The sequence below is a fragment of the Nocardiopsis sp. NPDC050513 genome (assembly GCF_044457925.1).
Taxonomy (GTDB): Bacteria; Actinomycetota; Actinomycetes; order Streptosporangiales; family Streptosporangiaceae; genus Nocardiopsis.
On sequence record NZ_JBITHK010000004.1, the window covers coordinates 1 to 114,566 of the forward strand.

Sequence of the window (114,566 nt, forward strand, 5' to 3'; positions counted from 1 at the left end):
GGACCGTCCACCCCCCGCTCCTGGGGCCGGGGGTGTCATCACTTCGGAATCACGTTCCCACGTGGTGGCCGCCTTCTGCATATCTGTGGACGGCCAGGGGTGACCGTAGGTGAGGGACCTCGCCCTCCGGAACGAATTCGCTGCGCGAACACGCCCTCCGGACGAGCCACACCCCCCGTGGTGACCGGGGCAGGAAAACACCACACCCAGCCCCCTGTGGACCCGAGAACAGGTCGACGCAACCCCCCTTCGGTGACCGGGGCGGTCGTGCCTTCCCTAGCTTCCTGGGGTGAGCGAGGTGGGAGCGTTCGCGGTCAACCCTTGGGGGCACGGTCCCGGGCAAGCTCTCATCCCGAACGGCGCAACCGCCACGCCCGGGGCTGGTCCTGGCCGTGCGGGACACCCAGCTCGGCGAAGCGCGACCGCACCCGCGCACCGCCGAGCTTCCCGCGCTCCAGGTGGATGGTGCCGCCGGTCGTCTCCACGGCGTGCCGGACGATGTCCAGGCCGAGCCCGGTCGATCCGCCGCCGCTCGTGCCGCGCCGCAGCGCCCTGACCGGATCGGCGAAGCCGGGACCGGCGTCCTCCACGATCAGCGTCACCCACCCCGCGTGGCACACCACCGTGACCGCGAACGGGCTGCCCGCCGGGGTGTACCGGAACACGTTGCCGACCAACGCGTCCAGCACCGCGGCGCACTCCTCGCGGGACAGCCCGACCCGTGCACGCGTCTCGGGAAGGCGCACCTCCACGTCACGGCCCTGGTCCGAGGCGAGCAGGGACCAGAACCCCATCCGGTCCCCGACGGCCTCCGCCAGATCGCACTCCCGCGGACCCGCGCCGTCCGCCGGGCGCACGTTGCGGATGATGTCGTCGACGTCCTGCTCCAACGCGCCGACGGCCTCGCGGATCCGGTCCCCCTCCGGCCCCGCCAGGGCCTCGGCGTCCAGCCGCAGGGCGGTCAGCGGGGTGCGCAGCCGGTGCGACACGTCGGCGGCCATCTCGCGTTCCCGGTCCAGCAGCCCCTGGACGCGGTCGCCGATGGCGTTGATCGACTCCCCCAGCACCACCAGGTCCCGGGGGCCGCGCACACGGACGCGGGCGTTCAGCCTGCCCTCGCCGATGGCGACGGCCGTTCCGGCCAACGCGCCCAGGGCCAGTCTGGCCGGGCGGCTGAGCCGGTCGGCCAGCGCCACCGCGCCCCCGACCGACAACACCGCCACCAGGACCAGGACCGCCATGGTGCGGCCGAGCTCCGCCACCACTTCGCCTCGGGGCACGTACACCTCGACGGCGGCCCCGCGCGCCGGGAACAGGTAGGCGGTCCCGCCCTCCACCGGCACCTCGGCGGGCTCCCCGGACCGCGCGCTCTCCCGCGCGTCCCCGGGCAGGGCGTGGCTGGCGCCGACCGTCGTCCCGTCCGGGAGGTGGACCGCCAGGTGTCCCCGTTCCCCGGCGGCGGTGGCGGCCACCGCCGCGCGCAGCACGTCGGGGTCCGCCCCGGCGGCGACCACGGCCGCCACCACGTCGGACTGGGTGCGCACCCGCGCCTCGGTCCGGGCGACGGCGTCGTTCCAGCCCCAGACCGCGGTCACCGCGACCATGACCCCGGCCACCAGGACGGTGGCCAGGGTGACGGCACGCGCCAGCAGGGACCTCAATCTGGTTCCACCAGCTTGAGTCCCACGCCGCGCACCGTGCGCAGGTAGCGGGGCCGGCTCGCGCTCTCCCCGAGCTTGCGGCGCAGCCAGGACATGTGCACGTCGATGGTCTGGTCGTGCCCCACGAAGGGGTGCTCGTGCCAGACCGCCTCGACCAGCTCCCGGCGGCTCACCACCCGGCCGACGTGCTCGGCGAGGTAGGCCAGCAGGTCGAACTCCCTCCGGGACAACTCCAGGGGCCGTCCGGCCAGTGCCGCCTGGCGCGTGGTGAGGCTGATGGTCAACTCCCCGACGTTCAGCTCGCCCGGGTCGGACGAGCCCACCGAGGACCGTGACGACCTGCGCAGCAGCGCGTTCATCCGGGCCGCCAACTGGGCGCTGGAGAAGGGCTTGACCACGTAGTCGTCGGCGCCGTCGTTGAGCAGGCGCACGATCGACGGCTCGTCGCCGCGCGCCGTCGCCACGATCACCGGCACGTCACTGTGCCCCCGGAGCATGCGCAACGCGGCGGCCCCGTCCAGGTCGGGCAGGCCGAGGTCCAGGATGACGAGGTCCGGTTCGTGTTCCGCGGTCTGCCGCAGCGCGTCCAGTGCCGTGCCGACCGGGTGCACGACGTGTCCCTGGCCCCGCAACGCCCGCACAAGGGCGTCGCGCACCATCTGGTCGTCCTCGACCAGTAACACCGTTGCCATGCGAACACGTTAACCGGACATGAACCGCGGCACGAGGCCCAGATCACCCGCGAACTGGACGAACGCTGCGTGTGAGGACCGGATCGGGCGTCCTTAAGCCGAACGAGACGTTGCGTTAAGGCTGCCTTAGGGCGCCTGACATTACCGTCGTTGCACATCGCCGGTGAGTGGCCCGCGTCACAGGGCGCGAAGACCGGCCCCGGACTGGCAAGGGGTGCGCTCCCGCACCCGTCCCTCGGAGGTGTCGTGGCAGAAATCGTGATCGACGGCCTGGGCAAGGTCTACACGGACGGAACCCGTGCCGTCAACGACCTCTCACTGGACATCCAGGACGGAGAGTTCCTGGTGCTGGTCGGCCCCTCCGGCTGCGGCAAGACCACCGCTCTGCGGATGGTCGCCGGCCTGGAGCGGATCAGCGAGGGCACCATCCGCATCGGCGAACGGGTGGTCAACGCGGTGCCCGCCCGCGACCGCGACGTGGCCATGGTCTTCCAGTCCTACGCCCTCTACCCGCACCTGAACATCTACGAGAACATCGCGTTCGGCCTGCGGCTGCGCAAGCTCCCCAAGGGCGAGATCGACCGGCGGGTGCGCGAGGTCGCACGGGTCCTGGAGTTGGAGGAACACCTGGACCGAAAGCCGGGCAACCTGTCCGGCGGCCAGCGCCAGCGCGTGGCCATGGGACGCGCCATCGTGCGCAAGCCCCGCGCGTTCCTCATGGACGAGCCGCTGTCCAACCTGGACGCCAAGCTCCGGGTCCAGATGCGGGCCCAGATCGCCCGGATCCAACGCGACCTCGGCGTCACCACCGTCTACGTCACCCACGACCAGACCGAGGCCATGACCCTCGGCGACCGGGTGGCCGTGATGAAGCGCGGGGTCCTCCAACAGGTGGGGCCGCCCCAGGAGCTCTACGACCACCCCCGCAACCTGTTCGTCGCCGGTTTCGTGGGGTCGCCGGGCATGAACCTCATCGGCGCGGAGCTCGTCCGCGAGGACGACCGGTTCCGCGTCCGCGTCGGCAGCCAGGTCCTCGACCTGCCCGACGGACTCCTGCACCGGCGTCCCGCACTGCGCGCCTACGAGGGCAGGAGCGTGGTCCTGGGCATCCGGCCCGAGGACATGGAGGACGCCGAGATCGTCGGCGCCACCGAGAACGCCACCCTCACCTCGGTCGCCGACCTGGTCGAGGCGATGGGATCGGACGTGCTCGTGCACTTCCCCCTGGACGCAGCGCCCGTCGTCACCGAGGACACCCGCGAACTCGCCCGGGACGCGGGCGCGGACGAGGCCCCGACCACCGCGGAGAGCGGGGTCGTCCTGGTCGGGCGGTTCAGCCCCCGCACCCACGTCTTCGAGGGCCAGACCATCACCGTCGCCGTCGACACCGAACGGCTCCAGTTCTTCGACCCGACCACGGGCACGTCGATCTACGACTCCTGAGGAGCATCCCCTATGACAACGCACACTCCCCGTCCCCGCCTCGCGCCCACGGCGGCCGCGCTGCTCGCCCTCGGTCTGACGGCCACCGCCTGCGGCGGCGGTGGCGGCACCGGCGCCTCCGCCGACCTGGAGGGCAGCACGCTGGAGATCGTCGGCCCCTGGGCGGGCACCGAACAGGAGTCCTTCGAGCAGGTCCTGAGCCTGTTCGAGGAGCAGACCGGGGCCACCGTCGAGTACAGCGGAGCCGGAGACGACCTCCAGACCGTCCTGCAGACCCGGATCCAGGGCGGCGACGCGCCGGACGTCGCGCTCATCCCGCAGGCGGGCCTCATCGAGCACTTCGCGGAGGAGGGCGCCCTCGCACCGCTCAGCGACGACGTCGTCGCCGCCCTCGACGAGAACATGGCCGGGGCCTGGACCGACATCGGGTCGGTCGACGGCACCCCCTACGGCGTCTACCTCAAGGTCGCCAACAAGTCCCTGGTCTGGTACAACGACCCCCTCTTCGCCGAGACCGGAGCCACACCTCCCGAGACCTGGGAGGACTTCGTCGAACTGTCGGAGAACCTGTCCGACGTCGGCGTCGACCCGCTGTCCGTCGCCGGCGCCGACGGCTGGGTGCTCACCGACTGGTTCGAGAACGTCTACCTCCAGACGGCGGGCCCGGAGATGTACGACCAGCTCGCGGCGCACGAGATCCCGTGGACCGACCCCAGCGTCGAGGTCGCGCTGGAGACCCTCGCCGAGCTGTGGGGCCAGGAGCGGCTGCTCGCGGGCGGAACCGAGGGCACCCTGCAGACCGACTTCCCGACCTCCGTGGTCAACGTGTTCAGCGACGACCCCGAGGCCGCCATGGTCGTGGGGGCCGACTTCATCGGCGGCGTCGTCTCCGACAGCACCAACGCCGCGGTGGGCGACGACGCCCAGGTCTTCTCCTTCCCCTACGTCGCGGGGGACGAGGGCGCCGTGGTCGTCGCCGGTGACGCCGCCGTCGCGATGAACGAGGACGCGGCCACCATGGAGCTGCTGCGCTTCCTCGCCAGCCCCGAGGCCGCGGCGGAGTGGGCGGCCCTCGGCGGGTTCCTCTCGCCCAACCGCAACCTCACCGCCGACGACTACGCCGACCCGCTCACCGGCCAGGTCGCCGAGCAGATCGTGACCGCGGGCGACAGCGTCCGCTTCGACCTGTCCGACCTCCAGCCCGCCGCCTTCGGCGCGACCGTCGGCGACGGCATGTGGCAGACCCTCCAGGACTTCATGGCCGACCCCTCCGACGTGGAGGGAACGATGGAGCGCCTGGAGGCCGAGGCCGCCCAGGCCCACGGCGAGTGACGCCCGGCACCGAGAGAGACCACAGATGACCACGGCTGACCAGACGCCCCCCGCCGGTGCGACCGACACCGGCGGGGGTGCGCCCCCGCCCACCGCTCCCGCGCCCGACGACGGCCGCGCCCCCTGGCCGCGCCGCCTGTTCGGCCCGGCGACCCTCTTCCTCCTGCCCGCCCTGCTCCTGCTCGCCGTCTTCCTCGCCTACCCGGCTGTCTACTCGTTGGTGCGCAGCCTCTTCGACGGTTCGGGGACGCGGTTCGTCGGGCTCGACAACTACGCGCGCATGTTCACCGACGACCGCACCCTCACCGCGATCCGCAACACCGGGATCTGGGTGCTGGTCGCCCCCGCGCTGGTCACCGGCCTGGGGCTGATCCTCGCGGTGCTCACCGAACGCATCCGGTGGGCGACGGCGTTCCGCGTGCTGCTGTTCATGCCGATGGCGATCTCCCTGTTCGCCTCCGGCGTCATCTTCCGGCTGGTCTACGACGAGGACCCCGACCGAGGGGTCGTCAACGCGGCCGTGGTGACCGTCCACGACGTGTTCGCCGCACCCTCGGAGTACCCCGGGGCTCGCCCGCGCGAGGAGATCGCGACCGACGACACCGCCCGGGGCGGGTTCACCACGGTCGCGACCCACGGCCCGGGGGACAGCGTGGCCCTGCCGCTGGTCGGCGTGCGCCCCACGGACCTGCCCGAACAGTCCGCCGCCCCGACCCCGCCCGAGGGCGCCGCCGGCCAGATCCAGGGGGTCGTGTGGTTGGACGCCGCCCTGGGCGGCGAGGCAGGCGGGATCGACGACGGGGAGAACGGCATGCCGCGGGTGGCCGTCGAGGCGGTCCGCGACGGCGAGGTGGTCGCGCGCGCCACCACCGGGGACGACGGCCGGTTCACCCTGAGCGGGCTGGACGAGGGGGAGTACGCGATCCACCTCGCCGCGAGCAACTTCACCGAGCCCTTCCGCGGCCTCACCTGGCTGGGTCCGAGCCTGGTCACGCCCGTGATCATCTCCTCGTGGGTGTGGATCATGACCGGGTTCGCCATCACCTTCATCGCCGCCGGGCTGGCCGCCATCCCCCGGGACGCCCTGGAGGCGGCGCGGGTCGACGGCGCCACGGAATGGCAGGTGTTCCGCAAGGTCACCGTCCCCCTGCTCGGCCCGCTGCTGCTGGTGGTGTTCGTGACCCTGGTGATCAACGTGCTGAAGATCTTCGACCTGGTCTTCGTCATCGCTCCCGGATCGGTGCAGGCGGACGCCAGCGTGATCGCCCTGCAGATGTGGCAGGTCTCCTTCGGGGCCGGGGGCGACCAGGGACTCGGCAGCGCCCTCGTGGTCCTCCTGCTGGTCCTGGTCCTGCCGATCGTGTACTTCAACATCCGACGATTCCGACGGGAGCGCCCGTGAGCACCGCGAACACCACGTCACCCTCCGTCGTCGAGGTGTCGGTCTCCGGAGCGCCCCGGCGCGGCGCGGTGTCCCGGCTCGTGGGCCGGCTCGGATCGGGCACCCTCCAGGTGGTCCTCGTCCTGGTGGCCCTGTTCTGGATGGTCCCCGTCCTGGGCCTGATGCTCGTGTCGCTGCGATCGGAGGCGGACAACACCAACAGCGGGTGGTGGACGGCGCTGCTGCGGCCCACCGAGCTGACGCTGGACAACTACCGTTCCCTGGTGGGCAACGAGGCGATCGCCCAGTCCTTCCTCAACACCGTCTACATCTCGGTGCCCTCGACGATCCTGGTCGTCGGCATCGGGGCGCTGGCCGCCTACGCGCTGGTGTGGATGGACTTCCCCGGACGGGACTGGATCATGGTCGCCGTCGTGGGGCTGCTCGTCCTGCCGATCCAGGCGGCGCTGATCCCCATCTCCCAGCTGTACGGGGCGATGGGCGTGTTCGGGTCGATCACCGGGGTCATCCTGTTCCACGTCGCGTTCGGCCTCCCGTTCGCGGTGTTCCTGCTGCGCAACTTCTTCTTGGGCATCCCCCGGGACCTGCTGGAGGCGGCCCGCATGGACGGCGCGAGCGAGTGGCGCATCTTCCGCAGGGTCGTCATGCCGGTCGCCCGCCCGGCGCTGGCCTCGCTCGCGGTGTTCCAGTTCCTGTGGGTGTGGAACGACATGCTGGTCGCCCTGGTGTTCACCAGCCCCGAGTCGGCGCCCCTGACCGTGGCACTGCGCTCCCAGCTGCGCCAGTTCGGCACCAACGTCGACATCCTCGCCTCCGGAGCCTTCCTGTCCATGCTCGTCCCGCTGCTGGTGTTCTTCGCCTTCCAGCGCTACTTCGTGCAGGGGGTCTTCGCGGGCTCCACCAAGTAGGGGCCGCCGGTGGCGGCGCCCGGCGCCCGGTCGGAGCCCCCGGCCGGGCGCCCGCCGCACGAGATCCGCGACACGGGACCAGCGGTCGGTCGGCGCTGCCATAATGGCCGGGGCCCGTCCGCGGTCCCGGGGGACGGACCGCGGTGGGGGACGCGGCCGGACGAGCGGGTGTGAACGGGGATGACGGGTGGCTGAGCGCACGGCGCTGGATCTGGACGCGCTCGCGGTCAGCGACCGCTTCCAGCTGTTCAACTTCACCCGGCGCGACGACCACACCAGCTACCTGTGGATCCTGCGCGCCATGGACCGGCTGCGCGAGGTCCACCAGGTCCAGGTCGGCGCCGAGGACGTCGCCGCCGCCCTGCGCGAACTCGCCCGCGTCCACCCCGGTGCGACCGTGCCCGAGCGCGGCCTGCGCCACCGGCTGGACGAGTTGTCCGCCGACGGGGTCGTGCACCGCCTCGACGACGCCTCCCGCGCGGGCAACCTGGCCCGTTACCGCAACCGCCAGTCGGTCTACCAGTTCAGCGAACTCGGCTACCGCGTCTACCAGGCGGTGGAGAGCGTGCTCGGCGCCCGGGTGGAGGACGTCACCCTCTCCCGCCTGGTCTTCTCCGACGTGCTCGCCGACCTCACGTCCCTCGCCGAGGCCAACCGCACCGGCCAGGCCGAGGACGTCTACCGGCGGCTGTCGCGGGTGGACGCGGTCATGGAGGACATGGGCCTGCTGTCGGCGCGCTTCCACGTCACCCTCGGCGAGATCCTGCGCTCCACCGAGGCCTCCCCCGACGCCTTCCTGCGCTACAAGAACGCCCTGCTCGTCCACATGTCGGACTTCATGGCCGAGCTCGACCGCTACCTGCCGCGCCTGGACCGCGCCGTGCACGAGGTCGAGGCCACCGGCCTGGCCACCCTCCTGTCCCGCGCGGCCGAGGCCGACGAACGCGTGTTCATGGCCCGCGACGAACGCCTCGTCGACTGGCGCCGCCGCTGGACGGCCGTCCGCGCCTGGTTCGCCTCCGACGGCACGGCGCCCACCCGCGCCGCCGAACTCGGCGCCGCGACCCGGTCGGCGGTCTCCGGCGTCATCGCCCTGCTCCGGCAGATCACCGAGGCCCAGCGCGGCGGCGTGAACCGCTCCTCCCAGCTGCGCCACCTCGCCGAATGGGTCTTCAACACCCCTGACGAGGGCGCCGCCCACGCCCTCATGGGCGCGGCGTTCAACGTCCGTTCCGCCCGCCACCTGGGCGCCGCGCACGACGACGACGAACAGATCGCGCCCACCGCCACCTGGTGGGACGCCCCCGGCGTCGAGGTGTCGGTCACCCTCTTCCGCAGCGACCGGGCGCCGAGCGCCGGGGTGCCCAAACCCGTCCGCCGCAACCCGGGCGCCCGCTCCGAACTGCGCCGCCGCCAGGCCGAGGACCGCGCCGGCGAACGCTCGGCCGCGCGGAGGCTCGCCGCCGAGGGAGCCCACGACCGCGTCCTCGACGAGACCGACACCCGCGTGCTGCTGCGCCTGGTCACGCGTGCGCTGGAGTCGCGCGGCGTGGTCGCCGGGCGCCTGCGGTCGGCCACCGGCTCCGACGGCGGCACGGTCGTCCGCCTGGTGCCCAGCGACCGCGGCAGCACCGTCCGCACCGCACAGGGCAGCATCCACCTGCCGGGACTGCGCCTCGAACTCGCCGCGAAGGGGAAGTGATGGCCCGCTGCCGAGGCCCCGCGCACACCGTCGACCCCGCCGAGCTGGGCACCTACCAGCAGGCCGTGCGCCGGGTCCTGACCCACGACCTCATCACCGCCGCCCGACCCCGCCCCGGGGTGCTCGACCAGGTGCTGCGCTGGGCCGACCAGATGGCGGAGGACCTGCGCTCCCTGTTCGGGTACACGCTCATCGCGACCACCGCGCACGTGCGGCTCGTCCGCGAACTCGACGCGCTCGACCCCACCCAGCGCCAGGTCTTCTCCCGCAAGGGGCGCCCGTTCGACCGCCGCAGGCTCGCCTACCTGTGCCTGCTGCTGGCCGCCTTCCAGCGCTCGCAGATCGAGATCAGCCTCGGAGACCTGGTCCGCCAGTTCACCCCCTCGGCCAACGCGATCGGGGGACTCGGCTACGACCCCACCGACTCCGCGCACAAGGCCGCCCTCGTCGACGCCGCCCACTGGCTGCTGGACCGCGGCGCCCTCCACCTGTCCGACGGCTCGCTGGAGGCGTGGGCGCGCGGCCACGACCAGGCCGACGCGCTCTTCGACATCGACCACGAGATCTGCGAGATCCTCTTCCGCCCCGCCCGCCCCGTCCAGCACCTGGGCAGCGTCACCGGACTGCTCAGCGACGCCCCCGGAGGCCAGAACCGGCAGCGCGCCGTCCAGCGAGCCCGACGCCTGCTCGTCGAGCACCCGGCGGTGTACTACGCCGACCTCGAACCCGAGGTGGCCGACGCGCTGCGCGGCAGGGGCGTGGCCGAGGAGGTCGCGCGCGTCACCGGGCTGAAGGTGGAGCGCCGCGCCGAGGGCGTCCTGCTCGCCGACCCGGGCGGGAACTTCACCGACCGTCCCTTCCCCGGACGCGGAGGCGCGGTCACCCGCGCGGCCGGGCTGCTCCTGGCGCAGACCGCCACGCTCTTCGAGGAGTCCTGGGCGGCCCTGGCGCACCTGGACGTCCCGTCCTCCGCCCGGGAGCACGCCGACCTCGTCCGGCTCGTCGACGCGGGCCTGCCCCGCCACGGCGTCGTGGGCGAACTCGCCTGGACCGGAGGCGGCGGCCCCCGAGAGCCCGCCGCGAAGGCCCCGCCGGGCGAGGCCTCCCGGATGCCCTTCGTCGACCGCGTGCGGCTGGAGGGCATGGTCGCGGACCTGTTCGAGGAGTTCGGCGCCGCCTCCTTCACCAACGCCTGGCGACAGGACCCGCGGGGACTGCTCGACGCCGCCCTGGCCCTCCTCGCCGACCTGCGGCTGGTCCGCCCGGTGCCCGGCGGCGTCCTGGTGGCGCCCGCCGCCCTGCGCTACCGCAACATCCAGGGCGCCCTGCCCGCACGGGAGGACTCCGGCCTGCTCCCGCTCGGCCCGCTCACCGGGGACCCCCGCGCGAACGCCCCCGCCGCCGGGACCGACACCGCTCCGCACGAGACCGAAGGAAGCCGATGACCACCCGAAGGAGCGACCGCTTCCGGCCGAGCCGCGCCGGTGTGATCAACGTCTGGGACTACGTCGACGAGGAGTTCGCCTTCGCCGACGGCCGCCTCATCCTGCGCGGGCACAACGGCTCGGGCAAGACCAAGGCGCTGGAGGTGCTCTTCCCGTTCATCCTGGACGGCTACACCGACGCCCGCAGGCTCGACCCGTTCAGCGGCCAGAACCGGACGATGAAGTCCAACCTGCTCTACCGGGGGCAGGAGTCGGAGTACGGGTACGTGTGGATGGAGTTCGCGCGGCCCCGGCCCGCCGCGGACCCCGAGACGGTCACACTCGTCATCGGTCTGCGCGCCCACAGACACCGCGACGGCGTCACCCCCTCCTTCTTCGTCACCGACAGGCGCCTCGGCGTCGACTTCGGACTGCTCGCCACCGACGGCCGCCCCCTCACCGAGAAGCAGCTCAAGTCCGCCCTCGGCGAGACCGCCCACCACACCAGCGCCGCCGACTACCGGCGGGCCGCCGACGCGCGCCTGTTCGGCCTCGGCGACCGCTACGTCCAGCTGCTCGACCTGCTCCTCGCCCTGCGCCGCCCCCTCCTGGCCAAGGACCTGGACCCCGAGAAGGTCTCCGACACCCTCGCCGGCGGACTCAGCCCCCTCGACGAGGACCTCGTCGACCAGGCCGCCCGCGACTTCGCCAACCTCGCCGCCGTCCAGATCCGCTTCGACAACGCCACCGCCGCCGACGAGGCCGTGCGGGCGTTCCTGACCGAGTACGCCCACTACCTCACCACCAACGCGCGCCACCGGTTGGCCAGGGTCACCGCCGCCGCCGATCAGGCCACCGCGCACGGCGCCACCGTCACCGAGGCCGCCGCCGAGCACCGGCGGGCCACCCGGGAACGCGACGCCGCCCGCGCCCGGGAAGAGGAGCTCACCGGCCGCGTCGGCGAGCGGTCCGCCGAGATCGCGGGCCTGGAGGCCGACGAGCGGCTGCGCGACCACGACCGCCTCAGCGAGCGGCGCCAGCGCCACGAGGACGAGGGCCGACGGCTGACCGCGCAGGGCGCCCGGCTCGACGGCCAGGCCCAGGAGATCGCCCGTCTGCGGACCGAGGCCGCGCGGGTCGCCGAGCGCATCGGGCGGGACCGCGCCACGGCGCGCCGCCTGACCGCCGACCTCGCCGAGGCCGCCGACCGCGCCGGGATCCACCACGACGCCGAGGGCGGGGTCGACACCGGCGACGACCTGCCCACCACCGCCCGCGCCCGCGCCGCCGCCCGCGAGGGCGACGTGCGCGCGGTCGCCGAACGGCTGGACGCACTCGACGCCGCCGAGGCCGCCCGACGCCGCGCCGAGTCCGACAGCGCCCGCGCCGCGGACGATCTCACCGCCCGCGAGGAGGACTGCGCCCGGGCTGCCGACGGGCTCGACGGTCTCCGCTCGGATGCGGCCGGGGCCGTGCGCGCCTGGCACGAGCGCTGGGACCTGGTCGACGCCGTCGGCCGCGACGCCCTCCTGGACGCCCTCGCCCGCCTCGGCGAACCCGGCACGCCCACCCTGGTCGAGGTCTTCAACGAGCAGGTCCACGACGCGCAGCTGGAGATCGCCGCGCGGGTGCACGCCCTGGCGGCCCGCGAGGCCGAGACCGGCGGGGAGCTCGACCGCCTGCGCCGCGAGCGCGACGACATCGCCGCCGAACGCGACGACGCGCCGCCCGCCGACCCGCTGCGCACCGCGCCGCGCGGCGGACGCCCGGGCGCGCCCCTGTGGCGGCTCGTCCGCTTCGCCGACGACCTGCCGGAGGAACACGCCGCGGCGGTCGAGGGCGCCCTGCACGCCGCCGGGCTGCTCACCGCCTGGGTCCACCCCGACCCCGCGCTCACCCGCACCGCGCTCGGCGACCGCGGCTCCGACGCCTACCTGCTGCCGTCCGCACCGCACCCCGGGGCCACCCTCGCCGACGTCCTGGTCCCCGAGGACCAGGCCCACGTCACCGCCGAGACCATCACCCGAGTCCTGCGCTCCGTGCCGCTGCACCGCGACCCCGGCGAGGCCGTCACCGCGACCGGGGGCGTGGACACCGGCGCCCGGTTCGGACTGGGCGTGCTCGTCGGCGCCCACTCCAAGGCCGCGGCCGAGTACATCGGCGCCACCAACCGCGCCCACCGCCGCCGCGAACGCCTCGCCGCCCGCGACGCGCGCGTCGCCGAGCTCACCGAGCACCACGCGGGTCTGCGCGACCAGCTCGCCCGAGCCCGCGAGCGGCTCAAGGACCACGGCCGCGCCCGGGGCGACCTGCCCGATCCCACGCCCGTGGCCCAGGCCGTGCGCGCCGTCGACCACCACTCCACCCTGCTGGCCTCCGCCCGCGCCGCCGCCGACCGAGCGCGCCGGGACCTCGACACGGCCGTCGCCGAGGTCGACGCCCACCGCCGCCGGGTGCGCGCCGTGGCCGCCGAACGCGCGATGCCCGCCGACCGCGGCGGGACCGGTGCCGTGACCGCCGCCCTGGCCGACTTCCTCAGCACCGCGGACGCCCTGCACACCGCGCGCACCGACGCCGCCGAGTTCGAACGCGACCTGGCCGGGCGCCACGAGACCGTGGAGCGGCTCACCGCCGCGTCGGAGTCCGAACGGGAGGAACTGGCCGCACTGCGCGCCGCGCACGAGGAGGAGTCCGCCGCCCTGGCCGCGATGGAGTCGGCCATCGACGCCCCCGTCAGGGAGATCCTCGCCCGGATCGACGCGCTGCGCGCCGAACGCGACGCGCTCGCCCGCGAGCGGGACGCCGCCGGAAGGACCGCGCGGAACGAGCACGACCACGCGATCCGGTCCGAGACCCGTCGCGACGAGGGCCGGGGCGCGCTCACCCTCGCCCTGGCCGCCCTCCACGAGTCCGCGGAGTCCCTCGCCGAGTTCACCCAGCCCGCCGTGCGCGCCGCCATGGGGATCGGGTCCGCCGCCGCCTGGCCCGACCGGAGCGCCTGGCCCACCCCGGAGGAGTCGGCCGAGCGGATCCTCGCCGGTGCGGCCGCGACCGTCCGCGACGCCCTCCCCGACGGCGTGGGCGCCGTGCTGGAGGCGTTCTCCTCGACCCTCGGCGCTGCCCCCGCGGTCGGCGAGAGCGACATCAAGGCCTCCGCCACCCGCATGTCGAACGCGCTGCGGGCCTTCCAGGAGGCCCTGGGCGGGGACTCGGAGGGTTACCGGGTCGACCACGAGGTCGGACCCACCGGCATCGTCACCGTGTTCGTCAACGACGAGGGCGGCCGCAACCCCGTCTCCGCCTTCGCGCGCACCGTCGCCGACCGGGTCGAGGAGCAGGGCGCGCTCCTGCGGGAGGAGGAGCACCAGGTCCTGGAGGACGAACTGCTCGGCGGCATCGCCCGGCAGATCCACGAACGCGTCCGGGACGCCCGCGCCCTGGTGCGCGACATGGACCGCGACACCCGCGCCCGTCCCATGTCCTCCGGAACGCGCATCGGCATCCGGTGGGTGCTCGACGAGTCCCTCACCGACCGGGAGCGGTCGGCCACCCGGCTGGTCAGGCGCGACGAGGCGGGGCTCGGGCCCTCGGGCCTGGCCGAACTGCGCGCGGTGCTGCGCGACATGATCCGCGACCACCACGCCGCCCACCCGCGCGCCAGCTACAAGCAGGTTCTGGCCGCCGTCCTGGACTACCGCGCCTGGTACCGCTTCGAGCTGCGCCTGGCCGTCCCGGGCCAGGAGGAGGCGCGGCTCACCCGCAACAAGCACGAGCAGATGTCGGGCGGCGAGAAGTCCGCGGCGATCCACCTGCCGCTGTTCGCCGCGGCCAACGCGCTGTACTCCTCGGCCGCCCCGACCTGCCCCCGCGTGGTCGCCCTGGACGAGGCGTTCGCGGGGATCGACGACCGCTACAAGCCCGAGCTCATGGGCCTGACCGTCACCTTCGACCTGGACATGTTCATGACCGGGCACGACCTGTGGGTGCACTACGACACCGTGCCCATGGCCGCCCACTACGACATGCACCACGACAAGGGGGCGCACACGGTCTCGGCGCTGCTCATGCTGTGGGACGGGGAGCAGACGATCGACGCCGACGCCGGGTTCTCCGGCAACGAGGAGCTGGCCGCCGAGCTCCTGGGGATCACGCCCAGCCGGTTCGTGCCCCAGTGCACGGAGGGAACCCTGCTGGCCGGGGCGGACGAGGACTGACCCCCGGCCGTCTCGCCAGGGTCCCGTCCCGGCCGGCGCCCGCGCCCGGCGCCGACATCTCCCTGGCGGCCGCGTTCGAGCGGGCCGCGGCGCTGTTCGAGGTGGCGGGCGATCCCGCCATGGCGGAGGCCACCGTCGTACTCCTGGAGGAGCTCCGGGAGGAGACCGGCGACCGAGGACGCCCCGGGGTCTACGCTGGCCCCTGCGGTGCCGACCCCCAGGGCGGCGACCGTCCGGGACCGGTACCCGCCGTCCCGGGGCACCCCACGGGAAAGTCGTCTCATGTCCGTCATCGCACGCCTCGCCGACGCCGTCGGCCGGTGGTTCGCCGTCCTGGTCCTGGCCGGAGGGGTCCTCGGGCTCCTCGCGCCCGACCTGACCTCGGCCGTCACCCCGCACATCCCCCTGCTGCTCGGCGTCATCATGTTCGGGATGGGCCTCACCCTGCGCCCGGTCGACTTCGCGGTCGTGGCACGGCACCCCAAGGCGGTGGCCCTGGGCGTGGTCGCCCAGTACACGGTGATGCCCCTGCTCGGCTTCGGGATCGCCCACCTGCTCGGCCTGCCGCCGATGCTGGTGGTGGGCATGGTGCTCGTGGGCGCCGCGCCCGGCGGCACCGCGTCCAATGTCATCGTCTTCCTGGCGCGCGGCGACGTGGCGCTGTCGGTCGCGATGACCTCGGTCTCCACCCTGCTGGCCCCGGTGCTCACGCCGCTGATCGTGCTGGGGCTGGCCGGGTCGACGCTGCCCGTCGACGCGGTCGCCCTCTTCCTGTCCATCCTGAAGATGGTGCTGCTGCCGATCCTGGCGGGACTGGTGCTGCGCCGGTTCGCGGACCGCGCGGTCACCGCCGCCCTTCCGGCGCTGCCGCTGGTGTCGGTGACCGGGATCGTGGTCGTGGTCGCGGGGGTGGTGGGCGCCAACGCGGACGCCGTCCTGGGCACGGGCCCGCTGGTCGCGCTGGCCGTGGTGCTGCACAACGCCCTGGGGCTGGGCCTGGGTTACCTGGTCGGCCGGATCGGCGGGGTGCCGGAGAGCGGGCGCCGGGCGGTCAGCGTCGAGGTCGGCATGCAGAACTCGGGTCTGGCCGCCGCGTTGGCCACCGCGCACTTCGCGCCCTTGGCCGCACTCCCGGGCGCGCTGTTCTCCGTGTGGCACAACCTGTCCGGCGCTGCCGTGGCGACGCTGTGGGCCCGCCGCCCGCCGGAGGCCGCCGCGTCCCTTGCCCGCGGCGGCGCGTCCCACAGTCCGTGACGGACCGGGCCCAGGGGAGGCCCGGGCCACGGTCCCCGACCGGTTCGCGGGGCGCGCGGCCTCGGGTGTGCACCGTCCGGTCGTGTCCGGGGCCTCGGTCCGCGAGCACGCCAGGAGCCGGGGAGGGAGGCGGTCGGGCGGGAGACGGCGCTCTCGCTCCCCGCCACCGGGACCTCCCGTCCGCGGCCGTCGTCAGTGGTGCGCGTGCGGACGCCGCCGCCCCAGGCTGCGGAACCCGCCCCTGTGCTCCTGGGCGGCCCGGGGCCGCGGGGCGGTGGGCGTGCCGCCCTCCTCCGCCTCGGACTCGGCGTCCGCCGCCATCCCGGCCCGCACGGTCGTCCACGCCAACGGCCAGAACGCCACGATCCCGGCGACGCCGATCACGTAGAAGGCGGCGAAGAACGGAAGCTCCGCGGCCAGGCCCATCACCACCAGCGCGACCGTCACCACGGCCGTCATCGTCCTGCCCATGATCCCGGAGCGGACGGTTCCCGCGGCGAACGCCAAGGACCCCAGCAGGAAGGCGACGGAGCCGCCGACCAGCAGCGTCAGCGACCACGGCCGCATGGCGTCCGCCAGGACCAGGGTGTCGGCGCCCGTCTGCGCCGCCGCCGCGACGGTCAGCCGCATCCCCGCCATCGCGGCGACGAGGACGCCGCTCACGATCACCAACGGGAACGCGAAGAAGCTCCACAGCTCCTCGCCCGCGTCCCTCAGGACGCCGCGCAGCCCCTGGAAGGCCAGGACGAACAGCACCAGCGCTCCGATCGTCGCCAGATGCGCCGCGGCCCACCGGACGGGATCGGCCTCCACCGCCTGTGCCACCTCCACCGGGCCCGGAACGACGCCAGCCAGGTACGGGTGGTACAGGTACACGGCCAGGAAGACCACCGGGGCGACGGCCATGGCGGCCGCCCGGAACCAGTTGTGCGTGAGCGTGGACATGCTGCCCACCTCCGGTACGAGGACCGGCCCGGCGCCCGCGCGGCCCGGGCACAGACGGCTCCCCTCCACCCTACGACGGAGGATCCGCCCAGGTACAGGTGTTCGCGACCGGCGACCCCCGACAGCCGGTCCCGCGCGGGCGCGGACGGCCGTTTCCCGGTTCCCCGCTGTTCCATGCGCGCTGGGCCTGTCCGGAAGCGGTCACCCCGCGTCCCGCGATCCTCGCGCGTGGAGCGGGCCGGGCCGTCAGGGTGGTGTCATGCCCGAGCGACGCCGCGTGCTCCCGGTCCCGTGCTCCTGGATCCTCGTGTTCGTGCTGATCGCCGCCGCGTGCGACCCCCTCGTGTCCGAGACGGCCACGATTCCGTCCGAGTGCTCGGTACCGGCGCCGATGCGGACGTGCGGGGGGCTGCGACGGCGCCGCCGCCACCGCCCGTGCCCGGGAGGCGGGGCCGTGCGCGCGGTGCGGCCTCCCCGGTGCCGCTACGGATGAGTGCCCGCCCGCGGGGGAGCGCGTCGGATCAGTCCCGGTCGGCGCGGGCGAGTCCGCGGTACAGGCGGCGCAGGCCCTCCAGGAGCGATCCGAGGAGGAAGGACTGCACCAGTGCGCAGACGGCGATCCCGCCGAGGAAGAACCAGGCGGGCGCGTCCGCCCCCCAGACCGCGTCCTCGACGACCGGCACGGCCATGAAGGCGGGGAAGGTGAACAGGGCGGGCCAGACCCAGACGAACCCGGGGTCCGAGCTGAACAGCGTGACGGCCGCGGCGACCGCGGCGGAGCCGACGACGAGGGCGAGGTAGACCACTGAGACGGGGTTGGCGAAGGTCAGGCGGACGAGGACGCGGGCGTTCATGGGTGCTCCCGTGAAGAGATGGTGTGGCCCCATGTTCCGGTGCGACGGCGGCGTTGTCGTGAGTATCCGTACCCAGACCGGGCCGCCGGCGTCCCTGACGCCCGGTGGGAGCGTCAGCGATCCGGTGTGACCGGTGTGACCTCCTGCAACAGGCCCCAGGTGAAGTCGGCGAGGTGGCGGCCGCCGGCGGAGTCGGTCAGCAGCAGGCGCCAACGGGACGGGGCGGTGCCCTCCAACGGCGTCGACGGGAGCGCGCGGGCGACGTCGTCGATGACGAACGACCACGGCCGGAGGTCCTCGACGCCGCGCAGCGGGGGCGCCGGTACCCGTGGTGCGCGCACGAGCCACTCCTGGACCAGGGCGCCGCCGGGGGCGGTGACCACCTCGAAACGCAGGTCCGGCCAGAGCGGGACCGGCCACCGGTGTGCCGTGCACGTCATGCCGCCCGCGGCGACGTCGCGCCGGGACGGGGCGGGGCCGAGCACCGCGGTGAACCGGCCGACCGGGCCACCGGATCCGCGCCCGCCCCGCACCATGGCCTGCCACCGCCGGTTGGCCTCGCGCATCGCGGTGGTCGTGGCGCCGAGCCTCCGCACCGCCTCCTCGACCAGGTCCGGCTGGAAGTCGGCCATCCTGCGCAGCAGGACCAGTTGGAATTCGAGTGCGCCCATGCCACGACTCTAGGGCGTGATCGGCGGATGCCGCCGCCCAGAGCGGATCTGGAGCGGATCCGAAGGATTCCGGGAGGAGGGGTGTGCAGAGTTCCTGTTGTCACCGCGGCCGGACCGACGGCCGCCAGCACACGGGAGCAGCACATGAACACCCTTCCCACCGTCAGCGTCCTGGGCCTGGGCAACCTGGGCCGGGCCGTGGCCGAGCGCCTCCTCGACGCGGGGCCCGGTCGAGCCGAGCGGCTGCGTGAGAGGGGCGCCGCCGTGGCGGCCGAGCCGGTGGCCGCGGTGGCCGCCTCCGAGCTCGTCGTGACCGTTCTGCTCGACCACCCGGCGGTGCGGGAGGTGTTGGGCGGCGCGACGGCGGAGCTGGAGGGACGCACCGTCCTGAACCTGTCGTCGGGCACTCCCGAGCAGGCGGGGGAGCTGGCGTCGTGGGTCACCGCACAGGGGGCCGCGTTCCTGGCGGGAGCGGTGCTCGCCGTGCCCCAGACCCTGGGCACTCCGGAGGCGTTCACGCAGATCAGCGGAGACACCGGCGCCTTCGAGCGGTACCGCGCGGCGGTGGACGTGCTGGGCACCGTCCGGTACGCCGGTGCGGGGCCCGAGCTGGCGTCGGCCTACGACGTGGCGGTGCTCGCGGGGATGTACGGGATGTTCTCGGGGTTCTTCCAGTCCCTGGCCCTGGCCGAGGCCTCCGGGATCACGGCCGTCGGGGTCACCGAGCTGCTGGTCCCGTGGCTGACCGAGGCGGCGGCCGTGCTGCCGCTCTTCGCCCGGGAGGCGGACGCCCGGGAGTACGCGACCGAGACGTCCAACGTGAACATCAACCGGGCCGGGCTGGCCTCGATCCTGGACAGCGGACGGGCGCGCGGAGTCCCCGGCGACCTGCTCGCCCCGCTGCTGGCCCGGCTCGACCGGCAGGCGGAGGAGGGCCACGGCGAGGAGAGCCTGTCCCGGGTGGTCGAGACGTTCCGTGCGGGGGCCGGGGAGCCCGTCCGGGTCTGAGCGGCGCGGTCGGATCCGGGGGCGGTCCGGTCAGCCGGGACCGGTTCGGCCGGCCCGCTCCAGGAGCGCGACCACCTCGCGGTCCGGTGTCTGGGAGAACTCCTCGTACCACTCGCCGACCGCCTGGAAGAACTCCGGCTCCTGGAGGCAGACGACCTCGTCGGCGACCCGGCGCAGTCCGGCGACGGAGTCGGGGGAGCCGACGGGCACCGCGAGTACCACCCGGTCGGCGCCCTGGGCGCGGGCCACCTGGCACGCGGCCCGGGCGGTCGCGCCGGTGGCCACTCCGTCGTCGACGACGACGACCGTCCGCCCGGTCACCGGCACGCGGGTCCGGCCACCGCGGAACCGCTCCACCCGCGCGTCCAGTTCGGCCTGCTCGCGTCGTCGCACCGACTCCAGCGCCGGGGCGCTGACCCCCGTGGCGCGGACGATCTGGTCGTTGACGACCCGAACGCCGCCCTCGCCGATCGCCCCCATGGCCAGTTCGGGCTGATGGGGGACGCCCAGCTTGCGGATCACGATCACGTCCAGCGGCGCGTGCAGCCGACGGGCCACCTCGAAGGCGACGGGCACGCCGCCGCGGGGCAACCCCAGCACGACGACGTCCTCGTCGCCGGAGGCGCCCAGCCGCTCCCGCAGGAGCCCGGCCAGGCGCCGTCCGGCGTCGACGCGATCGTGGAACACCGTCATCGCTTCCTCGGTCCGGGGGTCCTCGCCCGCGTTCCCTCCGAGCGCGACCCGTGCGCGGGGTCCCTCAGCCCCACCGGATCTCGGACAGGCTGCCCAGAGGGGCCCGCTCCGCCAACGCCTCGGGCACGACCAGGGTCTCCGCCTCGTGCAGCAGGTCCGGGAACCGGAGGCGGCAGCGCTCCTCCACCTCGCTCAGGGCGACCTGGAACACGCGGAACTCGTCCAGTTCCAGGGCCTCGAGCTGGTCGAGGTTCTGCGTCAGCAGGAACGCGCTGACCCGGAGCTCACCGTGGTCGGAGAAGACGAGGACCTTCCAGTACTCGCGCGGCAACCGGACCCCGCGGTACAGCCGGTCGTCGCTCTGGAAGACGGGCCCCGCGAACACGCTCACCCTGAGGTCGTCGACCTCGACGTCTTCGAACACGGCGTCCTCCAACCGTCCCCACAGCCCGCCCCGGCTGCTCTGGTTGAAGTCGTCCATCTGCGGAGCGATGTTCGTGAAGAAGAACGAGTCCGTGTTGGCCTTCCTGGCCTCGGCCAGGCTGCCCCAGAGCAGGTCGGCCCGGCGTGCCAGGTGCCCCCGGTCGACCCGGTTGGCCCGGTACAGCTCGTCGCCGACCTGTGCCTCGTCCGGAATCCTCGGGTCCCTGGAGAACGGGATCCCGCTGCGGTCGAGCCGCTTGAGCGCACCGCCGTCGATGTTCCACGCCACCCAGTGGGCGAAGCGGCGCGACGTGCTCAGCGCCAGGGAGAAGTGCGTGTAGGGGATGTCGTCGGCGTCCCCGAGCCGGAACAGGTCGTGCTCGGCCCTGGGGTCGAGCCGCGGAGCCGGCACACGTGTCCTCAGGAAGTTGGGGTTGTACCCCTCCAGGGCCTCCACCGCTTCGGGAACGGGCGGCCGCAGCGTGATCCCCAGCTCCTCGAAGACCAGTTGGGGCAGGCACGCGAGCGCGTGCTCGTCCGGATCCGACCGGCCCTCACCCGCGAAGTGGAGGCCCGCCAGGACCGTGCCCGGTCGGCCGCCGGGGTCCTTGAACATCCACACCGACCCGGAGTCGCCGGGCAGACTGATCTCTCCGTTCGCGGGCGGGGCGGCCGGATCGATGCCGATCTCGAAGCAGAGGATGTTCCGGGGCCCCGCTCCGCGGTAGTCGATCTGGGCGAGCTTGAAGGGGCTGCGGACCACGCCGTGCGTCACTCCGGTCGTACGGCCGCTCTTGACCACCCTGTCGCCGATCTCCGGCTCGCCCAGCTCCTCCGGTGCGACACCGAGGTCGAGGATGTCCGAGTCGAAGCGGCGGTCCTCGACCGTGGCGATCGCGCAGTCCCCCTCGAACCCCAGGTGGGAGCGCTCCAGCCTGCCGAGACGGTTGCGGTCGGTGTGCGGGTCGTCGGCCCTGCCCGGCTGCACGACGTCCTCGCCCGGTTCACCGTCCGCCCCGTGCAGCACGTGCCAGTTACTCAGGATGAAGGGCGTTCCGTCGTGCTTGTCGAAGACGACACAGCCGATGGTGCCCGCCGTGCCCTCGACGTGTCCGACGCTCACGCCCGGCAGTGCCGGGTCGAGGCGCTTGTGGCGGGTCGTGCTCTCGGCCTCGGCCACGACCCGGAACTGCGGCACGTAGCTGCGCTGGAGCACGTCCGTGGGCACCTCGACGCCGTCCACGACGATCGACTCCGGGAGTCTCTTCGTGCCCAGTTCCTCCAACTGCTCCGGTTCGGCCTTCGTGTCGACGGTGAACTGGAGCGCGATCTCTCCCTCCGACTGGCCGCTCCTCGACTTGTGGGCGATGCCGATGGACGACACGTTCGGATCCCTCAGGTAGTCCTCGCCGTGGGCCCGGATGAACTTCTTGAGTGAGGCGAGAAGTTCGTCCTGGTCGGGGGCGCCACGGGGCGACGTGTCCTTGTTCTCGGTAGCCATGGAAGTGTCTCCTTAGCGGAACCGATGCACAGGTTTCGGTGGGTACTCCTGCTCGCCGCCCTCAGGCTAACTCCGGCCAAACCTGGCGTTCTACCCAAAAACGACATAAGTGAGTCAGTGTCTCACCTTGCCCGCTCGGACCGCCGATCGGCGCCTCGGGGCGGCGTGGTCGACGCACGCTTATTCTAGTACTAGAGTAACGGCATGGCCGACGACCTGACCCCCGCCGAGCTGACCCTGCTCGGCCTGCTCGTGGAGAAGCCCAGACACGGCTACGAACTGGACGAGGTCATCGACGACCGCGGCATCCGGGAGTGGACCGAGATCGGCTTCAGTTCGATCTACTACCTCCTGACCCGGCTCCGTGACCGCGGCCTGATCACCGAGGCCGAGACGTCGACACCGGCGGCGCGCGGCAAGGCCCGCCGGGTGTACGAACCGACGGCCGAGGGGCGCCGGGCGTGCGCGCGGTCGGCCGAGGCGGCGGTGGCCGAACTCCGGCCGGTCTTCCCGCCGGTCCTGGTCGGCCTGGCCAACCAACCGGTCATCGCGCCCGACCGCCTCCGGGACGCGCTCGACCGGCGGGCCGAGGCCCTGGCGGAGCGGATCGCGGCCGTCGGCTCGGCTCGCGACGCGCAGCCCGGCGCCCCCGGTTTCGTCCGCGCCCTCTTCGACTACTCGCTGGGCCAACTGGAGGCCGAACAGCGGTGGCTGCGTGCCTACCGGGCCGACCTGGGCGACCCACGCGACCACTCCCACGACACACCCCCCACCAGGAAGGCAGAGGGACATGACGCGCTTTGACGTCAAACGAGAACTCAAGCGGTGCTACGCGCCGAAGAACACCGACTGGGAGCTGGTCGAGGTGCCCCCGCAGCGGTTCCTCGCGGTCGACGGCAGCGGCACTCCCAGCTTCGACGCCGACTACGGCCGCGCCGTCGAGGCGCTCTACGCCGTCGCCTACACGCTCAAGTTCACCAGCAGGCGCGAACTCGACCGGGACTTCGTCGTCGGGCCGCTCGAGGGGCTGTGGTGGGCGGAGGACCCGGAGGTGTTCGTCACCCGGGACAAGGACGCCTGGTCCTGGCGCATGCTCATCAGCCGGCCCGACTGGATCGCCGAGGACCTCGTCGAGGAGGCCAGGGAGGCCGCGCTGGCGAAGAAGGGACTTCCCGCGATCGCCGAGGTCCGCCACGAGACCCTGCACGAGGGCACCAGCGCCCAGGTCCTGCACGTCGGCTCCTACGACGACGAGGGCCCCGTCCTCGCCAGGCTCCACCACGAGTACCTCGCCGCCCACGGCCTGCGCATGACCGGGCACCACCACGAGGTCTACCTGAGCGACCCGCGCCGGACCGATCCGGCCCGGCTGAGGACCGTCCTCCGCCAACCCGTGAGGGCGGTGCGCTAGCGGGGATTGACGCGGCGGCGGCGCGCGGTGTACCGGTGGGGAGGCGGAACGGGGAGGTGGGGATGGGAGTCGGACGGGTGCGCGGGTTCCCGTCGTCCAGTGATCGGGGACGGCCGACCCGGCCGCGGGCGCGCCGGTCGTCCGACCCGTGATCGTCGTCGGGTTGTCCTCGGGTACCTCCGCCGACGGCATCGACGTCGCCGCCGCGCGTCTGAGCCTCGACGGTCCGCTCGTGCGCCTGGCGCCGCTGGGCCACCGCACCGTCGCCTACTCGGCGGACCTGCGGCGTGCGATCCGTGACGCGCTGTCCCGCGCCACGACCACCCTGGAGGCCGTCTGCCGCCTCGACACCCGCATCGGCCAGGAGTTCGCGGACGCGGCTCGCCGCGGGATCGACGACCTCGCCGGCGGCACGGCCGACCTCGTCGCCTCGCACGGCCAGACCCTCTTCCACTGGGTCGACGGCGGCGCGGTGCGCGGGACCCTGCAACTCGGCCAGCCCGCGTGGATCGCCGAGGCCACCGGACTTCCGGTCGTGTCCGACCCGCGCGCGGCCGACGTGGCCGCGGGCGGGCAGGGCGCACCCCTGGCCAGCGTCCTGGACGTCCTGCTGCTCGGCGGGCGCGCGGAACCGGTCGCCGCCCTGAACCTCGGCGGCATCGCCAACGCCACCGTCGTCCGGCCCGGAGCCCCTCCGGCGGCGTTCGACACCGGTCCGGCCAACGCCCTGCTCGACGCGGCCGTGCGGCGGATCACCGGCGGGCGCGCGGACGTCGACACCGACGGCGCGCTCGCCCGGTCCGGCCGCCCGGACCCCGCCCTGCTGGAGTACCTGCTCGCGGAGCCGTACTACCGCCTCGCGCCGCCGAAGACCACCGGGGTCGAGCTGTTCGGCCCCGCCCACCTCGACGCGGCGCTGCGGCGCGTCGCCGAACCCGCCCCCGGCGACCTGCTGGCCACCCTGGTCGAGCTCACGGCGGTCACCGTGGCGGACGCCCTGCGGCCCCAAGGCGTGGCCGAGGTGCTCGCCTCCGGCGGCGGCGTGCGCAACCCGGTGCTCATGGAGCGGATCTCCGCCCGGATCGCTCCGGCGCGGCTCGGCACGTCCGACGACCTCGGCCTGGCCGGGGACGCGAAGGAGGCCTACCTGTTCGCGCTGATCGGCTTCCTCACCTGGCACGGGCTGCCCGGGTCCGTGCCCGCCTGCACCGGAGCCCGGCGGGCGCCGGTCGCCGGGCGCATCACCCCGGGTCACCGGCCGCTCGACCTGCCCGAACCCGCGACCACCGTCCCCCAGCGCCTGTGCGTCGACGCGTCGGACGCGTGACCCCACCGCACCCCTCACCCCCGGAGGCCCGCAGTGCAACCAGTCGATCTCGCGGTCATCGCGGCGTACCTGGCGGGCTCGGCGTGGCTCGGCCTGAAGCTGTCGGGACGCCAGCGCGACACGACGGACTACTTCATCGGCAGCCGACGGCTGCCCTGGTGGGCGGTGTGCCTGTCGGTGGTGGCCACGGAGACCAGCGCCCTGACCGTGATCAGCGTCCCCGGCGTGGCCTACCTGGGCGACATCACCTTCCTCCAGGTCGCGGTCGGCTACCTGGTCGGGCGCGTGGTGGTCGCCTTCGTGCTGCTGCCCCGCTACTACCGGGGGGAGATGACCACCGCCTACACCTACCTGGGTCGGCGCTTCGGTCGCGGCATGCAGGGCACGGCGTCGGTCGCGTTCCTGTTCACCCGCCTGCTGGCCGACGGGGTCCGCCTGTTCGCGGCGGCCATTCCGATGCGGATCGTCCTGGGCCACTACGGGGTGGACGCGTCCTACTTCGCGATCATCGCCCTGCTGGCGTGCGTCACGGTCCTGTACACCCTCATCGGCGGTATCAGGGCCGTGGTCTGGGTGGACGTGGCGCAGATGGGGCTGTACGTCGTCGGCGGCGTCGTCGCGCTGGCCGTCATCACCGGCGGCCTGGACGTGAACTTCCTCGCCGTCGCCGCCGACGCGGGCAAGACCCGGTTCCTCGACCTCGCGTCGAACCCGGTCTCGGCGCCCTACGCGACGGTCACCGCGGTCCTGGGCGGCGCCCTGCTGTCCACCGCCTCGCACGGCGCCGACCAGATCATCGTGCAGCGGCTGCTCGCGTGCCGCACGGTACGCGACGCCCAGAAGGCGGTGATCGGCAGCGGCGTCGTGGTGTTCTTCCAGTTCGCCCTGTTCCTCACCGTGGGCCTGGCGCTGTTCTCCTACTTCGACGGCGCATCGGTCGACCAGCTCGGACTCGCCGGCTCCGACGAGGTGTTCCCGACGTTCATCGTGGAGGGGATGCCCGCCGGTCTGTCGGGCCTGCTGCTCGCCGGGATCATGGCGTCGGCGATGAGCACCCTGTCCTCGTCGCTGTCGGCGTTGTCCTCCTCGACCATGGCCGACCTGTACCAGCGGTTCAGCCGCCGCGAGCTCACCGACGCGCAGGGCCTGCGGCTGGGACGGCTGTTCACCCTCGGATGGGGTCTGGTGTTCATCGGGGCGGCCGCGCTGTTCACCGGCACCGACAACCCGGTCGTCGAGCTGGGCCTGTCCGTGGCCAGCCTGACCTACGGCGGCCTGCTCGGCTCGTTCCTCCTGGGGCTGTGGGTGCGCCGGGCGCGCCAGACCGACGCCCTCGTCGCCTTCTGCGCGGCCGTGGCGGCCATGGCCTGGCTGTTCCTGTTCGAGCGCGACCTGGTCGGGTTCACCTGGTACACGGCCATCGGCGTGTCCGTCGTGCTCGGCCTGGGCTCCCTGCTCTCGCTGCGCCACCGCGCACCGGCGGCCGGGACCGGGAGCCGCGCGGACGGGGACGGGACCGGCGGCTCCCGCGAGGGCGCTCTGGAGGGTGGGGAGGAACGGCCCTGACACGCGCGGAGCCGCCGTCGACCGGGGCGTGCGGCACGGACCCGCGGGCGTTCCGGGGGCCGGAAGGCCGACAGCGCGGGGGTTCGCGCCGGACAGGGAAGAAATCCGTCGAAGACTTCCGGTTCCGGTCCGGGTGCGCCGCGGGCCATTAATTGACTCCGGTTCGGCGGGGCGTCATAATGGATTATGTCCTGGGGGCGGGAAAATCATCCTCGGCCGTTGAATTCGATTCTTGCGCGGAGGGAATTCGATGGCCCGGGGAAAGGATTGCACTGATGCGCAGTCGGCCGTTTATGATCGCGTCTGCACTCTGTGCTTCGATTCTGCTGTTACTCGCGGCGTGCGGTGGACAGCGGGGATCTGGGCTGGACGGTGCGGGAGGGGAGGAGGTCCGACTGCTCCAGCAGCCGTGGGAGGACCTGATCGTGGAGAACGAGATCGTTCGGCAGGTCCTCGAGGGCAACGGCTACCAGGTGAGCGTCCAGGAGGTCTCGCTTCCCTTCGGTTCGCAGGCACTCGCCGACGGCGACGTCGACGCCTACCTGGGTCACTGGTGGCCGGCTCAGGAGCAGGTTTTCGAGGAACATCTGGAAGCCGGGGACATCGAGGTCCTGAGCACGCTGATGACGGGTACGACCTACGCGCCCGCGGTTCCCCGGTACGTCGCGGACGAGTACGGCGTGCGTTCCCTGGCGGATCTGGCCGAGAACCGGGATCTGTTCGGGAGCGAGGTGATCGGAATCGAGGTCGGTACCTCGGGAAACCAGTACATCCTCGACGCGATTGAGAACGACGCGTACGGGCTCGGCGGGTGGGAGCTCGTGCAGTCGAGCAGCGCCGCCATGCTGGCCGAGGTCGAACGCCGTGCGGACGCCGGGGAACCGGTCGTGCTCCTGGGTTGGCGGCCCCACTGGATGAACGACGCGTGGGACCTCGTCTACCTCGAGGACCCGCAGGGTGTGTGGACCGGCGCCGGTGAGATTCGCGTACTCACGCGAGAGGGGTTCGCGGACGACAATCCGAACATCGCACGCTTCCTCTCCCAGATGGAAGTCGACGCCGAAACCGCGTCCGCATGGACGAGCCAGATCAGCAGGGAGAACGTGCCCGTCGAAACGGTGGCGCGGGACTGGATCGAGGAGAACCCCGGCCGGGTCGACGCGTGGCTCGAGGGCGTCGAGGCCGCCGACGGCCAACCCGCAGAGGCCTCCGGCGCCTGAGACGCACGGGAACGGCGACGCGCCCCGGCCCCCTCCGGAGAGGGGGCCGCGGCCCGGTGGCTCAGCCCTGTCGGGACAGGGCCTCGGCGGATTCGGCGGAGGGCTCGGGGGCGGTCTCCGGGAGGAGGACCTGCCCTCCTACGTCGCCGGACTGGTGGTGACCAACGACGTCAGCGCCCGCGACGTCCAGCTCACCAAGGGGCAGTTCTACGAGTCCAAGTCCTACCCGACGTTCACTCCGGTCGGACCCCGGCTCGTGCTCCTGGAGCCGGGGGAGTTCACCCGCCTGACCAGCCTGCGCCTGCGGCTGTGGGTCAACGACGCGCTTCGCCAGGACCGCACGGTGCCGGACATGATCGTCGCCCGCACCGCGCCCTGGAGCTGCTGTCCCGCTTCCAGGAGCTGTCCCCGGGCGACCTGCTGCTCACCGGCACATCCGGCGGGACCGCGCTCAAGGCCCCGCCCAAGCCCGTGGAGAAGTTCGCGGCCCTGCTGCCCGCCGCCACCAAGTGGAACGCCTTCTTCAAGTCCCAGGCCGACAACCCGCACCACCTCAGGCACGGCGACCGGGTCAGGGTCTCCATCGCCACCGGGGACGGCGCGTTCGACCTCGGAACCCAGAACACCACCGTCCACGACGCCTGGTCCGGGCCGTGCGCGGAGCGTTCCCGTCCACGGCCCTCCGCGACCGCGCCTCCTCCCGCGCGGCGGCATCACGCCGGAGGGAGCCCGCGACATCCTTCCCGCGGTGGGCGATCCGCGTCTACGAGCCGAGCACGAGGCCTGGTAGCCCGATGCCCCACGCGTGGCTGGACACCTTCGAGGGCGAACGCCTGGCGGCGATGGACCTGGTCGCTCCTGGACGCTTCCTCCTCGTCTCGGGGGAGGACGGGCAGGACTGGGTCGAGGCGGCCCGCGAGCTGTGCGGGCGCGGTTCGGCCCGGGTCGACGCGGTCCGGATCGGTCACACCGACGGCGACGACCTCGACCCGCGCCTGACCTGGACGCGACTCCGCGGACACGGGCCCGGGGGCGCCGTGCTCATCCGCCCCGACCGGTTCGTCGCCTGGCGCCACCGCGAGGCCGCGGCCGACCCCGCCCAGGAGTTGGCGTCGGCGTTCCACGCCGTACTCGGCCGCTGACCGGTGTGCGGTGCCGACGGCGCGCGTCGGCGCCGGTGAGCCGCCGGGGACGTCCGGGGGTCAACGGGGCGCCGGGCCGGTCGAGTCGCGGATGACCAGGTGGGAGGGGAGCAGCACCCGCCGGTCGGGGGTGCGGGCCGTGGAGTGGGACCGGTTCTCCAGGAGCAGCTCCACGGCCGACCGGCCCGCCTCGTCCTGGGGACCCGCCAGCGTGGTGAGCGCGGGAACGCAGAAGTCCGCTCCGAAGATGTCGTCGTAGCCGACCACACTGATCCGGGCGGGCACGTCCACGCCCCGCTCCGCCAGGCGGCGCAGGACGCCGATGGCGAGCAGGTCGTTGTGCGCGACCACCGCCGTGGCCCCCGTCACCAGGGCCGCGTCGGCCGCCGCTCCGCCGCCGACCACGCGCGGAGGGAACGGCCCCAGACGCGTGGCCTTCATCCCGAGGTTCCGCGCTCCGTCGAGCAGCCCCCGCCACCGTTCGCCCGCCAGCCAGGACTGGTGCGGTCCCGACAGGTAGACCAGGGACCGGTGCCCGAGCGACGCCAGGTGCTCCACGATCTGGCGGCTGCCCACCCGGCTGTCGACCACGGCGCTCGGCAGCCCCGCCACCTCCCGGTTGACCAGGGCCAGGTTGTGCTCCTCGGCCAGTCCGCGGATGTCCCCGTCGGCCATCCGGCTCGACGCCAGCACGAAGCCGTCCACCGACCGCGTCAGGTGCTCGATCTTCGTGCGCTCGGTGTCCGCGGACTCCTCGGTGTCGCTGAGGATGAAGGTGATCCCGGCCGCGGACGCGCGGCGCTCGGCGCCCCTGACGGTGCCGAAGAAGTGCGGGTTGGTGATGTCGGGGACCAGCATCGCCACGGTCGCGGTCCGCCCGGACTGCAGCGCGGTCGCCAGGGGGCTGGGCCGGTAGCCGAGCCGCTCGGCGACCCGCAGCACGTGTTCGCGGGTGGCCGCGTTGACCCGCCGGGGGTCGCGCAGGGCCCGCGAGACCGTGGAGGCGGCGACGCCCGCCTCCCGGGCCACGTCGTAGATGGTGGTGCGCTTCGGGGAGTCCATGGTGACCCTTCTACGCGGTGCGACAACTTTTGGCAATCGCTTGCCATGACACGAACGAGAAACCTAGGGTTCACACCACGCCTCGGGTGATGCGGATCACGCACCGCATGACCTGCGCCGACATCGTCCTCGTCCGTTGAGTGGAGCCCGTCCGGATGGCTGACAGACCCCCGACCCCCGAACCACGCGCGCCGCGCCCCGCGGCGGTGCGGTGGCTGGAAACGGCCGAACTGGCTGCCGGCGTCACGCTCCTCGCGCTGATCCTCGTGCTCATCCTCACCCAGGCCGTCCAGCGCCACCTGCCCGTGGACGGCTGGGTCTGGACCGGCGAGCTGGCCCGCCTCGGCCTGGTCTGGCTCGCGTTCTCCCTGGTCGGGTACCTGCTGGGCCGCGACGAGCACATCACCCTCAAGGTGGTCGACCTCGTCCTCGGCGACCGCGCGCTGCGCGCGGTCTGGATCCTGGCCAACCTCGTCGTCGCGGCGGTCGGCGTGCTGCTCACCCTGGAGGCGGCCGAACTCGTCTTCGGCGGGTCCCCGCAGGCCACACCGGCTCTGCGGATCCCTGTCCCCTGGACCTACGCGATCCCCCTGGTGGGCGTCGTGCTCATGTCGCTGCGCGCGCTCGCCAACGCCGTCCTCGTCCCGGCGCCTCCCCTGCGCGAGCACCGCGGCCCGGGGGAGGCGGTCCGATGAGCGCGCTGCTGGTGATCCTCGGCATCCTGGTCCTGCTGCTCCTGCGGGTCCCCATCGCCTTCGCGATCCTGGGGCCGTGCCTGGCCTACATGGCCGTCGGCGGGCAGTCCACCGGACTGAGCCTGCGCACCGCGGCACAGGAGGTCAACAGCTTCCCCCTCCTGGCCGTGCCGCTGTTCATCCTCCTGGGCGTCGTCGCCAACCACACCGGGATCGCGGACCGCCTCTTCACCCTCGCCCGGGTCCTGCTGGGCCGCGTACGCGGCGGCCTCGGCTACGTCAACATCGGCGTGAGCGTCGGCTTCTCCTGGATCAGCGGGACCGCCCTGGCCGACGTGGCGGGCATGGGCAAGATGGTGGTCCCGGCGATGACCCAGGCCGGATACCCCCGCCGGTTCACCCTGGGCCTGACCGCCTCCACCAGCCTGATCAGCCCGATCATGCCGCCCAGCATCCCCGCGATCGTCTACGCGTCGGTGGCGGCGGTCTCCACGGCGGCGCTCTTCGCCGCGGCCGTGGTACCCGCGCTCCTGCTGGCCGGAGGGCTGACGCTGGCGGTGTACCTGTGGGCGCGCGGCAGGCCCGAGCTCGCCGGACGGCGGGCCGGGCGCGGCGAGCTGGGCACCGCGGCCCTGCGCGCGCTGGGCCCGCTGGGCGCTCCCGTCCTGCTGCTCGGCGGCATCCTCAGCGGCCTGTTCACCCCGACCGAGGCCGCGTCGGTCGGCGTCGCCTACGTCCTGGTCCTGGGACTGTGCTACCGCAGGCTCAGCTGGCGCGTCCTGTGGCGCGTCGGGGTCGAGACCGTCACCACGGCCGCCTCCATCGCGATCATCCTCGCCGCCTCCGGCCTCCTGGGCTGGGTGCTGGCCCGCGAACAGGTACCCCAGCAGGTCGCGTCCCTCCTGCTCGGCCTGACCGGCGACCCCGTGGTCCTGCTGTTGTTGGTGGCCGCCGTGCTGACCCTGGTCGGAACGGTGCTGGAGCCCATCGCGGCCCTGGTCATCACCGTCCCGGTCCTGCTGCCCGTCGCCGTGCGACTGGGCGCCGACCCCGTCCACTTCGGCGTGATCACCATCATCTGCCTGATGATCGGCCTGCTCACGCCCCCCATCGGCGGGGTGCTCTTCGTCCTCGGCTCGGCGACCCGCACCCCCATGCACGAGGTGTTCCGCGGTACCGCGCCCTTCCTGGTCCCCCTCGTGGCGGTCCTGCTGCTCCTGATCCTCGTACCCGACCTGGTCCTGTTCCTGCCCGGACTCCTGGACCTGTGACCACCCCTTCCCACGGAGGAGAATCCCCCATGCGCGTGACGACCCGACTGACGGCCCTGGTTCCCGCGGTGGTCCTCGCCGCCACCGCCTGCGGCGGCGGCGACGGATCCGACACCGGTGAACTCACCCTCACTTTCGCCAACAGCTACACCGAGGACCACCCGCACACCCGCTGCGGCATCGACCTGGTCGCCGAGCGCGTGGCCGGGGCCGACGCGGGCTTCGCCGTCGAGACGTTCCCGGGCAGCCAGCTCGGCTCCAACACCGAGACCTTCGCGTCGGTGATGTCGGGCGACATCGACCTGGACGTGCAGGGCTCCGCCGCCCTCGGCTCCTCCTACGAGCCGATCGGGGTCCTGGACGCCGCCTACGCCTTCCGGGACGCCGACCACCTCTTCTCCTACTTCGACTCCGAGGAGTCACAGGCGCTGCGCGAGGGCTTCGAGGAGGCCACCGGGACCAGGATCCTGGACGCCTGGTACTTCGGCGACCGCCACTTCACCGCCAACCAGCCCATCCGCACCCCCGAGGACCTGAGCGGACTGCGGATGCGCTTCCCCGACTCGCCCGTCTACCTCGCCAACGCCGCGGCGATGGGCGCCGAGCCCACCGCGGTCGCGTTCGAGGAGGTCTACCTCGCCCTGCAGCAGGGCACCGTCGACGGCCAGGAGAACCCGATCCCGACCATCGACGGCGACAACTTCGTGGAGGTCCAGTCGCACATCAGCCTCACCGGCCACCAGGTCGGCTCGCAGATGATCGTGGTCTCCGGACAGACGTGGGACGCGCTCTCGCCCGAGCAGCAGGAGGTCCTCCAGGAGGCGGTCAGCTCGGTCCGCGAGGACAACCGCGCCTGCATCGAGGAGGCCGAGGAGCAGATCCTGGAGGAGTGGCGCGCCGACGGGTCCATCGAGATCGTCGACGACGTGGACGTCGACGCCTTCCGGACCCGGGTGCAGGACTACTTCGCGGAGAACCTCGAGGGCGAGCAGCGCGAGCTCTACGCGTCCTTCCAGGAGACCGAGTAGGCGACGAGACCGAGGAAAGGGAAGGCGCGACGCATGCGGCGTTCCATCGCGACCGTGTCACTCAGCGGAACCCTGGAGGAGAAGCTCGGCGCCGCGGCCCGGGCGGGGTTCGACGGGGTGGAGATCTTCGAGAACGACCTCATCGGGTCGGCCCTGTCGCCCCGCGGGGTCCGGTCCCTGGCCGAGTCACTGGGACTGGCCATCGACCTGTACCAGCCCTTCCGCGACTTCGAGGGGGTGGACGGGGCCCGGCTGGAGCGCAACCTCCGTCGTGCCGAGGCCAAGTTCGAGCTCATGGTGGAGCTGGGAGCGGACCTCCTCCTCGTGTGCTCCAACGTCGCGGCGGACGCCCTGGGCGACGACGCCCGGTCGGCGGCGCAGCTGCACCGCCTGGCCGAGGCCGCGGCGCCCTACGGGGTGCGCATCGCCTACGAGGCGCTGGCGTGGGGCAGGCGGGTCGACGACTACCGGCACGCCTGGCGCCTCGTCCGCGAGGCCGACCACCCCGGGCTCGGGGTGTGCCTGGACAGCTTCCACATCCTGTCCCGGGGCCACGACCCGTCGGAGATCCGGGACATCCCCGGCGACCGGATCTTCTTCCTCCAACTGGCGGACGCTCCCCTCATGCCCATGGACGTCCTGCACTGGAGCCGCCACCACCGCTGCTTCCCGGGGCAGGGCGCGTTCGACCTGACGGAGTTCACCGGGCACGTCCTGGCCGCCGGATACGGGGGGCCGCTGTCCCTGGAGGTGTTCAACGACGTCTTCCGGGCCTCCGATCCCGAGCGCACGGCCGCCGACGCGCTGCGCTCCCTGGCCGTGTTGGAGGACGAGACCGCCCGGACCGGCCGCGGGGCGGCGCCTCCCCGCGGCCGCGCGGCGCCGGTCGAGCTCACCCGGCTGCCCGCGCCGACCCGCGCCAGGGGCTACGCGTTCGTGGAGATCGCGGCGCCCGAGCACGCCGCCCCGAGGGTGCGCGGCGCGCTGGCGGCCCTGGGTTTCCGGCACACCGGGGACCACCGCTCCAAGCCGGTCCAGCTGTGGTGCGCCGGGACCGCCCGGATCCTGCTCAACGCCACCGACCCCCAGCTCGGGCACACGTGGAGCGGGGACGCGGCCGTGACGGCCCTCGGCGTGGACGTGGAGGACGCCGACGCGGCCCTGCGCCGGGCGGAGCGGCTGCTGGCGCCGCCCCTTCCGCGGCGGCGCGACCCCGCGGAGGCGGATCTGCGGGCCGTCGCCGCCCCCGACGGCACCTCGGTCTTCTTCTGCCCCCGCGACCCGGCGGACGGGGAGGACTGGCTGGCCGACTTCACCGTCCCGGTGCCCGGGAACGGGGACGCCGGGGGGCCGCAGCTGACCGGCATCGACCACGTGGGACTGTTCCAGCCCTTCGACCACTTCGACGAGGCCTCGCTCTTCTACCGCTCCGTCCTGGGGCTGGAACCCGACGACGGCGTCGAACTGGCGGCCCCCGACGGGATGCTGCGCAGCAGGGCGATGAGCCGCGGCGGCGCCGGTCCGCGCATCGCCCTCAACGCCTCGCTGCTGGGCCGGGGACCGTACGCGGACGTTCGCGGAGGCCCCCAGCACGTGGCCTTCGGCTGCGAGGACGTGTTCGCGGTCGCCCGGGCCATGCGGGCCCACGGCGTCGAACCTCTGCGGATCCCCGACAACTACTACGCCGACCTCGCCAGCCGGACGGACCTGGAGCCGGTGGCCGTCGAGCGCATGCGCGAACACGGCGTCCTCCACGACCGGATCGGGGACGGTGAGTTCCTCCACCTCTACACACCGATGCTCGACGGGCGGCTCTTCCTGGAGGCCGTGCAGCGCACGGGCGGCTACGCGGGGTACGGATCCGCCAACAGCCCGTTCCGCATGGCCGCGCAGAGGGCGGGGGCGCGCGGGTGACCGCGGCGAAGCACGCCGCGGCGGGCCGCTCCTACCTCGTGGGACTCGTCGGAACGGGGATCGGCCCCTCCCTGACCCCGCCGATGCACGAGCGGGAGGCCGCCGAACTCCACCGGCGCCTCGTCTACCGGACCATCGACCTCGACGAGCTGGGTCTGGCGCCCCGCGCCGTGGTCGACCTGGTGGGAAGCGCGCGGCACCTGGGCTTCGACGGGCTCAACGTCACACACCCCTGCAAGCAGTTGGTGCTGTCCGCGCTGGACGGACTGACCCCGGACGCCGCGGCCCTCGGCGCGGTGAACACCGTGGTCTTCGAGTCCGGCCGGGCGATCGGCCACAACACCGACTGGTCGGCGTTCGCCCGGTGTCTGGAGCGCGGGCTGCCGGACGTCCCACGCGACCGGGTCGTGGTCCTCGGAGCCGGGGGCGCGGGCGCGGCCGTGGTCTACGCGCTGCTCGGATCGGGCGCGCGTGAGGTGAGCGTGGTCGACACCGACGCAGAACGCGCCCGGGACCTGGCCGGACGACTGTGCGGACACTTCCCGGGGGCGGTCTGCCGGGCGGGCGGGACAGGAGCGCTCGAAGCGCTGCTGGCACGTGCGGACGGCATGGTCAACGCGACACCGACGGGTATGGCGCACCATCCCGGTGTCCCGGTTCCCGCCGACCTGCTGCGTCCGCCCCTGTGGGTGGCCGACGTCGTCTACCGGCCGCTGCGCACCGAGCTGCTGCGCCTGGCCGAGGAACGGGGATGCCCGACCCTGTCGGGAGGGGAGATGGCGGTGTTCCAGGCCAGTCAGGCGTTCGGCCTGTTCACCGGTCTGGAACCCGACCCCGACCGGATGCTCGCGCACTTTCGCGCACTGGTCGGCTGAAGGGTCCGGGGCCGCCCCCGGACCGTTCCTCCCCCGTCCTCCGCCGCCCGGGTCGATGCGCACACGAGTCATCGGATGCGGACAGTGCATGCGTGGGGGCTCCCGGGCGGCCCGACCGGGGGGGTGCCGCGGCGATCCCGGCGCGTGCCCCCGGGCGCGGCCGGGTCCCCCTCCGCCTGGTCGGGACGTGGCGCCGGACTAGCGCACGACGTCGAAGACCTGCTTCTGCACGCCGTTGGAGTACACCTCGTGCTCGACGAGCTCCAGCTTCTGGGCGTCCTTGTCCGTGTCGCTGAACAGCCGCTTGCCCGCTCCGAGCAGGACCGGGAAGACCAGCAGGTGGTAGCGGTCGACCAGCCCGGCGTCGGCGAGGGCTCTGCCCAGGGTGGCGCTGCCGTGGACGGAGATCGGGCCGCCCTCGGTCCTCTTGGGGTCGGCGACCTCGTCGATCGAACCCAGGACCGTGGCGGGCCAGCGCCGGTCGTCCTCGGTCAGCGTCGTGGAGACCACGTACCGGGGCATGGCGTTGTACCCGGCGAACTCCTCCGTCATCGTCGGCCAGACCGGAGCGAACGCCTCATAGCTGCGACGACCCATGAGCAGCGCCGTGGCCTCCTGCTGCTCGCGCGTCTTGAGCTCGTAGGCCGCCGGGTCCATCTCGACGCTCGTGAACGTCCAGCCGGAGTTGCGGTACCCGGGCTCGCCGCCGGGGGCCTCCATCACGCCGTCGACGGACACGAACGCGGTGACGATCAGTGGGCGCATCTTCAGTCTCCTCCGTTGCTTCGGTGTGCTGCCTTCACCCTTTCGTCGAACGGGCCCGCCCACAATCGACACCCCGCCCGAAAAAACTTCGCGGGGATCGGGGCGGTGTCCCCGACGCGTCGCGTTCTTCGAGCCGGGTGCGACCGGCCGCCGTCAGACGGCGCCCCAGAAGGCGTCCTCGGCCTGAGGATCGGCGGAGAACAGCCACACCTCCGCGATCCTGCCGCCGGCGATCCTGAGCACGTCGACGCCGCCCATCGCCATCTCGCCGCCCTCGCGCCTTCCCGCGAAACGGACGGGAGCCGCGACCAGCGCGCCGTTGACCATGAACTCCCCGGTCGTCGAGAGCTCGAACGTTCCCCCGCTGACGGCCATCATGCCGCCGATCATCTCGTGGACCGCCGAGCTACCGCGGTGGGTGCCGGAGAACCGGTTGCCGCCGGGCTGGTGCCACACGATGTCGTCGGCGAACATGCCCGCGACCGTGGTGAAGTCCTTGGCGGCCAACGCGTCGAAGTAGCGGCGGGCGGTGGTGCGTGGCGAGGCGGCTTCCATGGTCGATCTTCTCCTTCGTCGAGGTTCTTCCTGCCGCCGCCTATACTCACTATTGGTAACCAGTTACCTCAACGTAACTAATGGAGGATGTGCGGCATGTCACAACACACGGCCTTCGACGTGCTCACGGCGACCTGCCCCTCCCGCACGTCGCTGGCCCGCATCGCCAACAAGTGGACGGCCATGGTGGTGATCGCGCTCGGAAGCGGCAGGAAGCGCTTCGGCGACCTGCGCACCGCGGTCGACGGGATCAGCGGGAAGGTCCTCACCGACACCCTGCGAAACCTGGAACGCGACGGCCTGGTCGCGCGGCACGTCTACCCCGAGGTGCCCCCCAGAGTGGAGTACGAGCTGACCGCACTGGGGCACACGCTCCAGGTTCCCCTGCGGGCGCTGGGACGCTGGGCCGAGGAACACATCGAGGAGGTGCTCGCGGCGCGCGAGTCCTACGACGCCCGTTAGGCGGGTCCAGCCCCGCCCGGCGGCGCACACGGCGAACCGCCCGCGGGGCCGCCGGTCGCGCCGCGCCGCCACGGCGACCGCCAGGAGACGGCCGACGCGGTCGGCCGAGGACGGCTGGCCGCGCACCGGGGACGGCGCGTACGCTGGCGACACCCGTCCTCATCGCCGGATCCGCCGTCCGCCCCGCCGAGACCGGACGTGCCCGGGCAGCCGGCCGCGCACGAGGTCGCACACGAGGCGCCTGGGGCGGCCTCCGGACGGGGCGGCCCAGATCGTAGGGGGTGCTGACCACCGATGGCCGACGTTCCGGGAACCGAGAAGGGCGAGCGGACCGTACGGGGACGCGAGGGAGCCGTCACCGCCCGTGGCGCGGACGCGTGGGCCCAGGTGATCTCCGAGAGCTTCGTGCCGCTGTCCCTGGGTTCGGTGTCCGACGAGTTCCGGGGGTCGGTGCGCCCGAGTGACCTGGGACCCGCGCTCACCCTCACCGACGTCCGCACCCACGGGCACTCCGTCGTGGCCCGGACCGCCCGCCTGGTCCGCACCGAGCCGAGCGACGACTGTCTGTTCTCGCTCCACCTCGAAGGGGAGGGAGCCGTCGTCCAGGGCGGCCACGAGGCGCGGCTGCGGCCCGGCGGCGGGGCCCTGTACGACACGGCACGGCCGTACGAACTGCGGTTCCCGACCGGGACCCGGCAGTTGGTGCTCCAGATACCCCGGCAGCACCTGAGCGACCGGGTCGGCCGTGTGGAGGACCTGTGCGGGCGCGCGCTGCCCGCCGGGCAGGCCTCGGTCCGCGTCCTGACCGCGTGCGTGAAGGAACTGGCGGACACGGGTGACCGTCTCACCGTAGCCGAGCGCGCCGAACTGGGCACGGTGGCCGTGGACCTGCTGGCGAGCGCCCTGCGTGCGGGGGCCGGCGGCGACGGACCGCCCGACGGGCGAACGGCGCTGCGCCTGGCCATGCGGGCCTTCGTCCGCGACCACCTCGCCGATCCGCGTCTGACTCCGGAGGCCCTCGCCCGGCAGCACGGAATCTCCGTGCGCTACACGGCCCAGCTGTTCGCCGCCGACGGAACCTCCCCGGCGGCGTTCATCCGAGCCGAACGGCTGCGTGCGGCGCACCGCATGCTGGTCGATCCCCGCTTCGCGGGCTTCACGGTCTCCGCCCTCGCGGCCCGCTGCGGCTTCACCGACCGCACCACGTTCACGCGCGCCTTCGTCCGGGAATTCGGGCTTCCGCCCGCCGCGCTGCGGGCCGCCCGGTCCCGGAGCACACGGACCTGAGCCGTCGGCGGCCCGCGCGGCCACGCACCCGGACCGGGGGAGGCGGGACAAGCCGGGCACGGACCCGGCGTCCGCGGAAAACGCCGCGGACCGGTGCGCGCACCGCCGCAGACCGCGGGTTCACCCCTCCTACAGTCGGTGCACCACATCTCGTCCACCACCAGGAGGACACAGTGCCGAACACGTTCCGCGTCGCCGCCGTCCAGGCCGAGCCCGTGTGGCTCGACGCCCAAGCCACCGTCGACAAGACCATCGGCCTCATCGAGGACGCGGCCGCCCAGGGCGTGGCGCTCGTCGCCTTCCCCGAGACCTGGATCCCGGGCTACCCGGCGTTCCTCTGGCTGGGCTCCGTCTTCGGCCAGGTACCGTACGTGGCCCGCTACCACGCCAATTCGCCGACCACGGACGGCGAGCACCTGGCCGCCGTCCGGGACGCCGCACGCCGCACCGGGGTCACCGTCGCCCTCGGGTACAGCGAGAAGGACCACGGCACCCTCTACATGGCCCAGACCGTCATCGGACCCGACGGCGAGATCCTGCTGCACCGCCGCAAGCTCAAGCCCACCCACGTCGAGCGCAGCCTCTTCGGCGAGAGCGACGGCAGCCACCTCAGGGTCGTCGACTCCCCGCTCGGGCGGATCGGCGCCCTCAACTGCTGGGAGCACCTGCAGCCGCTGGTCAAGTACGCGATGTACGCCCAGCACGAGCAGGTCCACATCGCGGCCTGGCCCGCCTTCGGCCTCGCCAAGGGGATCGCCTACGCGCTCGGTGCGGAGGCGAACATGGCCGTGACCCAGACCTACGCCCTGGAGGGCGGCTGCTTCGTCATCGCACCGACCCAGGTGATCAGCGAGCGGGGCGTCGAGGCCTTCGTGACGACGGACGAGCAGCGCCCCTTCCTCACCGCCGGATCCGGCAACTCCCGAATCTTCGGCCCCGACGGCACTCCGCTGGGCGAGCCGCTCGACGAGCACGCCGAGGGACTCGTCGTCGCCGACATCGACCTCTCCCTGATCGACCTGGCGAAGAACGCCGCGGACCCCGCAGGGCACTACGCGAGGACGGACGCGACCCGGCTGGTGCACGACGACCGGCCCAAGCCCGCCGTGGTGCGGCCGGGCGGGTCCACGGGACCCCACTTCCCCGACCTCGACGAACCGGACCGGGACGGCGCCGCCGTCTGAGGCGTCCGTCCGGGCCCCGCCGTACGGCTTCCGGTGCGGCGCCGTCGGGTCACGCTCGTACGAGTCCCTTGCCGACCAGGCTCTCGGCGGTCGCCAGTACGGCGGTCTCGGGGCCGCTGCGGGGCCGCCAGCCCAGCACGCGGTGGGCTTTCGCGCTGGTGGTCTTCCTGGCGAAGCCGAGGTCGGGCACGATCGCGCGGAGCTCCCTGTCGAAGAGGGAGGCGACGCGAACCACGGCATTGGGAATGGACCGGGTCGGCACGTGCCTGGCCGCGTCCGCGAGACCGTCTCTGAGGAGGGCGCCGATCCGTCTCATCGGGATCGCCGGTCCGCTGGTGGTGAGGAAGCGCTGACCGGCGGCTTCCGGGGTGGTCATGGCCAACAGGTGCGCGCTCGCCACGTCGCGTACGTCGACGATCGGGATCCACAGGTCGGGATAGCCGGGCATCGCCCCGTCGAGGATCCGCTGGACGAGGCGGTTCGATCCGGAGACCGCCGTGCCCGTCAGGGGTCCCATGACCGCGACGGGAAGGATCGTGGCCAGTTCCGTCGCACCGCCCTCGGCGTCGATGAAATCCCACGCCGCGCGCTCGGAGAGCGTCTTGCTCCTGGTGTAGGCGGAGGCGCCCGGCCCGTCGAGGACGCTCCAGTCCTCCTCGGTGAACCGGTGGCCGGTGCGCGGGTATCCGTAGGCCACCGCATGGAACGCGGAGGTGAGGACGACCCGTCGGACACCGGCGTCGCGTGCCGCGCGCAGCACGCGCAGTGTGCCCTCGCGGGCCGGAACGATGACGTCGTCCTCGTTCCCGACGTGCTCCACGTGCACGGGAGAGGCCACGTGCAGGACGAAGTCGCACCCGGCGACGGCGTCGGCCCACCCCGCGTCGCTCGTGAGGTCGGCCGCCGCGAAGCCCAACGCGCCGCCGTTCACCATCCCGGCGTCGCTGAGCTGCGTCCGGACCTCGGACTCGCGCCCGAGGGAGCGCACGGTCGTGCGCACCCGGTACCCCCGCTCCAGCAGTTGGAGAACGCAGTGTCCGGCGATGAAGCCGGACCCGCCGGTGACGAGGACGCGGGGCCGCGACGCGGTCGTGTCCGCGTCCCCCGGGGACGGTGTGGTGGTCATCGGTGTTCCTTCCTGACCGGGCCGCCGACCCCCGTCACGGGGAGGCCCCGGTCACCCGGTCCGAACCCGCCCGCCGCCGGGGCGGCGGATACCGCTGTGTCTGTCATGCCTCCACGGTGGGCGCTGAACACGGGGACAGGCAGTGGTCCCGTCTTCCTGGGACTTCCAGTACCAGGCACGGCTCGTGGCGGGGATGCCAGACTGTCCGGCATGGCGACGACAGAGCTCGGCGCGGCCCTGCGGCGCTGGCGTGACCACGTCACACCCGAGACGGCGGGCCTTCCCACGGGCGGTCGCCGTCGTGCCCCGGGGCTGCGGCGGGAGGAGGTGGCCCAGCTGGCGGCCGTCTCCGCCGACTACGTCACGCGCCTCGAACAGGGCCGGGCCACCAGCCCCTCTCCGCAGGTCGTCGAAGCCCTCGCCCGGGCCCTGCGGCTCACCGAGGGTCAGCGCGCCCACCTCTTCCACCTCGCCGGTCGCGTTCCCCCGGGCCCGCAGGAGGTCCCGGTACACATCACGCCCGGCGTCCGGCGGATGCTGGACCGGCTCGCCGGAACACCCGTCGCGGTCTTCGACGCCGCGTGGAACCAGCTGCTCGCCAACCCCCTGTACACGGCGCTGATGGGGGAACGGCGCGGCGACGACCTCAACGCCGTGTGGCGCACCTTCACCGGCGGCGGCACCCGGGTGCGCCACACCCCCGCATCCCGGAGCGCACTGCGTGCCGCGCAGGTCGCCGACCTGCGCGGGGCGGCCGACCGCTATCCGGCCGACCGGCGACTGCGGCGCCTCGTCCGGCGACTGCGCGCCGCCAGCGCCGAGTTCGACGGCCTCTGGGAATCCGGTTCCGCCGACCGGCACGAGTCCGCCCGCAAGACCGTCGACCACCCCCGCGTCGGCGCTCTCACACTGGACTGCGACGTCCTCGTCGTCGTCGACCACGACCTGCGCATCATGGTCTACACGGCCGAACCCGGCAGCCGGGACGCCGAGCGCCTCGCGCTGCTCGCCGTCCTGGGGACCCAGACACTCACCGAGCGGCGGACGCCGCACCGGTGATCGCTGAGGGCGAACACCGGATCGGGAAGATAATCCGGCTCCTTTTTATTGAGTCTGTTTGACTCAACTAGGAGGATTCATGAGTGAGACTCCCGCCAGCGTGACCTTCCCGGTACTTCCCCTCGATGACGACGTCGTTCTGCCGGGCATGGTCGTCCCCGTCGACATGACCGAACCCGAGGTGCGCGCGGCCGTCGACGCGGCGCAGGCCGTCGCGCGGTCGGGCGGCCACCGTGACTCCGCGAAGGGCCCCGAGGTCCTCATCGTGCCGCGCGTGGACGGCTCCTACGCCGCCGTCGGCACGGTCGGCGTCGTCGAACAGGTCGGCCGCACCCGCGAGGGAACCCCCGCCGCCGTGCTGCGCGGCACCGCCCGCGCCCGCGTCGGCAGCGGCACGACCGGCCCCGGCGCGGCCCTGTGGGTGCTGGCCACCGTGCACGCCGAGCAGGAGGGCGAGTACCCGGGCAGGGTCCTGGAGGCGGCCCGCGAGTACAAGTCGCTGCTCACCAGCTACCTGCACAAGCGCGGCTCCTGGCAGGTCCTGGACGGGGTGCAGCAGATCACCGACCCCAGCCGGCTCGCAGACCGCGGCGGCTACTCGCCGTTCCTGACCGCCGAGCGCAAGCTCGAACTGCTGGAGACCTACGACGTCCTCGACCGCCTGCACCTGCTCACCGAGTGGACCCGTGAGTACCTCGCGGAGCTGGACGTCACCGAGAGCATCGACCGCGATGTCCAGGAGGGCGTGGACAAGCAGCAGCGCGAGTTCCTGCTGCGGCGGCAGATGGAGGCCATCCGCAAGGAGCTCAACGAGCTCGACGGCCGCCCCGGGAGTGAGGAGGAGGACTACCGGGCGCGGGTGGAGGCGGCCGACCTGCCCGGGCACGTGCGCAAGGCCGCGCTCGACGAGGTCGACAAGCTGGAGCGGGCGGGCGACTCCTCGCCGGAGTCCGGCTGGATCCGCACCTGGCTGGACACCGTCCTGGACATGCCGTGGAACGAGCGGACCGAGGACGCCTACGACATCGCCGGGGCGCGCGAGGTCCTGGACGCGGACCACACCGGCCTGACGGACGTCAAGGACCGGATCACCGAGTACCTGGCCGTGCGCAAGCGCCGTACCGACCGTGGACTGGGCGTCGTCGGCGGGCGGCGCAGCGGCGCCGTGCTCGCCCTGGTCGGCCCCCCGGGGGTCGGAAAGACCTCGTTGGGCGAGTCGGTCGCGCGTGCCATGGGCCGCCGGTTCACCCGGGTGGCGCTCGGCGGCGTGCGGGACGAGGCCGAGATCCGCGGCCACCGCCGCACCTACGTGGGCGCCCTCCCCGGCCGGATCGTCCGGGCGGTCAAGGAGTCCGGTTCGATGAACCCGGTGGTGCTCCTGGACGAGATCGACAAGGTCGGCTCCGACTTCCGCGGCGACCCCACGGCGGCGCTGTTGGAGGTGCTGGACCCGGCGCAGAACCACACCTTCCGCGACCACTACCTGGAGGTCGACCTCGACCTGTCGGACGTGGTGTTCCTGGCGACCGCCAACGCCCTGGACACGATCCCCGGCCCGCTGCTGGACCGGATGGAGCTGGTGGAGCTGGACGGCTACACCGAGGACGAGAAGGTCGCGATCGCCCGCGACCACCTGCTGCGCAGGCAGGTCGAGCGGGCCGGTCTGGTCTCGGCCGACGGCGAGCCCGAGGTGGAGGTCACCGAGGACGCGCTGCGGTCGCTGGCCGCGGAGTACACGCGCGAGGCGGGTGTGCGCGGCCTGGAGCGGACCATCGCCCGCATCCTGCGCAAGGTCGCCTCGGCGGCGGCCCTGGGGGAGCGGGAGACACCGGTCCGGGTGGACACCGGCGACCTGCGCGGCTACCTCGGACGGCCGAGGCACACGCCGGAGTCGGCGGGCCGGACCTCGGTTCCGGGCGTGGCCACCGGTCTGGCGGTGACCGGAACCGGGGGAGACGTGCTGTTCGTGGAGGCGTCGCTGGCCGACCCCGAGTCCGGGGCGGGCGGGCTGACCCTGACCGGTCAGCTCGGCGACGTGATGAGCGAGTCGGCGCAGATCGCCCTGTCCTACCTGCGGGCCCGGGGCGCCGAACTGGAGCTGCCGGTGGGCGACCTCAAGGAGCGCGGCGTCCACCTGCACGTCCCGGCGGGCGCCGTCCCCAAGGACGGGCCGAGCGCGGGCATCACCATGACCACCGCTCTGGCCTCCCTGCTGTCCGGGCGGCCCGCCCGCGCCGACGTGGCGATGACCGGTGAGGTCTCGCTGACCGGCCGGGTGCTGCCGATCGGCGGAGTCAAGCAGAAGCTGCTGGCGGCGCACCGGGCGGGGATCACCACGGTCCTGATCCCCGAACGCAACGAGCCCGACCTGGACGACGTTCCGGAGGAGGTGCTGCGGCAGCTGACCGTGCACACGGTCAGCGACGTGCGCCAGGTGCTGGAGGTGGCGCTGGAGCCCTCGCGGAGCGCAGCGTCCGTGGCCGCGTGACGGCAGGGCGGCACCGGGGCCGCCGCTCGGGGCGGGCGTGACAGCCCCCTGGGCGGCGGCGCCCCGCGTGCCGCCCGGCTCTGGCCCGGTCGCCCCAGCGGCCCGCCCCTCGTCGCGGACCGGGGCCTGCGCCAGGGCGGGGGATGCGTTCTCGGCCCCCCGAAGCCGGACCGGCCCTCGCGGCCCTGGGAGCCCTGTGGGACCGGTCGGTCGTCCAGGCCGCCGACGCTTCCCGCGACGCGCGCGCCTTCGACCGTGAGGCCGTCCGGGCCGTCTCCGATGTGTGGGGCAACTCGGCCCTTCCCCTGTTCGGGGCCGCGACCGGCCGGTCCGCGAGCGAACGGCGTCCGCTCTCCGCACACGGTCACCGACGTCCCCATCGAGGCATACTGCCGCGCCCTCGCGGCGGCCGGAGCGGACGTCGTGGCGGCGGGAGCACTGCCCGAGCCCCAGCGCGGGGACGCGTTCCGCTCCTTGGTCACCACGCGGCTTCGACGCGGCGGCGCACAGAGGTCGGGGAGCCCGTCATGACGCCTCGGCCATGGTCCGCCTGGCGGTGCCCTCGGGGAAGGAGGGAGCGCCGTGGCCGACGCGAGTCCTGACCGCGACCGGTCCCGCCCGGCTGGTCGCGTCCGCTGGGAGACGCGTGACCGGCCGACCCCTGGGGACGCGCTCCGGGCCGCGGCCTCCGTCAGCCGATCGGCGGACCGGTGTAGTTCTCCGCGAGGTCGGCCGCCGCGAACGGCGATCCGGCGATCCGGTCGAGCTGCGACAGCTGCAGACGGCCGTCGAACCCCGACTGCCCCGGATCCGTGTGCAGGACGGTGGTCATGAAGTACGAGAAGTGCTCCGCCCGCCAGACCCGGCGCAGACACGTGTCCGAGTACGCGTCCAGCCGCTCCGTGGACCCGGTGGTCTCCAGGTGCGCGAACGCGCGCGCCAGGACGGTCACGTCCGCGGCGGCCAGGTTGAGCCCCTTGGCCCCCGTGGGCGGCACGATGTGGGCGGCGTCCCCGGCCAGGAACAGGCGGCCGTGCCGCATCGGCTCGGTCACCGAACTGCGCATCGGCAGGACCGCCTTGGCCGTGATCGGCCCCCGGTGGAGCCGCCACGACCCGTCGGCGCCGAGACGTGCGTCCAGCTCGTCCCAGATCCGCTGGTCCGACCAGGCCGACGGGTCGTCCCCGACGGGCACCTGCAGGTACAGGCGGCTCACGGACGGGGAGCGCATGCTCGCCAGCGCGAAGCCGCGGTCGGAGTGCGCGTAGACGAGCTCGTCGTAGGCGGGCGGGGCGTCGGCCGTCACGCCCAGCCACGAGTACGGGTAGGCGCGCTCGAAGGTCCGGCTGGCCCCCTCGGGGACCGCCCGGCGGGCCACCCCGTGGTAACCGTCGCAGCCCACCACGTAGTCGCAGGTGAGCGTCCTCTCCCGGCCTCCGTGGGTGTAGCGGACGACACAGGTGTCGGTGTCGGCGCCCTCGACCGCGTGGACGGGGGCCTCGAACAGCAGCGGCTCGCCGTCCGCGGCCCGCAGCGCGACGAGGTCCTTGACCATCTCCGTCTGGGCGTACACCCACACGCGGCGTCCGCCCGTCAGCGACGGGAAGTCGACGCGGTGGCGGCGCCCGTCGAAGCGCAGTTCGATCCCGTCGTGCGGGATCCCCTCGCGGTCGAGCCGTTCGGCGGCGCCCGCCTCGCGCAGTGCCTCGACCGTGCCCTGTTCGAGGATCCCGGCGCGCTGGCGCTGCTCGACGTAGGCGCGGTCGCGGCTCTCCAGCACGACGCACCCGATGCCGGAGCGCTGGAGCAGCCGGGCCAGGAGGAGACCGGCGGGTCCCGCGCCGATGACGGCGACGCGGGTGTGGTGGGGGTGGGGCACGGTCACTCCTCGGTGAGGTCGGCCAGCACGCGCTGGGCGGTGGCGAAGGCGGAGTTGGCGGCCGGCACACCGCAGTAGATCGCCGACTGGAGGATGACCTCGCCGATCTCGGCGGGGGTCAGACCGTTGGTGAGCGCGGCCCGGACGTGCATGGCGAGCTCGTCGAGGTGCCCGCGCGCGACCAGGGCGGTCAGCGTCACGCAGCTGCGCGTGCGCCGGTCCAGGCCCGGGCGGGTCCAGATCTCGCCCCACGCGTAGCGCGTGATGAGGTCCTGGAAGTCGGCGGTGAACGGGGTGGTGCGGGCCGCAGCGCGGTCGACGTGCGCGTCGCCGAGCACGGCCCGGCGCACGGCCGTGCCGGCCGCGTACCGCGCGCCGTCGGTGCCGGGGGACAGGTGGCCGAGCAGGGCGGCGGTGACGGCGTCGGGCCGCTCGACGCCCGGGAGGTGGCCGGCGCCGCCGATCTCGGTCAGAGCCGCGCCGGGGATCCCGTCGGCGAGCGCACGCCCGTGCTCGGGCGGGGTGGCGCGGTCGGCGCGCCCGGAGACGACGAGCGTGCGCGCGCGGATGTCGCCGAGGCGTTCGCGCAGGTCGTGGGCGGCCAGGGCGGCGCAGCACGCGGCGTACCCCTCGGGATCCGCGCTGGCCAGGTCGCCGAGCAGCGCCTTGCCCGCGAGGGTGGCGGCGGCGCCGGGGTCGGCGAACCACCGCTCCGGGGCCGTGCGGGCCAGGGCGGCGGTCCCCTCGCGCCGGACGAGCTCGGCGCGCTCCCTCCAGGCGGAGGGGTCGCCGAAGCGCGCGGAGGAGCACACCAGGGCCAGGGACGCCACCCGCTCGGGGCGGTGCGCGGCCAGGTGGGCGCCCACGGCCCCGCCCAGGGAGATCCCCGCGTAGTGGAAGGCCGTCCACCCCCGGGCGTCCGCGAGGTCGAGGACGAGCCGGGCCAGGTCGGCGACGGTCGCCCCGGATCCCGGCAGGAGAGAGGCGGGCGACGCCCCGTGCCCGGGCAGGTCGTAGCGGAGCACCCGGTGGTCGCGGGCGAGGGCGGGGAGCTGGGGCTCCCAGACGGCCAGGGAGGTGCCCAGGGCGGGCCCGAGGATGAGCGGGGGCGCGTCCTCCGGGCCGTCCATGCGGTGGTGGAGCAGATCGGTCACGGGGTCTCCGTCAGAGGGTCGGGTCGTTCGTCGTTGTGGGTGGGTTGGGGGGGGGGTTGTTTTGGTGTGGGGGGGGGGGGGGGGGGGGGGGTGTGGGGTGGGGGGGGTGGGGGGGGGTGGGGGTGGGGGTGTTGGGGTGGGGGGGGGGGGGGGGGGGGGGGGGGGGGGGGGCCCCGCGCGCCCCCCCCCCCCCCCCCCCCCCCCCCCGGCCTGGTGGTGGGGCGGGCCCGGTGACCTCATCCGGCCCCCCGGGGACCGGCCAGGGCGCGGTCCACCAGGAGGGGCGCGGCGCCCAGGTAGGCGGTGGGATCGGTGAGGTCCGCGAACCACCGCTCCTCCAGACCCGCCAGCTCGGGCAGGTCCCGCAGGGCCTCGGCCAGGGCCAGACCCTCCTGGGCCGCCCTGCGCGACGCGCGGGTGAGCAGCTCCTTGGCGCGGGCGCGCCCGACGCGGGCGGACAGGGCGGCGGCGATCCGCTCGGAGGTGATCCGCCCGCCGGTCAGGGCGAGGTTGGCCGCCATCCGGTCGGCGTCGACGCGCAGACCGCCGACCATCGCGGCGGCGTCGCGGGCGGCGCCGCCGGTCAGGCGCAGGGCCTCGCGCAGCGTCTGCCACTCGGCGTGCCAGGCGCCCGCGTGCCGTTCGTCCTCGCACGCCAACCCGGCCAGCAGCACCGAGGCCAGCGCGGGCAGTTGGCGGGCGGCGGCGGTGACGAGTGCCGCCCGCACCGGATTGGCCTTGTGCGGCATCGCCGAGGAGCCGCCTCCGGAGGCCTCGGCGACCTCGCCGATCTCGGTGCGCGACAGCACCAGGACGTCGGCGGCGACCTTGCCGAGCGCGCCGCCGGTGAAGGCGAGCGCTGTGCCCAGGTCGGCGATCGGGGTGCGCAGGACGTGCCAGGGCAGGCGCGGCTCGGCCAGGCCGGTCCGGCGCGCGTACGCGGCCAGGAGGCGCGGGCCGGTGTCGGGCGCCCGGTCCGGCGCGTACTCCGCGAACGCCGCCAGGGTCCCGGCCGCCCCGCCGAGCTGCGCCGGCAGCGCGGCGCGCACCCGGGACAGCCGGTCGACGGCCGCGAGCACCAGCTCCCTCCAGCCCGCCGCCTTCAGACCGAAGGCGGTCGGGACGGCGTGCTGGGTGAGCGTGCGCCCCGCCATGGGGGTGTCGCGGTGCCGGGCGGCCAGGTCGGCCAGGGCGCGCTCGGTCCGGGCCAGGTCGTCCAGCGTCAGGTCCACCGCGCGCGCCGCGACCATCATGGCCGCGGTGTCCAGGACGTCCTGGCTGGTCGCCCCGCGGTGGACGTAGGGCGCGAACTCCTCGCCCACCGCGGCCGTCAGGTCGGCGACCAGCGCGATCACCGGGTGGCCGTCGGCGCGGGCGCGCAGTGCCAGGTCGCGCGGGTCGTATCGGGCGGGGTCCGCGGCCTCGGCGACCGCCCGCGCGGCGGCGGACGGGACCAGGTCCAGGTCGGCCTGGGCCGCGGTCAGGGCGGCCTCCGCCGCCAGCATCGACGCGAGGAAGGCGGCGTCACCGGTGGCGGTCTCGACGGCCGATCCCGCGCGCCCGGGGGAGAGCAGCCCGGTGTCGAGCGGCCCGGTCACGGGAACTCCAGGAACACGGTCTCGCCCTCGCCCTGGAGGCGGATGTCGAAACGGTGGACGCGGTACGCGCCCGGTTCGGGCAACGCCAGCAGCGTCTGGCGCCGCCCGCGGGGCAGCGCGGCCAGCAGCGCGTCTCCGGGGTCGTCCATGAGGTAGGCGCGGGTGTACAGGTGGTGCAGCAGGCCCCTGGCGAAGACCGCCAGGCACACGTACGGGACCCCGCCGGGCGGCAGCGTCCGCACGGCCCAGTGCCCGTCCGGGTCCGTCGCGACCCTCCCGAACCCGGTGAAGTCCACCCCGTTGCGGCCCAGGTCGTGCCCGGTCACCGGATCGCGGCGCATCGACCCGGGAACGCCCGTGCGCGTGCCGTCCGGTGCGGGCTGCCAGGTCTCGACGAGCGCGTCCGGCACGGGTCGCCCGTCGCCGTCCAGGACCCGCCCGCACAGGGTGACCGCGTCGGGATGATCCGCCGGAGCGACCCGGCCGCCGTCCGCGAACGGCAGGGCGTAGCCGTAGAACGGGCCGACGGTGTGCGACGGCGTGGGCGCGAGCCTCATCGGTCGTCCTCCTCGTCCTCGGTCCAGGTGGCGGCCGGACCGTCCAGGACGATGTCCCAGCGGTAGCCCAGCGACCACTCGGGCACGGACAGGCCGTGGTCGTAGTCCGCCACGAGGCGGTCGCGGGCGGCCCGGTCGGTCACGGCCTGGAGGATGGGGTCGTACGGGAACAGCGGGTCCCCCGGAAAGTACATCTGCGTCACCAGCCGCTGCGTGAACGCCTCGCCGAACAGGGAGAAGTGGATGTGCGCGGGGCGCCAGGCGTTGGTGTGGTTGCGCCACGGGTAGGCGCCCGGCCGGACGGTGGTGAACGCGTACCGCCCCTCCGCGTCGGTCAGGCAGCGCCCGAACCCGGTGAAGTTGGGGTCCAGCGGCGCCGGGTGCTGGTCGAGCTGGTGGGCGTAGCGGCCCGAGGCGTTGGCCTGCCAGATCTCCACCAGTTGGCCCCGTACCGGTCGGCCCCGGCGGTCCAGCACGCGGCCGGTCACGGTGATGCGCTCGCCGAGCGGTTCACCCGCGTGGTGGCGGGTCAGGTCCGCGTCGAGGGCGGTGACGTCGGTGACGCCGAAGGCGGGACCGGTCAGCTCGACGGCCTCGGGGTCGCGCACCGGGATCAGCGGCTGGACCGGGTGGCGCAGCGCGCTGCTGCGGTACGGCGGGAAGTCGCGCGGGGGATGGCCGCCCGCGGGGGCGGCGGCCTGGGCGCGGGCGATCTCGGCGTCGATGTCGGCCTGGGACAGGCCCGGTGGCAGTGCGGTCATGGCGCTCCCTGGGAAGGAGGGGGTGGTGTCTACCGGAACGGGTGGCGCCGGAGGCGACGGGCGGGCGGGGCGGAGGTCCAAGGCAACCACCGGCTAACGTTCGAGGACAAGGGCCAGGCCCTGTCCCACCCCGACGCACAGGGCGGCGACCCCGGTTCCGCCTCCGGCCGAGGCCAGTTGGTGGGCGACGGTTCCGGCCAGACGGGCGCCGGAGGCGCCCAACGGGTGGCCGAGCGCGATGGCGCCGCCGCGCGGGTTGAGGACCGCCCGGTCGAACTCGGGCCATTCCGCCAGGCAGCCCAGGACCTGGGCGGCGAACGCCTCGTTGAGTTCGAGCACGTCCACGTCGGCGAAGGAACGCCCCGCCCGGGACAGGGCGCGGGTGACCGCCTCGACGGGCCCCAGCCCGAACCACTGCGGTTCGACGGCGCTGACCGCGCTGGCCGAGATCCGCGCCAGCGGTGCGCGCCCGGTCGCGCGCACGCCCTCCTCGTCGGCGAGCAGCAGGGCGGCGGCGCCGTCGTTGAGCGGGGAGGAGTTGCCCGCCGTCACCGTGCCGCCCTCGGTGCGGAACGACGGCGCCAGCCTCGCCATGGCCTCCAGGGAGGTGTCGGGCCGCACGCTCTCGTCGCGGTCGACCGTGACCGCCTCGCCCCGGCGCCGGGGCGCCCGGACGGCGACGATCTCGGCGTCGAACAGTCCGCGCTCCCGGGCCGCGGCCGCCTTGCGGTGGCTGTCCAGGGCGAACGCGTCCTGTTCCGCGCGGCCGATCCCGTGCTTGTCGGCGATCAGCTCGGCGGACTCGCCCAGCGGCACCGTCCACCGCGGCTCCATCGCCGGGTTGACCATCCGCCAGCCCAGGGTGGTGGAGTACAGCTCGGCGTGGCCCGGGGGGAAGGCCCGGTCGCTCTTGGGCAGCACGTAGGGTGCGCGGGTCATCGACTCCACCCCGCCGGCCACCAGGATCGACGCGTCTCCCAGCGCGATGGCGCGGGCCGCCTGGACGACGGCCTCCAGCCCGGAGGCGCACAGCCGGTTGACGGTCACCCCCGGCACCGACGCGGGCAGCCCCGCCAGGAGGGCGGCCATCCGCCCCACGTTCCGGTTCTCCTCGCCCGCGCCGTTGGCGTTGCCGAGGTAGACGTCGCCGACGAGGCCCGGGTCCAGGCCGGGGGAGCGGTCCAGCAGGGCGCGGAGGGTGTGCGCGGCCAGGTCGTCGGGGCGCACGGCCGCCAGCGCGCCGTTGTACCGGCCGACGGGGGTGCGCACGGCGTCGACGACGTAGACGTCCCGGGTTCTCACGCCCCCACCTCCGCGGTGACGCGCACCTTCGCCTCGGTCCGTGCGAGGACGTCGTCCGGGGCGACCCCGGGGGCGAGTTCGACGAGCGCGAGCCCGTCGTCGGTGACGTTCAGGACGCCCAGGTCGGTGATGATCTGGTCGACGCAGGCGCGGCCGGTGAGGGGGAGCGTGCACTCCTGGACGAGCTTGGGGCTCCCGTCCCTGGCCGTGTGCGTCATGGTGACGATGACGCGGCGGGCGCCGTGCACCAGGTCCATGGCCCCGCCGATCCCGGTGACGAGTTTCCCGGGGACCGCCCAGTTGGCGAGGTCGCCGCGGGCGGAGACCTGCATCGCACCCAGGACGGCGGTGTTGACGTGGCCGCCGCGGATCATCGCGAACGAGAGCGCGGAGTCGAAGAACGAGGCGCCCGGCAGGACGGTGACGGTCTCCTTGCCCGCGTTGATCAGGTCGGGGTCGACCTCGTCCTCGCGGGGGAAGGGACCGGTGCCGAGGATGCCGTTCTCGGACTCCAGGACCACCTCCACGCCCGGGGGCAGGTGGTTCGGGATCAGGGTGGGCAGCCCGATGCCGAGGTTGACGTACTCGCCGTCGCGCAGTTCGCGCGCGGCGCGGGCGGCGATCTGCTCGCGTGTCCAGGGCATCAGGCGTCCGCCTCCGTGACCGTGCGCTTCTCGATCCGCTTGTCGGCGGCCTGTTCGGGGGTGAGCGGCACGATCCGGCTGACGAAGACGCCGGGCAGGTGCACGTGGTCGGGGTCGATCCCGCCGGGTTCGACCAGCTCCTCCACCTCGGCGACGGCGTTGCGCCCCGCCATGGCGGCCAGCGGGTTGAAGTTGCGGGCCGACCGGCGGAAGACGAGGTTGCCGTGCCTGTCCCCCTTGGCGGCCCGTACCAGGGCGAAGTCGGTGGTGATGGCGTGCTCCAGCACGTGGGGGACGCCGCGGAACCTGCGGACCTCCTTGGGCGGGGAGGCGACGGCCACCCCGCCGCGGCCGTCGTAGCGCCAGGGCAGCCCGCCCTCGGCGACCTGGGTGCCGACCCCGGCGGGGGTGTAGAAGGCGGGGATCCCGCTGCCGCCCGCGCGCAGCCGCTCGGCGAGCGAGCCCTGGGGGATGAGTTCGAGCTCCAGTTCGCCCGCCAGGTACTGCCGTGCGAACTCCTCGTTGGAGCCGATGTAGCTGCCGGTGACCCGGCTGATCCGGCCGGCCGAGAGCAGGACGGACAGGCCGGTGTCCATGGCGCCGCAGTTGTTGGACACGACCGAGAGGCCGGTGGCGCCGTGGTCGAGCAGGGCCTGGATGAGGACCGTCGGGACGCCGCTGAGTCCGAAGCCGCCGACCGCGATCGAGGCTCCGTCGTGGATGTCCGCCACGGCCTCCGCGGCCGTGGGTACCACTTTGTCCATCCGTTCCCGCCCCACTGTGTTCGGTGAGTGAACTAAAGTTCATTAATGAACCGATCTGAGTGTCGCGTGACGGCCTCACACCTGTCAAGTCCCGGTAGCGTTCGACCCGAACGAGGAACTGCGGAGGTCCCCCATGCCGGTCACCACGACCACGCCCGCCAGGCCCGGCGAGTCCGTGGCCACGCTCGAACGGGGACTGGCCGTCGTGCGCGTCCTGGCGGCCGCCCCCGCGACGCGCATGCGCCGGAGCGACCTCGCCCGTGCCACCGGCCTGGCCCGCGCCACCGTCGACCGGGTCGCCCGCACCCTCACCCACCTCGGCTACCTGCGGGCCGAGGAGCACGACGCCGTGCTCACCCCGCTCCTGATGGAACTCGGCAACGCCTACCTGGCCGCCGATCCGTTGGCCGACGCCGCGGACGGCCCGGTCCGGGGCCTGGCCGACGAGCTCGACGAGTCGGTGTCGGTGTGCGTCCCCGACGGCGACGGGGCGCGCTTCGTGGTCCAGTGTCCCCGGCGGCGCGCCATGGCGGTCACCTTCCACGTCGGCGACCTGCTGCCCGCCGAACGCTGCGCGCCCGGGGCGCTCTTCGCCGCCGACTGGGACGAGGACACCTGGCGGCGCTGGCGCGAGCGCGTCGCCCCGGCGTCGCCCGGCGGCCCGCGCGGGAACTCCGCCGCGGTGGCGGAAAGCCGGGCCGCCGAGCCCGGCGCGGCCGCCCTCCCCGACCTGGCGGCCCGCGCGGAACGGGCGGAGCGGTCGGGCGCGGCCGTGGACGACCAGCTCGTCGAACCGGGGCTGGTGGCCGTCGCCGTACCGGTGCGCGGGGACGACGGCCGGGTCCGGTGCGCCGTGAGCGTCGTCAGCCACACCAGCCGCCACACCGCCGCAAGCCTCGCCGATCTCGCGCTGCCCCGGTTGCGCGCGTGCGCGGACGCCGTCGCCGGGGCGATGGCGCGGAGTGTCCCCGGCGCGCCGTCGGCCCCCTCGGGCCGCGCCGACGCCCTGCGCACCGCCAAGGAGGAGCTGGGCGCGGACTTCCTCCAGTCGCTGGCCCGGGGCCTGGAGGTGCTGACCTGCCTGCGCGTTCCCGGGGGGCGCACCCTGTCCGAGGTCGCCCAGGCCACCGGCCTGGCCCGCGCCACCGCCCGCCGCTCGCTGTCCGCGCTGACCCAACTGGGCTACGTCGCCACCCTCGGCGACCGCCGGTTCACCCTCCTGCCCCGCGTCCTGGAACTGGGCTACGCGCCGCTGTCCCGGCTCGCCTTCGAGCGGATCGCCACCCCCCACCTGGCCGACCTGGTACGCCGGGTGCACGACTCCGCGTCCGTGTCCGTGCTCGACGGCGACGACATCCGCTACGTGGCGCGCGTGGCCGCCACCCGCATCATGGGCGTGGACCTGGGGGTGGGCACGCGCCTGCCCGCCCACCCCACGTCGATGGGCCGGGTCCTGCTGGCCGGACGCCCGTCCGAGGAGCTGGCCGAACGGCTCGCCCGGGCCGTCCCGGAACGGCTCACGGCGCACACCCGCACCTCGCCCGAGGCCCTGGCGGACGCGGTCGACGAGGCCCGCCGCTCGGGGTACGCCCTGGTCGACCAGGAGTTGGAGGAGGGACTGTGCTCGATCGCCGTCCCCGTCCGGGACCGGCGGGGGCGGGTCGTGGCCGCCGTGAACGTGGCCGCGCACGCGGCGCAACGGGGCGCGGACTCCCTGCGCGGGGAGGTCCTGCCCGCGCTCCGCGAGGCGGCGCGCCGGATCGAGGCCGACCTGGCCGCCGCGAGCGAGCGCAACCCCGGCGCCCTGCCCGCCTGAGCGGCGGGCCCCGTTCCCAGGCCGACCGGTGCCGGGACGCGCGCCTCCCGGCCGTATGCGTGGAACGGCCGTCCCAAACAGGTTGAACGACAAGTTGGTACTGCGACGGGTGATTGGTGGGGATATTGGCGGTGATGGATAAACAAGGTGCGTCCGAACCTGTAGGGGCGATGCGTCATGCCGCAGTTCCATCCACGTGACCTGTGGGTCCGGCGTGACGGGAGGCCCCGGTTGCGCGTGAGCGCTCGCAGCGTCGCCGGTCAGATGTTCGTGTTCCAGCTGTTGGTCGTGCTGGTGCTGGTCGCGATGGGCGCGACGGCCCTGGTGCTGCAGAGCCGGTACGACAGCGAGCGGGGGGCGAGCGCCCGGTCGCTGGCCGTCGCCGAGACCTTCGCGCAGGCGCCGGGGATGGAGGAGGCGCTGGAGTCCGACGATCCCTCGGCGGTGCTGCAGCCGCTCGCCGAGGAGGCCCGGGAGGGGTCGGACGTCGACTTCATCGTGGTGATGACCCCTGAGGGCACCCGCTACACCCACCCGAACCCGGATCGCATCGGGGAGACCTTCATCGGCACCATCGCGCCCGCCGCCGCCGGGGGGATCGTCACCGAGACCTACACCGGCACCCTCGGGCCCTCCGTGCGGGCCGTGGTCCCCGTCACCGCGCAGGACGGCGAGATCGTGGGCCTGGTCGCCGCCGGCGTCACCCTGGAGCGGATCGGCGCGACCGCCGGGAAGCAGTTGCCCCTGCTGATCGGCGGCGCTGTCGTCGCGCTCGTCCTCGCGACGGGCGGGTCGGCGCTGATCCGCCGCCGGCTGCGGAAGCAGACGCACGGGCTGGGGCCGACCGAGATGACCAGGATGTACGAGCACCACGACGCGGTCCTGCACTCCGTCAAGGAGGGCGTGCTGATCACCGACGGGGACGGTCGTCTGCTGCTCTCCAACGACGAGGCGGACCGGCTGCTCGGGCTGCCCCCGGACGCCGTCGGCGGACGCGTCGACGATCTCGGCATTCCCGCGTCCATCGCCGCGCTGCTGGCTTCCGGCCGCGTCGCCACGGACGAGGTGCACCCCGCCGGCGATCTGCTGCTGGCCGTCAACCAGCGGACCACGGAGCTGCGGGGAGCGCCCCGGGGCAGCGTCATGACGCTCAGGGACACCACGGAGCTGCGCGTGCTGTCCGACAGGGCCGAACTGGCCAGGAAGCGGCTCCAACTGCTGTACGACGCCGGAGCGGGCATCGGCACCGCACTGGACGTGGCGCGGACCGCCGAGGAGCTGGCCGAGGTGGCCGTCCCCCATTTCGCCGATTTCATCGCCGTCGACCTGGCGGACCCCGTGCTGCGCGGCGAGGAACCCGGTCCCGACCGTACCGTCGTGCGCCGGGTCGCCCTCCGCGGAGTCCGGGACGACCCGCCCCTCTACCAGGTGGGGGAGCTGATCGAGTTCGTGCCGTCCAGTCCGCAGGCGCGGGGGATCGGCAGCGAGAGGGCGGTGCTGGTGCCCGACCTGGCGAACGCCCCCGCGTGGCGGGCCCAGGACCCCGTACGCGCCGAGAGGATCGTCGCGTACGGGATCCACTCGCTCATCGCGGTCCCGCTGCGTGCCCGGGGGACCGTGCTCGGAACGGCCACCTTCCTCCGTTCGGAGCGGCCCGCCCCCTTCGACGAGGACGACCTGTCCCTCTCGGCGGAGCTGGCGGCCCGCGCGGCGATCTGCATCGACAACGCCCGCCGCTACACCCGCGAACACACCATGGCGGTGACGCTGCAACGCAGCCTGCTCCCACGGGAGCTGCCCGAACAGAACGCCTTCGAGGTCGCCCACCGCTACCTGCCCGCACACGCCGGAGGGGCGGGCGGGGACTGGTTCGACGTCATCCCGCTGTCCGGCGCGCGCGTGGCGCTGGTCGTCGGCGACGTCGTCGGCCACGGTCTGCACGCCGCCGCCACGATGGGCCGACTGCGCACCGCCGTCCACAACTTCTCCAGCCTCGACCTCCCGCCGGACGAGCTCCTGGCGCGGCTCGACGAGTTGGTCATCCGCATCGATCTGGAGGAGTCCGAGTCCGCCGCGACCGAGGGGGCCTCCGAGGGCCCGGTCCTCGGCGGCCTGGTCGGCGCCACCTGTCTGTACGCCGTCTACGACCCGACCTCCGGGCGCTGCGTCCTGGCGCGCGCCGGTCACCCCCTGCCCGCCCTGGTCGAGCCCGACGGCACCGTGACCTTCCCCGAGTTGCCCGCCGGGCCGCCCCTGGGGCTGGGCGGCCTGCCCTTCGAAGCCGACGAGCTGCTGCTGACGGAGGGCAGCCAACTGGTCCTGTACACCGACGGTCTGCTGGAGGACCGCGACCGGGACATCGGCTCCGGCCTGGACCGGCTGCGCCGGACACTGGCCGCCGCGCACGGCCGGACGCCGGACGAGACCTGCCGGGAGGTGTTCGGCTCGCTGCTGACCGACCGGCCGAAGGACGATGTCGCCCTGCTCATCGCCCGCACCCGCAGGCTGCCCCGGGACCAGGTCGCCGAATGGGACGTGCCCGTGGACCCCGCGGCGGTCGCCCCCGTCCGGGCCGCCGTCACCCGGCAGCTGACCGCGTGGGAGCTGGACGGCAGCGTGTTCGTCACCGAACTGATCCTCAGCGAGTTGGTCACCAACGCCATCCGCTACGGCCAAGGCCCGATCCGGGTTCGACTGATCTACGACCGCGCCCTGATCTGCGAGGTCTCCGACGCCGCGAGCACCGCCCCGCACCTGCGTTACGCCGCCAGTATGGACGAGGGCGGCCGCGGCCTGTTCCTCGTCGCCCAGCTCGCCGAGCGCTGGGGCACCCGCTACACCGCCGAGGGCAAGGTCATCTGGGCCGAACAGTCCCCGGACGGCCGACAGGACGAGTTCGTCGGCGCGGTCGACCTCGACCTGTTCTGAGTGCGGCGCGGGCGCCGGAGGGCCTCCGGGACGGCGCCGTCCCGCAAGCCCCCGGCGCCCGCGCGGTCAGCCGCGGAAGCGCAGCACCGGCTTGAGCACGCGGCCCGCCTCGGCGTCGGCCGCCGCCTCGTTGATCCGCTCCGGCGGGTAGGTCCGCACCATGCGGTCGAACGGCAGGCGGCCCTGGCGGTGCAGCTCGACCAGACGCGGGACGAACGTGTCGAGGTCGCTGTCGCCCTCGATCACCCCGCGCACGGTGCGGCCCTGGAGGAGGTCGTTGACGTCCAACGCCGCCTCGCTGCCCATCGACGGCGCGCCGACCACGGCCACACTCCCGGCGACCGCGAGCGCGTCCACGGCCTGGCGCAACACCGCGGGCACCCCGCTGGACTCCACCGCGGTGTCGGCCCCGCCCCCGGTGAGTTCGGCGATCCGGGCCACCGGGTCGTCCTCGGCGGCGTTGACCGTGTGGGTGGCCCCCAGCTCCAGGGCCAGCTCCAGCCGGGAGGGCACGACGTCGACCGCCACAATCGGGTGGGCGCCGGTCAGCGCGGCGGCCATCACGGCGGACAGTCCCACCGCCCCCGCCCCGAACACCGCCAGGCTCTGTCCCTTCTCGGGCCGGAGCACGTTGAGGACCGTTCCCGCCCCCGTCTGCACACCGCAGCCCACGGGCGCCAGAGCGGCCAGTTCGTCCTCGTCGCGGACGCGCACGGGAACGACGCAGCGCTGGTCGACCACGGCCCGGTACGCGAACGACGACTGTCCGAAGAACCGGCCGCCGACCGGCTCGCCGTCGGCCTGTGTGATGGGCGTGGTCCCGTCGGGACGCCGCCCGGAGAAGTTGCGCGGCAGGAACGCGGCGCAGTAGGCGGGCCGTCCGGCGCCGCAGTTCGCGCACTCTCCGCACGAGCTGAACGACAACAGGACGGTGTCACCCGGCCCGGCGCGGGTGACGTCGGCGCCCACGGCCTCCACGACCCCGGCGCCCTCGTGCCCGAGGACGGCGGGGAGCGGGACCGGCAGCCCGCCGTCCCGGGAGGTCAGGTCCGTGTGGCAGATGCCCGCGGCCACGACGCGGACCAGGACCTCGTCGGGACGGGGGGCGTCCAGGCGGACCTGCGTCCAGTCGAAGGCGCTGGCGCCGGGCCGGGCCACGGCCGCTCGGGTGGTCACCATGGGGGCTCCTCGCAGTTGCGTCGGCAGGGACGGGGGGAGATGCTCGTGCGCATGTCAGAAGGGGTAGACGGCGGCCTGGGAGCGGACGGTGATCCACCGGGTCTCGGTGAACGACTCGATGTTGGCGGCGGGTCCGCCGACCCGGCCGAACCCTGAGTTCCCGACGCCGCCGAACGGGGAGACCGCCTCGTCGTTGACGGTCTGGTCGTTGATGTGCGCCATTCCCGAGGGGATGCGCTCGGCCAGGGCCATCCCCTTGCCCACATCGGAGGTGGTGATGCCCAGGCTCAGCCCGTACTCGCTGTCGGCGGCCAGCTCGGCGGCCTCGTCCAGGGTGTCGAAGGCCAGTACCGGGGCGACCGGGCCGAACACCTCCTGCGCGTAGGCGGGCATGTCCCGGGTGACGTCGGCGAGCACGGTCGGCCGGTAGAACAGCCCCTCGTGGGTGCCGCCCGCGGCCAGCCGGGCGCCCGCCTTCACCGTGGCGGTGACCAGGTCGTGCACCCGCTCCACCTGGCGGGCGTCGATGATCGGGCCCAGCGCGACCTCTCCCGTGGCCGGGTCGCCGACCGGCAGCGCGTCCGCCCTGGCGGCGAGCCGCTCGACGTACTCCCCGGCCAGGCTGGAGTGCACCAGGTGGCGCCCCGAGGCCATGCAGATCTGTCCCGAGTGCAGGAACGAACCCCACGCGCCCAGCCCGACGGCGGCGTCCAGGTCGGCGTCGTCGAGCACGACGAACGCCGAGTTCCCGCCCAGCTCCAGGTGGGCCCGCTTCAGGTGGCGGGCGGCCAGCTCGCCCACGGCGCGGCCCGCCGCGGTGGACCCGGTGAAGGAGACGACCCGGATCCGCGGATCGGCCACCAGCGCCTGCCCGGTGTCGGCGCCGCCGGGCAGCACGTGCAGCAGGCCCTCGGGCAGCCCGGCCTCCTCGAAGATCCGCGCGATCGCCGCGCCCGCGCTCACGCAGGTGCGCGGGTCGGGCTTGAGGACCACCGCGTTGCCCAGGGCGAGGGCGGGAGCGATCGCGCGCATCGCCAGGATCAGCGGGAAGTTGAACGGCGAGATCACGCCGACCACGCCGACGGGCACCCGCTTGGTCAGGGACAGCCGGTCCTGGTCGGTGGGCAGCAGTTCGCCCAGGGGCGCCGAGGCCAACGCCGCCGCCTCCTCGCACTCGTGCACCGAGACGGACACCTCCAGCGCTGCCTTGGCCGGGACCGACCCGGATTCGCGGATCAGCCAGTCCTGGACCTGGCCGGCGTGGCGCTCCAGGATGTCCCCGGCGCGGCGCAGCACCCGGGCCCGTTCGCGGTGGGGCAGGGCGGCCCAGTCGCGCTGGGCCCGGGCCGCCCGCTCCGCGGCCTCGGCCACGTCGGCGGGCGAGGCGACACCGACGCGGCCGAGTTCGGCCCCGGTGGCGGGTTCGGTGACGGGCGCGTCGGCGGCGGCACCGCGCCAGCCGCCGCTGAAGATCCGCCCGGTCCAGAGCCCGGGGTCGAGCAGGTCGGGGGCGTCGGCGGTCCGGGGAGTGCCGGTCGTGGGTCGCTGGGTCATGCCGGGTCCTTTGGTCGGTGCGGTCGGTGGTCGGTGGCGTCGGCGGTCAGAGGACGTCGATGGACAGGTGCCCGCCCACCGCGCGGGACACACAGGTGCACAGTGTTCCTCCGTCGGCCTTCTGGCGGTCGCTGAGGAACACGTCGCGGTGGTCGACCGGTCCGGTCGAGGAGAGCACCTTCACTTCGCAGAGTCCGCACTCCCCGCGCAGGCAGTCGAACATCATGTCGGCGCCCGCCGCGCGCAGGGCGTCCAGCAGCGAACGGGTGCGCGGGACCTCCGCGCTGATGCCCAGTCGGGGGATCTCGACCGTGAACTCCTCGGAGGCGTGGTGCCCCGCGCCGCCGAAGGTCTCGTGGCGCAGCGCGGCGGCGGGACGCCCGGCGTCGCGCCAGTGCCGTCGGAGTTCGTCGACCATGCGCATCGGACCGCACACGTACGCCTCCGTGCCCTCCGGCTCGGCGCGCGCCAGCCCGGCCAGGTCGAGTCGGCCTCCCTCGTCGGAGACGGCGCAGGTGACGCGGCCGGGGTGGTCGGCGAGCAGGGCGTCGAGGAAGGGCATGCGCTCGCGGGACCGGCCCGCGTAGACCACGCGGTAGTCCGCTCCGGAGCCGCGCAGGGTGCGCGCCATGCCGATGATCGGGGTGATGCCGATCCCGCCCGCCACGAGCAGGTAGCGCTCCCGCCCGGGCAGCAGGTCGAAGCCGCTGAGCGGCTCGGACACGGTGAGGGCGTCGCCGGGCCGCAGTCCGTGCATGTAGCGGGAGCCGCCCCGGCTGTCGGGGTCCAGCCGCACGGCCACCGTCAGCATCCCCCGGTCGCGGCCGTCGTCCACGAGGGTGTAGGAGCGGGTCCCGGGGCGGCCGTCGACGTGCACGGCGACGTCGATGTGGCTGCCCGGCGGGGCGGTGGTCGGCCCGAGGCCGCCGGGGTCGAGGACGATCCGGCGCACCTCGGGGGTGAGGGGCTCGGTGTCGCGCACACGTGTGCGGATCCACCGCGTCTTCCGTCGCCCGGCCATCAGAGCCCCGCCTCGGCGGCGACCATGCGGTCGAGCAGGCGGCGCACCCACATGCCGCCCGCGTCGATGTTGAGGTTGTAGAAGTCGTAGTCGGGGTGGGCCCCGATCGCCCGCTGCTGGGCGTTGAGCATGGTCTCGTCCTCGAAGAAGACCCCCGACACCCCCTCGCGCAACTGGGTGGTGACCCGCTGGTCCCCCAGCTTGTAGTCGCGGGCGAACGCCCAGAAGTAGTGCGAGGCGCGCTCGGTCTCGGGGGTGATGGTGTTGAGGACGTAGCCGTTGACGCCCTGGCTCCGGTCGCCCTCCGGGGCGCCGGTCCCGGCCTTGGCCACCCCGACGTCGATGCAGATCGTCGAGGGCCGCTCGAAGCGGATGATCTGCCAGCGGTCCACCGGTCCGGAGTAGTCGGGGAAGCGTTCGGCCAACTGGGCGGCCCAGAACGGAGGCGCCTGGATCCCGTGCATCCACCGGCTGACGGTGACGGTGGTGTCGGTGTGGGCGACCTCGAAGGGCACCTCGTTGAGCTCCGCGTTGCCGATGCTGCCGCCGTGCAGGAACGTCTCGTGGGTCAGGTCCATCAGGTTGTCGAGGACGAGGCGGTAGTCGCACTCGGCGCGGATGGTCCTGCCGTCGCCGGCCCAGGCGGGGTCGTCGTTCCAGTGCATGTCGGGGACGAGGCCGGGGTCGGCCAGCGCGGGCTCGCCGGGCCAGATCCACACGTAGCGGTGGCGCTCGACCACGGGGAAGGACCGCACGCACGCGCTCGGGTTGATGGTCTCCTGCGCGGGCATGTGGGTGGCCCGCCCGTCGGAGTCGTAGCGGATCCCGTGGTAGCCGCACTGGATCTCGTCCCCGACCAGCTGCCCCATGGACAGCGGAACCAGACGGTGCCAGCAGGCGTCGGCCAGCGCGGTGACGCGGCCGTCGGTGCGCCGGTACAGGACGACCGGGGAGTCGCACACGGTGCGGGCCACCAGCGTGCGACCGACCTCGTGATCCCAGGCGATGGCGTACCAGGCGTTGAGCGGGAAGGTGCGCGTCCCCTTCATGGGGGCCTCCGGTTGGTCGTTCGGATCAGGGGGCGTCGATGTCGGCGAGGTCGCGGCGTCCGGTCTCGCCGGTGAACCAGATGGCGACGGCGCTGATCAGCCCGGCGGCCACGAGCATCCAGGAGATGCCGTGCGTGGCGGTGCCGCCGCCCGCCGCGGTGAGGAGCGAGGCCGCGGCCAGCGGGCTCAGGCCGGCACCGAGGACGGTCGCCGTCTGGTAGCTCACCGAGGCGCCGGTGTAGCGCAGGTGGGTGTCGAACATCTCCGCCAGCAGGGCGGCCATGGGCGCGTACATCGCGCTGACCACGACGGACTGCACGAGGACCGTGCTCGCGATCAGTCCGACGACGGTACCGGTGTTGACCAGCCAGAACGCGGGGAAGGCGGCGATCGCCACGGCCAGGGCCCCGCCGAGGTAGACGGGTCTGCGGCCGACGCGGTCCGACAGCCGGGCGTAGAGGGGGGTGAGGGCGATGGCCAGCGTCGAGGAGATGACCACGGCGGTCAGCGCGGAGGACCGGCCGTAGCCGATGCCGATGGCGTAGGAGATGACGAAGGCGGTGAAGATGCCCTGGGCGGCGAACGGGGCGATTCCGGCGACCACGGCCAGCAGCAGGTTCCTCGGCCGGGTGAGCACGACCTCCAGGAACGGCAGGCGGCCGCGGGGGCGTCCGGTGGGCGACGGCTCGGCCTGGGCGAACACCGGGCTCTCGCTGATCCGCATGCGGACGAACAGGCCGACCCCGATCAGTGCGACGCTGGCCAGGAAGGGGACACGCCAGCCCCAGGCCATGAACTGCTCGTCGGGCAGCAGTCCGGCCAGGGCCAGGGCGAGGGTGGCCAGCACGGCGCCGGTGGGGGCGCCCATCTGGGTGACGCCGCCCCACACCCCGCGCTTGCCCGGGGCCGCGTGCTCGACGGTCATCAGGGCGGCCCCGCCCCACTCGCCGCCGACCGCGACGCCCTGCACGACGCGCAGCGCCACCAGGACCGCCGGCGCGGCCAGACCGATGTGCTCGTAGGTCGGCAGCAGGCCGATCAGGGTGCTGGCCGCGCCCATGAGGATCATCGTGGTGAGCAGCATGCGCTTGCGGCCGAGCCGGTCGCCGAAGTGGCCGAAGACGATCCCGCCGAGCGGTCGGGCGAAGTACCCGGCGGCCAGGGTGCCGAAGGAGGCGATGACGCCCACGAGCGGGTCGAGGTCGGGGAAGAACAGGGGTCCGAAGACCAGCGCGGCGGCGGTGCCGTAGAGGAGGAAGTCGTACATCTCCACGGTGGTGCCGATGTAGCTGGACAGGGCGACGCGGCGGATCTCGCGCGGATCGACGCGCTCGCCGGACGGTCGGTCGGTCGGCGGAACCGGAGGGGTGGCGGACGAGGTCATGGGGTGTGTCCTCTCGGGACGGCGCCGCGGCGCCGCTGGGGGAAGGGTCCCGGATCGGAACGGGGAGGGGTGGACGGGGCCCGCGGGGCAGGGCCGGGGAGCCGGTGCGGACCCCGCGGGCCGGGTCCCTAGGCGTAGTAGCGGTAGACGGCCTGCAGGACGCAGGCGGGCTTGTCGGAGCCCTCGATCTCGACGGTCCCGTCGACGGTGGCCTGGACCCCGCCCCGGACGTCGGTGACCTCGGTCAGCCGCGCGGCCAGCCGCACACGCGAGTCCACCGGGACCGGGGAGGGGAAGCGGACCTTGTTGAGGCCGTAGTTGACGGCCATGTCGATGCCCTTCATCTCCAGGACCTCGCCGAACATCGGGATGACGAGGGACAGGGTGAGGTATCCGTGCGCGATGGCGCCGCCGAAGGGGCCGTCCTTGGCCCTGTCGGGGTCGGTGTGGATCCACTGGTGGTCGTCGGTGGCGTCGGCGAAGGTGTCGATCCGCTGCTGGTCGACGGTGCGCCAGGGGCTGTGGCCCAGGTCAGCGCCCGCGGCGGCGCGCAGTTCGTCGAGTCCGGTGACGGTGATCGGCATGGGTACGGTCCTTCGGGTCGTGGCGGTGGGTGGTCAGACGCCGCCGTGCTGTCGGCGCAGGTCGGCCTTGCGCAGCTTGCCGGTGGCGTTGCGGGGGAGTCCGTCGGCGAACACCACTGAGCGGGGCGCCTTGTAGCGGGCCAGACGGCCCTCGAAGTGGGCGAGGAGGTCCTCCTCGGTGGGGTCGGTCCCGGGTCGGGCGACGACGACGGCACGGCCGACCTCGCCCCAGCGCTCGTCGGGGACCCCGATGACCGCGCATTCGAGCACGTCGGGGTGGTCGTGCAGGACGTTCTCGACCTCGGCGGGGTAGATGTTCTCCCCGCCCGAGATGATCATGTCCTTGGCGCGGTCCACGATGCGCACGAAGCCCTCGTCGTCCGCCGTGGCCACGTCGCCGGTGCGGAACCAGCCGTCGGCGGTGTGGGCGCGGGCGGTGTCGTCGGGCCGGCCCCAGTAGCCGCGCATCACGTTGGGTCCCTGGACGACGACCTCCCCCGGCTCGCCGGGTGCCGCGTCGGTCAGGTCGGGGCGGACGATCCGCACGTCGGTGAAGACGCTCGGCCGCCCCGCGCTCCCGGCCTTGCGGACACTGTCGGCGGCGCCGAGCATGAGCACGCCGGGCGCGGTCTCGGTCATGCCGTAGCCCTGGAGGAAGGTGAGCCCGCGCTCCTGGTAGACGGCGATGGTCGACGCGGGGACGGGGGCGCCGCCCGCCATCAGCACGCGCAGCGAGGACAGGTCGGCGCCGGCCCAGCCGGGGTGCGCGGCCAGGGCGTCGAACATGGCGGGCACGCCGAACATCCAGCTGACCCGCCGGGTGGCGAACAGGTCGATGACGCGCGCCGGGTCGAAGCCCGGCTCGATGACCACGCGGCCGCCCTTGAGCAGGGTGGGCAGGCAGGTCATGTTGAGCGCCGCGGTGTGGAACAGCGGCGCGCTGACCAGGGTGACCTCGTCGGCGGTGACGTCCACGTCGATGAGGACGTTGACGCAGTTCCAGGTGATGTTGCCGTGGGTGAGCTCGGCGCCCTTGGGCTGCCCGGTGGTCCCGGACGTGTACATGATCATGCAGGTGTCGTCGAGGCCGACCGGCTCGTCCACGGCGACCGGCACGGCGGCGGCGATCAGCGCCTCGTAGCCGTCGGGGGCGCTCCCCTCCACCGGGACCAGGACGCGCAGACCCGTCCAGTCGCACAGCTCCCCCGCGGCCCGGGACTGCTCGGCGCCGTGCACGAGGACGCACGCACCCGAGTCGTCGATCATGTACGCCAGTTCGGGGGCGGCCAGGCGCGTGTTGAGCGGCACGAACACCGCGCCCAGGCGGGCGGTCGCGAGCAGGGTCTCCAGCAGGGCGGGGTGGTTGGCGCCCAGGTAGGCGACGCGGTCGCCGCGCCGCACCCCCCGGCCGCGCAGCGCCGCGGCCAGCCGGGTGACGCGCTCGTGCAGCTCGGCGTAGGTGAACGACCGCTCCCCGTGGACGATCGCGGTGCGCTCGGGCGAGGAGCGCGCCCGCCGGGCGGTCCAGGAGCCGATCCCCTCGTCACGCATCGCCGCCGCCTCCCTTCAGCCCCAGCAGCCGGGCCGCGTTGTGCTTGAGGATCTTGGGCCGCACCTCGGGCTTGATGTCCAGGCGCTCGAAGTCGGCCAGCCAGCGTTCGGGGGACAGGACGGGGTAGTCGGAGCCGAACAGCACCCGGTCCTGGAGCAGGGAGTTGGCGTAGCGGACCAGTTGGGGCGGGAAGTACTTGGGCGACCATCCGGACAGGTCGATGTACACCTGGGGCTTGTGCACGGCGACCGACAGCGCCTCGTCCTGCCAGGGGAAGGACGGGTGGGCCATGATGATCGGCATGCCGGGGAAGTCGGCGGCCACGTCGTCCACGTACAGCGGGTTGGAGTACTTCAGGCGGATGCCGCCCCCGCCGGGCGTGCCCGCGCCGATGCCGGTCTGGCCGGTGTGGAAGAGCGCGACGGCGCCCAGCTCCTCCAGGGCCTCGTAGAGCACGTAGGCGGAGCGGTCGTTGGGGAAGAACTCCTGGAGGCTGGGGTGGAACTTGAAGCCGCGGACGCCGTACTCGGTGACCAGCCTGCGCGCCTGCCGCGCGCCCAGGCGGCCCTTGGCCGGGTCGATGCTGGCGAAGGGGATGAGCACGTCCGGGTGCTCGGCGGCGGCCTGGGCCACCTCCTCGTTGGGGACGGCGGGCAACCCGGTGGTGGACTCGGTGTCGACGGGGAAGACGACGGCCGCCATGCGGCGCTCGCGGTAGTGGGCGGCGATCTCGGGCAGGGACGGCTTGCGGTGCGCGGCGTCGGTCCCGAAGTAGGCACTGGAGGCGTCGTGCAGGGAGTCGTCCAGGGACTGGCGGCCCTCGGCGGAGACCTCGGCGTGGGTGTGGACGTCGATCGCGGTGACGCTGTCGAGGTCGATGCTCATCGGGCCCCCTCCTCAGGGACGGCCGGGGCCGGGACGCCGACGCTCTCGGGAACCCGGCCGAGCGTGGCGGGCCAGGCCGCGGCGATGTCCTCGGCGCTCCACCCGCCGTCGGTGAGCGCGACGTACGTCTCGGCCGGGTGCGACCACAGGGAGAGGCGGTCGCCCCCGATCCCGACGCACTGGCCGGTCACCGACGCGGCGGCGTCGGAGGCCAGGAAGGCGACCAGGCCGGCCGCGTCGTCGGGGGAGCCGAACCCCTCGCCCTTGCGCAGCCAGTCCGGCAGGGGTTCGCCGCGCTCGCGGGCCGCCTCGACGTAGGGCGCGAAGGCGGGGATCGTCTCGGTCATCGCGGTGGCGGCGACGGGGATGACGGCGTTGACGGTGATCCCGGCCCGGGCGCACTCCATCGACCAGGTGCGGGCCATGGCGGCGATCCCGGCCTTGGCGGCGGCGTAGTTGGTCTGCCCGAAGTTGCCGCGCTGCCCGGCGGGGGAGCCGACCAGGACGAGCCGTCCGCCCCCGCCGCGCTCGCGCATGTGGGCGACGGCGGCGCGGGCGCAGGTGAAGGTGCCGCGCAGGTGGACGTCGACCACGGTGTCGAAGTCGTCGTCGGTCATCTTCCACAGCACGCGGTCGCGCAGCACCCCGGCGTTGGTGACCAGGACGTCGAGGCGGCCGAACTCCTCCACGGCCCGGTCCACGAGCCGCTGCGCGGTCGAGGCGGGTCCCACGGCCGCGGCCTCGGCGACGGCGGTGCCGCCCTCGGCGGTGATCGTCTCGACGGCCGCCTTGGCCGCCTCGGCGTCGGCGTCGTTGACCACGACCGCCGCGCCCGCGGCCGCCAGGCGTCGGGCATAGGCCAGGCCGAGCCCGCGTCCGGCCCCGGTGACCAGCGCGCTCTTGCCCGACAGTCCGATGCTGTCCGCCATGGTGGTCTCCTCGTTCGTGTCGGTGGCGGGGACGCGGCGGACCGCCGGAGTGACGGGGGTCACGCGGTTCGCCGCTGCTCTCGAAGTTAGGCATAATGTGGATTGCAGTCAAGAACTTGCCCAACTTAATTTCGGGGGCGGCGCTGTTACGCTGACGCCGGAGGGAGAGCGCATGACGACCGAGGGGACCGAGGGCTTCGACACGGGCGAGGCGCGTGCGGCCGCCGACGAGGGTTCCGGAGTGCGGCTGCGCCCGCAGTCGCTGATGCTGGGCTTCCTCGGCAACTTCGTGCTCGGCCGGGACGTCGGAGTGTTCTCCGGGAGCTTCATCGACGTGTTCGCCCGCGTCGGGGTGTCCGAGCACGCCGCCCGTTCCACGCTCAGCCGGATGGCGCGGGGCGGCCACTTCCACCGGGAAAGGCACGGCCGCAGGGTCTACTACGGGCTCACCCGGCGCTGCGCGGAGATCCTCGCCGACGGCGAGCGGCGGATCTGGACGACCGGGGTGGTGAACCTCGACGCGGAGGCGCCGTGGACCCTCCTGGCCTTCTCGCTCCCGGAGCGGCGCCAGCGCGAACGCCACGACCTGCGCTCCCGCCTGACGTGGGCGGGGTTCGGCCCGCTCCAGAACGGGCTGTGGGTCGCGCCGTCGAAGCTCGACGCGTGCCAGGTGATCGACGGCCTCGGGATCGCCGACAACGTGCGGGTGTTCCACGCCCGGCCCGCCGCCCCGACCGAGGTGGGCAGGATCATCGCCGACGCCTACGACCTGGACGACCTGGCCGCCCGTTACCGGAGCTTCCTGGAGCGGTGGGACAGCGCCGCCCCGGTCCCCGAAGCGCCCGACGACCTGGCCCGGCTCCTGCTGCTGATGACCGACTGGCTTCAGACCATCCGCCTCGACCCGCGCATCCCGCTCGCGCACCTGCCGGACGACTGGCCCGCCGTCCGGGCCCAGAAACTGGTGCACGAGCTGCACGGGACCTACGCCGAGCCCGCCCGGATCGAGGCCGAGCGGGTCCTGGACACCGTCCCCATGCCGCCCGTGGACTGAGGGCGACCGGGTGTGGTCCGGGGCGCTCCCGTCCGCCGTCCACCGCGGGAGCGCCCCGGGGCCTACGACGCCTCGTACACCAGGTCGCCCTGCACGTACGTCCGGGCCACCCGGGCCTCGTGGATCGCCTCGGCCGGGCCCGCGAACGGGTCCCGGTCGAGCACCACCAGGTCCGCCAGGGCGCCCGGCCGCAGCGTTCCGGTGTCGTCGAGGCGGTTGACGTACGCCGACCCCGCCGTGTAGGCGGCGACCGCCGTCGCCAGGTCCAGCCGCTGCTCCGGGAGGAACACCGGCCCCGACTCCCCCGGGGAGACCCGGTTGACCGCGACGTGGATCCCCGCCAACGGGTCGGCGCTGCTCACCGGCCAGTCGCTGCCCGCCGCCAGGACCGCCCCGGACCGGTGCAGGGACCCGAACGGGTACTGCCATGCGGCCCGCTCGGGGCCCAGGAACGGGATGGTCAGCTCGTCCATCTGCGGCTCGTGCGCCGCCCACAGGGGCTGGATGTTGGCCGTCGCGCCCAGGGCGGCGAAGCGCGGCACGTCGTCGGGGTGCACGACCTGCAGGTGCGCCAGGTGCGGGCGGTTGGCCGACGGACCGTTGGCCTTCCCCGCCGCCTCGACCGCGTCGAGCGCGTCGCGCACGGCCCGGTCCCCGAGGGCGTGGAAGTGCGCCTGGAAGCCGAGCCGGTCCAACTCGGTGACGTGGCCGGGGAGCAGCTCAGGGTCGATGAAGCTCGTGCCCCGGTTGCCCGTGGCGCATCCGCAGCCGTCCAGGTAGGGGTCGAGCATCGCGGCGGTCCCCGTCTCGGCGATCCCGTCGAGCATGAGCTTGACGGCGTCCGCGCGGAACCGCCCGTGGGAGAGGGCGGCCCGCCGCTCGACGAGCTCGGGGATCTGCTCGGCCCCGCGTCCCCGGTCCCACCACAGCGCGCCGACGACCCGCGCGGTGAGCGCCCCCTCCCGCGCGAGCTCCGCGTAGACGGCCGACGGGTCGGGGATCCCGGAGAAGGACCCGACCAGGGCGTCCTGCCAGGCGGTGATCCCGAGGGAGTGCAGGTGCTCCTGCGCCCGGAGCAGGGCGGCGCGCAGGTCGGACGGCGCGGGCTCGGGGGCCAGACGGCTGACCAGGCCCATCGCGCCCTCCTGGAGGAGCCCCGTCGGCTCGCCGTCGGGGCCGCGCTCGATCCGGCCGTCCGCCGGGTCGGGGGTGTCGCGGGTGATCCCCGCCAGCTCCAGCGCCCTGCTGTTGACCCAGGCCCCGTGATGGTCGCAGTTGGGCAGGTAGACCGGCCGGTCCGCGACCACCGCGTCGAGGTCCGACCGGTGCGGCGCGCCTCCCTCGAAGGCCTCCATCGACCAGCCGCCCCCGGTGATCCACGCGCGCCCGGGGTGCGCGGCGGCGTAGGCGGCGACGGCGGCGAGGGTCTGGGCCCTGGTCCCGGTCCCGGTCAGGTCGCACTGGACCATCTCCAGCCCGGCCGCGACGGGGTGCGCGTGCGCGTCCTGGAAACCGGGCAGCAGGAGTCGGCCGTCGAGGTCGACCACGGTCGTCGACGGCCCGACCAGATCGCGCGCCGCCGCGTTCCCGACGGCGGAGATCCGGCCTCCGGTCACGGCGACGCCGGTCGCGCGGCCGGGCGGCCCGTCGGGTGTGAGCACGGGGCCGTTGGTGAACACGAGGTCGGCGTGTCGGGAGTTCAATGCGGTGTTCCCTTCGATCGGTCAGCGGGCGGGGGCCGGTTCGGCCTCGTCCGGCGCGGTCGGCCGCGAGGCGCGGAGGAAGTAGGGGGAGCGGCGCACGTAGCGGGCCCAGGCGGCGGCGGCGATCCCCGTCGCGACCATCGCGATCGGGATCGACAGCAGGAACCAGCCGTTGTCCGGATCCACCGCGAAGCGGTCCGTCGAGGTGGCGAAGGACCAGCACAGGTAGCCGGCGATCCCCAGGACGACCGACGCGCCCACCAGGGGCAGGACCACCGCGCGCAGACCGGCCCCCGGCGACTCCCGCACCAGGTGCCGGAACCGCACCGCGGCCGCGAGCGCGGTCAGCACGTAGATCAGCGCGACGAGGATCCCGACCGAGTTGACCGTCGCCATGATCACGTCGGCGAGCCGGGGGATGACCAGGGACGAGGCGGCCACGCCCGCCGCGACGGCGCCCAGCGCCAGGGTCCCCGCGGCCGGGGTCCCGAACCGCGGGCTGACCCGCGACCACAGCGGGCCCAGAGTGCGGTCCCGGCTCATGGCGAACATGCCGCGGGCGGTGGGGATCACGCCGGACTGGAGGGAGGCGACGGCCGAGAACATCAGCGCCACCAGGGGCAGCGCGGCCAGCGGCTGGTCGGCGAGGTGGCCGGCGAAGACGGCGAGCCCCTCGGGGCCGGCGCCGGTCAGCTCGTCCTCGGACAGCACGCGCTGGAAGGCCACGGAGCCGAACAGGAACAGGGCGAGCGTGGAGAACAGCGTGAGCAGTCCGGCCCGTGAGGCGTCCCCGGGATCGCGGACCTCCTCGCTGACGCTGAACGCCGCCTCGAAGCCCCAGTAGCAGAACACCGACAGCAGCAGGCCCTGCGCCAGCACCTCGACGGAGGGGAGCGCGAACGGATCGAACCAGTCGAGGGTGAACGGGTTGGGGCCGACGGCGATCCCGTAGCCCAGGAACCCGAGCAGGACCGCGTACTCGAACACCAGCAGCCCGCCCTGGAGCCGGGCCGCCGCGCGCAGGCCGGTGACCGCGGTCAACGTGACGCCGACGAGGACGCCGACGCCCACCGCGACGGACTGCGCCGTCGACCCCGGGTCCAGCACCAGGCCCCCGACGCGGTCCGCGCCCGCCATGCGGATGGTCTGGAGGATCGCGGACCCCGTGACCGCCGTCGTGTAGGCGAGGAAGGCCACGGTGGCGACGATCATCGTCCAGCCCGCGAGGAACCCCAGCCAGGGGTTGAGGGAGCGGCCGACCCAGACGTAGGTGTTGCCCGCGTTGGGCTCGACCCTGTTGAGCTGGGTGTAGGCCCCGGCGATGCAGAGGATGGGCAGGAAGCCCAGGAGCATGACCGCGGGCAGGTGGGGGCCGACCACCATGGCCATCGCGGTCAGGCCGATGCCGATGCTCGTGGTGGCCGCCGTGCTGGACGCCGCGATCGCGACGCCGTCCAGGACGCCGATGGACCTGCGCAGGGGAGGGGGGACCGCCGGGGTGGTCGTCATGCCGGGCTCCGTTCGCTGGGGGACCGTCCGGTGAACGGCCATGGAACACGGTGGCCTCTTCACAGGTCAATGCCGTTGTCATAAGCTGCCGGGAGCAGGGGCCGACCGAGGGAGGGCCGATGAGCGACCGAGTGGTGCCGCCCGCCGCGCGCAGGAGGAGGCGGCCGACCAAACGGGGGGTCGTGCTGTCGGAGGAGTTGATCGTCGAGACGGCGTTGCGGCTGGTCAGCGAACACGGCGCCGACGCGTTGACGGTCCGGCGCCTGGGGCTCGCCCTGGGTGCCGACCCCAGCAGCCTCTACCGGTACTTCCGCAACGCCGACGACCTCCTGCTGGCGGTGGCCGACGCGCTCATCGGTCGCGCCCTGGCGGGTTGGACGCCCGCCGGCGACTGGTGCGCCGACCTGCGCGAGCTGGGGCGGCGGTTGCACGCCGGTGCTCTGGCGCACCCGCAGGCGACCGTGCTGGGCGCGTGCCGCGTCACCGGGCGCGCGCACGAGATCCGGGCGGTGGAGACGGCGCTGGGCCTGCTGCGCGGAGCCGGATTCCCCGACGCCGAGGCGGTGCGGATCTACCACGCGTTCATCGACCAGGCGCTGGGTTTCGCCGCCCTGGACGCCGCCAACGCCGCCCTGCCCCAGGTCGCGCACGACGCCGAGGAGGAGGCGTGGCGTACGGCGTACGGCGGACTGCCGGAGGAGACGCACCCCAACATCGCCGCGACGGTGCCGCTGCTGGCGGCCACCATGCGGGGCAGCGCCTATCCGACGGCGCTGAACATGCTGCTCGCGGCGGCCGAGGCGCGCCTGGCGGTCCACATCCGGGAGGGGTGAGACCCGGACGCGCTACTCGTGCGGGGGGCGCTCGCCCGGCGGTCGCGGTCCCGCGTGGATGTGGACCTGTCCGATGGTCCCGGCCTGGACGACGACGCCGTGCGCGTCGCCGTTCACCGCGTTCTCCGTCGTCGGGTTCCCCGGCGGCTCAGGGGGTGGCGCGCCCGGGGCCGGAGCCGACCACCTCCGCTCGGCCCGGTGCCTCAGCTCCCGCACGACCAGGTCGGCGACGCCCGAGGCGACCCTGCAGATGAACACGCCGACCGCGATCACCAGGAGGTACAGGAGGAGTTCGGCGGGGCTGAGCGGCGGATTCCGGGCATGCTCGGCGAGGAGCGGTCCCCCCGGTAAGAGGGGCGAGAGCCAGGATCCGGTGAGCCAGTGCCGTGCACCCTTCCGCCGACGTTCGGTACGCGTTCCGTGACACTACACCGCCCGTCCGACACACCGTGAGACCGGTGGCCGCATCCGGCCTTCCCCGGCGGATCGCCGGTCTGGCCCGCGTGGGGAATCCGCGGGTCAGCCTTGCTCGGGGCGCTCGGAGTGCCCCAGCCCGCGGTCGGGGGCGATCCGGTCCCGGACGAGCCGCTTGAGCTCGGCCGCGTCGGTGAAGGCGGCGTCGGTCTTGCGCGACCACACGCTCTCCCCGTCCAGCCGCACCTCGAACACGCCCCCGGTGCCGGGGACGAGCGCGACCTCGCCCAGGTCCCCCTCGAACGTCGTCAGCAGTTCCTGTGCCATCCACGTCGCCCTGGGGAGCCACCGGCACTGCGTGCAGTACTCGATCTCCAGCCGCGGCTGCTTGTCCACCATGCGCCCCAGGATGCCATGCCGGAACCACGCCGTCCCGTCCGGCGTGCCTGCGGCCTCTGGTAGACCGGTGCCATGAGTGTCGCAGCGTTGCAGGAGTTGCTGGAGAGGTTCGCCGACGCCCGGGACTGGGGCCCGTACCACACGCCCAAGAACCTCGCCATGGCCCTCGCCGGAGAGGCCGGGGAGTTGGTGGCCGAGTTCCAGTGGCTGACCGCCGGGGAGTCCGAGCGGGTCATGGCCGACCCGGACAAGGCGGCGGCGGTCCGTCAGGAGATGGCGGACGTGTTCTGCTACCTGCTGCGCCTGGCCGACGTGCTCGGGGTCGACCTGGACGCGGCGGTTCGCGAGAAGGTCGCGATCAACGAACACCGCTTCCCGGTCCCGTGAGGGTGGCCCGGCGGCTCCGCGAGGGGCCGGAGCGCCCGGCGCGCCGTTCGACCGGGTGCCGAACGTCCGGAATCGACCGGTATTCCGTGTAGGGTTCCGCCATGCAGCCATGGCCCGTGCCCCCTCCGCACCACAACCCCCACCATCAGGGGGCTCCCCGGCCCGCGGGGCTCGCCGGAACCCCGCTCACCTTCGACGTGCGTCACTACCAGCAGGTCAAGGAGAACGTGTGGGCGGACGCCTCGGGGGACGCCGTCGTCCTGGACTACTTCGACATCCCCCCGAATCTGCCCGCTCCCCTCGAGGACCTCGCCGCTCTGCGCACCCGAACCAGCGTGTCGACGGCACAGGCCGGAATGGGCCTGGTCGAGCTCGACGTGGTCTGGATCGACGGACTGCCCGCGGTCCGCCAGATGGTCAAGGGGCAGCACCCGCAGGGACACGGCATGGTCTACCTCGGGTCGTACACCGTCCCTCGCGCCACGTGCAGCGTCACGCTCAAGGTCCAGTGCGCGGAGGGCCAGCCGACCGGTGTGCGGGAGGCGACCCTGCTGCCCCGCTTCCTCCAGCAGTACAGGGGCGGCGCCGCGTCGCCGGACGAGGCGATGGCGGCGTGGGCCCAGCACCCCTACGCGTACGGCGTCCAGGGCGGGTGCCCCCGTACTCACGCCGACGAGCCGGGATGGGACGCCCACTACCCCGACCACCCGCTCTCACGGGCACGGCGCCTGCTCGGCGGGATCGCGCACTCCGTCCGGCTCGACCCCGCCTTCAAGGCGGTACCCCAGTTCTGGCTCCAGAACTACTGACCGGCGGCGCCGGACCCCGGCCGCCCGGCGCGGGGCCCGCCACCCGCCACAATGGAAGGCATGTCGCAGCGCAGCCCACGCACCCGGTCCCCGTACGCCACGCAACCCTGCCCGTGCGGTCGTGACGCCGTCTACCAGGACTGCTGCGGGCGCCTGCACGCCGGTCTCGCGTCCGCCGCCACCGCCGAGGACCTGATGCGCTCGCGCTACAGCGCCTTCGCGGTCGGCGACGAGGCCTACCTCCTGCGCAGTTGGCATCCCGACACCCGGCCGCGCCGCCTCGGCCTCGACGCCCGCACCGTGTGGGTGCGACTGGAGGTCCTCGGCACCACCGGCGGCACACCGTTCCACAACGAGGGCACGGTCGACTTCCGCGCCGTCCACCGCGAGCGCGGCCGGGAGTCCGAGCTCCGCGAGCACAGCCGGTTCGTGCGCCACGAGGGCGCGTGGGTCTACCTCGACGCCCTCCCCGCATAGCGCGCCGGCCCGCCCCCGCGAGCCGGCCCCGCCCCCCGCCGCGCCTCCGACCGTCACCCACCGTGGCGTCACCGTCACCGCAAACTGGAACCACGTCCCTGAACTGGACCGATGCGCGCTCTGGGTACCCGGTTGAATGCGGAGAGTTTCGCCATGGAATATTAAGGGTTCGTATACTTCCTCCCCGCTACAGAACGGATGCACAGAGCGCATGGACCAGCGAACCCCAGGTCCGCTCGAGCAGGATGACCTCATCCAGGTCATCGGCCGGGCCATCGCCACGGCCGTCACCGACGGGTGGCGGCAGCTCACCTACCGCACCCGCGTGGTCGGATCCCTCGTCGACGACGTCCTCGCCGTCCAGGGGGTGGACGGCGAGATCCGCCCGACGCCCGTCCCGGAGGGCGTGGCCGAACCCCTGACCCGCCTCAAGCGCGCGTGCTACCTGGAGGGCAGGGGCACGTGGCTCACCATGGTCCTGTCCATCCACCAGTCCGGCCGCTTCGACGTCGACTTCGACCACGACTCCGACCCCCGGCTGACCCGTCCGCACAACGCCTACGCCTACGCCCAGGAACTCTCCCGCTACCCCCGCACCGAGGAGCACGTCCCCGCCTGGCTCCGCGCCAGGCTCGACGAGGCGCGCCCCATGAGACCGCTCCAGATGGCCGCCGAGTTCGGCGCCGCGCTCGTCGACGCCTGCGCCCGGGAGGGGCTCACCGCCGAGTACCGGCCCCCCACGGCCCTGCGCGTCGACCTCCCCGACGGCACGGCCCTCCTCGACGCCGACATGGAGGAGACCTTCGACCACGGGGTCGTCCTGCTCCCACCGGACCGCGCCGGGCTCGCCGCGCACGTCGCCGGACACCTCGCCCGCTCCGCCGGACTCCGCACGGACGAACCGGCCGCGACCCCGGACCCCGCCGGGCCCGGTACCCCCGGCGCCGCGCCCGCGGGCGCCCCGGTCGACCCAGTCTCGGACGCCCTGCGTGCCGCCTTCCTCCGCCACGGCGCCGACATCTCCTTCCGGGGGCCCGACACCCTCGTCCTGCCCATCGGCGGCACCACCGCCTCCACCGACATCGGCGGGCTGCGCCGCGCCTTGGCGGGCCAGGGGCCCGAGCGGATCGCCCAGTACACCGAGGGCTTCGCCCGCGCCGCCGTCGACCAGCTCTCCCAGGCCGCCGGACAGGCGGTCGAGCCCCCGCACCGCCTGCGGGTCCGCCTCTATCCCGCGGCCATGCTCCCCGAGGGCGCGGTGGACCAGGTCCTGAGCCGCGAGGTCGTCCCGGGCCTGTGGCAGACGGTCGTCGTCGACGGCGCCGACAGCCTGCAACCGCTGTCCCGCCAGGCGCACGCGCGCTCCGGCCGCCGCGAGGAGCGGGTCTTCGCCGACGCCGTCGCCGCCTCCGTGGCCGAACCCGTGGAGGTCACCCGACGCGAGGTCGACGGCACGGAGTACGTGCACATCGGCGGTCGGCACCCGTACGTCGCCGCGCACGCCCACGACCTCGACCGCCACCTGGGCGCGGCGCCGCACGGCGCCCTGGTGGCCTTCCCCACCCCCGGGGTGCTCATCGCGCACGAACTGGGGCAGGGCCACCCCGTCGCGGCCGTGGAGAACCTCCGGGAGATCGCCCGGCGCCTCACCGCCGACGCCGACAAGCCGATCAGCTCCCAGGTCTACTGGTGGCACCCCTCCTCGCGCACCCGCGACCAGGGCGACCCCGCGGACCTGCGGCCGGTCGCGGCCGAGGGCGACCACGGGGACGGGAGGCCGTCCCCGTACACGCCCGACGAGGAGTTCGCCCGGCTCGTGCGCTCGCTGACGTAGCCGGCCGCGCCCCCGGACCACGAGGACGCCGCCGTCCGGGGGCGCCCTACCCGTCCAGGAAGCGGTATCCGAACTGCGCCAGGCGCGCACGCGCCCGGTCCAGCTCCTCCGGGGTGAACAGGGCCGCGAACTCCGACCGCAGCACGAGCGCCTCCACGGTCAGGTCCAGGCGGCCGCGTTCCCCCAGGTTGGCGAACCCGTCCGAGACCGCCGGGGCGTCGAGCAGCTTGCGCGCCGTGCCCAACGGCCCCAGCTCGGACAGCGTGCCCAGGAAGTACGTGGCGGTGTAGTCCGCCTCGGACCGTGCTGGAGGCCGCGCGGCCAGAATCCCCCCGCCTCGGCCAGCACGGTGACCGGGGCGCAGCGGCTCCTCGACCGGGGCGTCCGCTCCGGACACCGCCACCGCGGAACCGGCGCGTGAGTCAGGACGACGGCCTCCGGCACCGGCTGTACCCGACCCGTGATCCTGCCCCACAGTCAGGACCTTGGTCCCGAAAACCCGCATTCCCCAGCGGTGACCAGGCCATCGGTGCGACCGTCTTCTCGAACACGCCGACTCCCACCCCGCGAGCCTCCCCCTGACACCTCGGACAGAGAGCACGAGAACACCCTTGGTAGCCGACGAACGCACCCCCGTACTCACCGATGTCAAGCGCCTCTACCAGTTCCTGCTCAACGCGGAGGAACTGCGCAGCAAGCCCGTGCGGACCGTCGACGGCTCGGTCCGCGTCCTGTGGCTGGACGACCTGCCACGGGACGCCCACAGCGTCGCCTCCGGGCTCTTCGACGCCGACGTGGCCGACTGCTGGCTTCGCGTCGACCGGGTCCACACCTCCGAACCCCCGCCCCTGCCCGCCCTCCTGCGCCCCTGGATCGACCCCGGGCGGGTCCGCGACCACACGGGCGGGGAGGCTCCGCCGCTGAGGGAACGCGCGCTCACCGCCTCCACCGGCGGCGAGCGGGCCGACGCGGCCGACGCGGGCCCCGCCGCCCTGACCGCAGCGGCCGCGGGCGGCGAAGCCCGCGGGCACGGCGGCGCCGGGAGCGCCGTCCTCACCCTCGACGACCACCCGGACCGCGAGGAGATCACCGACGCCCACCGGACATGGTCCGGCACCTGGGAGACCTGGGCCGACCGCGAACGCCGGGCCGCTCCCCTCATCCGCCTCTACGAACGCGTCTACCGCATCCACACCGAGGCCGTCGACCTCGGTGAGTCCTACGAGCTGGTTCTCGGCCTCGGCCTGCTGACCTGGACGGCGGAGGACCAGCCGGTGCGCCGCCACCTCCTCACCCGGCGCGCCGTCCTGTCCATGGACGAGCGCGGTCGGATCGAACTCGCCCCGGACCCCGACGGCCCCGGATACACCCTCGAAGAGGAGATGCTCGACGCCTCCCAGCGCGTCCGCGAGGAGCCCCGGGAACGGATCGCGGCGGAACTGGCGTCGGCCTCGGAGTTCGACGGCCCCGACGGCGCCGCCCACCTGCACGCCGCCCTCAGGGAGTGGACGCTCGCCGCCTCCTCCGACGCCCGCTACGACGAGACCGGAGCCCGGCAGGGGACCAGCGCGGACACCAGCGCCGCCCGTGTCGCCTTCGCCCCCGCCGTCATCCTGCGCGAGCGCCCCAAGCGCGGCGAGGTGAACGCGCTGCGCCAGATCACCGACGCCGTCGAACGCCACACCGAGGCGACCCCGCTCCTGCGTCACCTCGTCGGCGGCCGGACCGGAGCCCCGTCCGATCCCGGTTCCGAGTCCGTCGAGGACCTCCCCGAGCCCGGCTCCGGTACCGTCCCCGTCCCCTCCGCCGAGGACGAGCTGTACTTCGCGCTGCCCTCCAACGCCGAACAGCGCCAGATCGCCGACCGGCTGCGCGCCAGCGACCTGGTCGTCGTCCAGGGACCGCCCGGCACCGGCAAGACCCACACCATCGCCAACCTGGTCACCGACCTGCTCGCCCGTGGAGAGCGCGTCCTCATCACCAGCCACACCACCCGCGCCCTGAAGGTCCTCAAGGACAAACTGCCCGACCAGATCCGCCCGCTGGCCGTCAGCCGTACCGGTGACGGCATCGAGGCCCAGCGCGAACTGGAGGCGTCCGTCCGCACCATCCTCGAACGGCAGGCCGACGACGACCCCCGGGCGTCCCGACGCGAGATCGACGCCCTCCACCGACGCCTGGACGGCGCCCGGGGCCGACGCGACCAGGAGCTCAAGGAACTGCGGAGCATCCGCGAACGGGAGACCTTCCACCACCCCCGCCGGATCGGCGACTACGAGGGCACCCTCGCCCGCATCGCTGAACGGCTCGCCGAGGAGGAGGACCGCCACGGCTGGATCGGCGAGGTGACCGCAGACCGACCGCCCGTCACCGCCGACCGGGTCCGCGGACTCCTCGGCGCCGCCCGCGCCTACACCCCCGTCCACCGCCGGATCAGCGCCGAGGTCCCCGAAGCCGCGCGCCTGCCCGCCCCCAGCGGCTTCGCCGACGCGCTCGAAGCCATCGCCGAAGCCGACCGCGCGGCCTCCGAAGCGGCCGGCTCCTGGGAAGGGGACACCGGCGCACTCGTCCAGGGGCTGTCCCGCGAACGCTGCGCCGCGCTGCGCGCCAGGGTCGAGGACTTCACCGCCGCCAGGGATCTGACCGGCCGCCTCGACCGGCGCTGGGACGCTCTGCGCGCCGGGGTCCTGGCCGGACGGGAGCAGGAGGCCCGCGCGCAGGCGGACACCGTGCGCTCCTGTCTGGAGGCGGCCGAGACCGCGCTCACCGCGCTCGGCGGCGCACTCATCGAAGGACTGGACCGGTTCGGCCTGGGCCAAGCGCTGGGGTTCGCGGCCACCCTGCACGAAGGGCTGGCCAACGGCCGCAGGATCCACGGCGTCTTCGGTCTGCGGACCCGTCTGGCCAGGGACAATGCCGCCTTTCTCGACGCGGTCACCGTCGACGGACGCGCCCCCCACTCCCTGCGGGCGCTGGAAGCGGTACGCCACCGGATCGACGCCGAACGCTGCCTGTCCGAAGCCGCCCGGGCCCTCGGCGCGGACGCCTCTGCCGAGTCCTGGGGAGAACCGCGGACCCGGACCGCCCGCCTGCGCGACGCCCTCGCCGCACTCGACACGCTGCTGGACCTGGCCCGGGCCCGCACCTCCCTGATCGCGGCCGCGACCGAGGTGCCCCGGCTCGCCGCCCTCGACTGGGCCGTCGACGCCGAGGTGGACCGCGTCGCGCTCCTCCTGACGGCCGCCGACGCCGAACACGGCGCCGCCCCCGCCCGCGCGTCGGTCGCCGGGGCCCGCGCCGAGCTGCGGGCCTGGTCCGACCGCTCCCACCCCGAGCCTCCCGCCCTGCGCCGGGCCCTGACGGCCGTGGAGTCCGGTGACACGGAGGGGTACGCCGCCGCGTGCGCGGAACTGGAACGGGTGCGCGAGGCCGCCCGGCTGGCCGCCGTCTACGAGGAGGCCCTGGACAGCGTCGCCCGGGCGCACCCCTCCCTCGCCCGGTCGATCGCCGACACCTGTGACGACCCGGCGTGGGACACCCGTCTGGCCGGGTTCGACCAGGCGTGGGCGTGGTCGGCGTGGAACCGGCGCCTGACCGAACTCACCGACCCGGCCGCCGAGGAGCGCTGCCGGGCCCGGTTGGAGGAGGCCGACGGCGAGATCCGGCTGACCAGGGCCAAACTCGCCGCCGCCCGCGCCTGGAGGGCCTGCCTGTCCCGGCTGACCCGGGACCAGGAAGTGGCGCTGCGCTCCTACCAGCTCAGCGTCCGCAAGATCGGCAAGGGCACGGGCAAGTACGCCCGCGTCCACCAGCAGCACGCGCGCGAGAGCCTGCGCGAGTGCCAGCCCGCCGTGCCCGCCTGGATCATGCCGCTCTACCAGGTGGTCGCCACCGTTCCCATGGACGCGCCCGGCGCGTTCGACGTGGTCATCGTCGACGAGGCCAGCCAGTCCGGCCCCGAAGCCCTGCTGCTGGCCTGGCTGGGCAAGCGTCTGGTGGTCGTCGGGGACGACAAGCAGGTCAGCCCCGCCAACGTCGGCATCGACCAGGAACAGGTGTTCACCCTGCAGCGGCGTCACCTGGCCGCGTTCCCGGCCTCACGGCGCAACCTGTTCTCACCCAACCGCAGCCTGTTCGACATCGTGTCCGGGCTCGCGGGAAGCCGCGGGCAGCTCATGCTCAAGGAGCACTTCCGGGGCATGCCGGAGATCATCGGCTTCTCCAACGAGCACTTCTACGACGGCAGGCTCCAGCCGCTGCGACAGTACGGATCGGACCGCCTGGAGCCGCTGCGCTCCGAGTACGTGGCCGACGGGATGCTCGAAGGCCGGGGACAGCGGCAGGTCAACCGGGCCGAGGCCGAGCGGCTCGTCGAACGCGTCGTCCTGTGCTGCTCCGACCCCGCCTACACGGGACGCACGATGGGCGTGGTCACCCTGATGGGCAACGCCCAGCAGGCGCTGGTCGAGGATCTGCTCGCCGACCGGTTGTCCCTGGAGGAGCGGATGGAGCGGCACGTCCGCGTCGGCAACCCGGCGGCGTTCCAGGGCGACGAACGCGACGTGATGTTCCTGAGCGCCGTGTACGCGCCCTTCGACACCGACGGCGAGCCCCGCAGGGCCGCCCCCTTCAGCGCGGAGGGCTACCAGCAGGCCGTCAACGTCGCCGCCTCCCGCGCCCGTGACCAGGTGTGGTTCTTCCACAGTTTCGCCCTCACGGAACTGGGCGAGACCGACCTGCGTCGCGCCTACCTGGACTACCTGGGGCGGCCGGCCGCCGACCAGGACGGCTCCGGGCTCGGCGAGATCCCCGCCGACGTGCGTGTCGAGCCGTTCGACAGTCTCTTCGAGCAGCGCGTGTACCGGGCCCTGCGCGAGCAGGGGTACCGGGTGCGACCCCAGTACCCGGCCGGGCGCTACCGCATCGACCTGGTGGTGGAGGGCGGGACCCGCCGCCTGGCCGTCGAGTGCGACGGGGACGCCTTCCACACCGAGGAGAACGCCTCCGACGACGCCGCCCGGCAGCGCGAACTCGAACGGGTCGGCTGGACGTTCGTCCGCATCCGGGGCAGTCGCTTCTTCCGCGATCCCGGAACCGCCCTCCAACCCCTGTGGAAGCAGCTCGAACGGATGGACATCCAGCCCGTCTGATTCCGACCGGAACGGCCCGGGTCCGCCTGGCGGGGCGGACCCGGGCTCGCACCCTCACTCCGACGAGGAGGTGCGGATGTTCACCGAGGGACGCCTGACCCGAGGCCCGGGCGCCGACCCGAGGCACCTGCCGTTCGCAGCCATCGCCGTGAAGACCACGGGTTACGACCCGCGCCGGGACCGGATCTACGAGGTGGCCGTGGTCCGCATGCGCGGCGACGGCACCGTCGTCGACGAGTACGCCACCCTCGTCAACCCCCTGCGCCCCGTGGTCGGCGACGACCACGACCCGGTCACCGACGAGCAGGTCCAGAAGGCGCCCACCTTCGACCGGATCGCCGGGGACCTGCTCGCCCACCTGTCCGGATCGGTGGTGGTCGCGCACGGCCTCGACCACGTGGACCGGTTCCTCGACACCGAACTCGGCCGTATGGGCGTACGCGCGCCCGGTGTCCCCGGCCTGTGCACACTGCGCCTCACCCGCGTCCAGGTGGACACCTATCCTTGCCGGCAGGACAACGTCTACCGCCTGCTCACGGGGGAGTGGCCCTCCTGGGAGGCCAGCGCGCTGGACAAGGCCCGGCAGCGGGCACGGATGCTGCACGTCCTCATCGGGCAGAGCCCCGTCGCCCTGCGGTGGAACGGCCCGGGCCCCACCGCCCTGCCCGCCCTGCCGCGCGCCGGCAGGATCGCCCCGCGCGCGCTCGGTCTGCGGATGGGCAGTGAGGGCTGGCTGGCCAACCTGTCGGCCGGACTGCCGGACATGAACCCCTCGCCCCAATCCGATCCCCAGGGGGTGGCTGAGTACCGCTCCATGCTGGGCCGCGCGCTCTCGGACGGGAGGATCGTCGGGGACGAGGCGCATCGACTGGCGCTCCTGGTCACCGGGGCGGGCCTGTGCCAGGCGACCATCCGCCAAGTGCACGAACAGGTGCTGCTGGAGGCACGCACGCGCGCCGAGGAGGACGGCGTGGTCACCTCCGCCGAACTCAGGGAGCTGGAGAAGGCCGCCCGCAACCTCGGTGCCGGTCACCTCGTCCAGGACCTCCTCCAGGTCTCCGAACAGGAGAAGGCCCGCAGGAACGGGCCGCTCAAGGGATGGCGGATCGTGCCCGTCGGCGAGAGCGGCCCGCTAGAGGAGGTCGTCGAGTTCGCGGTGGGCAAGGGGGCGGTCGTCGGTGTGAACGTCACCAAGACCGTGCGCCTGGTGATCGCCGAGGACGGCTCGACCGACCCCAAGGTCGCACGCGCCCGCGCGGCCGGGCACCAGGTGGTCACGCCCGCGGAGGCCTGGGAGGTGCTGAGGGCGGCGATCGAGCGAGCGGAGACCGGACTGTTCGACGACGGCCGGGGAGCGGACGTCGACGCCCGGACGCGCGCCGAACAGGAACGGGCGGACCTCGGCAACCACAGGATCACCGTCACCGCCGGTCCCGAGCCACAGCGGAAGAAGGGCGGCGGGTGCGCGGGTGCGGCGCTGTTGTTCATGGCCACGGGGACGGCGGTGACCACCGCGGCCACCCAGCTCTGGCCGTTCTAGGCGATGTCGGGCAGGCTCACCTGCCCGACATCCCCCAAGCCGCCGTCTCCCGCGAACTCATCGATCACCGAGGTCCTGCCCCACTCCTCGGCGTAACTCCGGAAGAGGTCGAGCAGAACCCTGCGGTGGCCGGGATGGAAGGACCTCGGATCGCACACGATGTCGGGGAACTCCCGCACCATGCGCTCCCAGGACAGACCGTCGCTCAGAGCACGACGGAGGCGGGCCACCTGCCAGACCATGAGAGCGTGGTGCTCCCTTTTGCGGTCGGGGACACCGCGCGCGGGCGTCGGGACACGCCGGCCCGCGGCGGCCAGGGCCTGGCGACGCAGGACACAGGAGCTGCACCCGCCGCAGTGCGGATGGCTTTCCCCTCCGTTCCTGGTGCCGTGGTGCGAGAAACCGGTGTCGCAGGACACCGAGGCCGCGAGGAGACGATCGTGATCGTCGTCGTCGGGAACCCGCCGCACCATCTGGGCCTTGGTCAGCCCGAAGCACGGGTTCTCGATCCGGAAACGCTCGTCTCCCGTGACGGCTCGGGCCAGCCGCTCCATGTACAGCAGCGTCTTCGGGTGGACGGCCCTTGCCGCCTGGGCGCCGACCTGGCCCCGGGACAACGCGAGGTTGAGTGCGCCCGGTCCGTTCTCGTACAGCAGCAGGGAGCCGGTCCCCGTGGCGATGGCGGAGACCACACCGGCGGCGAGGAAGACGAACCCGCGGGTGCGCGCGGTGTCCTCCGGGTTGTCCAGGTGGACCTGGAGGGTGAAGGGCAGCTCGCCGCGCAGTCGCGGGTCGGCCCCGCGCAGCTGGTCGTAGATCCCCTTCTGGACGTTCCTCATGCGGCTGTTGGTGCTGACCGACACCGCGCACAGCGGCTCACCGGTCTCCTCCATGTCGGCGATCAGGCCGCACACCGAGTCGAGTCCGCCCGAGAAGAGGACGGTTCGCGTGCCCAGAGGCAGGTGTTCCAGTTCAAACAGTTGGGATTGATAGTGGAGAGGCCGCCCTCCGCAGGGCTCCAGCTCCCAGGTGTCGGCGGTCAACCAGGTCAGCAGACGCTCGACATGCCCGATATGCGCTGACCACCACGCGGGGTCCTGCACAGGGACGCGGGATCTGATGGTCCGGGACCACTCCCTCCGATGACGCCACTGGTCACGGGCCGGACGGCGGAGATTGCGGTCGACCGCGAAGCACGTCGCCGCGATCGTCCACAGGTCGGCCGCTCGGGGGTGCCTCTCCAGGAGGTCGCGAACCAGGGCAGGGATGGTCCTGGTGAGGTGGGTGTCCTGATCGAAGCTGCGGGGCTCGGGTTCGAGGTCGGAGCTGAACGTCACGGTGGTGGACGTGTCACCGGGCACAGGGGCTCCCAGGGGTCGGGTCAGTTCAGGAGGTCGTCGACCAGGGCGCGCAGGATCGTGGAGGTGAAGGTGAGGTCGGTGAGTTCGAGGAGGTCCAGGGCGTCCTCCACGCCGGGGGTGTCGCCCGCCGCGAACGGTCCGACCCGGTCCAGGGCGTAGCGCCGGATCGCACCGAGGGCGAACTGCTCGGCCACGCGTGCGGCGATGTCCTCCGGTTCGCTTTCGAGCAAAGTGCGCGGGTCCTCGCTGGAGAGCACGACGCTCACGGCCTGGTCGACGAGCGCCCGCATGCCCGAGCCCCGGTACCCGGCGCACAAATCGAGGCTGTCCGGTCCGTCCTCGGCGAGCGTGTGCGCCAGGTCGCGAACCCGGTCGGCGGCTCCGTCCAGGTCGGGTCGGCCGAGGGCGTCGGTGATCTGTCCGAGCGCGCGCCTGGCCCTGGTTTCCGTGTCGAGGGGGAGGTTCACCTGACGCGGGTCGGTGCCCTCCCTGCGCGCCCGGTGACCGGGAGCCCTGATCTTGCCGTACACGGGGTCCAGGACGCGCACCCGGTCGCGTGTGTGCCGGTCGTCGTCGGGCACGCCGCCGCCTCCGCTCCACTCGACTCGTTTCGAGAATCACCCGAAGAGCCGCATACGGCAATATGCCGGGAGGCGAGTGGCGCATATCGGCCAAAATGCGCGGCGGTGATTAATGAGAGCAGTTGTGGGGAAACCCGTTGGAGTCTTCCGAATCCGGGTTCGACCCTCTTCGTCTGACAGGCGGGGAGGGATGGTGACGACGCCACGGCCACCCGGTCTCGGGCCAGCACGCCCCGCCTCCTGACGGAGGTCGCTGACACGCCGACGCCCCCGCTCTCTCGTCCGGACAGCGGGGGCGCCTTTTCCCGTGAGCTCGCTCCTGCGGTCACTCTCAGCGCTGATCATGCCCGCAGGAGCAAGCTCACGGGGGTTGGTTAGTCCAGGTCCCCCTTGGCGACGTTGAGGAATGCCTGCCACTCGTCACCATTGAAGAAGAGGGCGCCCAGGTCGCGGTTCATAGTGTCCCGGACCCCGGTGATCGGACCTTCGGAGACCTCCACACACTCGCCTCGCTCGACGCTGTAGCTGGCGGTGTGCCAGGGGGAGTGTGCGATCTCCAGGCAGTCGGTTGAGGTTCCGCTGTAGCTGGACTTGAACCAGTGCAGGGCGCGCGGCTGCATCGCTTTACTCCTTCTCCAGAGCCTTGGCGGTAAGGCTCAGGAAGCCGATGGTCTGCGTCGGGCGCCAGGCGTCAGCCAGCAAACGCTCGAAAACTTCTGTGTGCCGGCCCAGGGAGGCCTGATCGTCCCAGAAGAGACTCGTGTTGTCGGTGATGGTTACGAGCACCGTCAACTCGTCCAGAGTGAGGAGCGAGAACTTACCGATCTCCAGGGCGGCATGGGCACCAGCTTCGAAGGGGAGCACCTGGAGGGTCACGTTCGGCTGCTCCGAGATCTGGGTGAGATGCCGAATCTGCTCGGCCATCAGCTTAGGGCCTCCGACCGTCGTGCGGATCGCGGCCTCGCTGACGATAGCCCACAGGTGCGAACCGTTGGTTTGCCATACTTCTTGTCGGTTCAGGCGTACCTCAACGCCGGAGTCCACCATCCCAGGTGAAGCACTTGGCATGGTGCCCTTGAAGAGGGCACGTACATAGCCTTCGGTCTGCATGAGACCTGGGATCAGCACGGGCTCATAGGTTCGGATGCGTCGGGCCGCGCTCTCCAAGCCGATGTACGTTCCGTAGTCCTCGGCGATGCCACTGGACTGCCACCAGCCAGAGGATCGTGCCTCTCTCCGCATATGGAGGAAGCGTTGAACGGCCTCCGGCGCAAGACCGTAGTACTCCAAGAGGCGCTCAAGGCTTCCGGGGCCGGGGATCACTCCCTCGACGCCCGGTGTCTCCCAACGGGAGACCGTGGAGACGTTGACCTTGATGGCCTTGGCCACCTCGGATAGCTTCCGATCACCGCGCAATTTGCGCATCTCGGTCGCAAGCTGCCATTGCGCGACAGTCGGGCTCATAGTCATGTCCTCCATGGTGACGACTTCCGCATCGTTCGCCAAGCCGATCTGGGAAATCTGTATATGCTGATTGCATTTGCGTGTTTCATGGTGTCTACTGTAGTCGGCTCCGCACTCCCCGTGGCGAGGGGTGCGCCACTCCTGGGAAGGGACCGTTATGGCTGCTGAACGGCGCGGACGGGCAGGCGCGAGCGGTGGAGGAGGTAGCGATGGGACCGCCGACGAGCTGTGGGGACGGTTCGGGGCGAGACTGAAGGCGGCGAGAAGGCGGGCCTGTCGTTCGAATTCCTGGCTGACGAGTGCGTGACCTCGGCCGATCTCCTCCACGAGGTGGAGACCGGAAGGACCGCCCCCGATCGCCGTCTGATCGTCGATCTGGACCGGAAGCTGAGCGGGGAGGGTGTCCTGTGGGACGCCTGGGCGCAGGCCCTCATCACCGACGAACTCTCCGCCGGAGCCACCGTTGCCGACCTGATCCCGTCAGCGCAGCAGATCCGCGTGTACGCCCCGCTCGTCCTGCCGGACGCCTTCCTCACCGAGGGCTACGCCCGCGCGGTCAACCGGGCCGAGCGGCCGATGGAACCGAACCACTACCTCCACGACCGGCCCCAGACGTCCCGCCTGATGCCGACCACGTCCGGGCCGCCGTTCTACTGCGTGGTCGCGGACGCCGCCGCCCTGACCCGTATCGTCGGCAGCGTGGACGTCACCCGCAAGCAGTGGGAGTTCCTCCACGCACTGGCCTCCGGCGACCGGGTCAGCCTGCACGTCATCCCGCACGGCGCTTCCCACCACCCCGGCCTGCGCGGCGCGTTCTGGACCCTGTCTTTCTCACCCCGCCACGCCTTCGTCCACACCCCGCACCCGCGCGGCCCCGGTCACCTGGTCACCGACGCGTCGCTCGTCAAGGGATACGCCGATCTCTTCGCCACCCTCCAGGGTGCCGCGCTGTCCGCCCCCGACTCCCTGCGCTTCCTGGAGAAGCTGCTCCGCTCGCGAGAACCCGGGCCCAAGGCCATCGGCGTCGGTCCCGAACCCGCTCCGAGCTCAGACCACACCAGCGCCCCTGCGTCGACCGAGCCCCACGGCACCGTCGATGTCCTGCGGTTCCTCCGCTGAGGAGCACGGGACCCGAAACGAAGAATGCTCTGGCGGGTGCTTGCACCACCCACCAGAGCATGCCGACAACCGATGACGGAATCAACGGAAAGGAAAGCCGACATGCCCATGGTGCCGCACCCGCGCGCTCCGATCCACACCCCCACCCCACCCTTCGCCGGACGGCGCTGGCCCTCCCGCGACTACCCCGGCGACCTCGCCCAGACCACCTGGGTCCGCGCGGACCTGCGCGCCGACCTCGCCCGCCTGGAGGGCGCGGCCCCAGACTGGTCGGAGAGCGTGGTGTTGTGCGCGAGCGAGATGTTCGCCAACGCCTGTGACCACTCGCGCTCCGGTGAGGACCCCGACGGCCGCGTCATCCGCACCCTGTCGATGCCCACCGCCACGAAGGTGCACGTGTCGATCATCGACGACGGTGTCCGGGAGACGACCGCGACCATCAGCGGCCCCCGGATCCCCGCGCAGCGCACCGCCCAGGAATGGGAGGAGGCCGAACGCGGTCGGGGCCTGCTGCTCATCGACCACCTGGCCACCGCGTGGGGCACCCGGGCGGTCGTGGACTTCCCGTTCTGCGGCGGCCTGGGAACCGTGATCTGGGCCGAGTTCGCACTACCCGTCGCCGCGTGCGCGAGCGCGGGACGGTGAGCGGCGACATCCGGTGTCGCTCCTGGCCGGGCCAGCCGCACGGCCAGCGCTCCGACCGCGAGTAATACCTCCTGGCCGAGCTGCGTGGCAATCCCCGGGTCGCCTACCGCCAGGCCCACGGCGAGCTCCCCGTTTGGATGCGCGATCCGTCGCTTGTGCCGACCGTGCCGAGGTCCGTCCCCGTAGTCCAGCGCAGGCCGCACAGCCACCGCATACCCCGCTCCAGCGGTTGGATCCTGGCCACCCACACCGTCGCCGCCCTGACCGGCGCGCTGGTGTTCCACCTGACCATGGATCTGCTCTGAATTCGCTCATGTGAGGCCGTGCCGGGGGACCCACCGCCCCCGGCACGGCCGCCGCTGCGGTGCACGGAAGGCGTACTACTGAAAGACTGGAGCCATGCAGGACAACCGATTCTCGCTCACGCGTGTGCAGCTGCGGCACTACAGAAGCATCGCCAAGGCTGACATCAGCCTCGGCCCCTTGCTCTTCCTGGTGGGTCCCAACGGCTCGGGTAAGAGCAATGTGCTCGACGCGTTGAGGCTGCTGTCCGAGGCGTTGCAGACCACGCTGGATCACGCCCTGCGCACCAGGGGCGGTGCGGCCGAAGTACGTCGGCGATCCACCGGACACCCCAATCACTTCGGGATCAACCTGGAGTTCCGTGGACCCGCATCCTCTGGAAAGTACAGGTTCGAAGTAGGGGCAGTGCAGGGGGGCGGTTTCAAGGTCACCCGGGAGGAGTGCCATGTGCACACCACGGGAGTTGGGGACGCTCGTCGCGGAAGCTTCAAAGTACACAATGGAAAGCTGATCGAATCCTCCGAACCCGTCATGCCTCCGGCGAGTGAGAAGCGCCTGTACCTCGTCTCCGCCTCAGGCCTGGACATCTTCCAGCCTGTCTTCGAAGGGCTCGCCGGTATCAACGTGTTCAGCCTGAACCCTGACGCCATGCGCGAGCCGCAGGCCCCGGATTCAGGAGAGTTCCTGCGCAGGGACGGAGCCAACATCGCCAGCGTGATGCATCGGCTGGACCAGGTGGCCAGGAGCCGAATCGAGGAATACCTGCGCAACATCGTCCCGGGCATGCGCGGTGTGTCACGTAAGGACTTGGGAAACTGGGAGACCCTGGAGTTCACCCAGGAAGTTCCGGGGGCCCGCGACCCATGGCGGTTTCCAGCCCAGTCGGTCTCGGACGGGACACTGCGAGCTCTCGGAGTTCTCGTCTCGCTGTTCGCTGACAGTGGAGACACGCTCAGCACTATTGGCATCGAGGAACCCGAGAGTGCTTTGCACCCCGCGGCCTCCGGGGTGCTCCTGGACGCTCTGCGGGACGCGAGCGCTCGGCGTCAGGTCATCGTCACCAGCCACAGCCCCGATCTGCTGGATCGGGACGACTTCGAACTCGAGCAACTCTGTGCGGTCCGTTCCGTGGGAGGTGAGACCCGGATCGGTCCACTGGATGAGGCTGGCGCGCTTGCGATGCGGGAACACCTGTACACACCCGGCGAACTCCTGCGTACGGATCAGTTGCTCCCCGAAACGGCCCAGTTGTCCCTACCCTTGGAAGGAGCCTGATGTCCTTCGCGATCATCGCTCCCATCGTGGAAGGGCACGGCGAAATGCCTGCGGTTCGAGTTCTCCTCCCCCGTATAGCCGCTGAGTACTCCGGAACAGCGGTGCAGGTGGAACAACCCTTCCGTCTGGATTCCGCCAAGATGCGCAAGTCGGAGGAGTTGGCGAAGGCGATTCGTGTTCAGTCAGCGCGTGTACGGGGCCACGGCGGAGTCCTCGTTCTTCGGGACGGCGACGACAAGGACAAGAAGTGTCCTGTGGAGCTCGCCAAGGAGATGGCGCCGGCTCCGGGGGTGGTGAATGTGGCGGTCGAGATCGTCATCGCACGGCACGAGTACGAGGCGTGGTTCCTCGCCGCGGCCGAGTCTCTCCGGACGCATTCCGCGGTACGGGATGACGCTGAGGCGCCCGAGGACCCTGAGGTGCGGCGCGACGCGAAGGGGGCGCTGCGCGCCATCATGAACGAGCCCTACCGGGAAACCCTGCACCAGGCCAGGTTCTCGGCCGCCATGGACCTTCGCTTGGCCGAACGGCGCAGCCGCTCCTTCCGACGGTTGATCCATGCGGTACAGATCCTGGTCGGAGCACCCACCGGACGTCGCGAGCGGTGAGGCCGTGCCGGGTGACCCACCGGGGGACTCTTCGACGCCTGTGCCGCGAGTTCGGTGGGCGCCTGCACCGACGCCCGGCACGTCGTCGCGTACGGCGACGGCGAGGTGCGCCGCCAGTTCAACGTGTGCTTCCGTGCCCGGGTGGTCGGGGAGAGCTGGAGGTCGGCGACGCGTCGCACGAGGTCGGCTGGTGCGCGGCCGGAAGGTGCCGATGCACCGCACCCAGCGCGTGCGCGTCGAACACGCCCTGAGACGGGACGCACTCCACGCGGGCTGACCGGGGCTCGTAGCCGAGTACAGCACCGTCGCGGGTGTGGCCGCAGTCGGGCGCGGACACCGTGTGTCGGCGGAATGTGGTTGTCTTCTCACATGGGTGTGGAGATCGAGCGATTCCTGCGGTTGGTGACGGAACTGCCCGCATGCGCGCACACGGAGTCGGACGCCTACACGACGTTCCGTGTCAAGGGCAAGCCGTTCGGCTACCTGTGGCCGCGTACCGCCACGGTGGGGCTGAAGCAGACGCTGGTCGAACAGGCCGCGCTCGTGGCGGAGCGCCCCGAGGTGTTCGAGGTGCAGTTCACCGCTGGCGGGTTCGGCTGGGTGGTCGTGCATCTCGACGGGATCGACCTGGACGAGCTGAGCGAGCTCACCCTGGAGGCCTGGTACCTGACCGTGCCCGAGGACATGCGGGACGTCTCGCCGACGCCGGAGGCCCTCGTCGAGGCCTCGTCAGAGTGAGCCGCTGAACGTTCGCCGGTCGGGACACCGCGGCAGACCCCTACCCGAACATGCCCTCCGCGACGGCGGAGGACAGGTCGTGGCGCGGCTCGCGCCCGCCTGGGCCTCTTGACCCGGGTGATGTCCCAGGCGAACACCTGACCGAGCCCGCGCGATCGGCGACCCGGGAGCTCGCCCGGCTCCCCCGGGACTGCGCTCCTCGGGCAACGGGCGGTGTCCACCGACCATGTCCGAGTGCCCTCACGGAACGTCACCCGGGCCGTCTACGATCGCGGCCATGGATCCTCAGGCGTCGCTGTCCGTTCCGCTCCCCTCCGGCCGCGTGCATTCCTCCTACGCGGGAGACCCCCTGCTCTGGGTGAGCGACGAACCCGTGGCGGTCGGCCTGTGGCCCCGGCTGCTCGCCGAGTCCCCGCGGTCGGGATGGTGGCCGCTGCTGCTGGACGACTTCGACCGGCACATGGACCGGTTCCTGGAGGCGCCGACGCTCACGCGGTTCACCTCGGTCACCGACCACGATCCGGCCGAGCTCCTGGCCCGGTGGTGGGGGACCTACACCGGCTCCTTCGACCCCGAGCCGGGGGAGACCGGCCCGGACGTGACCGCCCCCTTCGGCACGGACTGGCCCGGAACGGTTCCCGCCGCCCCGCTCCCGCAGGGCGCGGCGGACGGTACGGCCGCCGAGTGCGCCGATCTCCTGGTCGAGTTCGTGTCCGGCCAGCGCCTGGGCCTGGTGCGGGCCCCCTCGGGGGCGCGGGCCCTGCTCGCGTGCGGATGGTCGGGCGCGCTCAACTACGACAACGACACGGCCGTCTTCGCCGCCGTCGTGGCCGACTGGGAGCGCCGGTTCGGCGCGCGCGTCCTGGGCCTGGGATTCGACACCCTGACGCTGAGCGTCGCCGCGCCGCCCACCGACCTCGACCAGGCCCTGCGCGTGGCCGCCGAGCACTTCGCGTTCTGTCCGGACCAGATCCTGCAGGGGCACGCCCACAGGCTTCGGGGCTACGCCGGGCACCTGGTCGACCGCCCCGTCTGGACCTTCTGGTGGGACTGAGGGGGCGCTCCGGCGGATGGGTTCACCGAGCGGGAACCCTCGGCGCCGGAACGGACGAGACGTGAGCCTCGACCCGGGGGCCTGGAGCTGGCGGGGGCGCTGGGCGTCTTGTGCGGGCCGCCGCGCGCAGTCGCCGGTGGTCAGGGTGTTTCGAGGAGCTCATGGAGCGCCTCGGCGAACTGTGCGGGGCGTTCGACCGGTCCGAGATGGCCTCCGGGGAGTTCGGTCAGGGGGAGGTCGAGCCGGGCGGCCAGGGCGGCCGCGGTCCGATAGGGCAGTTGGCCGCGGGAGTCGACACCGGCCACGGGGAGGAGCCTGCCAGCGTGCTCGTCGAGTGCGGCCAGGTCGGGTTCGTGGGTGGTGAACGGGACCAGGATGTGTTCCAGCATGACCGACTGAAGCTCCCCGAGGCGGGTGAAGAGCTCAGTGAGCGCGGGGCCGGGTGGTTCGGGCTCGGTGTCGGCGTAACCGTCGAGCCACGTGCCCGCGTGGCGGAGTTCGGGGGTCCCCGTGGCGGTGCCGGGGGCGGTCATGGCGGCCGTCATCAGCGCTTGGGCTTCGGCCGGGCCCTGGGTTCGTGCGGCGGCGCGCACCGATGCGAGCGCGGCGCGGTGGCGCGAGGCATCCGGCAGCAGGTTGACCATCGGCGGCTCGTGGACGATGGCCAGGCGGACGCGGTCGGGGTGGCGGGCCAGTAGTTCGAGGGCGGTGACGGCGCCGGAGCTGAATCCGAACACGACCGGCGGCGCGTCGAAGAGCGCGTCGATGAGGCCGAGCGCGTCTTCGGCGTGGTCCTCGGGGCGCTGGTCGCCGATCACCGTGTCGGGCTGTCGCCGGGAGGCCACGCGGCTGGACATGGCGACGACGTCGTACCGGTCGGCCAGACGCGAGGCGAACGGGTCGAACATGCCGCCGTGTCCCACGCCGCCGGGGATGAGCAGCAGCGGCGTGCCGTCGCCACGGCGGTCGTAGTTCACGGCGACGTCGTTCAGGGTGAGGGTGTCGGTGGGCACGTGATGTTCCTGTCTGGGGTCAGATCTGTGACCAGTGGGTCAGAGTGTGGTGGAGTGCGTTGACCGCGCGTCGCCACGAGGCGTCCAGGTCGCGGTCGGCGGTGAAGCCGCCGACGGCCTCCAGATCGCTGAAGCCGTGAAAGGTGCTGCGCAGCAGTCGGACCGCGTCGGTGGCGTCGGGTTCGGCCAGGTCGTAGCCGCGCAGCAGCGCGTAGCACGCTTCGACGATGCGCGTCACGCCGGTGGACGCGGCGAGCCTCTCGGGCGGCACCGGATACCGGGTGGCGGCGTACCGGCCAGGATGCCCGGTCGCGAACGCCCGGTAGGAGTCGGCGAAGGCGGTCAGGGCCGCGTGGCCGGACCGTCCGGCCACCGCCTGTCCCAGGGTGTGCGCCCATTCGTCGTGTGCCAGCAGGGCCACGCTCTCCAGGAGGTCGGCCAGGCCTCGAACGTGTGTGTACAGGCTGGCGTCGCGGACACCGAACCGCTCGGCGAGCACCGCGAGCGTCAGGCGGTCGAATCCGATCTCGTCGGCGACGTCGGCGGCGGCGGACACCAGCGTGTCCCGGGTGAGTCCCACGCGCGGCATGAAATTCCTAAGGCTCCTAGGTTTTTTCCTATATTGCCTAGGATTTGACGCCGGGGCAAGTCGGTTGCCGCGAGTGAGGTCGACGCGGGGGGCGGTACACCGCGCCGCGCTCGGGCGGGACGGGCTCGCCGAAGGCGACCGCCGACGCCACGCCGGGGCATCCCCCCGCGACCGGGGTCAGTGCCCTCCGTCGGTCAACCGCTTCTTCTGGACCTTGCCCATCGCGTTGCGCGGCAGGGCCTCGACCACGCGCACCTCGCGCGGGCGCTTGTGGACCGACAGCCGGGCGGCCACGTGGTCGACGACGGCCGCCGGGTCGACGGCGTCGCCCACCAGGTAGGCGACGATCCGCTGCCCGAGGTCGTCGTCGGGCTCGCCGACCACCGCGGCCTCGCGTACCGCGGGGTGGCCGAGCAGCACCGCCTCGACCTCCCCCGCGCCGACCCGGTAGCCGCCGGTCTTGATCAGGTCGACCGACATCCGGCCGACGATCCGGTGCCAGCCCTGGCCGTCGCGGACCGCCGCGTCGCCGGTGCGGAACCACCCGTCCTCGGTCCACGCCGCGGCGGTGGCCTCCGCGAGACCGCGGTAGCCGTCGAACAGGGTGGCGCCGCGGACCTGGAGTTCACCGACGGCCTCCCCGTCGGACGGAACGGTAGCGCCGCCCTCCCCGCGCAGCCGCGACTCCACGCCCGGCAGTGTCGTGCCCACCCATCCGGTGCGGCGCGGCGCGTCGGCGCGTGCGGCCAGGGTGATCAGCGACTCGGTCATCCCGTACCGTTCCACGGGGCTGTGGCCGGCCAGCGCGCGCAGGTCCTCGGCCACCGGGTCGGGGAGGGCGGCGCTGCCGGAGACCAGCAGGCGCGCCCCGGACAGGGCGCGGGCGGCGGCCGGTTCGCGGGCGATCCGCGACCACACGGTCGGCACGCCGAAGAACAGGGTGCCTCCGTCCCCGGCCGCGGCGGCGTAGGCGGCGGGGGAGGGGCGGACGGTGTGCACGAGGGGACTCCCCACGCGCAGGGCTCCCAGCACGCCCAGGACCAGACCGTGCACGTGGAACAGCGGCAGCCCGTGGACGAGGACGTCGTCGGGGGTCCAGGCCCAGGCGTCGGCGAGCCCGTCCAGGCAGGCGGCCATGGCTCCCCGGGAGAGCACGGCGCCCTTGGGCGGACCGGTGGTCCCGGACGTGTACAGGATCAGCCCGGTGGACCCGGGGGACGGTTCGGCGAACGCGGCGGACGAGCGTTCGGAGGGGTCGACGGGCACCGCGGGAAGGTCGACGCCCTCCCGCTGGTCGCCCAGCCACAGTGCGGCGCCGGAGTCGCGCACGATGTGGCGGCGCTCGTCGGTCCCCGCGTCGGACGGAACCGGCACCACGGGGACACCGGCCAGCAGGCCGCCGACCACCGCGACCACCGTGCGCAGCGAGGCCTCCCCGTGCACGGCGACGGCCTCGGCCCCGGCGATCCGCCGGGCGACGGCCGCCGCCGCGGACCACAGCCCGTCGCGGTCGAGTTCCCCGTCACCGACGCGCACCGCGGGACCGTCGCCCGCACCGGAGCCCAGCAGCATGTCCCGTCCCCGCTCTCGTCCGTCCCCGATCCGGTCGCGAGCCAGTAGACCACACACCGGACGCACGCCCCGCCGCGTGTTCGCTGGAGCGGTACGGCCGACAGAGCCCGTACGGAGGCCGTGGGTGTCGACGGGCGCCGTCGGCGAAGGGTGGCCGGGCACCTGCTGGACGGCCGGCGGCCGCGTGCCGGGGTCCGCGCCGAACTCGGGCGGCCGGGCACAGGGGCCGCCGTCCCGAGCGTGCTCGGGCGCGGCCACGCGACCGCCGGAGCCGCCCGGTGGTCCGGGCGGTTCGCGGCTGGTCAGGGGTTGACCGCCGGGACTGCGCGCGTCAGCCCCGGTGCGCGGGGCCGGGACGCAGTCCGAACGGGACGCCGAGGCCCGTCAGCCAACCGCCCTCCTCCAGCAGGCCGAAGACCTCCTGGGTGACCTCCTGGTCCGGGGCCCGGCGGGGCGGCCAGCCGAACTCCGCGGACACCATCGCCCAGCTCGGGCCGTGGCCGTGTTCGTCGCGGTAGTCGGCCACCCACCGGGCGACCGCGGCCTCGCGGCCCGCGAGCAGGTCCCGGGCGCGGTCGGGGACGGGAACCTCGGCGGGTGTGGTGGCCGGGGCGACCCGCGGCGGGGTCGGCGGCACGAACGGGACCGGCGCCATGGGCATGGTCAGCTCGGTCAGGTGCGCCTCGACCGTCGGCCCCTCCGTCCGCAGGTCCCGGATCCAGTCGAGCCGCAGCAGCCACTCGGCCAGCTCGGTGACCTCGTCCGGCCCGCCGGTCAGGGCGCAGGCGGCCACGACGTCGTCGACCGGCAGGCGGATCCGCCCCCCGCTGTCGGCCTCGGCGGCCAGGTAGGCCGCGACCAGGCGCAGGCGGTTGGGCTTCTTGCGCATCTTCTTGTGGGTCAGGCTGCGGGTCACCCAGCCGGAGGCGCGCGAGCGCACGCCGTTGCCGACGTCCCACGGGTTGCCCTGGAGGTCGGGCAGGCCGCACCGGGCGATGTCGGAGGGCTCGGCGTTGATCGCCCGTTCGGGGGTGGTGTCGAGCCATCCGGACGAGACCAGTGTGCTCAGGGCGGCGTGCGCGTCCTCCATGCGCAGCGACCGCACGTCCTGGCCCGTCATGTTCGCGTAGCCCTTGATCGCACCGCGCAGGGCGCACGTGAGCGCGAGCAGACGGCTGTCGGGATCGTCGCCGACCGAGCGCCGTTTCAGGTAGGTCCACACGTCGCGGAGGAAGCCGGACTGCAGTTCGTTGAGCGGCAGCGGGCCGCGCTTGTGCGGCTTCTTGGGCTCCTCCCGCTGCCGTCGCAGGTGCTCCTGCTCCTTCCTCTTGCGCTCCTTCTTGGTCGAGGGCTTCCTGCGGTCGGCCCAACCGGGCGGGATGCTGATTCCCAGTTCGGCGCAGCGGGCGCACTCCATCGCCGCCGCCAGGTCCTCGTTGGGCTTGTGGAACCTGGGCTGGGGGACCTTCGCGGGCCGGGAGGAGACGTGCACGTCACTGGTCACGGTGCGTTGCGTCATGTGAGGAGGGTAGCGACGATCCCGTCCCTGTTGTCCGCGATCCACGGAATCGGGCGGCCTACGCACGCGTGGGCGGTCCGAGCACCGCACCGACCGCGCTCGCGGCCCCGGCGCGGATCCGGTCCCAGCCGTAGCCGCTCTCGCGCAGGTGGGCGTTGAGGTCGGCGTCCACCATGCCCAGCAGGACGTGGGCGAGGTGGTCGGGGTCGGGGCGGTCGGCGCACAGGATCGCCAGGTGCCGGTGCCAGAACACGTAGGACCCGACGCGGTAGCGCACGCCCGGCGCGGACGTCTCCGACAACCGGACCAGGTCGAGGTGGTCGGCCAGGTGGGTCAGGTAGGCGTCGAAGAAGGCCAGCGCGCGTTCCCGGGCGGGCGCGCCCGGGCCGAGCGGGGGATCGCCGAAGACGATCCGCTCCTGGAGTTCGCGTTCGCGTCGGTCCAGCAGCGCGGCGACCAGTCCGGACTTGTCGCCGAACCGGCGGAAGACCGTCCCCTTGCCGACCCCGGCCGCGCGGGCGACGGCGTCGGCGGTGAGCGCCTCCACACCGCCCTCGGCGAAGAGGCGCGCGGCGGCGTCCAGGAGGCGGGCCCGGTTGCGTGCCGCGTCGGCCCGCTCCCGCGGGGGCCGCCGCAGCACCTGAAGCAGTTCGTCGTCCACGTCGAGCAGTCTACTAGACAAACGGACTTTGGTCCGGTTAGGCTCGTCGACGTAAGCGGACCGCAGTCCGGATAGAGGAGGACGAACATGACCGCACTCATCAGCCGTGAGGAACTCCAGGGGCACGTCGACGCGGGGACGGTGACCGTGGTGGACGCCCTCGGCGGCGCCTACTACAAGCAGCAGCACCTGCCCGGCGCCGTGGCACTGCTCGCCGACGAGGTGGCCGACCGGGCGGCCCGGGTGCTCCCCGACAAGGACGCCCTTATCGCCGTCTACTGCTCCAACCCGGCCTGCGGCAACAGCCAGGCCGTGGCCACCGCCCTGGAGGGGCTCGGCTACAGCCGGGTGCGCAAGTACCGCGAGGGGATCCAGGACTGGGTGGAGGCCGGGCTGCCCGTCGACAAGGGCTGACGCGACGCGTCGGGGAACCGGCCACGCGTCCGGTGGGGCAGGATCGGTGCCATGGGTGAACTGGTGCTGATCAGACACGGGCAGACCGAGTGGAGCCGCGCACGGCGGCACACCGGTCGCACGGACCTTCCCCTGACCGAGCGGGGGGAGCGGGAGGCCGAGGCCCTGCTCCCCCTGCTCGCCGGGCGCGACATCGACCTGGTGGTGACCAGCCCGCTCCGGCGTGCGGTGCGCACGGCCGAACTGGCAGGTCTGGGGGAGGCGGTCCCCGACCCCGACCTCATGGAGTGGGACTACGGCGGCTACGAGGGCGTCACCACCGCCGAGATCCTGCGCGAGCGGCCGGGCTGGAACCTGTGGACGGACGGGGTTCCGGAGGGCGACGGGGAGCACCCGGGGGAGAGCGTCGAGCACGTCGGGGAGCGCGTCGACCGCGTGCTGGCCGCCGTGTCCCTGCTGCTCGGGAACGCGTCCGGACCCGACGTGGCGCTGGTGGCGCACGGCCACGTCCTGCGCGTGCTCACCGCGCGCTGGCTTGGCCTGGCGCCCTCCGAAGGAGCGTTGTTCCGCCTGGACACCGGGGCCGTGAGCACCCTCGGCCGCGAACACGGACGTCCCGTCATCACCTCCTGGAACCGCACCGCCTGAGCACGTCGGGATCCGGGAGGCGTGTCTGGGCCGGGCGTGGCCCGAAGAGCGTGCCACGTCCGTACCCGGGGTGGGCCGGGCACGGCCCGCGGCGTCAGTCGCCGCGGTCGGCCTCCTGCCCCCTCGGGCCGTGCCACCGGTAGGGGTGCACGGTGACGTCCAGGTGTTCGGGCGCCGTCGGCGGGTAGCGTCCCGCGCGGCGCCCGAAGGACCGTGCCCACGGGGCGGCCGTGATCCCGTGCGCGTACACGCTCAACAGGACGGTCACACCCGCGACCAGGAGGATCCGGTCCGCCTCGGCGATGTCGCCCTGCTCGACCACGAGCAGGGCGAACACGATCGACGCGAGCCCCCGCGGACCGAACCAGCCGAGGAAGCACACCGTCTCCGGGCGCAGCCGCGCTCCCAGGGTCGACAGGGCCACCGCGAGGGGCCGCACCACCGCCAGGCTCAGCACCGCGTACGCCAGGGTCCGCCCGTCGACCTCGCCGATCAGAGGGCCGATGATCACCGCCCCGAACAGGGCGAACGTCATCAGCGTGAGGAGTTCGCCCTCGCGTTCGGCGAACTGGTGCACGCACTCCCGCTGGCCCGAGGCCAGCCCTCCGAAGGCCAGACCCGCGACGAACACCGCCAGGAAGCCGCTGCCCGTCGTCACCTCGGCGCCGGCGTAGGCCAGCCCGGCGACCCCGACCGAGAACAGGCGGCGGTGGGTGGCGTTGACCCATCCGGCGGCGTCGGCCCGGGTGATCGCCCACGCGCCGACCGCGCCCACGGCGACACCGGCCAGCGCCCCCACCCCGATCTGCCCCGCCGCGAAGCCGACCCACGACCACGCGGACCCCTCCAGCCCCTCCGAGGCGGCCGCGAGCGCGGCGAACACCATCACGGCGGGCAGGGCGATGCCGTCGTTGAGCCCGCTCTCGACGTTCAGGCTCTGCCGGATCCGCACGGGCAGGCGCCGGTCGGAGACCATCGCCGTTCCCAGCGCCGCGTCGGTGGGCGCGAGCACCGACGCCAGCAGCGCCGCACCCGCCAGGCTGAGACCGGGCAGGAGTCCGTAGGCGACCCCCGCGCCGATGGCGATCGCGAGGGGCATGCCGACTCCGAGGAGGCGGAGGGGGATGTGGTACTCGCGTCGCAGCACCCGGAGGTCGATGCGGACGGCGTCGGTGAACAGGACGAGCACCAGGGTGGCCTCGGTGAGGACGCGGACGGTGGTGCTCGTGGCGCTTCCGCCCAGCAGACCCAGCCCTCCGGCTCCCAGCAGCAGACCGCCGGTCGTGAACACCATCGGCGCCGTCAGGGACGTCCCCTGGGTGCGCCCCGAGACCAGCGCGTAGCCGATCAGGAGCACGGCGAACGCGATCACGTCCGACACACGGCCACCTCATCCCGGTCGACGCTCCGACACCGATCGTGTCAGCACGGACCCGGTGAGGCGAGCACCCCACGCTGGACCCGCGCCGATCGGTCCGCGACTCTCCGCCCCCTCAGGTGTGGCGGTCGAGCACGTCGGCGAGGACCTCGCAGGCACGGCGCAGCTGGGACAGGTCGGCTGAGCCGTAGCCGATGACGAGACCGTGCACGGTGGGCTCCCCGGGACTCGTGTGGCCGGTGTCCACGACCAGGACGCCGTGTTCGGCCGCGGCGTCGACCACCCCGGCCACGGCGTGCGCGGGGAGCGGAAGCAGCACGTGCAGCCCCGCGGTGTCCCCGGTCAACCGCGGCCCCAGGTACTCCACCAGCAGCCCGCGGCGGCGGGCGTACTCCCGGCGCATACGGCGCAGGTGCCGGTCCAGGTCGCCGCGTTCCAACAGCAGGGCCGTGGCCGCCTGGGCGGGACCGCTCGTGCGGTCGGTCAGCTGTGCCCGGACCTCGGCCACCCGCTCCACCAGGGCGGGTCCGGCGACGAGCCACCCGATACCCAGGTCGGGGGAGAGCGTCTTGGACAGGGTGCCCAGGAGGATCACCCGGCCCGGGTCCAGACCGTACAGGGCGGGCAGCGGGGCGACGTCGTACCGGAACTCGGCGTCGTAGTCGTCCTCGACGACCATCGCCCCGTTCGTCCGCGCCCACGCCAGGAGCCGCTCGCGTCGCGGGATCGGCAGCCGCCCGCCCAACGGGTACTGGTGGGCGGGCGTCGTGTAGGCGACGGACAGGTCTCGGGGCAGGTCGTCGGTCAGGATCCCGTCGTGGTCGACCGGGCAGGGGACGACCTCGGCCCCGCGCGACCCCAGGACGCGGTGGGCCTTGGCGTAGCCGGGGCTCTCCACCCCCACGCGCGTGCCGGGGCCGAGGAGGGTCGCCGCGACCAGGTCGAGGCCGTTGCCGGTGCCCCGGGTGACCAGGACGTTCTCCGGCCCCACCCGGACACCGCGGGCCCGGCGCAGGTGCTCGGCCAGCAGGGCGCGCAGACGGGGCAGGCCGCGCGGATCGGGGTCGTCGTCGAAGGGCTCCTCGGCCGCGTGCCGCCAGGCCCGGCGCCAGGCGGAGCGGTCGATGTCGAACACCCACGGTGCGCCCGGCCGGAGGTCGACCGACCCCCGCCGCCTGGCCTCCGGCCGGGACAGGCGCGGAGCGCAGGGGCGTACCGGGGGCGGGGCGACGGTGGGCAGGGGGCCGTGGTCGGCGACGAAGGTCCCGGACCCGTGCCGTCCCTCCAACCAGCCCTCCGCGTAGAGCTGCTGGTAGGCCTCGGTCACCACGGTCCGGCTGACCCCCAGCTGCGCGGCGAGGGCACGGCTGGAGGGCAGGCGCTCGCCGGGCTGGAGGTAGCGCTCCGACATACCCTCGCGCAGCGCGTTCGCCAACTGCGCGGTGAGCGGCGAAGCGGCGTCGCGATCCAGATCGATGGGCAGGTCGGTGAGGTGCCGTGCCACAGTGGTCTCCTGTTTCGGGCCGGAAGTGGACATGGTCTGGGTATCCACTTCTGTCTAGCGTAGGAGCATGCTCTCCACCACCGAACGGACCCGGCTCGGCCGGGCCAAGCACAAGGCCAGGACCGACCGCGCCGAACTGTACGACCTCCTGGACGCCGCACTGGTCTGCCACCTCGGAGTGGTCGTGGACGGCGCGCCCATGGTGGTCCCCACCGGGTACGGACGCGTCGGTGACACCCTCTACCTGCACGGATCCACCGGAGCGCGGTCGCTGCGCGTCCCGGGCGAGGTGTGCGTCACCGTGACCCTGCTCGACGGCATCGTCCTGGCGCGCTCCACGTTCCACCACTCGGTCAACCACCGCTCCGCCATGATCTACGGGACACCGCGCGTGGTCACCGACGAGGACGAGCGGACGGCCGGGCTGCGGGCGCTGACCGAGCACCTGGCCCCGGGGCAGTGGGACGTGGCGCGCCGCCCCAACGCCAGGGAGATGGCGGCCACGCGCGTGCTGGCGCTGTCGCTGGAGGAGGCCTCGGTCAAGGTGCGGACCGGCCCGCCCGCGGACGACGACGAGGACCGCGCGCTGCCGGTCTGGGCGGGCGTGCTGCCGGTGCGCCAGGTCTTCGGCGAGCCCGAGCCCGACCCCGCGCTGGCGTTCGACCTGGCGGTGCCCGACCACGTCGCGCACCGCCCCGACCCGGCCTGAGCCCGGCCGAGCATACGGGGAGTCCGCCACCGAGGACCTCATTACCGCTGGTCAGCGTGTGTCTCCACGAAGATCGTGCCTCCGTGTCATTGACTGGTTCTCGACTGTTGTGCCGAGTGGGCTTTCGGAGGAGAAGGCATGTCTGTTCGGAAAACGCTGTGCACCGTCGCGCTCGGGGTCGTCGTCGGGCTGGTCCCCGGATCGGTGCACGCCCAGACCCCGGAGGAGCCGGTGGAGGTCCGGTGCGAGTCGACGGGTTCGTTCTGGGGCCTGGTGATCTGCGCCGCCACCTGCTCGGAGGCCCTCGGCAAGGAGGCCGTGACGCTGCAGGAGTGCCGGGAGCTGGAGGACTCGACGCGGTAGTACTCCTGCGGTGGCGGCCTGGTGCCTCCCGGGATCCGATACCGATGCGCCGGACGCGGAACCCGTCGGCCGGTTCGGGTGTCGGAGTCCTCTGTAGAGGTGAGTACGCCGGGGCGGTCGGGACCGGCGACAGGAGATGAGGTACCAGCCCGTGTTCGGAATTCTGCGTCCGTGTCGGCACACCCTGCCCGACGGACTCGCCGAGGAGTGGATGTCCCACATGTGCGGGCTGTGCCTGGCGCTGAGGGACGACCACGGGCAGGCGTCCCGGGTCGCCACCAACTACGACGGCCTGGTCGTGTCGGTCCTGGCGGCGGCCCAGGCCGAGGAGTGCGCGGGCACCCGGACGGCGGGCCGTTGCCCGCTGCGCGGGATGCGCGGCGCGGAGGTCGCCGACGGCGTCGGCGCGCGCCTGTCGGCGGCGGTGTCGCTGATGCTGGCCTCCGCGAAGATCACCGACCACATCGAGGACGGAGACGGCTTCTACGCCAGGCGGGGTGTGCGCGCGTTCGCCGGGCGGGTGGCGCGACGGTGGCGCCGGGAGGCGCAGGAGTCGGGCGCCAGGCTCGGGTTCGACTCCGCCGGGCTGCTGGCGGTCGTCGACCGCCAGCGCGAGGTCGAGCTCGCGGCCGGGCCTGGAACCGACGTCCTGACGGTGACGCGGCCGGCCGAGGAGGCCACCGGGGAGGCGTTCGCGCACACCGCGGTGCTGGCGGGGCGGCCCGAGAACGCCGGACCGCTGCGCGAGGCCGGTCGTCTGTTCGGCCGGATCGCCCACCTGCTGGACGCGGTCGAGGACCGCGAGGACGACGAGGCGAAGGGGGCGTGGAACCCGATCACCGCCACGGGCACCGGTGTCGGGCGGGCGCGCCAACTGTGCGACGACGCGGTCCTGGGGGTCCGGCTGGCGCTGGACGAGGCGACGTTCGCCGACGACCGCCTGGTCCGCGCGCTCCTGGTGCGTGAGCTGCGCCGTGCCGTCGACCGGACGTTCGCCCACGCCGGGTACCCCGGTCAGGGACATCCCGCGCACGGCCACCCGCCGTACGAGCCCCCGGGCCACCGGCACCCTGGTCACCAGCGGCGTCGCCGTGAACGCGGCGGCGACCGCTCCTCCGCCGGCGGTGACGGGGGGGACCACGGTTCCGGCGGTTCCTCCGACAAGGGCAGGTGCTGCGGATCCTGCTCGTGCGACACCCCCGCGTGGTCGCACCCGCCCCGGAAGCGCGGCGTCCTGGCGGGATGCGGAGTCGCGCTGTTCATGTGCTGCACCTGCCAGTTCTGCTGCCGGGACCCCCATCCTGGGCCGTGGTCGGGCCAGCCGCGGCACTCCTGGTGCGACGCTTGTGAATTGTGCAACTGCTGCAACTGCTGTGACTGTTGCTGCTGCGACTGACACCCGCACCGTGGCCGGAAACGGCCAACCGCCCGACAACGCACACACTGTCCCGGCGGGACTGCTAAGAGTGGTCGCGGTGGCGTGTGTCCGCGTCAGCCATCCTTCCTTCCCCCGTGAACACGAGGAGCCATGGTGGGCGATCTGTGCCTGCGCATCGGGTTCGACGATGACGTCGACGAACGCCAAGCGGTCCGGGAGACCCGTGGTCTCCTGCGGGTACTGGAACGCCTGGACGCGGACCGTGTGGAGTTCACCCGGGCCGAGGACGCGGAGGGCACACGCGCGGGCGACCCCGTCACGCTCATGGGCGCGGTCACGGTCGCCGGACTCGCGGGCCGGTTCGTCGTCAAGGAGGCGGTCACGCTGATCACCGCCTGGCTGGAGACGCGGGCCGACCGGACCGTGACCCTGGAGGTCGGCGACGTCAGACTCACGGCACAGGGGCCCGTGTCGGCCGAGGAGGTCCGATCCATGGCCGAGGCCCTCGCCAGCGCCTTGCCCGACGCGACCGCCGGCCCCGGCGGCGGGGACGCCGTCCTCGACGGAACCGGGGAGGAGCGGTGAGCCCCAGGCGCCGGCGTACGCGTACCGCCGTCCTCATCGGCGTCGGCGTCCACGACGGGGGAGACTTCCCCGACCTGGCCTCCCCCCGGGCGGACCTCGACGTGATCGGCGCCGCTATCCGGCGCAACTGCCAGTTCGACCAGGTGCGCGTCCTGCCCGACCCGACGCGGGCCCAGGCCTTGGAGGCGATCGAGGCGCCACTCGTGGAGGGGCACCCCGACGACCTCGTCCTGGTGTCCTTCTCCGGCCACGGGTTCATGCCGGACCGCACCGGGCGCCTCCACCTCGCGCTCCGGGACACGCGCAGGGGGCGTCCCGCGGCCACGGCGATCTCGGCCGAGCAGCTCCAGGGCCTGCTCAGCGACTCTCCGGTCACCAGCAAGGTGCTGCTGCTCGACTGCTGCCACAGCGGCTCCTTCGCCGACACCTTCGCGACCCGCTCGGCCGGCGACGACCCCGGCATCGACTTCGAGTACCAGCTCCAGGGCAGGGACAGCGGCACGGGCACCTATGTGATCGCCGCCTGCGGTGCGGGCGAGCGCGCCCACGAGGGCGACAACTCCGGTGGCGCGCGGCCCTCCCCGTTCAGCGCCGCGATCGCCGAGGGGTTGGGCGGCGCGGCCGCCGACGCCGACGGGGACGGCTGGTGCGACGGGTTCGACATCTACCAGTACGCACACAGGAAGGTCGCCGACGACGGCCGCCAGTCCGTCACCGGCTTCGTCCTGGGCATGCGCGGCACCCTGCGGCTGGCCCGCCACGCCGGATCGCTCACCGCCACCCCGCTCGCCTCCGGCGGCACGCCCCCGGGCGGTTCCGCCGGCCCGGCCGCCGTGAGCGGTGCGGTCGGCGACGCTGGCGAGCGGGCGACACCCGCCGCCCGTGCCCCGGCCGCGCCGGACTTCCCCAGGGTGCTCGACTACCTGCGTTCGTGCGTGGGCCGCGACGGCGTCCTGCGGCAGCTTCCCGCGCTCGACAGCGGGGAGGTCGCCGTCTGCCCCGTCGGGAGCGAGCCCCTGCTCACGGGTGTCGCCGAGCGCTGGCCGCTCAGCGGGAGCGACGTGGTGCGGGTGGCAGACAGGGCCCGCCAGGCCGGCGAGGTCCTGCGCTACGGCTATCCCGCGGTCCTGTTCCCCGCGCGGGGACGCGGCCGCGGGCGGGACACCCGGGTGGCACCGCTGTTCGTGATGGACGTCGAGGACGTCACGGAGGCCGGACGGCGCCACCTCGTACCCGTGAGCGAACCCCAGATCAACCAGGCCCTGCTCGCCGCCGTGACGAGGCTCTCGCACGAGGACGTCGCGGAGCTGACGGCGTGGTTCCAGGCCAACCGGTGGGGGGACGGGGTGAGCGGGCTCTCCGACCGGGCCCGCCAAGTCTGCGACCGGCTGGACCTGCGTCTGCTCGCGCCCTTGGAAGCGGGGGCGCTCGGCGCGCGGCTGAGTACCGGCCAGCCGCACCGCGACGGTGTGCAGAACGTCGCGATCGTGTACCGGGCCAACCCCGCGGACCAGGCGAACAAGCAGCTCCTCGGTGACCTGGACCACCGGAACACGGGGATCGGGGTCGACAGGATCGGCTCGACCGCTCTCGGCGCTCTCGACATCCCCGTCGAGGGGGCGGCACGGGCGGTGCCCGCCGGGACCGGACCGGTGCTGCCCGTCGTCACCGGCCGAAGCAACACCGCACAGGAACGGATCGTGGACAGCGCGATGCGCGCTCCGCTGACGGTGGTCACCGGAGCGCCGGGAACGGGCAAGAGCACGCTCATCACGGCCGTGGTGACCTCCGCCGTGGCGGCGGGCCAGTCGGTGCTGGTCGCCTCGACCAACAACGACGCCGTGGACGTGGTCGTCGAATCGGTCAACGCCCTCGTGGACGGGACCGAGCTCATGGTCCGGACGGGCAACGCGGACAGGCGGGCCCGGGAACCGGAGATCCTCAGCCGGATGCGCGACGCGCGCATCGCGGTCTCGCCGGCGGAGTCGGCGACCGCCCGGCACCACCTGGCGGACCTGCGACGCCGACTCGACCACGCGCACCGGCGCCTGGCCGCCATCGGCGCAGCCGAGCACCGACTCGCGGTCCTCGCGCCGGTGCGGCACCGGCTCCGCGGCGCCCTTCCCCGCGAACTCGACATGTCCGGGCTGGGTGACGCCGGGGCCGTCCGCCTGTGGCGGCAGCGCCTGGAACGGGCCCTGCGACCGGGGTGGACCGCGTGGCCCTCCCGCCGGTGGAACAGGCGGCTGGTACGGCGGGGGCTTCGGGTCGAGGCGTCACCGGCCACCGCCGACGTCCTGATGCGGTTCTTCGAGGTCGAACTCGACTGGGCGGACCGTCTGCGTGCCTCGGTCGAGGCGGAGGCGACCGGAGACGCCGCGCTCGCCCACCACCGCGCCCTGGCGCGGGCCCGGGACGAGCGCCGCGGGCACAGCCGCACCCACCTTCTGGGTGAGGTGGCGCGGTCGCTGGCGGAGGGGCGCCGGGCCCTGGACACGCGGCTGGAGTCCCTGCACCGAGGGCAGAACGGATGGACGGGTGTGCCCAGGCTCGTGCGGACGGTCCGGGCGTGGGCGACCACGTCGCGGTCGGTGCGGGGCGCGCTTCCTCCGAACCCGGCGATGTTCGATCTCGTGGTGGTGGACGAGGCCGGCCAGTGCACCGCGGCCGACCTCGTGCCCCTGCTCTACCGGGCCCGGCGGGCACTGGTGATCGGCGACCCGCACCAGCTGGAGCCCGTGAACACCCTCGAGCACGAGGACGACCGCCGGCTCCAGGAAATCGCGGGGCTGGACCCCGACTGGTTGGACGCGCGGGCCCTGGTCCACAGCAGGACCTCGGCGTACCACGTCGCCGCCGCCGCGGTGACGCGCGGGGGCGGCGACGTCCACTGGCTCGACGAGCACTACCGGTGCCACCCGGACATCGTCACACCGGTCAACCGCCGCTTCTACGGCGGCCGGCTCTCCGTACGCACCCCGACGCCGGAACTCGTGGCGCCCGCGGACCCGGCCGTGACCTGGATCGACGTCAAGGGCGCGACGGACCGACCGGGCGACAGGTCGTGCCGGAACGTCAAGGAGGCCGAACAGGTGGTCGAACTCCTGCTCCGGCTGCGGGGCGAGCTGCCCGGGGACGCGACGATCGGGGTGGTCACCCCGTTCCGGGCCCAACTGACGGAGATCCACGGCCAACTCGCGCCGCACGCGCCGAAGGGGGTCGAGGTCGGCACCGTCCACACCTTCCAGGGGCGGGAGTGCGACGTCGTGGTCATCAGTCCGGCGGCTTCGGCCGGGGTTCGGCGAAGTACGGGGCAGTGGGCCCAGCGGCAGCAGAATCTGTGGAACGTGGCGGTCACCCGGGCGAAGTCGCGGCTGTACGTCGTGGGCGACCTGGACTACTGGGAGCGCCAGGAGGGAGTGCTCGCCGACCTCGCCCGACCCGCGGGGACGGATCGCGGGAACCCCGACGTGGAGGCGGCGTGCCAGCGGTTGTTCGGCGCGCTCGCCGACCGCGGGGCGGCTCCGAGGGCGGGCACGCGTGAGGGCGGCTACGCGTGCGACCTGTGGGTCGACACGGCGGCGGGACCACGCGCGGTCGTGGTCGACGACGCGGGGACCGGTGATCCGGTCGCCGTCGACGCCGGACGCCGACTGGAACGCGTCCTGGACCGGGTCGCACTGTTCGAGGCGGTCTCCGGAGTGCCGACCGTGCGTGTGCCGCTGTGGCGCTGTCTCGCCGAGCCCGAGGCGGTCGCCGAGGAGCTGTCGGGCGGCGCGCGGGGCAAGGGCGGAACCGCCGCCGCACCCCAGGCCGTCCGTTAGCGCAGGTGGGAGGCGCCGTTGACGTCCAGGACCGCTCCTGAGCTCCACACGGCCTCGGGGGAGGCCAGGTAGCGCACCGCGGCGGCGATCTCCCGGGGGTCGGCGACGCGGCCGAACGGGCTGTCGGCGCGGACGGCGTCGGTGAGACGGTCCGCCACACGCTCGGTCTCGACGAAGCCCGGCGCCACCGAGGCGACGCTGATGCCGTGCGGCGCGAGCGCGACCGCGAGCGACTGGCCGAGGGAGTGCAGGGCCGCCTTGCTCGCACCGTAGGCGGGGTGGTCCGGCTCGCCGCGGTAGGCGCCCCGGGATCCGACGTTGACGATGTGTCCGCGCGTGCCCCGGTCGATCATGTGCCGGGCGATGAGGTAGCTCACATTGGCCGCCCCGAAGACGTTCACGTCCATGACCGACCGCCAGGCCGTCCGCCACTCGTCGAAGGAGACCGACGCGACCGGGTGCGCCGGGTTGAGCGCGGCGTTGTTCACCAGGACGTCGATCCCGCCCGCGCGGTCGACCGCGCGCCCCACCAGGGACGCGGCCTCGTCGGGGTCGGCGAGGTCGGCCTGGAGGAGGATGTGGCCCTCGCCGGGCAGCCGCTCCAGCGTGGTCTCCGCCTCGTCGCGTCGGCTCCCGCAGTGCACGACCACCCGGTCGCCCTGCTCGGCGAAGGCCAGGGCGATCGCCCGGCCGATCCCTCGGGAGGCTCCGGTGACCAGGACGTTCCGGCTCACGCGCTCCCCCCTCGCTGGATCGCGGCGCGTCGTTCGTCTCTCATCCCAGGGCATGGCATATCCGTGACCCTAGCGCCCGAATCCGCCCATTGATCCCCCGTTGACGCGGTGGGGTACTAGCGTTGTGTGCATGGATCGTCTCACTGCGCTCAGGGAGCACCTCCGATCGCTGCCCGTCGACCGGGTCGCCGACATCCTCGGCGAGCTCGTCGAAGGGGTGGAGGAGGACGCCAGACGGGACCTGCTGCCGTACGCCGCGAGCGCGGTGGCCCGCTCCGGGGTGTTCGACGCGCTCACGGCGGCGCAGTGCGACCTCCTGGTCGCCGCCGCCGACGTCGCGGCCAGGACCGAGGCCGAGGCCGGGCGTCCCGGACGGCGTGTCCGCCGTCTGGGCGGCCCCGTCGCGCAGCCGTTGCACCGCGGGGAGCTGCTGGCCCGGATCGGCACGTGGCAGGGGACCGCCCGGCGTGCCGCCGAGGCCGCGCTCGGTGAACTGGAGGGGCGGGCGCTCGTCTGGCCCGCCGGAGACGACCGCTACCACCTCGCCCTGGGGTTGGTGGAGGCCTTCGGCGTCCACCGCTGGGGCCCGCGCGTCTACTCCGCCTGCTCCGAGGTCCTCGCGGACGCCGAACTGCACCGGGTGGCGCTGGCGCTGGGCGCCGACCCCACGCGGGAGCCCGCCACCCTGCGGCGCGGCATCGTCACGAGGCTGACCGACCCCGGCCGTGTGAACGCACTGCTGGCGACCGCGCCGGAGGGCGCGGTCACGCTCTTACGCCAGCTCGCGGCCCGCGGCCGGGTGCTGGCCACGGACTGCTTCGAGGAGGACGGCCGATCGCGCTACCGGTTCCGCCCCGAGGGTTCCGGCGATCCGGACACCGACTGGCTGGCCGAGCGCGGACTCCTGGTACCCGTCGGGCCGAACAGGGCCATGCCGCCGCGCGAGGTGGCCGCCGCCGTCCGCGAGAGCGCGCCCCTGCCCTTCACCCCCTGTCCTCCCGAACCCGTCGGGGTGCCGACCGACGCGACGGCCGTGGCGGACCAGGCGAGCGCGGCCGTGGGCGCCGCCCTGGCCTCGGTCGACCGGTTGGTCGCCGCGGTGGCCGCCCGGCCGGTGGTGCTGCACGGCGCGGCGGGGATCGCCTTCGGGGAACGCGACCGGTTGGTGGAGGCCGTGGGCGGCGGCGCCGCGGAGACCGGACTGTGGGTGGAGACGGCTTACGAGGCGGGACTCCTGGTCCGCGACGGGCGGCGGATCACCACGGCCGCATGGGTCCGGTCCTGGGCGCGCGCCGACCCGGCGCGCCGCGTCGCACCGCTCATGGAGGCCTGGCTCCGGCTGCCCGGCGTGCCCACGTGGTGCCCGGACGGGCGGGAACTGTCGATCCCGGGGGCCCAGGCCCTACCGGGGGCGCCCGCGCTGCGTTCCGCCCTCGTCCTGGCGCTGGGCGCTCTGCCGGAGGGGTTGGGCAGCGGAGTCACGTCCGGTCCGCTGCTGACGTCCGGGATCGTCGAGGATCGGGGCGGGAGCCTGCCGCCCGGGCTGTTCTCCCTGGTACGGACGGCGCTGTGGTTCCGGCCGGCCGCCGGGGACTCGGGGACCGTGGTCGAGGCGTTCGTGCACTCCCTGCACGAGGCGGAGCTGCTGGGCGTGGCCGCGCAGGGCGCGCTCAGTCCCTTGGGCCGGGCGTTGGCGGGGTGCGTGCGGGGCGGAAGCGGGCGGTGCGGGGACGGCGAGCTGGAGAGGGGCGCGGCGGCGCTCCTGCACGGCACGGACGCTCCCTCGCGGGGAGACGTACCCGAGGCGCCGCACACCTGCCCCACACCGACCGTCCGCTTCGGACGGCCCCTGGTGGAACTCCCGGCGCGGGCGCGGCGCCGCAGGCTACTGGACTGGGCGCGCTCCCTCGCCGACGACGCTTGACCCCTGCGCGGGGACGGGGGGCCGCCGCCCCGCGCGGGCGCGGCGGCGCGCGTGGCTGACGACGACGGCGACGGTCGCGGCCAGGAAGACGGCCTGCATCGCGGTACGCGGCACGATCTCCTGGTGCGCAGGCAGGTCCGTGCCGGTCAACGCCAGGTGGACGTTGGCGGGGAACATCGCCAGGAGCAGGGCGGTGAGACCGGCGGCCGACCAGGGCGCCGTCCGAGACCACAGCAGTGCGGCGGCTCCGAGCAGCTCCAGGACGCCGGTGACGGTGACCAGGAGGCCGGGAGCGGGCAGCGCGGGCGGGACGATCGCGATGAGTTCCTCGCGCATCCCGACGAAGTGGACCACTCCGGTGAGCGTGAACATCGCCGCGAGACCGCCTCTGACGGCGACCGGCCACGGGCGCAGCCGACGCACGCCGAGGGCTCCGGCGGCCCACAGGGTTACGGTGACGCCGACCAGGGTGATGAGGGGTTCCATGATGGCTCCTTCTCGAACGCTCTCGAACTTTCCAGTGGAAAGATAACCCCATGGGGATGGATCTTGTCAATGGAAAGTTCTGGTGGACCGGCCCGTGGGTCTCCGCGCGTCGCTCGCGGGGGCGGTACGGGGGGAACGGCGGGTCGTGCGGTCGTCGGGAGCGCACCGACGTCATGTGCGTGGGGCGGGGCGACCGTCCCGCGCCACTTCGCGGGTTGCTCCGGCCGGAGCGGGCGCGCGGCCGGTGCGTCCCGCCGCGCGCCCATCGACTCCTGCGGCAGGGCCTGGACCTGGACGACGCCGAGAATGCGGTGCGGGCGATCGCCTACGGTTTCTCCGCCGCCGCCGCCGCCGCCGCCGCCGCGCCGCCGCTGCCACGCGACGACGCCCGTTCCTCCCCCGCATGCCAGGCGGACCGGCTCGCCGAGGTCATCCGCCGCTCCCGCGAACCGGCCACGCCACCCGCGGTCGAACGCTACGCCGCCGCCCCGACGACCACATCGCCCTCGCACACCTGACGTGCCGCACGAGCCTCACTGACCCGTCCGCCGCGTCGGCTCGCCCTGTCCGCTCCCGTCGGTCCCCTTCGGCGGTGAGGAGCCGTCGAGCGGCTGGGTTCGGGCGTCCGGGCACCAGCGTCGGTAGGGACAGGTACGGCAGACCCGGCCGGGCGTGGCCGGGTGGGCGGTGTCCGCGTGCCAGGCGGACGCCAGTTCCCGTACCGCCGTCCGCGCCGCGGACCGGTGCCGCTCCAGGGCGGGATCGATGCTCAGGACGCGGACGCCGGAGGGGGTGAGCCGTTCGAGTTCGACGACCGCGGGCGTGTCCCCCGGGAGGCCCCCCGAAGCGACCAGGAGGACCAGCAGGGCGGTGCGCGGGTGGCGGGCGAGAAGGCCGGGTCCGTCCGGACCCGTGTCGACCTCCTCCGCCGCGATGTCGCGGAGCACCCACGACCCACCGCGACGGAACACCAGGTCGCAGCCCGTACGGACGAGCACGTCCGACCGGGGGTCGTCGACGGTCAGCGAAAGTCCGACGCGGATGGGGCCCGCGCGGGCGGCGTCGCCCAGGGGGCAGACGGTCAGGTGGTGTTCGAACATCGACGCGCCCGTCCGTGCCGCGCGGCCGGTCGGTCCGACCCCGTCCGCCGACCACGCGCCGCGGTCCACGGGGAGGTCGTCGCGGGTGCAGGCCCGGGCGGGCGTGCGCGAGTGGAGTCGCGCCACGAGCGATCGGACTGCCTCCGCGGGGCGGGCGCCGGGCTGTTCCGCCACGGGGACGGCGGGCAACCCCAGGTCGTGGAAGTGGGCCTTGGCCGGGCACTGCCGGTGGTACCTCCCCGTCGTCACGGACCAGCTGCGGCGTGGGCGCGACCGGTCCCGTACGCCCAGCAGCCCGGGCGCGCGGGGCAGACGGTCACAGCCGTCCCTGACCCGGCACGGCAGGCAGTCCCCGCCGGGAACGCGCCTGCCCGGGATCAGCGCCGTGCGCAGCCCCTCGCGGCCGACGGCGGCGAACAGTTCCCGGGCCTCCGCCACGGTCCCGTCGAACACCGTGGTCGCGTCCCCGTCCAGACACGAGACCCGAACGACGCGGACCCGTGTGGGCGGCGGAGCGTCCGGCGGCGTGCGCGTGGGGTACGGCGTGCCGCCCGCGTACCGCCACGGCGCGGCCTCGACCGCGGCCTGGTCCACGTGCGTCCCCGTGGCCGCGACGAACGCCGCGACCGCCGCCTCCGCGTCCGCGTCCGTGGCCGGACGCGCCGAGGAGGGGACCGGAACGCGCAGCTCCCGGACCACCTCGGATCCCTGGAACAGGAGGTAGCGGCGGCCCCGGACGCAGATCTCGTAGGGCCGGGCGCGAGCGCGCCCGGCGCCGGGCAGGTGTTGGCGGATCCACGGGTC

98 protein-coding genes and 3 pseudogenes (1 of these 101 running past the window's edge) are annotated in these 114,566 nt (G+C 73.5%); 54 read left to right on the forward strand and 47 right to left on the reverse strand.

Annotation, left to right across the window (positions count from 1 at the left end):
- Window positions 1–347: 347 nt before the first annotated feature.
- Entirely contained in the window at window positions 348–1,661 is a 1,314-nt protein-coding gene (locus ACIBFB_RS07950; protein WP_397227541.1) for a sensor histidine kinase, read from the reverse strand.
- Window positions 1,658–2,353, reverse strand: a complete 696-nt coding sequence (locus tag ACIBFB_RS07955) for a response regulator transcription factor (protein WP_397227543.1) — start codon at window positions 2,351–2,353, stop codon at window positions 1,658–1,660. Before ACIBFB_RS07955 ends, ACIBFB_RS07950 begins: the two co-directional genes overlap by 4 nt.
- A 246-nt stretch (window positions 2,354–2,599) precedes the next feature.
- Between ACIBFB_RS07955 and ACIBFB_RS07960 the strand changes: the two genes are divergently transcribed.
- From ACIBFB_RS07960 to ACIBFB_RS07995, 8 genes are all read left to right on the forward strand, one after another.
- Entirely contained in the window at window positions 2,600–3,796 is a 1,197-nt protein-coding gene (locus ACIBFB_RS07960; RefSeq protein WP_397227545.1) for an ABC transporter ATP-binding protein, read from the forward strand.
- A gap of 12 nt (window positions 3,797–3,808) precedes the next feature.
- A complete protein-coding gene (locus ACIBFB_RS07965; RefSeq protein ID WP_397227547.1) occupies window positions 3,809–5,128 on the forward strand; it encodes an ABC transporter substrate-binding protein in 1,320 nt (439 codons plus the stop codon).
- A gap of 25 nt (window positions 5,129–5,153) precedes the next feature.
- The gene (locus ACIBFB_RS07970; protein ID WP_397227549.1) at window positions 5,154–6,530 is read left to right on the forward strand and encodes an ABC transporter permease subunit; all 1,377 of its coding nucleotides are present in this window, start codon (window positions 5,154–5,156) and stop codon (window positions 6,528–6,530) included.
- Window positions 6,527–7,438, forward strand: coding sequence for a carbohydrate ABC transporter permease (locus tag ACIBFB_RS07975; protein WP_397227551.1), 912 nt, complete (start codon window positions 6,527–6,529; stop codon window positions 7,436–7,438). The genes ACIBFB_RS07970 and ACIBFB_RS07975 overlap by 4 nt, the downstream gene beginning before the upstream one ends.
- A 187-nt stretch (window positions 7,439–7,625) precedes the next feature.
- Window positions 7,626–9,140 carry a TIGR02677 family protein gene (locus ACIBFB_RS07980; RefSeq protein ID WP_397227553.1) on the forward strand — a complete coding sequence of 505 codons (1,515 nt, stop codon included), beginning with the start codon at window positions 7,626–7,628 and terminating at the stop codon, window positions 9,138–9,140.
- Window positions 9,140–10,585: a DUF2398 family protein gene (locus tag ACIBFB_RS07985; RefSeq protein ID WP_397227555.1), complete on the forward strand. Its 1,446-nt coding sequence runs from the start codon at window positions 9,140–9,142 to the stop codon at window positions 10,583–10,585. The genes ACIBFB_RS07980 and ACIBFB_RS07985 overlap by 1 nt, the downstream gene beginning before the upstream one ends.
- Complete coding sequence (locus ACIBFB_RS07990) at window positions 10,582–14,778, forward strand: TIGR02680 family protein (protein ID WP_397227557.1); 4,197 nt, start codon at window positions 10,582–10,584, stop codon at window positions 14,776–14,778. The genes ACIBFB_RS07985 and ACIBFB_RS07990 overlap by 4 nt, the downstream gene beginning before the upstream one ends.
- A gap of 282 nt (window positions 14,779–15,060) precedes the next feature.
- Entirely contained in the window at window positions 15,061–16,032 is a 972-nt protein-coding gene (locus ACIBFB_RS07995) for a bile acid:sodium symporter family protein (protein ID WP_397227559.1), read from the forward strand.
- Window positions 16,033–16,224: 192 nt separating this feature from the next.
- Here ACIBFB_RS07995 and ACIBFB_RS08000 read toward each other — a convergent pair whose 3' ends face one another.
- Complete coding sequence (locus ACIBFB_RS08000) at window positions 16,225–16,977, reverse strand: hypothetical protein (protein ID WP_397227561.1); 753 nt, start codon at window positions 16,975–16,977, stop codon at window positions 16,225–16,227.
- 259 nt (window positions 16,978–17,236) lie between these two features.
- Between ACIBFB_RS08000 and ACIBFB_RS08005 the strand changes: the two genes are divergently transcribed.
- A complete protein-coding gene (locus tag ACIBFB_RS08005; RefSeq protein WP_397227563.1) occupies window positions 17,237–17,470 on the forward strand; it encodes a hypothetical protein in 234 nt (77 codons plus the stop codon).
- 28 nt (window positions 17,471–17,498) lie between these two features.
- Here ACIBFB_RS08005 and ACIBFB_RS08010 read toward each other — a convergent pair whose 3' ends face one another.
- A complete protein-coding gene (locus ACIBFB_RS08010) occupies window positions 17,499–17,831 on the reverse strand; it encodes an SCO4225 family membrane protein (RefSeq protein WP_397227565.1) in 333 nt (110 codons plus the stop codon).
- Window positions 17,832–17,944: 113 nt separating this feature from the next.
- Entirely contained in the window at window positions 17,945–18,502 is a 558-nt protein-coding gene (locus tag ACIBFB_RS08015; protein WP_397227567.1) for a hypothetical protein, read from the reverse strand.
- A 144-nt stretch (window positions 18,503–18,646) separates the two neighbouring features.
- Between ACIBFB_RS08015 and ACIBFB_RS08020 the strand changes: the two genes are divergently transcribed.
- Window positions 18,647–19,510 (forward strand): NAD(P)-dependent oxidoreductase, encoded by an 864-nt coding sequence (locus ACIBFB_RS08020; protein WP_397227569.1) that lies wholly within the window; start codon window positions 18,647–18,649, stop codon window positions 19,508–19,510.
- A gap of 30 nt (window positions 19,511–19,540) precedes the next feature.
- On the opposite strand, the gene ACIBFB_RS08025 is transcribed toward ACIBFB_RS08020, so the two are convergent.
- The gene (locus ACIBFB_RS08025; protein ID WP_397227571.1) at window positions 19,541–20,203 is read right to left on the reverse strand and encodes a phosphoribosyltransferase; all 663 of its coding nucleotides are present in this window, start codon (window positions 20,201–20,203) and stop codon (window positions 19,541–19,543) included.
- Window positions 20,204–20,267: 64 nt separating this feature from the next.
- Entirely contained in the window at window positions 20,268–22,127 is a 1,860-nt protein-coding gene (locus ACIBFB_RS08030) for a DNA/RNA non-specific endonuclease (RefSeq protein ID WP_397227573.1), read from the reverse strand.
- Between the two features lie 204 nt (window positions 22,128–22,331).
- On the opposite strand from ACIBFB_RS08030, the gene ACIBFB_RS08035 reads away from it, so the two are divergent.
- From ACIBFB_RS08035 to ACIBFB_RS08070, 8 genes and pseudogenes are all read left to right on the forward strand, one after another.
- Window positions 22,332–22,931: a PadR family transcriptional regulator gene (locus tag ACIBFB_RS08035; RefSeq protein WP_397227575.1), complete on the forward strand. Its 600-nt coding sequence runs from the start codon at window positions 22,332–22,334 to the stop codon at window positions 22,929–22,931.
- Complete coding sequence (locus ACIBFB_RS08040) at window positions 22,918–23,538, forward strand: GyrI-like domain-containing protein (RefSeq protein ID WP_397227577.1); 621 nt, start codon at window positions 22,918–22,920, stop codon at window positions 23,536–23,538. The genes ACIBFB_RS08035 and ACIBFB_RS08040 overlap by 14 nt, the downstream gene beginning before the upstream one ends.
- Window positions 23,539–23,686: 148 nt before the next feature.
- Entirely contained in the window at window positions 23,687–24,865 is a 1,179-nt protein-coding gene (locus tag ACIBFB_RS08045) for an anhydro-N-acetylmuramic acid kinase (protein ID WP_397227579.1), read from the forward strand.
- Between the two features lie 33 nt (window positions 24,866–24,898).
- Complete coding sequence (locus ACIBFB_RS08050; RefSeq protein ID WP_397227581.1) at window positions 24,899–26,431, forward strand: sodium:solute symporter; 1,533 nt, start codon at window positions 24,899–24,901, stop codon at window positions 26,429–26,431.
- A 293-nt stretch (window positions 26,432–26,724) separates the two neighbouring features.
- A complete protein-coding gene (locus ACIBFB_RS08055) occupies window positions 26,725–27,651 on the forward strand; it encodes an ABC transporter substrate-binding protein (protein ID WP_397227583.1) in 927 nt (308 codons plus the stop codon).
- Between the two features lie 130 nt (window positions 27,652–27,781).
- Window positions 27,782–28,000 (forward strand): annotated as a pseudogene (locus tag ACIBFB_RS08060) (fumarylacetoacetate hydrolase family protein); the annotation flags it as partial.
- Window positions 27,961–28,272, forward strand: a pseudogene (locus ACIBFB_RS08065) (fumarylacetoacetate hydrolase family protein); the annotation flags it as partial. The pseudogenes ACIBFB_RS08060 and ACIBFB_RS08065, both read left to right, overlap by 40 nt.
- A gap of 32 nt (window positions 28,273–28,304) precedes the next feature.
- Window positions 28,305–28,793 (forward strand): hypothetical protein, encoded by a 489-nt coding sequence (locus ACIBFB_RS08070; protein ID WP_397227585.1) that lies wholly within the window; start codon window positions 28,305–28,307, stop codon window positions 28,791–28,793.
- Between the two features lie 60 nt (window positions 28,794–28,853).
- On the opposite strand, the gene ACIBFB_RS08075 is transcribed toward ACIBFB_RS08070, so the two are convergent.
- Window positions 28,854–29,855: a LacI family DNA-binding transcriptional regulator gene (locus ACIBFB_RS08075; RefSeq protein WP_397227587.1), complete on the reverse strand. Its 1,002-nt coding sequence runs from the start codon at window positions 29,853–29,855 to the stop codon at window positions 28,854–28,856.
- Between the two features lie 155 nt (window positions 29,856–30,010).
- On the opposite strand from ACIBFB_RS08075, the gene ACIBFB_RS08080 reads away from it, so the two are divergent.
- Genes ACIBFB_RS08080 through ACIBFB_RS08100 form a run of 5 tightly spaced genes read left to right on the forward strand, consistent with a single transcriptional unit; the run spans window position 30,011 to window position 35,638 of the window.
- On the forward strand, window positions 30,011–30,550 hold the full coding sequence (locus ACIBFB_RS08080) for a TRAP transporter small permease (protein ID WP_397227589.1): 540 nt from the start codon (window positions 30,011–30,013) through the stop codon (window positions 30,548–30,550).
- Window positions 30,547–31,821, forward strand: a complete 1,275-nt coding sequence (locus ACIBFB_RS08085; protein ID WP_397227591.1) for a TRAP transporter large permease — start codon at window positions 30,547–30,549, stop codon at window positions 31,819–31,821. Before ACIBFB_RS08080 ends, ACIBFB_RS08085 begins: the two co-directional genes overlap by 4 nt.
- A 29-nt stretch (window positions 31,822–31,850) precedes the next feature.
- Window positions 31,851–32,849 (forward strand): DctP family TRAP transporter solute-binding subunit, encoded by a 999-nt coding sequence (locus ACIBFB_RS08090; protein WP_397227593.1) that lies wholly within the window; start codon window positions 31,851–31,853, stop codon window positions 32,847–32,849.
- Window positions 32,850–32,882: 33 nt separating this feature from the next.
- Window positions 32,883–34,763: a bifunctional sugar phosphate isomerase/epimerase/4-hydroxyphenylpyruvate dioxygenase family protein gene (locus ACIBFB_RS08095; protein WP_397227595.1), complete on the forward strand. Its 1,881-nt coding sequence runs from the start codon at window positions 32,883–32,885 to the stop codon at window positions 34,761–34,763.
- Window positions 34,760–35,638, forward strand: a complete 879-nt coding sequence (locus ACIBFB_RS08100; protein WP_397227597.1) for a shikimate dehydrogenase — start codon at window positions 34,760–34,762, stop codon at window positions 35,636–35,638. Before ACIBFB_RS08095 ends, ACIBFB_RS08100 begins: the two co-directional genes overlap by 4 nt.
- A 198-nt stretch (window positions 35,639–35,836) precedes the next feature.
- On the opposite strand, the gene ACIBFB_RS08105 is transcribed toward ACIBFB_RS08100, so the two are convergent.
- On the reverse strand, window positions 35,837–36,403 hold the full coding sequence (locus tag ACIBFB_RS08105) for a dihydrofolate reductase family protein (RefSeq protein WP_397227599.1): 567 nt from the start codon (window positions 36,401–36,403) through the stop codon (window positions 35,837–35,839).
- Between the two features lie 153 nt (window positions 36,404–36,556).
- Window positions 36,557–36,958, reverse strand: a complete 402-nt coding sequence (locus tag ACIBFB_RS08110; protein WP_397227601.1) for a nuclear transport factor 2 family protein — start codon at window positions 36,956–36,958, stop codon at window positions 36,557–36,559.
- A gap of 96 nt (window positions 36,959–37,054) precedes the next feature.
- On the opposite strand from ACIBFB_RS08110, the gene ACIBFB_RS08115 reads away from it, so the two are divergent.
- The 3 genes from ACIBFB_RS08115 (at window position 37,055) to ACIBFB_RS08125 (ending at window position 39,891) form a co-directional block, all read left to right on the forward strand.
- Window positions 37,055–37,420, forward strand: coding sequence for a winged helix-turn-helix transcriptional regulator (locus ACIBFB_RS08115; RefSeq protein ID WP_397227603.1), 366 nt, complete (start codon window positions 37,055–37,057; stop codon window positions 37,418–37,420).
- 294 nt (window positions 37,421–37,714) lie between these two features.
- Window positions 37,715–38,707, forward strand: coding sequence for a helix-turn-helix domain-containing protein (locus tag ACIBFB_RS08120; protein WP_397227605.1), 993 nt, complete (start codon window positions 37,715–37,717; stop codon window positions 38,705–38,707).
- A 173-nt stretch (window positions 38,708–38,880) separates the two neighbouring features.
- Window positions 38,881–39,891 (forward strand): carbon-nitrogen hydrolase family protein, encoded by a 1,011-nt coding sequence (locus ACIBFB_RS08125; protein WP_397227607.1) that lies wholly within the window; start codon window positions 38,881–38,883, stop codon window positions 39,889–39,891.
- 49 nt (window positions 39,892–39,940) lie between these two features.
- On the opposite strand, the gene ACIBFB_RS08130 is transcribed toward ACIBFB_RS08125, so the two are convergent.
- Window positions 39,941–41,017, reverse strand: coding sequence for an SDR family oxidoreductase (locus tag ACIBFB_RS08130; RefSeq protein WP_397227609.1), 1,077 nt, complete (start codon window positions 41,015–41,017; stop codon window positions 39,941–39,943).
- Between the two features lie 210 nt (window positions 41,018–41,227).
- Between ACIBFB_RS08130 and ACIBFB_RS08135 the strand changes: the two genes are divergently transcribed.
- Both ACIBFB_RS08135 and lon read left to right on the forward strand, forming a co-directional pair.
- Window positions 41,228–42,076: a helix-turn-helix transcriptional regulator gene (locus ACIBFB_RS08135; RefSeq protein WP_397227611.1), complete on the forward strand. Its 849-nt coding sequence runs from the start codon at window positions 41,228–41,230 to the stop codon at window positions 42,074–42,076.
- A gap of 79 nt (window positions 42,077–42,155) precedes the next feature.
- The gene (lon, locus tag ACIBFB_RS08140) at window positions 42,156–44,564 is read left to right on the forward strand and encodes an endopeptidase La (RefSeq protein ID WP_397227613.1); all 2,409 of its coding nucleotides are present in this window, start codon (window positions 42,156–42,158) and stop codon (window positions 44,562–44,564) included.
- 691 nt (window positions 44,565–45,255) lie between these two features.
- Here the strand turns inward: lon and ACIBFB_RS08145 are convergent.
- The 8 genes from ACIBFB_RS08145 to ACIBFB_RS08180 all read right to left on the reverse strand — a co-directional run bounded on the left by ACIBFB_RS08145 (window position 45,256) and on the right by ACIBFB_RS08180 (window position 53,223).
- Window positions 45,256–46,449 (reverse strand): 4-hydroxybenzoate 3-monooxygenase, encoded by a 1,194-nt coding sequence (locus ACIBFB_RS08145; protein WP_397227615.1) that lies wholly within the window; start codon window positions 46,447–46,449, stop codon window positions 45,256–45,258.
- On the reverse strand, window positions 46,446–47,597 hold the full coding sequence (pcaD, locus tag ACIBFB_RS08150; protein WP_397227617.1) for a 3-oxoadipate enol-lactonase: 1,152 nt from the start codon (window positions 47,595–47,597) through the stop codon (window positions 46,446–46,448). Before pcaD ends, ACIBFB_RS08145 begins: the two co-directional genes overlap by 4 nt.
- A 236-nt stretch (window positions 47,598–47,833) precedes the next feature.
- On the reverse strand, window positions 47,834–49,195 hold the full coding sequence (gene pcaB, locus ACIBFB_RS08155; protein ID WP_397227619.1) for a 3-carboxy-cis,cis-muconate cycloisomerase: 1,362 nt from the start codon (window positions 49,193–49,195) through the stop codon (window positions 47,834–47,836).
- Complete coding sequence (gene pcaG, locus ACIBFB_RS08160) at window positions 49,192–49,752, reverse strand: protocatechuate 3,4-dioxygenase subunit alpha (RefSeq protein ID WP_397227621.1); 561 nt, start codon at window positions 49,750–49,752, stop codon at window positions 49,192–49,194. Before pcaG ends, pcaB begins: the two co-directional genes overlap by 4 nt.
- Complete coding sequence (pcaH, locus tag ACIBFB_RS08165) at window positions 49,749–50,513, reverse strand: protocatechuate 3,4-dioxygenase subunit beta (RefSeq protein WP_397227623.1); 765 nt, start codon at window positions 50,511–50,513, stop codon at window positions 49,749–49,751. The genes pcaG and pcaH overlap by 4 nt, the downstream gene beginning before the upstream one ends.
- Before the next feature lie 93 nt (window positions 50,514–50,606).
- Window positions 50,607–51,815 (reverse strand): thiolase family protein, encoded by a 1,209-nt coding sequence (locus ACIBFB_RS08170; protein WP_397227625.1) that lies wholly within the window; start codon window positions 51,813–51,815, stop codon window positions 50,607–50,609.
- Window positions 51,812–52,459 (reverse strand): CoA transferase subunit B, encoded by a 648-nt coding sequence (locus ACIBFB_RS08175; protein ID WP_397227627.1) that lies wholly within the window; start codon window positions 52,457–52,459, stop codon window positions 51,812–51,814. Before ACIBFB_RS08175 ends, ACIBFB_RS08170 begins: the two co-directional genes overlap by 4 nt.
- Entirely contained in the window at window positions 52,459–53,223 is a 765-nt protein-coding gene (locus tag ACIBFB_RS08180; protein ID WP_397227629.1) for a CoA transferase subunit A, read from the reverse strand. The genes ACIBFB_RS08175 and ACIBFB_RS08180 overlap by 1 nt, the downstream gene beginning before the upstream one ends.
- 133 nt (window positions 53,224–53,356) lie before the next feature.
- Between ACIBFB_RS08180 and ACIBFB_RS08185 the strand changes: the two genes are divergently transcribed.
- Both ACIBFB_RS08185 and ACIBFB_RS08190 read left to right on the forward strand, forming a co-directional pair.
- A complete protein-coding gene (locus tag ACIBFB_RS08185) occupies window positions 53,357–55,039 on the forward strand; it encodes an IclR family transcriptional regulator C-terminal domain-containing protein (RefSeq protein ID WP_397227631.1) in 1,683 nt (560 codons plus the stop codon).
- A gap of 237 nt (window positions 55,040–55,276) precedes the next feature.
- Complete coding sequence (locus ACIBFB_RS08190) at window positions 55,277–57,967, forward strand: SpoIIE family protein phosphatase (RefSeq protein WP_397227633.1); 2,691 nt, start codon at window positions 55,277–55,279, stop codon at window positions 57,965–57,967.
- 66 nt (window positions 57,968–58,033) lie between these two features.
- Here the strand turns inward: ACIBFB_RS08190 and ACIBFB_RS08195 are convergent, their stop codons facing one another.
- The 9 genes from ACIBFB_RS08195 to ACIBFB_RS08235 all read right to left on the reverse strand — a co-directional run bounded on the left by ACIBFB_RS08195 (window position 58,034) and on the right by ACIBFB_RS08235 (window position 68,104).
- Entirely contained in the window at window positions 58,034–59,146 is a 1,113-nt protein-coding gene (locus ACIBFB_RS08195) for an NAD(P)-dependent alcohol dehydrogenase (protein WP_397227635.1), read from the reverse strand.
- 54 nt (window positions 59,147–59,200) lie between these two features.
- A complete protein-coding gene (locus ACIBFB_RS08200) occupies window positions 59,201–60,700 on the reverse strand; it encodes a benzaldehyde dehydrogenase (protein ID WP_397227637.1) in 1,500 nt (499 codons plus the stop codon).
- A gap of 46 nt (window positions 60,701–60,746) precedes the next feature.
- The gene (locus tag ACIBFB_RS08205; RefSeq protein ID WP_397227639.1) at window positions 60,747–61,682 is read right to left on the reverse strand and encodes a PDR/VanB family oxidoreductase; all 936 of its coding nucleotides are present in this window, start codon (window positions 61,680–61,682) and stop codon (window positions 60,747–60,749) included.
- A gap of 38 nt (window positions 61,683–61,720) precedes the next feature.
- The gene (locus ACIBFB_RS08210; RefSeq protein ID WP_397227641.1) at window positions 61,721–62,770 is read right to left on the reverse strand and encodes a Rieske 2Fe-2S domain-containing protein; all 1,050 of its coding nucleotides are present in this window, start codon (window positions 62,768–62,770) and stop codon (window positions 61,721–61,723) included.
- Between the two features lie 25 nt (window positions 62,771–62,795).
- A complete protein-coding gene (locus ACIBFB_RS08215; protein ID WP_397227643.1) occupies window positions 62,796–64,154 on the reverse strand; it encodes an MFS transporter in 1,359 nt (452 codons plus the stop codon).
- 128 nt (window positions 64,155–64,282) lie between these two features.
- On the reverse strand, window positions 64,283–64,738 hold the full coding sequence (locus tag ACIBFB_RS08220; protein WP_397227645.1) for a MaoC family dehydratase: 456 nt from the start codon (window positions 64,736–64,738) through the stop codon (window positions 64,283–64,285).
- Between the two features lie 33 nt (window positions 64,739–64,771).
- Complete coding sequence (locus ACIBFB_RS08225) at window positions 64,772–66,289, reverse strand: long-chain fatty acid--CoA ligase (RefSeq protein ID WP_397227647.1); 1,518 nt, start codon at window positions 66,287–66,289, stop codon at window positions 64,772–64,774.
- The gene (locus tag ACIBFB_RS08230) at window positions 66,282–67,175 is read right to left on the reverse strand and encodes an amidohydrolase family protein (protein ID WP_397227649.1); all 894 of its coding nucleotides are present in this window, start codon (window positions 67,173–67,175) and stop codon (window positions 66,282–66,284) included. Before ACIBFB_RS08230 ends, ACIBFB_RS08225 begins: the two co-directional genes overlap by 8 nt.
- The gene (locus ACIBFB_RS08235) at window positions 67,172–68,104 is read right to left on the reverse strand and encodes an SDR family NAD(P)-dependent oxidoreductase (RefSeq protein WP_397227651.1); all 933 of its coding nucleotides are present in this window, start codon (window positions 68,102–68,104) and stop codon (window positions 67,172–67,174) included. Before ACIBFB_RS08235 ends, ACIBFB_RS08230 begins: the two co-directional genes overlap by 4 nt.
- Window positions 68,105–68,276: 172 nt before the next feature.
- Here ACIBFB_RS08235 and ACIBFB_RS08240 point away from each other — a divergent pair, with 172 nt between their 5' ends.
- Complete coding sequence (locus ACIBFB_RS08240; RefSeq protein ID WP_397227653.1) at window positions 68,277–69,158, forward strand: PaaX family transcriptional regulator C-terminal domain-containing protein; 882 nt, start codon at window positions 68,277–68,279, stop codon at window positions 69,156–69,158.
- Between the two features lie 62 nt (window positions 69,159–69,220).
- Here the strand turns inward: ACIBFB_RS08240 and ACIBFB_RS08245 are convergent, their stop codons facing one another.
- Window positions 69,221–70,861 (reverse strand): amidohydrolase, encoded by a 1,641-nt coding sequence (locus ACIBFB_RS08245; protein ID WP_397227655.1) that lies wholly within the window; start codon window positions 70,859–70,861, stop codon window positions 69,221–69,223.
- A gap of 21 nt (window positions 70,862–70,882) precedes the next feature.
- A complete protein-coding gene (locus tag ACIBFB_RS08250) occupies window positions 70,883–72,370 on the reverse strand; it encodes an APC family permease (protein ID WP_397227657.1) in 1,488 nt (495 codons plus the stop codon).
- Between the two features lie 119 nt (window positions 72,371–72,489).
- On the opposite strand from ACIBFB_RS08250, the gene ACIBFB_RS08255 reads away from it, so the two are divergent.
- Window positions 72,490–73,203, forward strand: a complete 714-nt coding sequence (locus ACIBFB_RS08255; RefSeq protein ID WP_397227659.1) for a TetR/AcrR family transcriptional regulator — start codon at window positions 72,490–72,492, stop codon at window positions 73,201–73,203.
- 12 nt (window positions 73,204–73,215) lie between these two features.
- Here ACIBFB_RS08255 and ACIBFB_RS08260 read toward each other — a convergent pair whose 3' ends face one another.
- Entirely contained in the window at window positions 73,216–73,461 is a 246-nt protein-coding gene (locus ACIBFB_RS08260; RefSeq protein WP_397227661.1) for a hypothetical protein, read from the reverse strand.
- A gap of 261 nt (window positions 73,462–73,722) precedes the next feature.
- A complete protein-coding gene (locus ACIBFB_RS08265) occupies window positions 73,723–74,016 on the reverse strand; it encodes a SelT/SelW/SelH family protein (RefSeq protein WP_397227663.1) in 294 nt (97 codons plus the stop codon).
- A gap of 72 nt (window positions 74,017–74,088) precedes the next feature.
- Here ACIBFB_RS08265 and ACIBFB_RS08270 point away from each other — a divergent pair, with 72 nt between their 5' ends.
- The 4 genes from ACIBFB_RS08270 (at window position 74,089) to ACIBFB_RS08285 (ending at window position 77,523) form a co-directional block, all read left to right on the forward strand.
- The gene (locus ACIBFB_RS08270; protein WP_397227665.1) at window positions 74,089–74,403 is read left to right on the forward strand and encodes a nucleotide pyrophosphohydrolase; all 315 of its coding nucleotides are present in this window, start codon (window positions 74,089–74,091) and stop codon (window positions 74,401–74,403) included.
- 101 nt (window positions 74,404–74,504) lie between these two features.
- Entirely contained in the window at window positions 74,505–75,212 is a 708-nt protein-coding gene (locus tag ACIBFB_RS08275; protein ID WP_397227667.1) for a hypothetical protein, read from the forward strand.
- Between the two features lie 60 nt (window positions 75,213–75,272).
- The gene (locus ACIBFB_RS08280; protein WP_397227669.1) at window positions 75,273–75,689 is read left to right on the forward strand and encodes a YchJ family protein; all 417 of its coding nucleotides are present in this window, start codon (window positions 75,273–75,275) and stop codon (window positions 75,687–75,689) included.
- 211 nt (window positions 75,690–75,900) lie between these two features.
- Entirely contained in the window at window positions 75,901–77,523 is a 1,623-nt protein-coding gene (locus ACIBFB_RS08285; RefSeq protein ID WP_397227671.1) for a hypothetical protein, read from the forward strand.
- A gap of 46 nt (window positions 77,524–77,569) precedes the next feature.
- Here ACIBFB_RS08285 and ACIBFB_RS08290 read toward each other — a convergent pair.
- Window positions 77,570–77,830: pseudogene (locus tag ACIBFB_RS08290) on the reverse strand (hypothetical protein); the annotation flags it as partial.
- A 304-nt stretch (window positions 77,831–78,134) separates the two neighbouring features.
- On the opposite strand from ACIBFB_RS08290, the gene ACIBFB_RS08295 reads away from it, so the two are divergent.
- Window positions 78,135–82,673 (forward strand): AAA domain-containing protein, encoded by a 4,539-nt coding sequence (locus tag ACIBFB_RS08295; protein ID WP_397227673.1) that lies wholly within the window; start codon window positions 78,135–78,137, stop codon window positions 82,671–82,673.
- 76 nt (window positions 82,674–82,749) lie between these two features.
- The gene (locus ACIBFB_RS08300) at window positions 82,750–84,213 is read left to right on the forward strand and encodes an exonuclease domain-containing protein (protein ID WP_397227675.1); all 1,464 of its coding nucleotides are present in this window, start codon (window positions 82,750–82,752) and stop codon (window positions 84,211–84,213) included.
- Here the strand turns inward: ACIBFB_RS08300 and ACIBFB_RS08305 are convergent.
- The 4 genes from ACIBFB_RS08305 to ACIBFB_RS08320 all read right to left on the reverse strand — a co-directional run bounded on the left by ACIBFB_RS08305 (window position 84,210) and on the right by ACIBFB_RS08320 (window position 87,661).
- Window positions 84,210–85,574 (reverse strand): 7-cyano-7-deazaguanine synthase, encoded by a 1,365-nt coding sequence (locus ACIBFB_RS08305; protein ID WP_397227677.1) that lies wholly within the window; start codon window positions 85,572–85,574, stop codon window positions 84,210–84,212. The two genes, ACIBFB_RS08300 and ACIBFB_RS08305, sit on opposite strands and share 4 nt — an antisense overlap.
- Window positions 85,575–85,594: 20 nt before the next feature.
- Entirely contained in the window at window positions 85,595–86,155 is a 561-nt protein-coding gene (locus ACIBFB_RS08310) for a hypothetical protein (protein WP_397227679.1), read from the reverse strand.
- 374 nt (window positions 86,156–86,529) lie between these two features.
- A complete protein-coding gene (locus tag ACIBFB_RS08315) occupies window positions 86,530–86,775 on the reverse strand; it encodes a DUF397 domain-containing protein (protein ID WP_397227681.1) in 246 nt (81 codons plus the stop codon).
- Between the two features lie 4 nt (window positions 86,776–86,779).
- The gene (locus ACIBFB_RS08320; protein ID WP_397227683.1) at window positions 86,780–87,661 is read right to left on the reverse strand and encodes a helix-turn-helix domain-containing protein; all 882 of its coding nucleotides are present in this window, start codon (window positions 87,659–87,661) and stop codon (window positions 86,780–86,782) included.
- Between the two features lie 261 nt (window positions 87,662–87,922).
- Here ACIBFB_RS08320 and ACIBFB_RS08325 point away from each other — a divergent pair, with 261 nt between their 5' ends.
- From ACIBFB_RS08325 to ACIBFB_RS08355, 7 genes are all read left to right on the forward strand, one after another.
- A complete protein-coding gene (locus ACIBFB_RS08325) occupies window positions 87,923–88,738 on the forward strand; it encodes a DUF5753 domain-containing protein (protein ID WP_397227685.1) in 816 nt (271 codons plus the stop codon).
- A 102-nt stretch (window positions 88,739–88,840) separates the two neighbouring features.
- Entirely contained in the window at window positions 88,841–89,383 is a 543-nt protein-coding gene (locus tag ACIBFB_RS08330) for an ATP-binding protein (RefSeq protein ID WP_397227687.1), read from the forward strand.
- 164 nt (window positions 89,384–89,547) lie between these two features.
- The gene (locus ACIBFB_RS08335) at window positions 89,548–89,688 is read left to right on the forward strand and encodes a hypothetical protein (protein WP_397227689.1); all 141 of its coding nucleotides are present in this window, start codon (window positions 89,548–89,550) and stop codon (window positions 89,686–89,688) included.
- A 94-nt stretch (window positions 89,689–89,782) separates the two neighbouring features.
- Window positions 89,783–90,961, forward strand: a complete 1,179-nt coding sequence (locus ACIBFB_RS08340; RefSeq protein WP_397227691.1) for an AAA family ATPase — start codon at window positions 89,783–89,785, stop codon at window positions 90,959–90,961.
- Complete coding sequence (locus ACIBFB_RS08345; RefSeq protein ID WP_397227693.1) at window positions 90,961–91,569, forward strand: DUF4276 family protein; 609 nt, start codon at window positions 90,961–90,963, stop codon at window positions 91,567–91,569. The genes ACIBFB_RS08340 and ACIBFB_RS08345 overlap by 1 nt, the downstream gene beginning before the upstream one ends.
- 369 nt (window positions 91,570–91,938) lie before the next feature.
- Window positions 91,939–92,307 (forward strand): MmcQ/YjbR family DNA-binding protein, encoded by a 369-nt coding sequence (locus ACIBFB_RS08350; protein ID WP_397227695.1) that lies wholly within the window; start codon window positions 91,939–91,941, stop codon window positions 92,305–92,307.
- Window positions 92,308–92,584: 277 nt separating this feature from the next.
- Entirely contained in the window at window positions 92,585–93,361 is a 777-nt protein-coding gene (locus ACIBFB_RS08355) for a DUF4253 domain-containing protein (protein WP_397227697.1), read from the forward strand.
- A gap of 140 nt (window positions 93,362–93,501) precedes the next feature.
- Here ACIBFB_RS08355 and ACIBFB_RS08360 read toward each other — a convergent pair whose 3' ends face one another.
- From ACIBFB_RS08360 to ACIBFB_RS08380, 5 genes are all read right to left on the reverse strand, one after another.
- Complete coding sequence (locus tag ACIBFB_RS08360; RefSeq protein WP_397227699.1) at window positions 93,502–94,374, reverse strand: alpha/beta fold hydrolase; 873 nt, start codon at window positions 94,372–94,374, stop codon at window positions 93,502–93,504.
- A 19-nt stretch (window positions 94,375–94,393) separates the two neighbouring features.
- Window positions 94,394–94,963 carry a TetR/AcrR family transcriptional regulator gene (locus tag ACIBFB_RS08365; RefSeq protein WP_397227701.1) on the reverse strand — a complete coding sequence of 190 codons (570 nt, stop codon included), beginning with the start codon at window positions 94,961–94,963 and terminating at the stop codon, window positions 94,394–94,396.
- A gap of 177 nt (window positions 94,964–95,140) precedes the next feature.
- Window positions 95,141–96,535, reverse strand: a complete 1,395-nt coding sequence (locus tag ACIBFB_RS08370) for an acyl-CoA synthetase (protein WP_397227703.1) — start codon at window positions 96,533–96,535, stop codon at window positions 95,141–95,143.
- A gap of 331 nt (window positions 96,536–96,866) precedes the next feature.
- Entirely contained in the window at window positions 96,867–98,054 is a 1,188-nt protein-coding gene (locus tag ACIBFB_RS08375) for a hypothetical protein (protein ID WP_397227705.1), read from the reverse strand.
- 58 nt (window positions 98,055–98,112) lie between these two features.
- Window positions 98,113–98,715 (reverse strand): TetR/AcrR family transcriptional regulator, encoded by a 603-nt coding sequence (locus tag ACIBFB_RS08380; protein ID WP_397227707.1) that lies wholly within the window; start codon window positions 98,713–98,715, stop codon window positions 98,113–98,115.
- Window positions 98,716–98,802: 87 nt separating this feature from the next.
- On the opposite strand from ACIBFB_RS08380, the gene ACIBFB_RS08385 reads away from it, so the two are divergent.
- Window positions 98,803–99,129, forward strand: coding sequence for a rhodanese-like domain-containing protein (locus ACIBFB_RS08385; RefSeq protein WP_397227709.1), 327 nt, complete (start codon window positions 98,803–98,805; stop codon window positions 99,127–99,129).
- Window positions 99,130–99,180: 51 nt separating this feature from the next.
- Entirely contained in the window at window positions 99,181–99,777 is a 597-nt protein-coding gene (locus ACIBFB_RS08390; protein ID WP_397227711.1) for a histidine phosphatase family protein, read from the forward strand.
- Window positions 99,778–99,871: 94 nt separating this feature from the next.
- Here the strand turns inward: ACIBFB_RS08390 and ACIBFB_RS08395 are convergent, their stop codons facing one another.
- A complete protein-coding gene (locus ACIBFB_RS08395; RefSeq protein WP_397227713.1) occupies window positions 99,872–101,158 on the reverse strand; it encodes a cation:proton antiporter in 1,287 nt (428 codons plus the stop codon).
- Window positions 101,159–101,270: 112 nt separating this feature from the next.
- Window positions 101,271–102,659, reverse strand: a complete 1,389-nt coding sequence (locus ACIBFB_RS08400; protein ID WP_397227715.1) for a PLP-dependent aminotransferase family protein — start codon at window positions 102,657–102,659, stop codon at window positions 101,271–101,273.
- A gap of 67 nt (window positions 102,660–102,726) precedes the next feature.
- On the opposite strand from ACIBFB_RS08400, the gene ACIBFB_RS08405 reads away from it, so the two are divergent.
- The 5 genes from ACIBFB_RS08405 to ACIBFB_RS08425 all read left to right on the forward strand — a co-directional run bounded on the left by ACIBFB_RS08405 (window position 102,727) and on the right by ACIBFB_RS08425 (window position 109,518).
- Window positions 102,727–103,368: a pyridoxamine 5'-phosphate oxidase family protein gene (locus tag ACIBFB_RS08405; protein ID WP_397227717.1), complete on the forward strand. Its 642-nt coding sequence runs from the start codon at window positions 102,727–102,729 to the stop codon at window positions 103,366–103,368.
- Window positions 103,369–103,506: 138 nt separating this feature from the next.
- On the forward strand, window positions 103,507–103,731 hold the full coding sequence (locus tag ACIBFB_RS08410) for a hypothetical protein (protein WP_397227719.1): 225 nt from the start codon (window positions 103,507–103,509) through the stop codon (window positions 103,729–103,731).
- Between the two features lie 151 nt (window positions 103,732–103,882).
- Window positions 103,883–105,127 (forward strand): DUF5685 family protein, encoded by a 1,245-nt coding sequence (locus ACIBFB_RS08415; RefSeq protein WP_397227721.1) that lies wholly within the window; start codon window positions 103,883–103,885, stop codon window positions 105,125–105,127.
- A 132-nt stretch (window positions 105,128–105,259) separates the two neighbouring features.
- Window positions 105,260–105,694, forward strand: coding sequence for a hypothetical protein (locus ACIBFB_RS08420; protein ID WP_397227723.1), 435 nt, complete (start codon window positions 105,260–105,262; stop codon window positions 105,692–105,694).
- Window positions 105,691–109,518: an AAA domain-containing protein gene (locus tag ACIBFB_RS08425; protein ID WP_397227725.1), complete on the forward strand. Its 3,828-nt coding sequence runs from the start codon at window positions 105,691–105,693 to the stop codon at window positions 109,516–109,518. Before ACIBFB_RS08420 ends, ACIBFB_RS08425 begins: the two co-directional genes overlap by 4 nt.
- Here the strand turns inward: ACIBFB_RS08425 and ACIBFB_RS08430 are convergent.
- Window positions 109,515–110,252, reverse strand: a complete 738-nt coding sequence (locus ACIBFB_RS08430; protein WP_397227727.1) for an SDR family NAD(P)-dependent oxidoreductase — start codon at window positions 110,250–110,252, stop codon at window positions 109,515–109,517. The genes ACIBFB_RS08425 and ACIBFB_RS08430 overlap by 4 nt on opposite strands.
- Window positions 110,253–110,382: 130 nt before the next feature.
- Between ACIBFB_RS08430 and ACIBFB_RS08435 the strand changes: the two genes are divergently transcribed.
- Complete coding sequence (locus tag ACIBFB_RS08435) at window positions 110,383–112,176, forward strand: hypothetical protein (RefSeq protein ID WP_397227729.1); 1,794 nt, start codon at window positions 110,383–110,385, stop codon at window positions 112,174–112,176.
- Here ACIBFB_RS08435 and ACIBFB_RS08440 read toward each other — a convergent pair.
- Window positions 112,138–112,662 (reverse strand): hypothetical protein, encoded by a 525-nt coding sequence (locus ACIBFB_RS08440; RefSeq protein ID WP_397227731.1) that lies wholly within the window; start codon window positions 112,660–112,662, stop codon window positions 112,138–112,140. The two genes, ACIBFB_RS08435 and ACIBFB_RS08440, sit on opposite strands and share 39 nt — an antisense overlap.
- A 215-nt stretch (window positions 112,663–112,877) precedes the next feature.
- Between ACIBFB_RS08440 and ACIBFB_RS08445 the strand changes: the two genes are divergently transcribed.
- Window positions 112,878–113,180, forward strand: coding sequence for a hypothetical protein (locus ACIBFB_RS08445; protein WP_397227733.1), 303 nt, complete (start codon window positions 112,878–112,880; stop codon window positions 113,178–113,180).
- A gap of 15 nt (window positions 113,181–113,195) precedes the next feature.
- Here the strand turns inward: ACIBFB_RS08445 and ACIBFB_RS08450 are convergent, their stop codons facing one another.
- On the reverse strand, window positions 113,196–114,566 hold the 3' portion of the coding sequence (locus ACIBFB_RS08450; RefSeq protein WP_397227735.1) for a PD-(D/E)XK nuclease family protein. The gene runs 387 nt beyond the window's last position; 1,371 of the gene's 1,758 nt are visible here — the last part of the coding sequence; the start codon falls outside the window, past its right edge; it ends in the stop codon at window positions 113,196–113,198.

Bases quoted from the DNA above. Each gene is read 5' to 3' on its own strand.
- ACIBFB_RS08110 (WP_397227601.1), bottom strand. From the start codon at position 36,958: ATGGAAGCCGCCTCGCCACGCACCACCGCCCGCCGCTACTTCGACGCG.
- ACIBFB_RS08240 (WP_397227653.1), top strand. From the start codon at position 68,277: ATGACGACCGAGGGGACCGAGGGCTTCGACACGGGCGAGGCGCGTGCG.
- ACIBFB_RS08340 (WP_397227691.1), top strand. From the start codon at position 89,783: ATGCAGGACAACCGATTCTCGCTCACGCGTGTGCAGCTGCGGCACTAC.
- ACIBFB_RS08375 (WP_397227705.1), bottom strand. From the start codon at position 98,054: ATGACGCAACGCACCGTGACCAGTGACGTGCACGTCTCCTCCCGGCCC.
- ACIBFB_RS08365 (WP_397227701.1), bottom strand. From the start codon at position 94,963: ATGCCGCGCGTGGGACTCACCCGGGACACGCTGGTGTCCGCCGCCGCC.
- ACIBFB_RS08015 (WP_397227567.1), bottom strand. From the start codon at position 18,502: ATGGGCGCACTCGAATTCCAACTGGTCCTGCTGCGCAGGATGGCCGAC.
- ACIBFB_RS08130 (WP_397227609.1), bottom strand. From the start codon at position 41,017: ATGACCACCACACCGTCCCCGGGGGACGCGGACACGACCGCGTCGCGG.
- ACIBFB_RS08355 (WP_397227697.1), top strand. From the start codon at position 92,585: ATGGATCCTCAGGCGTCGCTGTCCGTTCCGCTCCCCTCCGGCCGCGTG.
- ACIBFB_RS08030 (WP_397227573.1), bottom strand. From the start codon at position 22,127: ATGGCTACCGAGAACAAGGACACGTCGCCCCGTGGCGCCCCCGACCAG.
- ACIBFB_RS08020 (WP_397227569.1), top strand. From the start codon at position 18,647: ATGAACACCCTTCCCACCGTCAGCGTCCTGGGCCTGGGCAACCTGGGC.
- ACIBFB_RS08180 (WP_397227629.1), bottom strand. From the start codon at position 53,223: ATGGACAAAGTGGTACCCACGGCCGCGGAGGCCGTGGCGGACATCCAC.
- ACIBFB_RS08275 (WP_397227667.1), top strand. From the start codon at position 74,505: ATGCAGCCATGGCCCGTGCCCCCTCCGCACCACAACCCCCACCATCAG.
- ACIBFB_RS08215 (WP_397227643.1), bottom strand. From the start codon at position 64,154: ATGACCTCGTCCGCCACCCCTCCGGTTCCGCCGACCGACCGACCGTCC.
- ACIBFB_RS08385 (WP_397227709.1), top strand. From the start codon at position 98,803: ATGACCGCACTCATCAGCCGTGAGGAACTCCAGGGGCACGTCGACGCG.
- pcaH (WP_397227623.1), bottom strand. From the start codon at position 50,513: ATGACCGCACTGCCACCGGGCCTGTCCCAGGCCGACATCGACGCCGAG.
- ACIBFB_RS08000 (WP_397227561.1), bottom strand. From the start codon at position 16,977: ATGTCCACGCTCACGCACAACTGGTTCCGGGCGGCCGCCATGGCCGTC.
- ACIBFB_RS08270 (WP_397227665.1), top strand. From the start codon at position 74,089: ATGAGTGTCGCAGCGTTGCAGGAGTTGCTGGAGAGGTTCGCCGACGCC.
- ACIBFB_RS08440 (WP_397227731.1), bottom strand. From the start codon at position 112,662: ATGGAACCCCTCATCACCCTGGTCGGCGTCACCGTAACCCTGTGGGCC.
- ACIBFB_RS08220 (WP_397227645.1), bottom strand. From the start codon at position 64,738: ATGCCGATCACCGTCACCGGACTCGACGAACTGCGCGCCGCCGCGGGC.
- ACIBFB_RS08105 (WP_397227599.1), bottom strand. From the start codon at position 36,403: ATGCGCCCACTGATCGTCACCGCGTTCGTGTCCGTCGACGGCGTGATG.
- ACIBFB_RS08080 (WP_397227589.1), top strand. From the start codon at position 30,011: ATGGCTGACAGACCCCCGACCCCCGAACCACGCGCGCCGCGCCCCGCG.
- ACIBFB_RS08350 (WP_397227695.1), top strand. From the start codon at position 91,939: ATGGGTGTGGAGATCGAGCGATTCCTGCGGTTGGTGACGGAACTGCCC.
- ACIBFB_RS08025 (WP_397227571.1), bottom strand. From the start codon at position 20,203: ATGACGGTGTTCCACGATCGCGTCGACGCCGGACGGCGCCTGGCCGGG.
- lon (WP_397227613.1), top strand. From the start codon at position 42,156: ATGAGTGAGACTCCCGCCAGCGTGACCTTCCCGGTACTTCCCCTCGAT.
- ACIBFB_RS08345 (WP_397227693.1), top strand. From the start codon at position 90,961: ATGTCCTTCGCGATCATCGCTCCCATCGTGGAAGGGCACGGCGAAATG.
- ACIBFB_RS07990 (WP_397227557.1), top strand. From the start codon at position 10,582: ATGACCACCCGAAGGAGCGACCGCTTCCGGCCGAGCCGCGCCGGTGTG.
- ACIBFB_RS08410 (WP_397227719.1), top strand. From the start codon at position 103,507: ATGTCTGTTCGGAAAACGCTGTGCACCGTCGCGCTCGGGGTCGTCGTC.
- ACIBFB_RS07970 (WP_397227549.1), top strand. From the start codon at position 5,154: ATGACCACGGCTGACCAGACGCCCCCCGCCGGTGCGACCGACACCGGC.
- ACIBFB_RS08175 (WP_397227627.1), bottom strand. From the start codon at position 52,459: ATGCCCTGGACACGCGAGCAGATCGCCGCCCGCGCCGCGCGCGAACTG.
- ACIBFB_RS08135 (WP_397227611.1), top strand. From the start codon at position 41,228: ATGGCGACGACAGAGCTCGGCGCGGCCCTGCGGCGCTGGCGTGACCAC.
- ACIBFB_RS07985 (WP_397227555.1), top strand. From the start codon at position 9,140: ATGGCCCGCTGCCGAGGCCCCGCGCACACCGTCGACCCCGCCGAGCTG.
- ACIBFB_RS08090 (WP_397227593.1), top strand. From the start codon at position 31,851: ATGCGCGTGACGACCCGACTGACGGCCCTGGTTCCCGCGGTGGTCCTC.
- ACIBFB_RS08055 (WP_397227583.1), top strand. From the start codon at position 26,725: ATGATCGCGTCTGCACTCTGTGCTTCGATTCTGCTGTTACTCGCGGCG.
- ACIBFB_RS08435 (WP_397227729.1), top strand. From the start codon at position 110,383: ATGGATCGTCTCACTGCGCTCAGGGAGCACCTCCGATCGCTGCCCGTC.
- ACIBFB_RS08230 (WP_397227649.1), bottom strand. From the start codon at position 67,175: ATGAGCATCGACCTCGACAGCGTCACCGCGATCGACGTCCACACCCAC.
- ACIBFB_RS08330 (WP_397227687.1), top strand. From the start codon at position 88,841: ATGCCCATGGTGCCGCACCCGCGCGCTCCGATCCACACCCCCACCCCA.
- ACIBFB_RS08095 (WP_397227595.1), top strand. From the start codon at position 32,883: ATGCGGCGTTCCATCGCGACCGTGTCACTCAGCGGAACCCTGGAGGAG.
- ACIBFB_RS08285 (WP_397227671.1), top strand. From the start codon at position 75,901: ATGGACCAGCGAACCCCAGGTCCGCTCGAGCAGGATGACCTCATCCAG.
- ACIBFB_RS08405 (WP_397227717.1), top strand. From the start codon at position 102,727: ATGCTCTCCACCACCGAACGGACCCGGCTCGGCCGGGCCAAGCACAAG.
- ACIBFB_RS08390 (WP_397227711.1), top strand. From the start codon at position 99,181: ATGGGTGAACTGGTGCTGATCAGACACGGGCAGACCGAGTGGAGCCGC.
- ACIBFB_RS08370 (WP_397227703.1), bottom strand. From the start codon at position 96,535: ATGCTGCTGGGCTCCGGTGCGGGCGACGGTCCCGCGGTGCGCGTCGGT.
- ACIBFB_RS08195 (WP_397227635.1), bottom strand. From the start codon at position 59,146: ATGGTGACCACCCGAGCGGCCGTGGCCCGGCCCGGCGCCAGCGCCTTC.
- ACIBFB_RS08005 (WP_397227563.1), top strand. From the start codon at position 17,237: ATGCCCGAGCGACGCCGCGTGCTCCCGGTCCCGTGCTCCTGGATCCTC.
- ACIBFB_RS07955 (WP_397227543.1), bottom strand. From the start codon at position 2,353: ATGGCAACGGTGTTACTGGTCGAGGACGACCAGATGGTGCGCGACGCC.
- ACIBFB_RS08235 (WP_397227651.1), bottom strand. From the start codon at position 68,104: ATGGCGGACAGCATCGGACTGTCGGGCAAGAGCGCGCTGGTCACCGGG.
- ACIBFB_RS08225 (WP_397227647.1), bottom strand. From the start codon at position 66,289: ATGCGTGACGAGGGGATCGGCTCCTGGACCGCCCGGCGGGCGCGCTCC.
- ACIBFB_RS08085 (WP_397227591.1), top strand. From the start codon at position 30,547: ATGAGCGCGCTGCTGGTGATCCTCGGCATCCTGGTCCTGCTGCTCCTG.
- ACIBFB_RS08210 (WP_397227641.1), bottom strand. From the start codon at position 62,770: ATGAAGGGGACGCGCACCTTCCCGCTCAACGCCTGGTACGCCATCGCC.
- ACIBFB_RS08075 (WP_397227587.1), bottom strand. From the start codon at position 29,855: ATGGACTCCCCGAAGCGCACCACCATCTACGACGTGGCCCGGGAGGCG.
- ACIBFB_RS08255 (WP_397227659.1), top strand. From the start codon at position 72,490: ATGAGCGACCGAGTGGTGCCGCCCGCCGCGCGCAGGAGGAGGCGGCCG.
- ACIBFB_RS08040 (WP_397227577.1), top strand. From the start codon at position 22,918: ATGACGCGCTTTGACGTCAAACGAGAACTCAAGCGGTGCTACGCGCCG.
- ACIBFB_RS08035 (WP_397227575.1), top strand. From the start codon at position 22,332: ATGGCCGACGACCTGACCCCCGCCGAGCTGACCCTGCTCGGCCTGCTC.
- pcaG (WP_397227621.1), bottom strand. From the start codon at position 49,752: ATGAGGCTCGCGCCCACGCCGTCGCACACCGTCGGCCCGTTCTACGGC.
- ACIBFB_RS08185 (WP_397227631.1), top strand. From the start codon at position 53,357: ATGCCGGTCACCACGACCACGCCCGCCAGGCCCGGCGAGTCCGTGGCC.
- ACIBFB_RS08010 (WP_397227565.1), bottom strand. From the start codon at position 17,831: ATGAACGCCCGCGTCCTCGTCCGCCTGACCTTCGCCAACCCCGTCTCA.
- ACIBFB_RS08265 (WP_397227663.1), bottom strand. From the start codon at position 74,016: ATGGTGGACAAGCAGCCGCGGCTGGAGATCGAGTACTGCACGCAGTGC.
- ACIBFB_RS07965 (WP_397227547.1), top strand. From the start codon at position 3,809: ATGACAACGCACACTCCCCGTCCCCGCCTCGCGCCCACGGCGGCCGCG.
- ACIBFB_RS08120 (WP_397227605.1), top strand. From the start codon at position 37,715: ATGGCCGACGTTCCGGGAACCGAGAAGGGCGAGCGGACCGTACGGGGA.
- ACIBFB_RS08115 (WP_397227603.1), top strand. From the start codon at position 37,055: ATGTCACAACACACGGCCTTCGACGTGCTCACGGCGACCTGCCCCTCC.
- ACIBFB_RS07995 (WP_397227559.1), top strand. From the start codon at position 15,061: ATGTCCGTCATCGCACGCCTCGCCGACGCCGTCGGCCGGTGGTTCGCC.
- ACIBFB_RS08300 (WP_397227675.1), top strand. From the start codon at position 82,750: ATGTTCACCGAGGGACGCCTGACCCGAGGCCCGGGCGCCGACCCGAGG.
- ACIBFB_RS08280 (WP_397227669.1), top strand. From the start codon at position 75,273: ATGTCGCAGCGCAGCCCACGCACCCGGTCCCCGTACGCCACGCAACCC.
- ACIBFB_RS08315 (WP_397227681.1), bottom strand. From the start codon at position 86,775: ATGCAGCCGCGCGCCCTGCACTGGTTCAAGTCCAGCTACAGCGGAACC.
- ACIBFB_RS08250 (WP_397227657.1), bottom strand. From the start codon at position 72,370: ATGACGACCACCCCGGCGGTCCCCCCTCCCCTGCGCAGGTCCATCGGC.
- ACIBFB_RS08420 (WP_397227723.1), top strand. From the start codon at position 105,260: ATGGTGGGCGATCTGTGCCTGCGCATCGGGTTCGACGATGACGTCGAC.
- ACIBFB_RS08200 (WP_397227637.1), bottom strand. From the start codon at position 60,700: ATGACCCAGCGACCCACGACCGGCACTCCCCGGACCGCCGACGCCCCC.